The following is a 93,906-nucleotide window of genomic DNA, read 5'->3' as shown; positions in this document are numbered from 1 at the left end:
CGCCAGAGGCGCGCTGCCGGGCCCAAAACCCAAGAAGGGTCGGCGAAGCCGGGCCGCCGCGGGTGCGGGAGCCATTCGCCTTACCCTTCAATCAGGTCAGGTCTTTGTAGCTGATCTCGCGTGTATCTGCCCCCGGACCAGCCTTTTCACGACGCATGATCAGGCGGTTCAGCGCGTGGATATAGGCTTTGGCTGACGCAACCACCGTATCTGTATTTGCAGACTGACCGGTGGCGATCATACCATCCTCCTCCAGACGGACCGAAACCGTGGCTTGCGCGTCCGTACCTTCGGTTACCGCATGCACCTGATACAGTTGCAGCCGCGCAGTGTTGGGATAGATCGCCCGGATCGCCCGGAAGGTTGCGTCGACTGGGCCGTCACCGTTTTCCGTGGCGATCCTGTCTGCACCCTCTACCTCCAGCTCGACCGTCGCTTCGGCCTGACCTCCGGTACCGCAGGTCACTTTCATCGACACCAGTTGAAGATGATCGTCCGCTTCGTCGTCGACGCTCATCAACGCAATGAGGTCATCGTCAAAGACTTCTTTCTTGCGGTCGGCCAGATCCTTGAAGCGCACAAAAATGTCTTTGAGCTGGTTGTCACCAACCTCATACCCTAGCGTTTCGAGCTTATCGCGCAGCGCAGCGCGGCCCGAATGCTTGCCCAGCGGCAAAGAGGTGCCAGAGAGCCCAATGTCTTCAGGGCGCATGATCTCGAAGTTTTCGCGGTTCTTCAGCATGCCATCCTGATGGATGCCGCTTTCATGGGCAAATGCGTTCTTTCCAACGATGGCCTTGTTGAACTGCACCGGAAATCCGGCCACGGTCGCGACCCGGCGTGAAATATGCATGATCTTGGTGGTGTCGATGCCAGTATGCCACGGCATGATGTCGTTGCGTGTGCGCAACGCCATCACAACTTCTTCCAGCGCGGTGTTGCCTGCGCGTTCACCCAACCCGTTTATGGTGCATTCGATCTGACGCGCACCACCTGCGACCGCTGCCAGAGAGTTCGCTGTCGCCATGCCAAGGTCGTTGTGGCAGTGGGTGGCAAAGATTACCTCATCCGCGCCGGGAACCGTCTCGATCAGGCGCTTGATCAGATCTGCAGACTCGACCGGGGCAGTATAACCGACAGTATCGGGGATATTGATCGTGGTGGCGCCAGCCTTGATTGCAATCTCGATCACACGGCACAGATAATCCCATTCGGTCCGGGTCGCATCCATCGGCGACCACTGCACGTTTTCGCAAAGGTTGCGCGCGTGGCTGACCGTTTCGTGGATCTTGTCGGCCATCTCGTCTTGCGTCAGATTTGGTATCGCCCGGTGCAGCGGAGAGGTGCCTATGAAGGTGTGAATACGGTTCTTCTCGGCGTTTTTCACGGCCTCCCAACATCGGTCGATATCGGCGAAATTGGCGCGGGCCAGACCACAGATGCGGCTGTTCTTCGAGCGCTCGGCGATCTCGGACACCGCTTTGAAGTCGCCTTCCGATGCAATGGGGAATCCGGCTTCGATGATGTCGACGCCCATCTCATCCAGAAGCTCGGCAATTTCGAGCTTTTCGTTGTGGGTCATGGTCGCGCCGGGGCTCTGCTCGCCGTCGCGCAAGGTGGTGTCGAAGATCACGACGCGGTCTTGGTCGGTCACGTTTGTCATGGGGTTCTCTTTCTTCTTCTGTCCTAAAGCCTCTTGGCGCGCGGGCGTCCTCCTCTGAGCGGGCGCGCCGGATGGCACGCTCAGAGGCGGATTAGGATCAGTAGACCACGCAGCAACGCGCCGCTGGGTGCGGCGTCTGCAAAAGCGATATCTGCGCGGTTGATCATGGGGATCAGCTTATACAGGGCGCGCGGCGAATGAAAAGCGGGAAATTTACGCGGGAACAAAATTGACGGTGGAGTTGAAGCGATGAAGCTTTCGGCTAACTTCTCGTGCATGAAAACTGCATTAATCATCGGAGCTTCTGGCGGTATCGGGCGCGCTTTGAATGATCACCTGACAACGGATGGTGTCAAAGTCACCCGACTGGCCAGATCAACGGATGGGTTTGACCTGACCGACCCGGATGGCGCAGAGCGTATGCTGGCGTCCCTTTCTGATCCGTTTGATCTGATCATGGTGGCCTCAGGGGCGCTTGAGATTAACGGTATGGGTCCGGAAAAATCTATGCGCGCCTTGTCCGCGCAGGCGATGATGGACCAGTTCGCACTGAACGCAGTTGGCCCGGCCTTGGTGTTGAAGCACGTGCACCGCCTGCTGCCACGCGACCGCAGATCGGTGATCGCCGTGCTGTCGGCCCGAGTTGGTTCAATCGGGGACAACCGGCTGGGTGGGTGGGTCAGTTATCGTGCAGCCAAGGCGGCTGTGAATCAGATAGTACATACGGCTGCCATCGAATTGGCGCGCACTCACAAACAAGCCGTTTGTGTCGCTTTGCACCCCGGAACAGTCAAAACGGCCTTTACCGAAAAGTACCTTGCCCGCCACCCGGCTGTTGAACCCAATGAGGCCGCAGCCAATCTGCTGTCCGTCATCAATGGACTTACCCCCGCTGACTCGGGCAGTTTTTACGATTGGGCTGGCAAGCGCGTGCCGTGGTAAGGCTGATTTAGCCGTCGTTTGTATCCGGGTCCGTCGCGTCAGGGGCGGGCGCGTCGGGGGTAGAGTCGGGCTCAGGGGTTTCGGCGCTCGAAGCGGGTGTTTCGGGCGCAATCTCTGTCTCGGTCGCAATCTCTGTCTCGGTCGCCAGCGTGTCATTTTCCCAGACGCCGGTCTCAACCTCGCCGCCTGCGAAACGCATCGTGCCGTCACCATGGCGTTTGTTTTCCAGGAAATTGCCCTCATAGACATCCCCGGTCTCATAGGTGGCGGTTCCAAAGCCAGTGATCTTGCCGTCGGCCCAGTCGCCTGTGTAGCTGTATCCGCCCGGTCGGGTCAGTGTTCCCTTGCCGTGACGCTTGCCATTCAGAAAATCGCCTTCGTAAATGATCCCGTCCGGAAACGTAGCCTTGCCCTTCCCCTGTCGGACGCCGTCTACCCAATCGCCATCATAGCGATAGCCATTTGCAAAGGTCAGAATACCTTTGCCGTCGAAGCGGGCGTTTTTGAACTGGCCCGTATAAGCCGTTCCGTTGGGATAGGTTGCCGTGCCGGTGCCCTCAAAAATCCCGGCGATCCAGTTGCCGTCGTAAACTGATCCGTCGGGGTATGTCGTTTGCCCCTTGCCATGAGGCAGGTCATCTAGAAAGTCGCCGATATAGACCGAACCATCGGGATAGAGCATCTCACCCAGGCCCTCAATCTGGCCCTTTTGCCAGGCACCTGTGTACGCAAACCCGTCGCTGCCCTTGTAGGTGCCCTGACCATGGCGCTGGTCGTCAGCATAGTCGCCTTCATAGGTCGCACCGTTGGCGTATATGGACTTGCCTTTGCCCTGTCGGCGATTTTCGACCATTTCGCCTTCGTAGACATCTCCGTTGGGTTGAACCAAACGGCCTGTTCCGGCCATCTGGTCGTTGGCCCAGGACCCAGCATAAGTCATGCCGTCGACCCAGACTTGACTACCCTGACCATGCCGTTGCCCGCCATTCAAGCCGCCCTCATAGGTACTTCCATCGGCGTAGGTGATCTTGGCGCTGCCGGTTTTCTGGCCGTTTACCCAGTCGCCCTCATAAACCGAGCCATCCGGGCCGGTCAGCACGCCGTGACCGTGATATCTGGCGTCCTTGAAGCCGCCCTCGTATCGCGAGCCGTTGGAATATGTCGCGATACCGGTACCGTTTATCGTGCCTTTGGCCCACTCGCCCTCATAGGACTGGCCATCAGAATAGACGATTTTGCCGCGCCCTTCTGGTTGGCCCTTGGTGAATGTCCCTTCATAGACAGAGCCATTGGCGTAGCGCGCGGTGCCTTGTCCTTGAATCTCGCCCTCGACCCATTGACCGGAATATTCAAAACCGTTCGGCAGGCGGTAAGTGCCGGTGCCATGGCGCAGCCCGTTTTCGAACGTGCCCTCGTAGACACCTCCGACATCATCATCAGCGATGACAATCTGACCGTCCTGTTGGGCGATCGCAAAAGACGCCAGCATTGTAAGCGTTGCAGCGGTAAGGGATGTGCGGATCGCTTTCATTTTTTGTACCTGCCTGCGGTGTTTGTGTTGGCGCAAAACTAAGATACCGCCGAGGGCAGAGCAACGGCTTTTGGCGCATTTGCCTTTCACTCGCGGTGTGATCTGCTAAATCCCTGAAAGACATGAGGGCAAGAGGGCAAAAATGGCCGATCGTTTCCGCATCACTCTGGCGCAATTGAACCCAACGGTTGGGGATATCGACGGTAATGCCGCCAAGGCTGCTGCAGCCTGGCAGCAAGGGCGCGCGGCGCAGGCTGATCTTGTGGCGCTGCCCGAGATGTTCATAACCGGCTACAATACCCAGGATCTGGTGATGAAGCCCGCGTTTCATCGGGCCGCGATGAATGCGGTGCAGGCGTTGGCTGAAGACTGTGCCGACGGCCCGGCGTTGGCCATCGGCGGTCCTTGGGTTGAAGATGGGAAGCTTTATAACGCCTACCTGATCCTCAAAGGAGGGCGGATTGTCAGCAAAGTTCTTAAACATCATTTGCCCAATGAGACCGTCTTTGATGAAGTACGCCTTTATGATGCGGGTCCTATGGGCGGCCCTTATGCGGTTGGAAATGTCCGTATTGGTAGCCCGATTTGCGAGGATGGCTGGCACGAGGATGTCGCCGAGACACTGGAAGAAACCGGGGCCGAGTTTCTGCTGATCCCCAACGGCTCGCCCTATTTTCGAAACAAATACGATATCCGGTTGAACCACATGGTGGCTCGCACGGTCGAAACGGGTCTGCCGGTAATCTACCTGAACATGGTCGGCGGGCAGGATGATCAGGTTTTCGACGGTGCTACGTTTGGATTGAACCCGGGTGGAGAGCTTGCGTTCCGCATGCCCGTCTTCGATGAGGCCGTCAGCCATATCGATCTGTCGCGCCAAGATGACGGATGGCGTATTGTGGCTGGTGAAGTCGTGCCGCAACCCGACGAATGGGAGCAGGATTATCGCGCGATGGTGCAATCTCTGCGCGATTACATGGGTAAGACGGGGTTTGGCAAAGCTGTGCTGGGGTTGTCGGGTGGTGTCGACTCGGCGCTGGTGGCCGCAATAGCCGTGGATGCCATCGGGGCGGAAAATGTACGCTGCGTAATGCTGCCTTCGGAATATACAAGCCAAAGTTCTTTGGATGATGCCGAAGCCGTCGCCAAGGCGCTGGGCGTGCACTACGACTTTGTGCCGATCTCTGAGGGACGCGCAGCGGTAACCAACACTTTGGCTCCGCTTTTTGCGGGGCTGAATGAGGACCTGACCGAAGAAAATGTCCAGTCTCGCCTGCGCGGTCTTCTGCTAATGGCGATTTCGAACAAGTTTGGCGAGATGCTGCTGACCACCGGCAACAAGTCCGAGGTCGCAGTTGGCTACGCCACTATCTATGGTGACATGAACGGTGGCTATAACCCGATCAAAGATCTGTACAAAACTCGCGTGTTCGAGACCTGCCGCTGGCGCAACGCCAATCATCGCGATTGGATGATGGGTCCCGAGGGTGAGGTCATACGCCCTTCGGTGATCGACAAGCCGCCAAGTGCTGAATTGCGTGAAGATCAGAAAGACAGCGACAGCCTGCCGGACTACCCCGTTCTCGATGCGATTCTTGATATCTTGGTAGATCAGGATGGCTCAATCGCCGACTGCGTTGCAGCCGGATTTGACGAGGCCGAGGCCCGGCGGGTCGAACATCTGATTTACATTAGTGAATACAAGCGCTTCCAGTCCGCGCCTGGCACACGGTTGTCGCCGCGGGCCTTCTGGCTGGATCGCCGCTATCCGATTGTAAATCGCTGGCGGGATAGAACGTAAGCACCGCTCTGATTGAAGAATTTACCATTGTTTCGAAAGTGCATGGTAATGCGGATTTCTAGGGCAGTTTGTTTATCCATTTCAGCCAGTTGTGCGATGAAAAGACTATGTTTCGCTTGTACGCGCGTCCTTTTTTTGCCACATTTACGACAGGGGTTCGCCTCATATGGGGCGGATGTGACGCAATCCGGTAGGTTGGCCTGCCATTTTCAGAGCCGATGACCGGGATTGTGGAACTGGGAAAAGGCATCCGTGTTTGGGATGTCAGTAAAGGTATTGGTGGTCAAATGACGAATGGATACGATAAGCCGCTTCATTCTCCGTTGCAGTTGAAGCCTATGGAATCAGCGCCGCGCAAGTTGGATGAACAGGCGCTGGATGCTGCGATTGCAGACATTATGAGCCAGGAAGAGCCGACGCCCGGCGCGGTGGCAGGCCCGGTTCCGTTGCGATCGGAATTTCCGGTGTTGCAGCCACAGGAATCGCTTGCATCAAAGTCCGATCCCAAGCTCAGCACGGTACTGCGCCAGAAATGGGCGCAACTTTCCGGCGCGGCGTAATCTGAACGCATCTGCGCGGCGTAATTCGCCGCGCATTGGCCAATTGGCCACAGGTTCCGGCAATTGCCCGGGACCAATCGTTTTCTACGTTGCCAGTGAAATCGCCTTCAGGCTGGATGTCGCTCCGATGAACGAGCACCGAGCGGTTAATGCCAGGCCCCACACCGACACCCGTCGAATCTGATCTCACACTTCCCAAACACGTAGATGTTGTCGTCATAGGTGGTGGAATCATCGGGGCTTCGGCTGCCTTCGAGCTTGCTGAGCGAGGTGTTTCCGTTCTGTTGTGCGAGAAGGGCCGGATTGCGGGCGAGCAAAGCTCGCGCAATTGGGGCTGGGTGCGCCTTGGGACACGTGATCCGCGCGAGATCCCCCTGATGCAAGAGGCGCTTAGAATCTGGCAAGGGCTGGATGCGCGATTGGGACGCGCCACAGGCTATGTTCAATCAGGAATCGTGTTTGGCGCATCTGGCGCACGAGACGATGAAAACCTGACGCGATGGCTGGACCATGTTGAAGGGCTGCAAACAGGTGCTAGCATGGTATCCGGCGCTGAACTGGACTGGTTGCTGTCGGACAACAGTATGAAACTGCGCTCAGCGCTTTACATGCCGCAGGACGGGCGGGCCGAGCCGCAATGGGCGGCCCCCGCAATCGCCGAGGCGGCGCGCGACCGTGGGGCCGCGATCATGACGCAATGCGCGGTGCGAAGTGTCGATGTTGCTGCGGGCCGGATCGCAGGTGTTTTCACCGAACGCGGCCGCGTAAGGTGTAGTCAAGTCGTACTTGCAGGCGGAGCCTGGTCTCGGCTGTTTGCGGGGAACGCGGGAATCGCTCTGCCACAGCTCAAAGTGCTCAATACGGTCATGCGGACCTCTCCGGTTGCAGCAGGGCCAGAGGTGTCGCTTTGGAGTGATGATTTTGCCATTCGAAAGCGCTCGGACGGGGGATACACCATAGCTTCGGGTCACGAGAATACAGTGGATATCGTTCCTGACAGTTTCCGACTCGGGTTGCAGTTTCTGCCCGCATTCCGGCAAGAGTGGCGGTCCTTAAGGTTTCGCCTTTCGAGACGCTGGATAGTCGAGGCGAATGAGGATCGAAGCTGGCTGCCGACCGATGTGACACCGTTTGAACATTGCCGAGTACTCGACCCGGAACCTTCCCAGAAAGTGTTGCGAAGGGCGTGGGCCAACGCCCGCAAGGCGTTGCCTGCGCTTGATAGTGCGGAGATCGTGCAAAGCTGGGCCGGCCTGATCGATGTGACCCCGGATGCGATCCCGGTCATCTCGAAAGTGGACGCGGTGCAGGGCCTGCATATTGCGACCGGTTTCTCCGGCCACGGTTTTGGCATCGGTCCTGCCGCAGGTCGATTAGTGGCGGACCTTGTTACGGAAAGCACGCCTTGCGTTGATCCGACCGCCTTTCGCCTGTCCCGTTTCACGGATGGGTCAAAAGTGCGGCCGGATGCTGGTTTTTAGCCTCTAACCCATCATTTGATAGCTGACCGGCACGAACCGGAACCCGTCGCCACGGGATTCGACATACCCAGCGGCCGGGAAAGGCATGTGATAGCCGATCATAGGCACTTTGTCCGCAGCCAGCATGCCCAGCACATTCCTGCGCGATTCCGTTGCAGCGGCTTTGTCCATGTCGAATCGCACTTCCCATTCAGGATGTGCAAAGGACCAGACATAGTGATTTGCAAGATCCGCCGTCAGGACCAGACGCTGACCGTTGCTTTCTAGGTGATAGACCATATGGCCCGGAGTATGCCCAAACGCTGCCATACCGGTGACGCCAGATGCGACTTCACCGCCATCCCCGATAAAGGTCATCTTCTCTGCCATCGGGGTGACTTTGGCTGCAACCATATCACCCACTCGGTTGCCCGCGTCTTGCGCTGACCAAAAGTCGTATTCGGGTGCTGCTGTTACATAACGCGCATTGGCAAAAGTTGCGGCATCATTGGTTGTCATACCACCGATATGATCGGGGTGCATGTGGGTAATGACCACCACATCGATCTGATCTGGCGTTACGCCGGCGTCGGCCAGCGCGGCCTGAATTCCACCTTGGCCAAGCCCAGTATCAAACAGGATCATCTCGGACCCCGTATTAACCAGCGTTGGTGTGAAGAAGAACTGCGCAACATCTGGCGAGATGAAGTTGTCAGCCGATACACGGGCGAAATCTTCATCCGAGGCGCCGCCGCCGAAAATGTCTTGCGCACCATCACGAGGCAGGCTGCCATCCAACAAGGTGGTGACGGTGAAATCGCCCAGTTGAAACGATTTTGCTATTGTAGAGTTGGCTTTGGTCTCGGTACCTGCGGCCAGAACAGGCGAAGTAGCTGCCGCAAGCGGCAGAGCCGCAACCGTTCCAAGCGCCGCCCGGCGAGTCAATCTGATGGTCATGGTCGTTCTCCCTGTCAGAGCATGTTTGACTGAATTAGGTCAGTCTGGGCCTGTGGCCATACTATGGCACTGTTATATGGGCTGCGTGGTTGAACATTACGTGTTAATTTTTGTTCATGCCGCGATCTGCGAATAAAACTGTACCCACAGGGCAAAACGTTGCTGATTTTCTGGCGAGTATTCAGCCGACCCGCAAGGCGGATGAGGCGCACGTGCTGGACAGGCTGTTTCGTGAAACCACAGGTTATGCGCCAGTAATGTGGGGCCCGTCGATCATTGGCTATGGTCGATATCATTATCGCTATGCGTCAGGGCGCGAGGGCGACTTTCTCGCAACTGGGTTCTCTCCGCGCAAGGCGGCGCATTCCATCTACATCATGCCCGGGTATGCTGACTTCGGAGATATCTTATCGAGACTGGGCAAGCACAAGCTGGGTAAATCCTGCCTCTATGTGAATAAACTACCGGATATTGATCTCGACGTGCTTCGTGAACTCATCAAAGCCGGGCTCGAACGCTTAGATGGCATTTGGCCGGTTGAACCGACCTGAAAGCCCCTGCTGGACAAAATCGCGCCCATGTGAGATGAGCCGCGCCAACAGGAGACTTCCATGACCACGACCCGTTTTGCCCCGTCGCCCACCGGTTACATCCATGTGGGCAACCTGCGCACCGCCCTGATGAACTATCTGATCGCCCGCAAGGCTGGCGGTACGTTCATTCTGCGCATTGATGACACCGATCCCGAGCGGTCTAAGGAAGAATATGTCGACGCGATCAAGCAGGATCTGGAGTGGTTGGGCCTGCATTGGGACCGGGTTGAGCGACAGTCGGAGCGTCTGGACCGCTACGCCGAGGCCGCCGACAAGCTGCGCGAGATGGGCCGGTTCTACGAGGCGTTCGAGACGCCCACCGAGCTCGACCTCAAGCGCAAGAAGCAACTGAACATGGGCAAGCCGCCGGTCTATGACCGTGCAGCGCTGAACCTCAGCGATGCCGAGAAAGAAGCCCTGCGCGTTGAGCGTGGCAATGGCGTCTGGCGGTTCAAACTGAACCACGAGCGTATCGAATGGAACGATGGCATTTTGGGCGACATCTCGATCGATGCAGCTTCAGTATCCGACCCGGTGCTGATCCGGGGCGATGGTCAGGTTCTCTATACGATTGCCTCTGTGGTCGATGACACCGAGATGGGCGTAACCGATGTCGTGCGCGGCTCGGACCATGTCACCAACACCGCAACGCAGATTCAGATCATCGAGGCCTTGGGCGGGACCTGTCCGCGTTTTGCGCACCACTCGTTGCTGACTGGCCCGCAGGGAGAGGCGTTGTCGAAACGCTTGGGCACTCTGGCCTTGCGCGATCTGCGAGAGCAGGGTGTGCAGTCAATGGCCTTACTGAGCCTGATGGCGCGTCTGGGGTCGTCAGATCCGGTTGAGTTGCGCTCGGATATGTCAGAGTTGATCGACGGCTTTGATGTTACACGCTTCGGTGCGGCCCCAACCAAGTTCGACGTGCAGGACCTGTTCCCGCTGACCGCGAAGCACCTGCAATCGCTACCGCTGGCCGATGTGGCCGATGCCGTTGCTAAAGCAGGTGTACCTGCTGAACTGGCCGAGCCTTTCTGGACCATGGCGCGCGAAAACATCACGACGCTGAGCGATCTCGAGGGATGGTGGGAATTGTGTCGTGATGGGGCCGAACCCCTGATCGCTGACGAGGACCGTGAGTTCATCGCTCAGGCTGTCTCATTGCTGCCCGAAGGCCCATTCGATGGGGAAACTTGGGGCACATGGACCAAGGCCGTGAAAGAGGCCACAGGCCGCAAGGGCAAAGGCCTGTTCATGCCGCTGCGCAAAGCGCTAACGGGGATGGAGCGCGGGCCCGAAATGGCGACCTTGCTGCCGCTGTTGCAGGTGATCCGCGCTCGCGGCTGACTTCAGGGTCAGTGCTTAGAATACGAAGGAGGCAGGTAAATCACCTGCCTTTCTTTGTTCTCCGGGTCGCAAAACTTGCGCCGAAACGCGTTGCAGGCGGTCATCCACGAATTCGGTCTCGGCCTGCTTCAATTGTTGGTGACGGGGATAACGGGGCTCGGCGCGGTCGTTCAAAATCGGAGCATCCCAACCATCGGTTGTTGCAAAGAAGCGATCGGCGCCCTCTGGTCCAAAAGCCCGCAGATACCCTTGCACGACAACATCAATATAGCTGAGCAATAGGGGATGGTGATTGCTGGGCGCGGTGTGTCGATCATGCGGGACTGCGTAGACAGCGATTTCCACCTCTTGCGTCAGAGTGTGCGTGACCGACCGTGTGGCTGGAACGCGGTCATAGGCCCATTCTCTTTCATCCAACGCGGCCCAGTCGTTTTTAGGAACATGGGCGATCATACCATCGATCTCGGAATCAGCATCCGGCACAGCGGTCAAAAACGCCACCGGGCGCAGATCCGTGTGCCGCCATGCGCGTCGCCAACCTTTCAGTCGCGCTGGGCGCGGGTCGGGGAAATCATGCGTCGACAGGTTCACGAGGCTGCCATAGCCGAAGAAATAAGGGTCTGCCATGCGGGTCGCGTCCTTCTTTGACGATTGATGTATGTCAAACAGTCTTTTTACGAGACATGCAATAAAGCTTCACCTTGAGATTCGGGAGGCCCTAATGCGGATTACCAAACGGACGAATATCGCGGTGCGTGTTTTGATGTATTGCGCCGCACATCAGGAACGGCTGGTCACGAAGGCCGAGATCGCCGATGTCTGTAATATTTCAGAAAACCATCTGGCGCAGGTGATCAACCAACTGAGCCAGCTAGACTATCTCAGCACACAACGCGGCCGCAATGGCGGCATGACCCTGGCGCGCCCGGCGGATCAGATCCGGGTCGGGTCCGTGTTTCGCCATGTCGAAGGCGGGTTGCCGATTGCCGAGTGTTTTGCGGATGCTGACAACACCTGCCCACTGACCGATGCCTGCCGCCTCCGGTTGGCGCTGCAGGATGCGGCTGAGGTGTTTTATGCGTCGCTGGACGAAATCACGCTCGATGCGTTGGTGTGCGACAATGACCAATTGCTGAAAATATTGCAGCCTGTCGCTTGTATGCGCTGAACTCAGTCGCTGGCGCGCAGTATACGCGCAGGGCGTACTGAAAGCGGGCGCAGGGCAAAGACCATCCCCGCGCCTAAGGTAACGCCAACACCGGCGATGACGATCCCAAGCGCGGATGGCCAGATGACCGCGAACTCTGTGTCGAATAAATAAGTAGCCACGGCCCAACCGCCCAGAATTCCGGTCAGCAAAGCAACGCAACCTGCGGCTGCTCCCAAAAGGATTGCCCGCAGGGCAAAGCTGCGCAATATGCGCCCACGGTTGGCACCCAGAGTCTTGAGGATCGCTGCCTCGTACCTACGTGCCGGTTCGCCCGCTGCCGCCGCACCGATCAACACTAAAAACCCGGTCAACAGAGAAACCCCTGCGCCATATGACGTGGCTGCTGCAAGCCCTGCCAGCAGGCCTGATACCCGGTCGATGGCGTCTCTGACCCGGACTGCCGTGATGTTGGGGAATTGACTGGCCAAATCACGCAGAATGGCGGCCTCGGCCTGTTCTTCGGCATAGACGGTAGCGATGAAGCTATGCGGGGCACCAGCCAAGGCAGAGGGGTTCATCGACATGACAAAACCCATTCCTGCAGTGGAGAAATCAACTTCGCGCAGCGATGTGAGTTCAGCTGTGATATCGCGGCCCAGGATATTAACGGTCAACTCATCGCCCAGTTTCAGGCCCATCTCGTCAGCCTCTTCTGCGGCAAAGCTGACTTGCGCTGGGCCGCTGTAGTCCTCTGGCCACCAAACCCCGTCAGTCACGCGGGCATTCCGTGGGGGGCGGGCAGAGTAGGTTACGCCTCGGTCGCCGTCCAGAACCCAGTGATCGCCTGCAATCTCGCGCGCGGGTCGGCCATTGATTTTGGTAATGATCCCACGCAGCATCGGAGCGCTTTCTACCCGACTGACGGCAGGGTCGGTGTCGAGACGTTCGCTGAACCCGGGCATCTGATCCTTCTGGATATCGACGAAGAAATACGAGGGTGCGACCTCGGGCAAGTTGCCCGAAATCGCATTGCGTAGCGTGCCGTCGATCTGCCCCACCGCCGCAAGGACCGAAAGGCCGAGCCCAAGGGACAGGACCACCGATGCTGCGCCTTCGCGTGGGTCAGAGATTGCGGACAACGCCCACCGCAGGGCTGGACGCCCTCTGGCCCAAGGAGCGCCCGCGCGGGCCAATTTGCGAATGGCAATGGCAGAAAGGGTCAGCAAAGTGAGCGCCCCCGCCAGACCTGCGCTTGTCCAGAGGGTCAACCGGGTTGAACCGCTGAACCAAGCGGCGGCTCCGATCAGTACGGCCAGGCCAATTGCAGTCGCAATTACATAGATCAAGCGCGGGAAGCTGCTTGCCGAAGTCAGCGCATCCCGGAACAATGTTGCCGCACGCACCTCCTCGGTTCTGGCCAGAGGCCAAAGCGTAAACAGGAACGCGGTTAGCACACCATAAAGTGCGGCCTCGAACAGGGGCTGCGGATATAGCGAGAATACAGCAGGGATCGGCAGTTGGGTTTCGATAACCGGTGCCAGCAACATTGGAAGCGCCGCGCCCAGGGTCAAACCCATGACGATACCAACGCCTGAAAGAACGGCGATCTGGATCATGTATGTCTGAAAGATTGTGGCCCGATCAGCGCCCAAAGTCCGCAATGTCGCAATGGTTTCCGTTTTCTGGGACAGGTAAGCGCGCACGGCAGCCGATACGCCGATCCCCCCAACCGCCAATCCGGATAGACCAACCAGCACCAGAAACGCGCTGAGGCGCCCTACAAACTCGGATATCCCCGGCGCACCATTGCGGGCATCAGTCCAGCGCATGCCGGTTCCCTCGAAGGCCTGCCTGGCCTGCTGCGACAGCGCCTCCAACTCGGCGGTTTGCGGCAAGTTCATCCTGTATTTGGTGGAAAACAAAGTACCCGGAGCCAGCAGGCCCGATGATTGCAAATCCTCGGTTCGAACCAACGTGCGCGGTCCCAGCGAGAACCCATCTGCCGCACCATCCGGTTCGTGTTCCAGCGAGGCCATCAAAACGAACCTCTGCGTGCCGAGATCAAATTGGTCCCCAATCGCAAGGTTCAGGCGGTCAATCAGGGACGGAGCCATCACGGCGCCGGGCAGACCATTGGCGCCCGCCAAGGCCTCGGGCAAAGAAACTGCGGGTTCCAGAGCCACCGATCCCAACAGCGGATAGGCCCCGTCCACGGCCTTCACCTGAGTTAACGCCCGTTGCGCGCCTGCGCCATCACCCGTGACGGCCATGGACCTGAAATCGACGACCTCCGACACTGCTTGCGCGGTGTCCGCCATCCAGTCACGTTCCTCATCGTTTGCAAAGCGATAGGTGAACTCCAGCTGGGCATCGCCGCCTAAGAGCGACGCGCCCTCTTGTTGCAATCCGGTCTGAATGGCTTGGCGCACCATGCCAACCGCAGCAATTGCTGCAACACCCAAAGCCAGGCAGGCCAGAAACACCCGAAACCCGCGCAACCCACCGTGCAGTTCGCGCCGGGCCAGGCGACCGGCCAGACGCAGGCTCATTCGGCGGCCTCACGCTGGGATTCCTCGGCGATACGCCCATCGCGCAAGCGCACAACGCGGTCGCATTTCTGAGCCAGCGTATGGCTGTGCGTGACCAGTACCAGAGTTGCCCCGTGACGGTCCCGCAGTCCGAATAACAGATCAATGATTGCTGAACCGTTGGTTTCATCCAGATTTCCCGTTGGTTCATCTGCCAGTAATATATGCGGGCGCGGGGCCGAAGCGCGGGCCAGCGCCACACGCTGTTGCTCGCCGCCTGACAACTGCGCCGGGTAGTGATCGATACGATGTGAAAGGCCCACGGCCTCCAACTCGGCCGCGGCGCGCTGGAATGCATCTTTGTGTCCCGCGAGTTCTAACGGGGTCGCCACGTTCTCAAGCGCGGTCATCGTCGGAATCAAGTGGAAATTCTGAAACACTACGCCCATGGCATCTCTTCTGAACCGTGCCAGCGCATCCTCGCTCATTTTCGTCAAATCTTGGCCCAATGCGGTAACGCGTCCACCAGTTGCCTGTTCTAAGCCGCCCATCAGCATCAGTAGCGAAGACTTTCCGGAACCAGAGGGACCGATAAGCCCCAGAGTTTCACCCTTGCTCACAGTCAAAGTGATGTCGTGCAGGATATCCACTCTTCCGGCATTGCCATCCAGCGATAATGCGGCATCTTGGAGGGTGAGAACGGGTGTCGTCATCGATCAGGCCATCAAGAGGGGTACAGTCCATTGGGATATGGCGCGATACAGAAGCTGCGCAAGGGTTTGATGTCAGGCGTGTTCATCTGTTGCGGATTTGCCGCGACGGCTGAGCCGGTGGTGATTGCGGCGCTCGGAGATTCCCTGACACAAGGATATGGACTTCCGCAACAAGACGGGTTTGTGCCCCAACTGCAACGCTGGTTGCAGGAGGAAGGGGCGGATATTCAGCTTATCAACGCTGGTGTTTCCGGGGATACGACCGCAGGAGGAGCCTCCCGCGTTGATTGGACTCTGACGCCAGAGGTCGATGGCATGATTGTAGCCCTCGGCGGCAATGATCTGTTACGCGGTATCGATCCGGATGTGTCGCGCGCCAATCTTGAGGCAATCCTGAACACCGCTGAAGCTGCGAATGTCGAAGTTCTGCTGATCGGCATGCAAGCCCCCGGGAACTATGGGACGGATTACAAGCAAAGTTTCGATGCCATGTATCCGGAACTGGCGCAGCAGTATGGCGCGATCTATGCGGAAAGCTTCTTTGACGGGCTCACGACCGAGGGCGATCCTGCAGTCGCGCGCCAGTTCATGCAATCTGATGGCATCCATCCAAATGCCCAAGGCGTTGCGCTGATCGTTGACGCGCTAGGACCTTTTGTACTGGCTTTAGCGGAGCGCGCTGCCGATTAGGAGGGTCCTATGCCAGGCCGGTTTTTTCTCACACGACCAATTGGCGAGATTGCTAAGTTCCTGAACGTGAAAGATAACGTAGGGCCTCAACCCCCGCGCAGGAACATTCAACCGGGTCAGGAGGTGACGGTATTGACCGGTGAAGGCTTGAAGATGATGCGTTGGGGGATGATCCCGGTCGGCAGGGTCAATGCGCGCGGACGTCCGGTGATGGAGACCATTATCAACGCTCGCTCTGAAACGGTTTTTGACAAAAGCGCATTCGAAGGTGTTGGGCGCGCAGTTATACCAGTTGATGGCTGGTACGAGTGGACCGGAGAGAAACGGCGCAAAACTGCATGGCGTATCGCAGCGAAGGATGGCATTCCGCTATTATTTGCTGCAATTACGGATTGTTGGGAGGCCCCTGGTGGGCAGCGTGTGGATCAGGTCGCCGCAGTCACCTGCGAGCCAAATGCCGATGTAAAGCCGATCCACCACCGTATGGGTGTGTTGCTGGGGTCGCAGGATGTGGATTGCTGGTTACATGGATCCGAAGAAGAGGCGCAGAAGCTGATGCGCCCATGGCCAGAAGGTCGCCTGAGGATTGAACAAGCCGACGATGTGGATTGGTCGGCGGCTTAGACCACGGTCACCACGGTTCCAATCGGCACCCGGTTGTACAGATCGATTACATGCTCATTCAGCATCCGTATGCAGCCGTTCGAGGCCGCGCGACCGATGGTTTGCGGTTGTGTGGTGCCATGGATGCGGAAATAGGTGTCGACTCCGTTTTGGAACAGATACAAAGCGCGCGCGCCCAGTGGATTATCGCTCCCTCCCGGTTGGACATAGTCGTTGTCCTTAAACCGACCATAGGCCACCGGGTCGCGTTCGATCATCTCATCGGTCGGTCGCCAGGTGGGCCATTCCTTCTTGACGTCGATAGTTGCGGTTCCTGTGAACTCCAGTCCGGCCTTGCCGACGCCGCAGCCATAACGGATCGCTTTGCGGGGTTCGGTTATATAGTAAAGGTAGAAGGAACGGGGAACGACCAGCAGCTGACCGGGTAGGAATTGCTTTTTGACCCGCACGAATTGTGGCGTGGGATCATATTCGACCGCTTTCTTGGCGCTGACAACGCCCGGAAGCAGGCTGACGGCAGTACCGGCCAGAAATACGCGGCGTGTGAACATGGTGACATCCCTCAAATGACCAAAGAAATCATAACGCTAGTTTCGAAATGATAGCGGATTTGGTCAATCACCGGGGAGGAATAACCCGATTGTGATGTATTCCCTATGCCACACACGGGGCGCGGGCATAGCGGAGAGGGCGGGAAAAATCCCGCCCTTTGAATGGCTTAGGCCAGTTCGATATTGTCGGCGCTTTCGCGGCCGTCACGACCAGCGCGCAGCTCGTACGTGACCTTCTGGTTGTCGGCCAGACCGGTGAGGCCCGAACGCTCGACAGCCGAGATGTGTACGAAGATGTCTTTGCCGCCATCTTCAGGTGCGATAAAGCCGTAGCCTTTGGTGGTGTTGAACCATTTTACGGTGCCTGCGGGCATATCCGTTGTCTCCTGTTTAGTGCTGCCCACGTGGATGCGGCAGCCCGGCGTCGTTGTCTGTATCGATAGACTGAGCGCCGTAGAAGGAGACAGTAGGTCGAAATAGAAAAACGTAAGCCTCTTGGATATGGCATCGGTCAGGCGGTGTGGCAAGGGCGGATTGTACGGTTTGTACAGGGGTTTGAGGGGCAATCGTCCGACTTGTACAAGAATCCGCCGATGGTTTTGGTTATTGGTTGGCAGAGCTCTGATAAGGTCCGGTTATTTATCTGGCGCGTCGGAGTGGCATTCAGAATCCGTTAACCCTCGTCATGATCAAGTTACAGCATGAGCGATTATCGACGCGTCCGCATTCCCGGAGCCAAGTATTTTTTCACCGTGTCTTTGGCCGACCGGTCGTCGGATTTATTAGTGCGAGAGGTGGCGCATTTGCGGGCCGCCTTTGCAGTGACCCAGAGGGAGCGTCCGTTCTGGTGCGATGCGTTTGTTGTGTTGCCGGATCATTTGCACGCGGTTTGGACCTTGCCGCCGGGGGATGCGGATTATTCGACGCGGTGGCGGTTAATCAAAAGCCGATTTGTGCGTGCCGTCGGAGAATTCGGTCCGCGAAGCGAGTCCAAGGTTGTCAAACAGGAACGCGGGATTTGGCAACGCAGGTTTTGGGAGCATTGTATCCGCGACGAACGAGATTACCGCAATCATACGGCATATTGTTGGGGCAATCCGGTCAAACATGGGTTGGTGGAGCATCCAACGGATTGGCCGTATTCGTCGATCCATCGTGATATACGCACAGGTCAGGTTGATCCGGAATGGAGTGGTGGCGTCATCGAAGGGACGTTTGGGGAGCCGTAGGATGGGTGATTTCACCCATCAATTTATGTGGTGGGATATTGGAGAATTGAGGAGTGATGGGTGCGAGCACCCATCCTACGCTTGCTGAAGCCCGGCCTACGGGCCGACAGACGCGAAGCGCCTGTTTGGCAGCGCCGTTTTTGGGAGCACACCATTCGGGACGAACAGGATTACCGCAATCATATGGCGTATTGTTGGCGGAATCCGGTGAAGCACGGGTTGGTCGATCGCCCGACCGATTGGCCGTATTCGTCAATCCATCGCGATATTCGTGCGGGTCGGGTTGATCCGGAGTGGTGCGGTGTGGTCACCGAGGGACCGTTCGGAGAGCCGTAGGATGGGGTTTCACCCCATCATTTGAGAGGTTGGAGTTTGCAAGTGGTTTTGTGCGCGGGAACAGATCGTGCGGGTGTTCGGGTAGGGTCGTTGAGTGAGTGATGGGGTGAAACCCCACCCTACGCTTGCTTGCTACGTTTTCGCTTGTTGTGTTTTCTTCAATGCAGCTTTTTCCCCTGCAATTTTTTTAACGCGAGCAAAGCGCTCTTCGCGTTTGTGGCGTTCCACATACCATTCTTCGAACAGTGTTTCGAGCAACTCAATGAGAACTTGCGCTTCTTCAGGGTCAACATCGACGATTACACTGATGTCTCTTTCCATATGAGCGCCGATGTTCCCAATTTGTCTAATATGATCAATTGCTTCAATGCTGTCGATTGATACACCTTTTGGCGCGTTGTGGTTGTCCGCTAGGTCCTTTAGAGCCACAATTTCTTTAAACAATGTTGGCTGAGAAATGCCGCAGAAGTCACGAATCATACCTTGCAGGCATCGTCGCGCTAGAGTTGCCGCAGATTTGGGGCTTAAATCTCGTACCCTGCAAGCCTCCAAGTAATCTTCCCTCAATGCCAGCGGAATGTAGTCAGGAAGGGTCTTCGCAAAGCTCTCAGGAAGAAGTCTGAATTTACGGATTGTTTCGGGCTGATGAACATAGAAATTTCCGGTGTTATCGTTGTAACGCCCAGTAATCAACGACACATCTAGCTGATATCCTAGGCATTCACTGTTCGCACAGCAAATTACCGTTGCACGAAGTGCAATTACGTCATCGCGAGTCTCGCGAATTTGGATCGGAAACTCACTACTGTAAAATTTGCTGTGAGTAATTGTTTGGTCCCGGCCACAGTATGGGCAATTCCAGTTCATAGCCTCACCGCGCAAACTTCTTATGCTTCAACCGTTTGGGCTCCAGCGCATCCGGTCCCAGACGGCGCTTTTTGTCTTCTTCGTAATCCTCGAAGTTGCCCTCAAACCACTCCACATGCGCGTCGCCCTCAAAGGCCAGAATATGCGTGCAGATCCGGTCGAGGAAGAAGCGGTCGTGGGAGATGACGACGGCGCAGCCGGCGAAATCGACCAGCGCGTCTTCCAGCGCGCGCAGGGTTTCGACGTCCAGATCGTTGGTGGGTTCGTCGAGCAGCAGGACGTTGCCGCCCTCTTTCAGCAGGCGGGCCATGTGGACGCGGTTGCGCTCACCACCCGATAGCAGCGAGACCTTCTTCTGCTGGTCGCCGCCCTTGAAGTTGAAGGACGAGCAATAGGCACGGGAATTGACCTGCGCGTCACCCAGTTGGATGATCTCGGCACCGCCGGTGATCGCCTCCCACACGGTGTCGTTGTCTTTCAGGTCGTCGCGGGACTGGTCGACATAGGACAGCTCGACCGTGTCGCCCAGCGTGATGGTGCCGCTGTCGGGCTGTTCCTGACCGGTGAGCATCTTGAACAGGGTCGATTTACCTGCACCGTTGGGGCCGATGACGCCAACGATGCCGCCGGGGGGCAGGGCAAAGTCCAGCCCTTCGATCAGTTGCTTGTCGCCCATATGTTTCGACAGGCCCTCGACCTCGATCACCTTGCCGCCAAGGCGCTGGCCGTTGGGAATGACGATCTGGGCGCGGGTCAGCTTTTCGCGTTCGGACTGCTCGGCCAGTTCGTTATAGGCGTTGATCCGGGCCTTGGATTTGGCCTGACGGGCCTTTTGGCCCTGACGCATCCATTCCAGCTCGCGCTGCAGGGTCTTCTGCTTGGACTTGTCCTCACGGGCTTCCTGCTCCAGCCGTTTGGCTTTTTGTTCGAGCCATGCGGAGTAGTTGCCCTCGTAAGGAATGCCGCGGCCACGGTCGAGTTCCAGAATCCAGCCGGTGATGTCATCCAGAAAATAGCGGTCGTGGGTGACGATCAGGATAGTGCCCTTGTAGTCGATCAGGTGCTGTTGCAGCCAGGCGATGGTCTCGGCGTCCAGGTGGTTGGTCGGTTCATCGAGCAACAGCATGTCGGGCGCTTCCAGCAGAAGCTTGCACAGCGCCACGCGGCGTTTCTCACCGCCCGAGAGGTTGGCAATGTTGGCATCGTCCGGCGGGCAGCGCAGCGCCTCCATCGAGACATCGATCTGACTGTCGAGGTCCCACAGGTTTTCCGCGTCGATCGCGTCCTGCAGGGTAGTCATTTCCTCCATCAACTCGTCCGAGTAGTTCTCGGCGATCTCCATGGCAATCTCGTTGAACCGGTCGACCTTGGCCTTTTTCGCGGCCACGCCCAGCATGACGTTCTCGCGGACGGTCAGCGATTCATCCAGCTGAGGTTCCTGCGGCAGATAGCCGACCTTGGCGCCTTCGGCCGCCCATGCCTCACCGGTGAAATCGGTGTCGAGGCCCGCCATGATCTTCATCAGCGTCGATTTACCCGCGCCGTTGACGCCGACGACACCGATTTTCACGCCGGGCAGGAAGCTCAGGTGGATGTTTTCAAAGCACTTTTTGCCACCGGGATAGGTCTTGGAGACACCCTGCATGTGGTAGACATATTGATAGGCGGCCATGTCGCGTCCTCTGGGTCGGGGAAATCAAGTTGGAACGCTGGATATCCGAGGCGAGCGGGCGGGGCAAGCTGGTGGTATTGTGAATTTTCTGTGGTCGTTTGATCCGGTAGAACCAACACGACAAGGAGTGGTGGGTTTTTGGCAGAACTTGCGGAACTGATTGCCGGTTGGGCGCAACCGGGCCGGGTGACATGGATCGGTTTACGTCCCGGCCGCAGAGCGGAATTGGATGGGCGCAACGAGGTTTGGGTCTCAGCCGATGGGCTCGACGGCGACCGCAGCCGGGCGGGCAAGCGGGCGGTGACTTTGATCCAGCAGGAACATCTGGCGGCGATTGGCTCTTATCTGGGGCAAGGATCGGTTATGCCTGAGATCCTGCGGCGCAATCTGGTGGTTTCGGGGATCAATCTGGCGGCGCTAAAGGGGCGGGAGGTGCAGGTGGGGGAGGCCATTTTACGCTTTACCGTGATCTGCGCTCCATGCAGTCGGATGGAGGAGGCGTTGGGCAAAGGCGGCTATTCTGCTGTGCGGGGGCATGGGGGTTGGTGTGCCGAAGTAGTGCAGTCGGGGCAAGTCAGGCTTGGCGATGTGGTGCAGCCGATTGATTGACAACACCTCTCAGTTCTGAACATCAGCAGAGGATGGAACGCAGTACCATTCCATATGCGGGGGCCGGGCAGGTCGTGGGGTTGTTCGGAGGGTCATTTGATCCTCCGCATCAAGGTCATGTGCATGTGACGCGCGAAGCGATGAAGGCGTTCGGGCTGGATCGGGTGTGGTGGCTGGTGTCTCCGGGGAACCCTCTTAAGGAGCGGGCGCCTGCGCCTCTGGCGCGGCGGGTTGAGGCGGCGCGGGACGTGATGCAGCATCCGCGCGTTGAGGTCACGGATATCGAGGCGCTGACGGGCACGCGGGCGACGGCGGATACGCTGTCGGCGTTGCGGCGGCTTTATCCTCAGGTTCGGTTCGTTTGGCTGATGGGCGCGGACAATCTGGCGCAGTTTCACCGCTGGAAGGACTGGCGGCAGATCATGGACAGCGTGCCTGTGGGCGTTGTGGCGCGGCCGGGGGATCGGATCTCGGCGCGGATGTCTCCGGCGGCTCGGCTTTATGCCAAGTACCGTATCGACGGGCAGGCGCGGCATTTGCTGGGGCGGGCGGATGCTCCGGCGTGGTGTTTTGTGAACGTGCCGATGGTTGACGTCAGTTCGACCGAGTTGCGCAATCGCGGGAATTGGAGCGATGGGGTGTTGCCCGAATGACTCCACTTGGCGCATAATCTTAATCAAGTGATTGTCTGCATTTGAGCTCTGGGATTCTAATAGACCCATGGTCGATCGAATTTCGCGTCGTTTGTTTCTGGGTGGATTAGGGGCGTCTCTGGTTCCGGGCGCAGGTCTGGCCGAGGCGCCTTCGGTGTCTCTGCGCCCTGTGCTGCGTGGCCCGCAGCCCAGCGGGGCCGAGCGACTGGTTCAGGCAGCGGGGCTGAAGGGCGAGGTTGTTTTCGCCGTGGCCGACGTGGAAACCGGAACGCCGCTGGAGGTGTTCGGCGAGGGCCAAAGCCTACCACCAGCCAGCGTCGCCAAGGCGCTGACCGCGCTTTATGCGCTGGATGTGCTGGGTCCGGAGTATCGGTTCGAAACGCGCTTGATCGCGGATGGACCGGTGGAAAATGGTATTCTGAAAGGCGACCTGATCCTTGCGGGTGGCGGTGATCCGCTGCTGGATACAGACGCGCTGGCCACAATGGCAGCCAATCTGCGCAAGGCCGGGATCACCGAGGTAAAGGGCGCGTTCAAAGTCTTTGATGGTGCGCTGCCCTACGTCTTCAGCATTGATCCGGGGCAGCCGGATCATCTGGGCTATAGCCCGTCGATCAGCGGGATTTCCCTGAATTTCAACCGTGTGCATTTCGAGTGGAAACGCGAGGGCACCGGCTATGGAGTAACCATGGATGCGCGCAGCGCGAATTATACGCCTTCGGTAGATATGGCATCAATGCGGGTCGAGAACCGCAGCCTGCCGATCTACACCTATCAGCCAAGCGCGCGGCAGGATCGCTGGACCGTGGCCAAAGGCGCGCTAGGCAATGGCGGGGCACGCTGGCTGCCGGTACGCAAGCCTGCGCTTTATGCCGGAGATGTGTTCCGCACGCTGGCACGCGTGAACGGGATTGTACTGGGCCGGGTACAGCTGACGCGGCAAGCACCGCAAGGGACCGAACTGGTGGTGCATCAGAGCGATCCGTTGGAAAGCATCCTGAAGGGGATGCTGAGATATTCGACCAATATAACCGCCGAAATGGTGGGTTTGGCGGCCACCAAGGCGCGCGGGGTTGCGCCGCAGAGCCTTGAGGAGTCAGCTGCAGAAATGAACCTATGGGCGGCAGAGCGTTTTGGCGCAGATGGGATCGCGATGGTCGATCATTCCGGACTTAGCGGTTCCTCACGTATGGCCCCCTTCGGTCTGGTCAATACGCTGGTGGCGGCGGGGCAATCAGAGGAGCTGCGGCCTTTGCTTCGGTCCTTTACGCTGGCCGACAAAAATGGGCAGCCGGTCAAGGATCATCCGATCAAGGTCGACGCAAAGACGGGTACTTTGAACTTCGTCTCGGGTCTTGGCGGTTACATGACAACGGCAGATGGGGTGGATCTGGCCTTTGCGATCTTCACCGCCGATACCGCGCACCGTGCCACGATCCCGCGCGCGTCGCGCGAGCGCCCGGACGGCGCGCGGGCTTGGAACCGGCGGTCTCGCAAATTGCAACGCAATCTGATTGAGCGTTGGGGTGCGCTCTACGGTAGCTAGGTTGTATGCCGCGCCCGTGCCCCGCGTTCGATAGCGGCAGCGTGCAGGCGGTCGATGCTGAGCTCGTACCGGATTTCTTCCAGCAGACGCAGTTCGGTTTCGGCCAGAGTGCCGTCAGCGGCGGCGACATCACAGGCCAGCGCGTAGGCGGTTTCGTTCAGGCGTTCGGGCAGGTTGTCACGGATCAGTCCGAACAGGGCATCCAGCCCGTCAACCTGCTCAAACAAATCAAACACGATCTGCGAGACGCGGCGGGTTCGGTCGATGTCGTAGCCTGCAAACACCGGCAGCATGTTGACCGCGCCTTCAATCTTGACCAGCTCTGCAGTTCGGATGTTCTCGTCCGAGGCGGAAATCGCCACCATGATCGCCACAAGGCAATCCTGCGGGGACATCGGATGTGGTGTTTGCTCGGTCATGGTGTCGTCCTGAATGAAACGTTTGTTGCCGCACGATAGGAGCGGGTGCAAGGAGGTTCAACTGGTAGTTTTGGGGTGCAATGAATACGATCGATGAGGGTGGGTGATTTCGGCTGTGATGTAAACGCCCGTTGAGAGCTTATACCTGCCGTCGACCAGGCTTCTATTCTTTGCATGTGCTGCGCGTCGCGAACCAAGCATTTCGGATTTTCACCGCCAGCATTCTAAAGCAGAACTTCGCCAAGTTAATTGGCCATACGGAAACGACCAGGCACTAGCTAAGATGCGTTTCAGTTGGGCGTCTTTCTATGCCTTGCAACGCCGGTCATGCCCGAAATTTAGCAAGCTCACTCCAGAATAATTCTACAGCATCCGAAGTGTTCTGTGACTTACGCGCTGCGCAGATGTTCCACGTAAGGTTCTGTGCCATAGACACGGGTTTCACCGTCTTTGCATGGATCAGATCCGCAAATGTGTCCGCCATCCCTCCCACGATGTAGTCCGGTTCTGCCAACAATCCGGTCAGGAGGTTGTAGTCGTCGCATTCGATATGCGGCTGTGCATTCACCTTTTCGACGGCTTCAGCACCGCCACCAAGTGCTTTTGTCAAAGCGGCTTTCCAGTGTTTGTGGAGATGCGGAGATGCGAAGGGAAAATCGAATATGCCTGCCATCGTTTGCGGGCCACGCTGATGAATCTTATGGTCGCGATGTGCCACAAACTGGATTTGTTGTTTCTCCATCACCATAATCTCGACGTTGTCAGCTTCGGGTGTGTAGGTCAGGTCACCGAGGAACATGTCGAACTTTCCCGTCTGCAACAAATCAAGCGGTCGTGCGTAGGCGCTTACCAGAATTCGGAAGCGAAGATCAGGCATCACTTGCCGCACTGATCGCAGGGCGGGCAGGATCAGGGTTCTCGTGGTCAGAGGCCCGCAACCGATCAGCAAAGTGCCCGGCCCGGTTTCGCGCAAAGCGGCCACGCGCGTTGCATACTGGTTCAGGTCTTCGCGCAGCGCCTGGGCGATTGGCAAGAACTCCTGCCCTGCGCGTGTCAGAGTGCTGTTGTTTCGGCTTCGATGAAACAAAACAAGCCCCGTATAGTCCTCGGCCTGCCCGACATAGCGGGACAATGATGCGTTGGACACACCCATCGCACGGGCAGCATTTTGGAAACTGCCGATTTCAGCCAATGTAAGAAAAGCGGTCAAAGAGTTTTCGTTCATCATGCCGTCAAACACATTTCAGGTTTTGCTCTTTAGATTTCACAATATGAAATTCCGGTAAAGCTCTGTTGCGACGCGAAAGTTTCGACCGCTATCCCTGATCGGACTTTCGATATTCCCTTCACCGGTATCGTCTTCTACGTTCGCAGAGGTAAAAATGTTCATTTTTCGATCTATTGTGGTTTCCGCCACGCTGGCTACAGCTTCGGTCTGTGCCCTGCCAGTTTTGGCCGAAACCGACCAGCCCAATATCCTTGTCATCATGGCCGACGATGTCGGCTGGGCCAGTCTGGGCAGCTATCATCAGGGTGTGAAAAGTATCAAAACCCCCAACCTTGACCAGCTTGCTGCGGATGGTATGCGCCTTACGGACTACTATGCACAGCCAAGCTGCACCGCAGGGCGATCTGCCTTTATCACCGGACAATTGCCAGTTCGGACGGGGATGCACACAGTCGGGCTGCCCGGAGATCCGGAAAAAGGTCTGAATGAAAAAGACCCTACTCTGGCCAACATCCTTAAATCTCTAGGCTACACCACCGGGCAATTCGGCAAAAATCACTTGGGCGATATGAACAAGTTTCTGCCAACTGTGAAAGGTTTCGATGAATATTGGGGCTGGCTCTACCACCTGAATGCGATGGAATACACCTCTGACCCCGATTGGCCCAAAGATCAGAAATTCAACGACACATTTGGCCCACGGAACATCATCCACGCCTATGCCACTGATACAATTGATGAAACCGTAGATCCACGCTGGGGGCTGGTTGGAAAGCAGCGTATAATAGACGATGGCCCAGCTCCGCCCGAACGGCAAAAAACGCTCGACGATGAGGTGACGGCCCATACTCTGGACTTCATCAACCGCGCGGTCGATAGCGACACGCCCTTCTTTGTCTGGATGGCCCCGGCCCGAGCGCATGTCTGGACACATCTGAGCCCCGAATACGAGGCAATGCTGGGCGACGGGCGCGGTTTGCAGGATGTAGTAATGAAAGAGCTTGACGACAACGTGGGCAAGGTCATGGCCCGTCTGGACGAACTTGGCATCTCGGACAACACTATTGTAGTCTTCACCTCGGATAACGGCCCCGAAACCATGACTTGGCCTGATGGTGGAACAACACCGTTCCGAGGCGAAAAAGGTACGACATGGGAAGGCGGCTTCCGCGTTCCTGCTATCATTCGCTGGCCCGGAAGAGTTTCCGCCGGGACCGTAAGCAACGGTATTTTTGCCGGTCTTGATTGGATGCCTACCCTCGTCGCCGCCGCCGGAGGACCTGACGATCTGCCTGGATCACTACTGAAGGGCTATGAGGGCTATCAGGTGCATCTGGATGGTTACAACCAACTGCCTTTCCTGACTGGCGAGGGTGAGAGCAACCGGGACGAGATTATCTACTACGAAGGTCCGGACCTGCAAGCTGTACGCCATGGTGATTGGAAAGCACATTTCACGATACAAACCGAAGGATGGGCAGGTCCAAAAGAGGAACTGAACGCGCCCCTGCTGTTCAACCTGCGCCGCGATCCCTATGAAAAGGCAGCTGAGGAATCGGGGATGTATACCCGTTGGATGGGCAACAAAATGTGGGCCTTTGGCCCTGCTGCCAAAATCGTCCAAAACCACCTGTCTACCTTCAAGGACTATCCTCCGCGGGGGTCGGACATAACCAACCAGGGCCATGTCGAAGAGCAGATATCGACCGAAGGTGGGATGTCGCAGTAGAAATCAAACCTCGGGGGGCATCACCTGTTGCCTCCCGATCTGTGTCAAGGATTTCATCGAGGGCCGCGAAAATCACGCTTCACCGCCTCTTTGCTATCGCACTGCCCTGTTCATCCCGCCGTCGGACAGTATACTCTGACCGTTGATATACCGGGCTGCATCGCTGGCGAGAAACACGCAAGCCTGCCCAATTTCTTCGAACGTTGCGGGCCGCTGAGCGGGGATTTCCCGGCGAGCTTGTTCGGACAGGTTCACGTTCTCGCAGAACCCCGGCAGCAGGTTGTTCATGCGAATATTGTGCCGTGCATATCGGTCCCCGTAAAGCTTTGAGAAACTATGCAATGCTCCACGCAGCATGCTCATGGGATAGGGCGCACGTGGCTCGATTGTGTTCATGGATGAGATATTAACGAATGCACCACCGCCTTGTTCGATCAGAATGGGCGTGACGATACGGGCGATCTTGACGACATTTAGCACATACATGTCCAGACTTTCGTGCCATAACTCGTCGCTGAGTTCCAAAAGCGGTCCGTCAAAGTCAGGATCGAAACCGACGGTTTTGATGGCTTCAGGCACCGTTCCACCGTGACCCATATTACTGACGATTGCATCAATCCGTCCATATTTGCTCATGGTGTCGTCGACCATCGCTTGCAAATCATCGACATCTAATACAGAGCCGCGACGGCCAATGCCCTCAAGTTCCTCCGCCAATTCAACCGAGCGGTTGGAAGGAGACATAAGCGAAACCTTATAGCCGGCTTTCGCCATTTCAATGGCGCAACCCCGGCCAATTCCCTGTCCTGTACCTGTCATCAAAGCAACTTTGGTATCGGGCATGGTGTGTCCTTTCTTTGGGCGCACAGTGTGTGAGGTTTATTGATCTGTGGTCAGTGTAACTGCCGGGAACAAAGCAGACCTATCGAGTTTTTGGGACAATGCTGTTAGGTTTTCTCACATGCCGGAGAACCTTAGACATCTACGTGCCCTTCAGGCCTTTGATGAAACCGCAACCCACTCCAGCCTGTCCAAGGCAGCAGATGTTCTGAACGTCACCCACGGGGCGATCAGTCGGCAAATTAAGCTGCTGGAACTGCATCTTGGCGTAACGCTTTTTCATCGCCGCCCAAATGGGGTTGAACTGACCAGTGCCGGGGAGCTTCTGCATCAATCGACGCGCGGGGCATTTTCGGCGTTGCAACTGGGCGTGATGGAGGTGAAGCGGCTGCATCACCGCCAGTCGATTACGGTGTCGTTGTCAACATCGCTGGCGCTTAAATGGCTTGTCCCGTTGCTCAGTTCATTTCAGCAAGAACATCCGGGTATCGCGTTGCTGCTGGACACAAATGATCGATTTGCGGATTTTGATGCGTCTGAGGTCGATGTCGCCCTGCGGTTCGGGGAACCCGGTTGGGACGGGCTCTATCATGAGCAGATAAGACAAGAGGACCTGATTGTTGTAGCAGCGCCATCCCTTGTTGGTAAAGCCCGACTGCCGATGCCCGCCGAGAATGTGGCTGATCTTCCACTCTTGCATGATGCCTACAACGTCGGGTGGGAAAGCTGGGCTGCGCAGGTCGGGCTGGGCGCTGACCGGATCAATTCGCAGAGCATCAAGTACGTGGACAGCGCGGTTCTGTTGGAGGCTGCGATTGACGGGCAAGGTGTAGCGTTGGCAAGACATCTCTTGGCGGAGAGGGATTTGGAACTTGGTCGCTTGATCCGCCTCGATGAAAGCCGGGTTCCATTGGATCGGGGGCTCTACTTCGTCTGCCGCCCCGGCGATCAGGAACGGGTCACCGTGAGAATTTTCAGGAAATGGCTTATGTCGATTTAATCTTTTTGCCTTGCCTGCAAATCCGCGAGAGCGATCAACAGACTACGTTTTTCAGAATGCCGCAATGCCCCGTGCTGCGGACACTTGTAACCAAGACCAGATATGGATTGCACGCCGTTCATGCGCATAGAGGCATGAAAATCACCACCCTTTATTGACTCATACTGCACCTGCACAATAACAGGGGCCGGTCCGGGCGCATGGGGTGTCTGGCACGTTTCCCGATGGAGTATCCAAATGTCTGACCTGCGTGAAACCGCGATGACGTCCAAGGCGTGGCCGTTTGAAGAGGCGCGGCGGTTGCTCAAACGGTATAAGCAGGGCGCTCCGGAGAAGGGATATGTGCTGTTTGAGACGGGTTATGGCCCCTCGGGTCTGCCGCATATCGGGACCTTTGGTGAGGTGGCGCGGACCACGATGGTCAAGCGCGCGTTTGAGGCGCTGTCGGATATCCCGACCAAGCTGATCTGTTTCTCGGACGATCTGGATGGGATGCGGAAAGTGCCCAGCAATGTGCCGAACCCCGAGGCGCTGCAGGATTATCTGCAATGTCCGCTGACCTCGGTGCCGGACCCGTTTGGTGAATATGACAGCTTTGGTGAGCATAACAATGCGATGCTGCGCCGGTTCCTCGATACTTTCGGGTTCGAGTATGAGTTCTATTCGGCGCGCGAGTTTTACCGCTCGGGCCAGTTCGACGAGATCCTGAAGCGCGCCGTTGACAAGTATGACGACGTGATGGCCATCATGCTGAAAAGCCTGCGGGAAGAACGTCAGCAGACCTACTCGATCTTCCTGCCGATCCATCCCGAGACCGGGCGGGTTCTGTATGTGCCGATGAAGAAGGTTTGCGCCGAGACCTACACTGTCACTTTCGACGATGAGGATGGCAAGGAATGGACGCTGCCCGTGACCGGTGGAAACGTCAAGCTGCAGTGGAAGCCAGATTTCGGCGCGCGCTGGGCCGCGTTAGGCGTTGATTTCGAGATGTATGGCAAGGAACATGCCACCAACGAAAAGATCTATGACGCGATCTGCCGGGCCTTGGGTGGTCGTGCGCCTGAGCATTTCTCGTACGAGCTGTTCCTCGATGAGAACGGGCAGAAGATCTCGAAATCTTCGGGCAATGGTGTCTCGATTGATGAATGGCTGACCTATGCGCCGACCGAGTCGCTGGCCTATTTCATGTACCAGAAGCCCAAAACGGCAAAGCGGATGCATTTCGATGTGATCCCGAAGGCGTATGATGAGTATCATCAGCAGTTGCGGGCCTATCCGGGGCAGGACCTGAAGGCGCAGCTGAACAATCCGGTGTGGCATATCCACGGTGGGAATGTACCTGAATCCACGCTGATGGTGCCCTTTGCGATGCTTCTTAACCTAGCGTCGGTTTCGGGAGCCGAAGATAAAGAGGCGCTGTGGGGCTTCATTCGCCGGTATGCGCCTGAGGCGACCGCCGAGACCCATCCCGATCTGGATGAGGCGGCGGGCTTTGCGGTGCGTTACTTCAACGATTTCGTCAAACCGACGCGCAAACACCGCGCGCCGACGGATCAGGAACGCGAGGCGCTGGAAGCATTGAAGGCGGCGTTGGAAGCCTATGATGGGCCGATAGAAGATGAAGCGCTGCAATCGGTGGTGTATTCCATAGGGCGCGAGCGGTTTGATCCGATGCGCGGCTGGTTCACGGCACTTTACGAAGTGCTGTTGGGGGCGTCGCAAGGGCCTCGGTTTGGTGGGTTCATCGCGCTTTATGGCGTGCCAGAGACGATTGCTCTGATCGACAAGGCGCTGGCCGGGGAATTGGTCTGATTTGACCTGATCCAGTGTGGGGCTACCCTTGCATCAGGAGGTGGCCCCATGCGTCAACTATTGCTTGCTGTATCCCTGATTGCCGGACTGGCATCCGGAGCTTTTGCTCAGAGTGACGAGATTGAGGCCAATATCTCGGCGCAGATTCAGGCCTTCAAGGCGGATGACTTTGCCACCGCCTTCACCTTTGCCAGCCCCAATATCCAGCGGCTGTTCGGCGATCCGGAGAATTTCGGGATCATGGTGCGCCGTGGCTATCCTATGGTCTGGCGGCCTGCGGATGTGAGGTTTCTGGAGTTGCGCGAGATTAGCGGAGCCCTGTGGCAGAAGGTCATGATCACTGATGGTGACGGACGGGTGCATCTGCTGGACTACCAGATGATCCGGCAGGAAAACGGCTGGAAGATCAACGGTGTACAGTTGCTGGGCAATTCTGACCCGGCGGCCTGAGGCAACACCACCGTCACGGTGGTAAGAGCCGCGATTAATTCCTTTTCGATACTCAGACCCATGCGCTTGGGCTCAGGGCTCGGGCGGTATCGGGTTTTGGCGCGCGTGCTTGGCGCGATTGGGAAAGGGATTTTACATGAACAAGGCAATCACCGACGGCATCGTGTTCATGCCGCCCGCCTATGCGGCTGGTCTTGGGGTCTGGTCCAGTGGCGACGGCACGCCGGGCTCTCCGACCTATGAGGGGTCGGGCACGGGGGTGTTCGTTCCGGCGGATGCGGATTTCGCAGGCTGTCTGGAGATTTACAAAACGGCAGAGCCTCAGCGGCTGCGGTATATGGGGCAGACGCCTTTGTTGCCGGGCTGCTATCTGCAGATCAAGGCGCGGGTGAAGGCGATCAGTGGGCCATTGCCCGAGGTGCGGATCGCGGGCTGGGCCGGTGGAGCCGGAGATGCGCACGTGGACGGATTGGCCGAGCAGGGTCCGGCGGTGCAGCTGACCGGCTATGGCACTGTGCATGAGGTGACGGCCATCGTGGGCACAGGCCTGCGGCCCGGCGTGGACATGCCCTGGGGCAATGCGGTGCTTTATGGCCATTTTGGATTGGATATCGAAGGCACCAACGGTGCGGTGGTGCGGGTGGATGATATCGAGATCACTGATGTGACCTCGGTCTTCCTGCGCGATTTGATTGGTCTGGTCGACGTGCGCGATTTCGGCGCTGTGGGTGACGGGGTCACCGATGACTCGGCAGCGTTTGAGGCGGCGGATCAGGCAGCGAACGGGCGCAAGGTTTATATTCCGCAAGGTGAGTTCCGGCTGGAAGAGAACACTAACATGGCGTCCGAGGTCGCATTTGACGGCACCGTCACGATGCCGGTCGACAAGATGTTGCTGCTGACCAAGAATTTCGATCTGCCCACCTATATCACCGCCTTTGGTGATGAAATGCTGGCGTTTAAAAAAGCGTTTCAGGCGTTGCTGAACAGCTCGGACCATGAATCGCTGGATCTGGGCGGGCGCAAGATTGCGGTGACCGAACCCATCGATATGGCGGCGGCAGTGCCGAACCGGACAGGCTATGCCACCCGTCGCGTGGTGCGCAACGGGCAGTTTGACGTCAAAAGCAGCTCGACCTGGGATACCGAGACCTTCACCTCGATCGCGACCTACAGCCCGTCTGATCCTGATACGCTGACCAACGTGGCCAATGTGGCGAATATACCGGTGGGTTCGCTGGTCACCGGCAGCGGGGTCGGGCGTGAGGTTTATGTGCGGTCGAAAAACGAAAGCACCGGTGAAATCACGCTGAGTGCGCCGACTTATGATGCCGCAGGGACGCAGACCTTCACCTTCACATCGTTCAAGTACCTGCTAGATTTCAGCGGTTTCAGTGCGCTGCAGAAGTTCAACATGGAAGGGATCGAGTTCCAGTGTAACGGTCGGTGCAGCGCGATCCGGTTGTCTCCGGGCGGGAACACTTTTGTACTGAAAGACTGTTTCATCAGTCGCCCGAAGGACCGGGGTATCACATCAATCGGGCGCGGATGTCAGGGGATGCTGATCGATGGCTGTCAGTTCCTATCGACCGAGGAAAGTCTGGACGTGCCGGACCGAAGCTCAATCGCGCTGAACGCCAATGCCAACGACGTCAAGCTGCGCCACAACCGGGCCACGCGGTTCCATCATTTCGCGGTGCTAAGTGGGGACAACAATCTGGTGCTGGGCAACCACTTCTTCCAGGGCGACAACGTCGCGAACGGGGTGCGCAACGCTGGGTTGGTGATCATCGGCGGCTATAACAGTTCGTCCATCGCCGAGAACTATGTCGATAACTGTTTTATCGAATGGACCAACGAGCACGATGCCAACCCGGATTATTTCACCAGCTTCTCGTTCAGCGCGCTGAGCATCACGGATAACATCTTTTATGCCAGCGATGTTGCCCCCTGGTTCAGCTATCTGGTGATCCGCCCCCATGGCACGGGGCATTTCTTGAACGGGCTGACCGTCACCGGCAACAAGTTCCGCGTCAACAACGTGCGGATCGACCGAGTGGACCGGGTCGATACCAGTTTTGCCGATCTCGACCCGGAAAGGCACAAGAGGGTGTGTTTCGAGAACAATACGTTTCACGGCATCGATAGGCCTTGCGCCAATCCATTGCGGCTGCAGCACACGCAAAGCTCACCGTCATCAGCCTGGACCGTCAGTTCGCAGGGCCAATTGCCGTTCGGGGGCAGGGCGCGCGGGTGTGATGCGGTTGTTGCCCTGGGAAGCCTCAGGACATCGTTGAATGCGGTGCGCTATACCGCGCCATATGTCGAGTTGCGACAGGGATCGGGCCAGAGCGATATCCGCCTGCGCTGGTCCGAAGGCTTGCGTGGTGCGGTTTCGACCATTCTGCGGATTGATACCTGATTGATGCGGTGGGCCGCCTGAATGTAGGCGGCCCATCTTTAATAGCTGCGCCACAATCCAAATTTGATCCCGATGTTATCATCAGCCGAATTGCGCTCGGCACCCAGAATCCAGGTGAGTCTGCCCGTCTTTGGGCGATACATCAGCGAAGGTCGCACCCTCCAGTACCATGGTCGGTCCGAAACATAAGAAGTTTCGATCTGCAGGAGCGGGTCAAACCGTCGACCCGAGGACAGACCGGCCGTGAAATCCAATTTGCGGATCACTGCCTCATGGGTGCGGTTTTCGAGCGCTGCGTCGACATTGATCCATCCACCTCCCAATCCGGTTTGAATGCTTTTGCCGTATGAAAGTGTTGCTTTGTACATTGCCCAACTACTGTACTGGCGATGGTGCGCGCCAACGCCGAACTCGGCCGCCAGACGCCCTGCTGACCCCATGTCTGCAACCGGCACGCGTGCAAAGACCAGCGCGTGCCCATACAAATCCTGATGCTCCTCGGCATCCAGTCCGATCGTGAGTTTCGGCCGCAATCCCCACTCGGTATAAAGCGAGGTTTTGTACTTGTAGACGTCTTCCTCTTTGAAAGCGGTCACAGATAACGCGGTGAAGCTTGACCCCTTCTCGCGGAGCCACGCACCGGACCATGCCGGAGTGCACACCATAAAAAGCAGCGGAATGACGAGAACCAGACGAGCCATGGGGGCAGCATCGGCAGACATGGTTAACGGATGGTTAGTTTCTTGTTCATCTTCGAGAAAGATTTTTTGATCCAAAAACATTGTCTATGTGCAGGAAAAGGGTGGCGTTTTCAAAAGCTGTGCTAGGCTCGGGTCAGCTATAAAGGAGGAGCCTTATGCCGCAGATTTCCAAAACCAACAGCTATCAGACTGTCATCACCACCTTCGAGATGACCCCCGGAACCTGCCAGGACCTTCTTGAGGCGCTGACCGATGCTTATGCCGAGTTCATTTCGAAACAGCCGGGTTTCATTTCAGCTGGATTGCATGTGAATGATGCCCAGACGCGGATTGCCAACTATTCACAATGGGAGCGCCGCGAGGATTTCCTGGCGATGTTGCGCACACCGGAAATGCGAGAGCGGAATCGCAGGGTTAACGAGCTGTGCAAGAGCTTTGAACCCGTGATGTACGACGTCGCCGAGACATTCGGTGAGACCTGATCTGAGTCAATGCACGGCCACCACCGGTCGCGCAGAATAGCGGCACAACTACGGAGGCGCGAGCCATGTATCATAACATTCTTGTTCCCATTTCCTTTGATGCCGAACGGGACAGCTCGGCAGCGTTGAAGCTGGCAGAACTACTGTCGACGCCCGAGGCTGCGGTTACGCTGCTGCATGTGGTAGAGCACATTCCGGATTATGCGATCTCGTACATGCCTGCCGAGTATCTGTCCGAAGCCCGCAAGGCCATTCAGACCGAGCTTGATGCTCTGGCGGCGCGCGTCCCGAATGCGAAGGGGCTGGTGGTTGAAGGCCATTCCGGGCGAACGATTCTGGACTGGGCTGAAGTGAATAAGCCTGACCTGATCATCCTGGCTTCGCACCGCCCGGGGATGCAGGACCTGTTGTTGGGTTCAACCGCGACCCATGTGGTGCGCCACGCCAAATGTGCCGTGCATGTGGTGCGATAAAGTCGAGCTTTTTCCAAGCCGACCCCGATTGCGGCCATGGCTTTGCCACATACCGCGTGTAAGACCTATGGCATGACAACCGGGAAACAAACGAAAGACACCGATCCGAACCCTCGTCTTACACGGCGGCAACGGCGGGCAGACGCGTTGCGCAGGCAGGCTCTGTCTCCGGTGCGTATTCTACTGATGGTGCTGGCCTTGCCCTTAACCACAGGAATGATCGCAATCGGTGTCTACCTGCGCGTTTCAGACTACGAACGTCATGAAGCGGTGATCCATCTGGTGGCGCTGGCTGGGTGTGATGCGGTGGAGATGCTGGGTTTCGGGCCTTTTCGCGAAGGAAGGCCCGGATATCATAAGCGCAATGACCCCGATGGTGATGGTGTCGCCTGTGGCTCGTTTGCCTTGCAGAAACCACGCAATGTCGCGATGCCGGGAGATATCCAAGCCAATCCCCGGAATCTTCAGACCCCGAAACAGCGCACTGTCGGAACGGCAAAGTTTTTGAAGCCTTGAATCGGTGGGGGGCGAAATCTTGAAAAGATTTCGGGGCGCTTTCTTTTCAAGAAAGCGTTGCGTGGCTCAGGTGAGCCAACGCACGGGTGCGCGGTTGCAGAAGATTACGATCTGGCCCGAGTTTTCCGCCACTTGATAACCGCGACGATTGATTTCGGCCATAAAACGCTCCATCCCGGCAAATCGCTCTATATCGCGCGCCTTGCGACGGATTACGCCACCTTGCTGCACTGCCTTGGAGGCGAATAGATCACTGAGCCAAACCTCAGGCGAGAGGGGAGAATTGCAGTTATACATCACCTATGATTTGGCGCAGCTAGGTTAATGCCGGGTAAAGAAAGTTGCACCCGCAAAGCGGGTCTTGCCTTGTCCTGACCAGAGCGCCACAGTCGCCGCGATGACTCGTGATGAATTCAATGCCTTTTGCTCGGACCTCAAAGCCACCAGCCATGTCGTGCAGTGGGGCAACGCAGATGTCTGGAAAGTAGGCGGCAAAGTCTTTGCCATCTGTGGTTGGAACGACGGAAAGGATGCGTTTACCTTCAAGGCCACCGATCTTGCCTTTGAGGTCCTCGGAGATGAGCCAGGTATCCGCCCAGCGCCCTATCTGGCATCGCGAGGTATGAAATGGCTGCAGGTTTACGATGAACGTGGCATGAGCGACGCGTCGCTGCGAGATCATATTGTAATCTCATACGATCTGGTCGTTGCTAAGCTGACCAGAAAGGCGCGGGCAGAGCTGGGCCTTTAAGGCGGTCAGTCTTTCATGGCGTGCAGCAGCTCAAGCAGTTTTTTCCGGTCATCATCGTCGGCATAGTCTCCGCTGGCCAGCCGTTCGGCGATGCTGAGGCGCAGACGGTCATGTTGTGTGCGAACCTCTTCGCCCGCCGTTTCAGCGAGGGTCTTCATGATCACTGCCACCGCCTGCTGCCGTTTGGTGGTGGGATTGGCGATGTAGTCCACAAGGCTTTGCTGTCCGGAATCAAGGATGTTTTCGGCCAGATCACGCAGTTGATCCCCATTTGGAAGCAACGGCGTAGGGGCATTTTGCGGTGGCAGAATCTCAGGCGGGCTGCGCGGGGTTTCCGCTAGCGCATTGGTGCCGTCAACAAAGGCTTCGGTGATCATCCGCGTGATCCTGATCGCGCGCGGATCTTTAAACAAAGTCGAGGCAATAGCTACGCCGTAGTCGGTATAGACCCACGGATTGACCCGTCGGCCACCGCGGCCTTCGGGTTTTGAGATCACATTCTGTGATTGCAAATCCGCGACCTCTGCGTCGGAAAGCTGAAAGCGGTAGCCTTCGAACAGATCCTTATTGCGCGAGACGGCCTGATTGAAGGCGCTGACGGATTTCCCGTAAAACTGCGCCAGATCTTCTGCCAGAACCACGCGTACACCGCGCACCCGATGAATGGCGTTTTGGACCTCTTGAGGGCTGGGCAGGTTTTCCGGGTTCGTCATCATATCCGTTTGGAATCACAATTTGTGATTTCAAACGTGACGCAGGGCGCGCTGGGCTGCAAGTTTGAACTGCAGGTAGGTTCGATGTCTCTTGCCGAGAGGTCTGTCAGATTCGGCCAATACCCTGATGGAAATAACCTTTTTGAAAGAACAAGCTTGCCCTCTATCAAGTTGACAATCCTAATGGATTGACTGATACAAACGGAACAAGACCGGGCCGTTAGCTCAGCTGGATTAGAGCAGGGAACTTCTAATTCTCAGGTCGGGGGTTCGAGTCCTCCACGGCTCGCCATTTTTTCAGATGTTTTTCGAAACGGGGCAAGGGTACGGCCCTTATATCTGAATTCAAAGCGGTCGGTCAGACTGCACCAAGCGGGTGCATTCAGCTTTTCCCTCAGCGTTTTGGGCTGGACGTAAGGTCCAACCGCATAAACGCGCTGTTTGGATCGGCGTCATAGCCGTAGATCGGACCGCAATAGGAATATCCCAATGTTTCATATAGCTTGCGTGCTGCGTCATATTCCGAGAGATGATTTGCGCCAGTTTCCAGGACAAGTGCGGAAACGCCCTCGGCTCGGGCCAGATCGGCAAGATGGTTCATGATCACACGCGCCAATCCTCGGCCGCGCGCAGCAGCAACCACGTGCACCGATTTAACTTCGGCAGTGCCATCCGGCAGCGCCTTAAGCGCACCACAACCCAAGGGCTTACCCGCCTCATAAATAGCCCAAAAGCGAATGCCCGGCTCGCGCAGGGCATCAATGTCCAGCGTATGATTTGAGGTTTGCGGTGTCGCGTCCCAGCTATGGGCGAGATGCGCTTGAATGATCGGGCGCAGATCCTTGGCGCCGGGGTCTGCTTGGCGGATGTCGATCATTCACTGGGCCTTGTCAGTGGGTCCAGGGAGCGCGCCGGTCAGTGGCGAAATTCTCACCATAGCCGCGCGCCCGCAGGTTCGGCTTGCGCTTGTGCGGCTCGCTTACCTGCGCGTCGATACCGTTGTCTTTGGCATAGTCCAGCGCCTCTTCCTTGGTATCGAACTTCAGACGCACCTGCGTTTGGGTGTCATTGGACGAGGTCCAGCCCATCAGCGGATCGACCTCACGCGCAGAAGCCGGGGCGTATTCCAGAACCCATTTGCGGGTTTTGGCCATCCCCGAGGTCATCGCGTTTCGCGAAGGCTGGTAAATCCGTGCGCGCATGTCGCCTCTCCGTACTCACTTGGCTGAAGCTGTTTATGCGTCAGAGCGCGCGCCGGGACAAGATGACAATTGTCGCGGGTCGCATGGACTGCCTAATGACAGATATTGTCATTAGTTCGGGGTCGAAAGCGCGCAGACATAAAAGGACAGCAGGATGCTTCACCAAGAACGCCACCTCGACATCAACGCCTGACCCAATGAGATTTGGGCCATCCTCCGCCGCTTTATGCATATCGATGAGTTTGCCCCGCAGGTGACATCGGTTGATGCTTTGACTGCCGGATCGGATGGTGTTGGGTCACAGCGCCGGTGTCACTTCGCGAACGGCACATCATTGGTCGAAGAGGTGACGGATTGGCAGGTTGACCGCGGCTACACCGTACGGTTGTCGCAGATGGCGATGCCTCTGCGCGAAGCACAGGCGGCGATTGCCATCACACCGCTGTCCGACACGCGCAGCCGTGTTATCTGGAGTATGGATTTTCGTATGAAATATGGACCGTTGGGCTGGTTAATGGGACAAACCCTGTTGAAGATGATGATGGGTTGCGTACTGGCCGAGAACCTGTCGGCCTTGGCGGCGAAGGTTCAAACGCACCCCGACGCCCAATCCCGTACCGCTTAGCTGAAAATGAATCCAGATCAGCCCTTGCAGATGGACAAAATAAGAACAAATGTAGGGGCCTGACCCGGAGCCCGCCCATGCCTTATGCCCATTCCGACAAGACCCAACTGACCGCAGACGACGTGCGCGCGCGTCTAAAACTGGAGGGCGGCAAGCAGTTCGTCATGCACACCGAGTTCGCACCGGCTGGCGACCAGCCGACGGCGATTAAAGAGCTGGCAGGTGGTGTGAATGATGGTGAGCGAGATCAGGTCCTGCTGGGTGCGACCGGGACGGGCAAGACCTTCACCATGGCCAAGGTGATTGAAGAAACGCAGCGGCCTGCGATCATCCTGGCGCCAAATAAGACGCTGGCAGCGCAGCTGTACGGGGAATTCAAGGGCTTCTTCCCAGAGAACTCGGTCGAGTATTTCGTTTCCTATTACGACTATTACCAGCCAGAAGCCTATGTGCCGCGGTCGGACACGTACATCGAGAAAGAGTCGCAGATCAACGAACAGATCGACCGGATGCGTCACTCGGCCACGCGGGCGCTGCTGGAACGCGATGACGTGATCATCGTCGCCTCGGTCTCGTGCATCTACGGTATCGGTTCGGTCGAGACCTATGGAGCGATGACACAGGATCTGAAGGTTGGTCATGAGTATGACCAGAGGCAGGTGATGGCTGATCTGGTTGCCCAACAGTACCGCCGCAACGATCAGGCTTTCCAGCGCGGGTCCTTCCGGGTGCGTGGCGATTCCCTGGAAATCTGGCCGGCCCACCTTGAGGACCGTGCTTGGAAATTCTCGTTCTTCGGCGAGGAACTGGAAACCATCACCGAGTTCGACCCGCTGACCGGCGAACGCGCGGCAACGATGGAGCAGGTGCGGGTCTATGCGAATTCGCACTACGTCACGCCGAAGCCAACGATGAATCAAGCGATCATTGGGATCAAAAAGGAACTCCGCATCCGGTTGGATCAGCTGGTCGGCGAGGGCAAGCTGCTAGAAGCTCAAAGGCTGGAACAGCGTACGAACTTCGATCTGGAAATGCTCGAGGCCACCGGCGTCTGCAACGGGATCGAGAACTACTCGCGCTACCTCACGGGCCGTGCGCCGGGCGAACCGCCCCCGACCCTGTTCGAATTCATCCCCGACAACGCCATTGTCTTCGCCGATGAATCCCATGTCAGTGTCCCGCAGATCGGCGGCATGTACCGTGGCGATTATCGGCGCAAGTTCACGCTGGCCGAACACGGGTTCCGCCTGCCGTCCTGCATGGACAATCGACCTTTGAAGTTCGAGGAATGGGACGCCATGCGCCCGCAATCCGTCTTTGTCTCGGCCACCCCGGCGAAGTGGGAGATCGAACAGACCGGCGGTGTCTTCACCGAACAAGTGATCCGCCCCACGGGTCTACTGGACCCAGAGGTTGAAATCCGCCCGGTGTCGATGCAGGTGGACGACCTTCTGGACGAGGTGCGCAAGGTGGCCGCCAACGGATTCCGCACGCTGGTGACAACGCTGACCAAACGCATGGCCGAGGACCTGACCGAATACCTGCACGAACAGGGCATCAAAGTGCGCTACATGCACTCGGACATCGACACGCTGGAACGCATCGAAATCCTGCGCGACTTGCGGCTGGGGGCGTTCGATGTGCTGGTCGGCATCAACCTGCTCCGCGAAGGGCTCGACATCCCAGAATGCGGGCTGGTCGCCATTCTGGACGCGGATAAAGAGGGTTTCCTGCGCTCGGAAACCTCGCTGATCCAGACCATCGGCCGCGCCGCGCGCAACGCCGATGGGCGGGTGATCATGTATGCCGACAAGATCACCGGCTCGATGGAGCGCGCCTTGGGCGAGACCAACCGCCGCCGCGCCAAGCAGCTGGCCTATAATCAGGAACATGGCATCACCCCGGAAACGGTGAAAAAGAATGTCGAGGACGTTCTGGCCGGTCTCTACGAAGGCGATGTCGACATGAACCGCGTCACCGCCACCATCGACAAACCGATGCACGGCGCGAATCTCGAGGCGCATCTGGACGGTCTGCGCGAGAAGATGCGCAAAGCCGCCGAGAACCTGGAATTCGAAGAGGCCGCCAATATCCGGGATGAGATCAAACGTCTGGAAGCGGTCGATCTGGCCGTCGCCGACGACCCCATGGCGCGCCAATGGGCGGTCGAGAAAGCCTCGGAAGACGCGGTGAAATCGCGCGGGCGGTCAACGGCTGGCAGGCCGGGGCAGCGGGGTGGGAATGTGAAGAGACGGAAGCGGTGAAGAATTTGCTCCACTAATATTTAGGAAAAGGTATGAAGTTAGATATACTTAACGAGATCAACCTCAAGAACGAGAAATGTGTTAGCGAAAAACAGATCGCAGAACTGATAAAGAAGTCACCGGGGTGTCTCGGGCTAGGTGAATTGGATTTGGTCGGCGTAGAAGTACCGCAGGTTGGTGGCGGCTTTCTAGATCTTCTTCTTCAGGATGGTGAACCGACTCGTTACTGCGTGGAAGTTCAACTTGGCAAAACTGATCCTTCTCACATTATTCGAGCAATAGAGTATTGGGATTTGCAGCGTTCGCGTTACAAAGGGATCGATCACGTTTGCGTGTTGATTGCAGAAGAAATCACTGGACGCTTCTTCAACGTTATCACACTGCTAGGAAACTCAGTGCCGATAGTTGCAATTAAGCTTTCGGCCACAAAAAACGATCTCGGATTGAGTATCATGTTCTCTAAAATCTTGGATACCCGGCAAGAGTATTATGGAGGCGATAAGGAACTCGACGAGTACGTTGAGGTAGATCGCTCATATTGGGTTGAGCGCGCATCCTCAGCGTCGATTGGTGTTGTCGAACGGATTTTCACTTTAATGAAAGATCAGATATCTAACTCTGAGCTAAATTTTGCCAAACATTATATTGGACCTAAAATCGAAGGTCGTTCGAGAAATTTTTGTGTCTTTCATCCTAGAAAATCGACGATGGTTCTTGAGGTTAAATTACCTCTGGAAGCAGAGATTTTGGCGTCAATCGAAGAATCTAAGTGTGATTATCTTGGCTACAACCAAAGGTATGGGACCTATAAATTCAGTTTGAAGTCCGATGATGAAGGGCTGAATGATCAGTTTCTCGTAGGGCTGATCTGCAAAGCTCACGATCAAATGATGAACTGATTTTTGTAGCAAGCGTAGGATGGGTGCTCGCACCCATCTCACCCGTGACTATACAACAACCGATAAAACCCTCTCAGATCACGGTGCCAACGTCTTAGAAGTCAAACAGCTCATCCAGAAAGCCGCCGCGTTTCTTCTTTTTCCGGTATCCGTGATCAGATCGGTCATCATAACCCCGCTGCGGCGGTGGCGGCGGCGTATGGTCGGCAGAGCGATCGATGATTTTGTCCAGTTCTCCACGGTCCAGCCACACGCCACGACATTGCGGACAATAATCAATCTCGACCCCGCTCCGCTCGGTGATTACCAGCTGAGTTCCATCAATCGGACATTGCATCAGACGCTCTCCTTTTTCTGTCCTGAACAGATGGGAGCGCGCGCAGGGATTTTCACCCCACTGCGACCGCACGTCCCGCTATGGGCAAAGCTATAGGGCAGAGTTGGCCCGGTCCCGCGCTGCCCCCTTCAGCATTGGAATTCACAAATTGAGGTTCCAAATGGTTGCCATGACGAACCCTAAGAAATTTCTCAGCAGCTGATGGGCGCATAGACCCATTGTCTCTGTCTTCGAGCCCTCAATGCTGGGTTGGATACTCCCCAAAACGCGATGGAAATGTGCTTAGGGCTCACCTCAAAACGCAGGCGAAACCCAAACGTGAATTGGTCTAACGAGATGCGTGCAACGAGACCGCAGAACGACCCGAGTTTGGACAAAATTCCGCCCAAAATCGTCAATAGCCGCCGCAGTGCAACAGATCGAATACAGATTGGAAATCAATGAAAAAGGCAGCTCTTCTTCTTGCCCTATTGCCCGCAGCCGCAGTCGCTGAGGAGCGGGTGTTTGAATGTGAGGCACCGGATGCGGAACACCCGGAAATGGCCGCTCGGCTTGTGAAGTATGATGGCCAGCAGAAGGGCCACATCACGATTGGGGATATCGACAAGGATGTGGATGTGTTTCCCGGTCTCGACACCCTGACCTATCTGTATGTCGGTGAGGATTACACGCTGAATTATAACGTTCACCCTGAGAAGGGCACGTTTGATTACTCTGCCTCGGGCAGCAAGTCAGGATGGGGCAAGGGAACGTGCGTAGAGACCACAGGCCAATAATGGCGTTCGAATAGAATGGTTTAAGGCGCGGTCGGGACGGCAGTCTGGTCGCGCCTTTGCTTTTGTTCCGAGATCAAGTTCGCACAGCTGATCCAAGCATTTGCAACATAATTACGAGCCAAGTCGGAACTTAGTCGGTGTCATTCCGGTCTGGCCCCTGAAAAAGCGTGTGAAATGGGATTTGTCGGAGTAGCCGAGCATTAGACCGATCTCAGCTATTGTCATTTTGTCTTCTCCGAGGTGTTCCTTGGCGACATCGACACGCAGCCGTTTGATTTCGCGGGGCAGCGTTGTGCCTTGTTGCTGAAGCGCCTTAAGAAACCGTTCCGGCTGTATTCCCAACAATCCGGCCACAACCTCTGGTCCCAAATCGGTTTCATCCAGCTTATCGCGTAAAACAGATCGCAAAGCAGCTACTACGGTTACTTCTTCATCTTGTCGCGTTGAGGCGATGGGCTTGGCAGAGCCCTCAGAGACATGGTGCAAAAACAACCATTCTACAGGGAAGCTAATCTGCATTCCGGGATCGGTCCCAAGGCCGACCTCGATCCCTTTGTAATCGATAGGTAGTCCGTTGATGTATCTGCTTTCCCATCGCACACGCGAAGAATCCCAGGCATCTCCGACGACGGTCTGCAATAGGCGTACATAGATTGCGGCACCAAAACCGGTCACCTGAATCGGCGGCAAAGTAGGCTCTTGTTGCCTTTCGATTCGATAAGTCGCTTTGTCTGCTTCAACGACAAGGCTATGTCGCACAGAATTGGATTCCTGCGGTACAAGCCCCACGAAACGGGTAAAGAACTCGAACAGCGTCTTTGTCGATTGCAGTGCCTGAGCGAACGGAGGCCACTGTTGCAGGTCAAACGTCTCCCCTACTTTCAGTCCAAGGTATCGATCTCCTGACACTTCTGAGAAGGCATTTACCAAACCGTAGACCAACTCTGAGTGCACGAACACGGCTGGGTCAGACAACAGTTCGGCTTTCAGGCCAACCTGATCCAATGCTGGTTGCGGATTGATCTTACGTTCGGTGAGATATTGCAGGAACGGAGCAGCTAAGGAGAGGCGAATAAAGCCCTCGCTATGCTCTTGAGAGGTGGAGTTGAAAGGCAAGCTCGTCACCCTTGTCTGGATTAGTTTTAAGAAGTGGCCATTTTTTCAATCACATTCGAACATCCTAATTCGAAAGTGGCAACCGAGCCAAGATTTTCCGGACTACAGTTTGCAAAACACGAATATGAAGGGAGTACTTATGTCCGGCCTACGATTGTCCCTTTGCTCGACGGTAATTGTCGCTGCAGCTCTTTCTTTTTCAACGTCCGCGCATGCTCAGGATCAAGAAGAACCTCAAACGTTGTTTACCAACGTGCATGTCTTCGATGGCGTCAATGAACAGCGTATCGAGAATGCCAGCGTATTGGTCGAGGGTAATCTGATTAAGGCCGTATCAACCGAAGCGATCGATGCCCCCAATGCTACGGTCATTGACGGAGAGGGACGGACACTGACCCCCGGGTTTATTGAACTGCACGCGCACCTCATGCTGATGGGGCCGACGTTACCTGCGATGGAGGCCAACACAACGTGGGAGGACTTTGCCATACACGGTGCACGGATGGCCGAGATGTATTTGATGCAGGGCTTCACCACAGTCAGGGATGCGGGTGGCGCCAATGGCGGGTTACGTCGTGCAATTGACGCAGGCCAAATTGACGGCCCGCGTTACTTTCCATCTGGTGCATTTATCGGAACGCGGGGTGGTCACGCTGACTTTGCGAATTTCACTGCACCGCCCGGATCTGAAACAAACATGAGCAGGCTGAACTTGGCGCAGGAAATTAGCGGTGTTGATGACGTTTACAAGTTCGCACGCAACAATTTCCGCATGGGCGCGACGCAGTTGAAGTTCATGCAATCTGGTGGCGTCGTATCGGCCTTCGATCCGTGGCAGTTGCTGGCTGGATCGCCTGAGGAAATCAAAGCTGCGGTACAGGTGGCAAACGAGTATGGCAGCTATGTCATGGCGCATTCCTATCGGAAGGAAGCAATCCTGAGCGCGCTAGATGCGGGTGTGATGTCGATCGAACATGGCTTCTCGTTTGACTGTGAAATTGCCCAAGTCATGAACGAAAAAGGGGCATACATTACCACCAACCTGACGGCCTTCGATCCCGGATTGCTAGATATTCCGGCAGTGGCAAATGTCCCGTCGAGTCTTGCTAAGGCAAAGTCCGCCTCGGCCACATTTGCGGGCTACATCGACAATATGAAGGAATGCCCGGTGAAGCGAGGGTTCCAGACCGACTGTGTTGGTTCGGTCGAGGCATGCAATATCCAGATTGCCTACGAGAAGCACCTGAACAATGAGTTTTTTGGACCCTACACGTCGATGGTGACGTTGACATCGACGGGTGGTGAGGTGGTCGCTTTGTCAGGTGACTTTATGAACCCGTATACCGCCGGAAAACTGGGCGTTATCGAGGAAGGAGCTTATGCGGATATCCTGCTCATCGATGGTAACCCACTTGAAGACTTCTCGGTTGTTGGCACGGGAGATCAATGGTTCGGTGCCGACCCGAGGCCTGAAAGCCCAGATACGATCCGCCTGATCATGAAGGACGGCGTCATCTACAAAAACACGCTGGATTGACCTGTCTGAACAGCCGGAGAGTATTTATGCGACATTGCTTCCGCTCCATAGTATTCGCAGGGTTGGTTTGGTGTGCTCATCCTGTCATGGCGACGCCAGGAACCGCGTTAGACTGGTCTGACCTGCCTGACCCGTCCGCGCAGGTCTTTGAAGACCCCTATCGCGAACTTAGCGCTGAACAATTCGACGATGTCCTTTACGTCGTACGACTGCGCGGCAGATTGCAGCGGGAATCTGGTAGCGATGAAGAAAGGCAGAAATGGCAAGAGCTTCTGACCGAGACTGAGGATGCCTTGGTGGCAGATGGTATTGATGTCGACTGGCTACTCGATCAGCGAGAGGTCGTAACAGAACGTCGAAGAAAGGCTGGTACAAACGGAAATCCGCAATTCGACGGTCAAACAATCACACTCGCGGGCTTTGCCATTCCCGCTCCGAGTGATCCGGACGGGCGACCTGTCGCGTATCTGGTGCCGGAACGCGGGATGTGCAGTCACATGCCTCCACCTCCGCCCAACCAAATGATCCGTGTACGGCTGAACGGCGACTGGACGCCCAGCTATTTCCACGAACCCGTTCGGCTGACGGGCACTTTGACCATCAATCCTTCTGTTCAGAACATGATGGTTGTGGACGGCCTTATGCCTATGAATGCGACGTTCCAGTTGGAGACGGAACGTGTCGAAACTCTGGAGACTGAAGCAGACAGGCTTGAATGGAGGCAGCGCACCGCCGATCGCATCCGGGCGGCGGGAGCTCGCAAGACCAGCGGGGCAAAGACGTCTGAATGATAAGACTTCTGTTTGCCGCATTGAGTATTGCCTTTGCTGGCGCAGCGTCGGCCCAAGGACTATCCGGACCATCTTCAGTTGAAGCTGATCTAGAGCCCGGCGATGGGCTAACCGATCCGCAATACCGTACCGATTTTCCACGCAATATCGCACCAGGTTGGTTTCAGTGGAAAGACCGGCTGGCTGAGGGTGGGTTTCGGTTCAACATTGATTACTTGGCATTGGGCCAATCCACGAATGCTGATCTGGGAACCGGCGAAGCGGCAAGCGGAATTGCGCGTTTTTACGGCAGTTGGCAGGCAACTGAACGCGGCTCTCTGACATTCAAGATCGAAGACCGGCACAGTTACACCGATGTTGCCCCGCAATTCCTTGGGCTGGATGGCGGAGCACTTTCGATCACTGGGACAGCCTTCAACGATAATGGTTTGCTGCTGACCAATCTATTCTGGACGCAAAGGGCCGAGAACGGCGCGTGGACGCTGCAAGTCGGGCAGATTGATGTAACGGACTTTGTGGACATTTATGGGTTGGTCAGCCCATACAGCGGTTTCCAGAACCTGTCTTTCAATACCAATCCGACTATTAACACACCCAATCAAGGCCTTGGCATTGCCGGTGGAGTAAAGCTGAGCGAAAACTTCTACGCTGTTGCGAGCATCTCAGACGCAAACGCCGACCCGTCTGATCCAAACTTTGATGTGTTTAGCGATGGTAATCTCTTCAAGTCACTCGAGCTTGGTTACACCTCCGGCTTTGATCGCATCTACTTTGACAATATCCACCTGACCCTTTGGCACGCGGATGCAGCCGACGATGGCAGCCGTCCAGAAGACTACGGGGCCGCGTTTTCAGCGGCGTGGTTTGTTGGCAATAAATGGATGCCATTCTTCAGGGCAGGGGCCTCAAAAGGGACAGCGGCGCTTTATGATCGGTCCGTTTCTGCAGGTCTGGGATATTACGGTCGCAATACCGATCTGGCCGGGCTGGGACTGAACTGGGCCGAGGCAAGGGGCATAGACGGTGATCAGTTCACGCTCGAAGCATTCTATCGTTTTTCAATATCACCCGGGCTGCAGATCACGCCATCACTGCAGTTCATTTCTGACCCGCTGCTGAACCCCACGCAGGATAGCATTATGCTGTTCGGTCTAAGAACCCGGATCGTTTTCTGAGGTGGTTCGAGAGTGGCAACCAAAAAGCAAAGTAGATTGGGAGGTTCGGACATGAAGACCTTGTTAGCCCTAGGTGCCATAGCGATTGCTATTGGGGGCGCATTGAACGCCAGCGAGGAAAGCAAGACTTGGGAAGCGTCAGATGAGGCGAAGCAATTTGTGCAGGACGCAATTGTCCTTGGCATGTTGGCCAGCCCCCACGGCACCGGCTGGACCGAAGACGAGCAGCTTCACACATACTTTGAGCGTGCTCGCGAGAACGGTATCACAGGGCACGAAATGACGCTGGCTGCTGCAGATATGTCTTTCGAAACCTTTCTGGATCAGCATTACCACTTCCGTGCGGCCATGGCGCAGCAACCGGAAAACTACCTGATTGTGAATGAAACCCGCGATATCGAAGCTGCCCATTTACAAGGCAAAACGGCGGTCATCTGGAACAGCCAAACGGCCACGATCCTTGACGGCGACCTTAAGAAGATGGCGGTGCTCAAGGATATGGGGATCAAGAGTATGATCCTGGCCTACAATGACATCTTCCGCACAGGTTCAGGACAATTGGCGGCCTACAACGGGCGCGATATTGGTCTGACCCCTTGGGGGAAGTCGGTCATCGATGAAATGGTGAGGTTCGGTATCCTGCTGGACCTGAGCCATACTGGCTCAAAAACGGCCAATGACGCAATGGACTACATGGATGAGACCTATCCCGGTGTGCCTTATGTTTACACGCACTCTGTCCCTGCTGGTCTTTACGCGAATGAACCGAATGCGACGCTGCGCGGGTGTTATCGTGCCATTCCCGACGACGAGGCGCTGCGCGCGGCCAAATCGGGCGGCTACATTTCTCCGACCTTCACTGAATGGATGATGGACGGCGTCTGGCCTGAAGATATCTCACCCAAGCAGGCCGCTGACATGATCGACTATTACGTCCGACTTGTAGGAGTTGACCATGTCGGAATCGCAACGGATGACATGTTCTCACTTGAACTCGTCGTGCAGTGGGCGACTGACAATGCGAGTATGTACGATGATGGCGGCTACATGATCGACGCGTTCAACAAAGGGGCTACCGGCAACGGCGAACTCGCCAAAATCCTTGCGGCGATAACCGATGACCTTTGGGCGCGGGGCTATTCAAACGAGGACCTTGCAAAGATCTATGGCGGCAACAAGATGCGGGTTTATGCGCAAGTTTGGGAAGGCAAACCACCCGAGCAATTCATGAAAGAATACCCTGAGCGTTTGCGCCTGAGGCAAGAACTTCGTGATGGATTCTATTCACGGTAACCGTCTGGAGCTTGCCTCTACCCTCCCAAAAAATGTGCCGTAAATTCTCGTCCGGTCCCAAAGCGGACGTTTTTACGATCGGTTGCGAATGACCGAGTTTAGCTCTTAGCGGACGGTCGCATGAACGGATTAGCCTAATGTTGCGGCGACCTGAACTGCCGGGCTTTTACAGCAACGACGTAGGTATTTGGTATATTTCACCCCCCGGGAGTATACCAAATTGGCGAAGTGTAAGCGCGTTCCTGTGTTGAGGTCGGCACTTCAGCAGGCAATTCGTCTCCGAACCGAACGGCATCGTAAATTGTCCACCTCGGTGTGGGAATTTCCAGGACGCGGGCGTAGTAGAAAGCCCGCACAGAAGGATCGAATTCAGGGTCCGTCCAAACAGTGATCAGCTCCGGGGATCCTATCGAATTGGTAAACGTACCCGTTGCAACATCCACAGTATTCCCCACCGCCGGTAGGTTGCCGTCCGCATCAGGTTCGCGGTCTCCCGACCATGCCACGTCATAAACCCGCTCTTCAGTGTCGCCGTTGGCATTTAACCAGCCTTTCACAATCTGAATACGGTCGAGATTGCCGGAAAACGGGTCTTTCAGGGCAGCGACCAGGAATGTCGGGGCGTCCGCGCCTTCTGTAGCGGTTGCGAGGTCCCCACCCATCGGAACGCCTTTTTCATATCCGACGTCGGCGGGCAAACGAGATTTTGCATCAGCTTCAGTAAAGTCCCAGCCACCAAAGAAGCGAACCGCGATGCGACTACCAGTCGTCCCATATACTTCTTTCCTCTCCATGGCATCGAATATCGCTTCGCGCGTGTTATCTTCTGCCCAGACTGCAGCGTAACCTGAGGCTGCCATTTCCCACCCAAGAATCCTTGTCGTATCGAACTCGCCAACGACATGCTGCCAACGGCCAGGTTCCGGTTCGACACCGGAGTGTTTGCCAAAGAAATTGTCTTCTTCCGCCGTTGCCAAAGCCGTATGGCTGTCGGTCGAGCCCACTACTCCGAACTTGTATGGATTGGTGCCGAGTTGAGCCTCTAGTTTAAGACCATTCTTCAAAGCCTCACGCGCGTATTCGTACTGAAGCATCCAGTCTTCTTTGGGTGTCGGACCCAGATTTGACTTATCCCAGGTTTCATAGTCCGCGAACTCATCATTCGGGCTGAGAAACGGGTGGGTTTCTCCATCGCCCTTGATCTGGGTGATCTCATACATCGGCTCCCACTTGGCGCGCCGCTCTGCGTAATCTTCTGTCAATGGTTCACCCGTTTCAGGGTTGGTCTCGACAGGAAACATCAGGCCATTGGAGACGTTACCGTTGTGGGCAAGGGCCAGCACACGGCCGCCGGTCTCTAGTTCATAAGTTTCCATCCAGTCCCACAAACGTTCGGGATTAAAAGTTTCTGCGGTTGTGAATGGCAGCATCTGCCGTGCGCGAATGGCATCATCTCGGTAGATCACGTTGCGGTGGAGGTTGTTGCCTCCTTCTGTGGACGTCCATTCGTACCCGATGAACGCAGTGAATGTGCCGGGGGCGTTGTGATGATCTGCAGTTTGCGTGAACTCGTCCCATACGGATTGTACGAACCTGCGATCTGAAACAGCCTCGGGAAGAGCGTCTCCGGTGATGCCCGCAAAGGTTTCAATAACTTCCATTGTTGCACCAAGCGCAACGTCCCCACCAGCGTTGAGGCGCTCGTTCCAGTCTCGAAGCGTTGGGTCTCGCATCAGAGTGGAGTTCCCTGCTACGATTTCATTCATGGCGCCCATGGCATCAGAGTGATCGGATACGACAAGCCAGTCGAGGGGACGCGATAACTGCACCCGAAGGCCGTGCGACGTAGTGACTTCCTCACCGCGTGCAAATCTATAAGCATCGTCTGGGCTGAGGATGACGCCAAACCCCCGCGCGTCGAGCGAATTTGATGTGTGCAGGTGAGTGTCACCCCACAGAGGTCGTGTAGGAAAGTTTCGATCTGCATAAGGTGAGAAATCAGCAGGCGCGGGTTCACGCATATCATCAACTGATATGGTCATCTCTCCAACTTGCCCACCTTGAGCGGCCTCTTGAGCATGTGAAGAGCTTGTTATGAATGCTGCGGAAACTATTGCTGTTGATGTCGTCAGAAAAAACTTCATTTGAACCTCCCAGCCGAGCTGAATGCCAGCCCATGGCAACATCTGAGCCGGCTGTTCGTCAAGGAAAACAACAGTTTTTCTTAGTTTTGCACAAGGACCCCGGGGGAAGATCGACCAAAATCGGACCGCAGCTTCGCCCAATTCTTTAACGCTCAGCCGTTGTGAGAAAATACCGCAACGAGTGGGTGTTCTTGACGACTTGTGGCCTGGATCGTCAGACTTGAACCTGTGATCTTGATTGGAGGCGTTGTTATGAAATGGTTGTCGCGAACATTCCTACTGGCCTTATCCCTTCAATTTGCCACGGGAGCTTCAGCTCAAGATAAACCAAACATCGTATTCATATTTCTAGATAATTTTGGTTGGGGTGAACCCGGGTTCAATGGAGGTGGCATAATCCGAGGTACAGCGACCCCCGAGATGGATGCCCTCGCTGCGGAGGGACTGCGACTCACGAACTTCAACGTGGAAAGCCAGTGCACGCCGTCCCGCGCAGCGACCATGACGGGACGATATGGCATCCGGAGCGGCAACCACACGGTCCCACTAGGCGGCGGTGTCTACGGCCTAACTCAGTGGGAACTCACGATGGCCGAGATGCTAAAGGATGTGGGATACAACACGGCCATGTACGGCAAGTGGCACCTTGGCTGGACCGAAGGACGATATCCAACGAATCAAGGATTTGACGAATTTTTCGGAGTTGAGACCACTGACGTTACAGTCTGGCGCACGCTTCCGGGATTTGCTGAAGCCAACTTGGAAGAGCCTGTTGTGATGCAGGGTGTTGCAGGTGAGCCAGCAACCATCGCGCGGGACTACGATCTCGACTATCGCGGCGAGATAGACGGCGACCTGACGAAAAAGGCTATCGAGTTTATCAAAGCGAAGAGTGCCGAAGAAGCGCCGTTTTTTATCTATCTTGCCTATACTCAGACTCACTATCCAAATATCGCGTCCGAGGAATTTGATGGCGCCACCGGTAATGGTGTTTGGGCCGATATTCTGCTTCAAACGGATACCTATGTCGGGCGCATCGTTGATGCGATCGAGGCGGCAGGTGTTTCCGACGACACTGTGGTGATATTTACTGCTGACAATGGCCCCGAAGCTCTTCCGGTTGGAAACGCAAATGTCTCGCCCGTGCCAGCGGTACATGGCACCGCCGGGCCCTGGCGTGGCACTCTGTTCACCAGCCTCGAAGGAAGCATGCGGGTGCCTTTTGCGATCAAGTGGCCGGGTAAGATTCCCGCGGGTTCAGCAAGCAACGATGTTGTCCATTCGATGGACCTCTATCCGACACTTGCGGCATTTGCAGGCGGCAAGGTGCCTGATGACAGGGCCTTTGATGGTATCGACCAGTCGAAGTTCTTTCTTGGTGTCCAGCCAAATTCAAACCGAGAAGGCGTGATCGTTTACATGGGCGAGCAAATATTCGGCGTAAAATGGAAGGATTGGAAAGTTCTTTTCAAAGAGAATACGACGGCTTTTGGTGCAACGGAGTCTTTCGACACACCAAGGGTCTACAACCTGTTGAACGATCCACACGAGCGCGAAAGTGTACTTTTCCCTTACACGTGGGCGGTCGAAAAGGCGCTTCCGCAGCTGCAAGAGCACATCGCTACCTTCGAGGAATACCCTCCGATTCCACCGGGAACGCCCGATCCCTACGAACCACCCAAAAACTGAACGGCGTCTTTGTCTGCACACTCGCCTTTAGTCGTCATTAGGTCTAACGACCTTTTTTGCAGTTCGCGACTTGCTGCAAGAGCGAAACCCTAAACGGCGATCAAGGTCCGCTCAGGGCTCTCACCACCAGTCCAAGCGCACCACAGTGAATGGCCGCAGCGAGTCCATACTTTCGACTGCCGCAATCCAACCGAATGGCCGCAAACAGTGCTTCAAGGTGGTGAGCGATACCAGCTCTCAATTCAGAATGTCGGCGATTGCCCCTATCAGGTTCAGCACTTCATGTGTTTCACGGTTTACTTCGTAAACATAATCTCCGGCACGCACGTAATATCCGTTGCGCCGTAGTCCCCAACGGCTGGGATCATCAATGCGGACATACCCATCATAGATGTAATCGCCACGTCGATATTTCTTTGCCTGTCCAGGCGGTACGCACGGGATTGCCTTTTTTGCCAAGCCCGGCGGACAATGTCCGGATTTGGATTTCACATGGATCGGCGAGGTAGCGCCGGTTCCGCTAACGTGCCCCGTGCTAAGGCTCCACAAGCTGACACTGGCGTTCGCAAATGACGCGCCTTGCACGGTCAGTGCCACCGCCAGAATCCCAACAATCTTTTTCATTCCCAGCGCCTTTTTCAGCTTCTTAGCTTAGATATGATCTTGAATGGGCCTTGGCGAGTTCATAAGCGAAGAGTCGCTTTCCGATGCAGCAGTTTGATCACGAGCTGAAATCATCGGCTGCGATTGTCATCGCAAATTCAACTAAAGCATCAAAACGGGATGTTCTTCCTCCATCTGGTCGCCCGCCTATTCGTTTGTCTTTATTTCGCGAACAACATTAACTGAACGTGAACAATGTATTCTCAGAGTGTTCAAACAGTCTCAGGCATAGTGACGGTGTTAGATCGTACGGGACGTTGTTCCGTTTGATCGCTGACAAGGGGAAACGCATGATCAAGTCTGCCTTTGTGACTGAAGAGTCCAGCACAACAGCTGTGATGCAAACCTCCGGCAAAGTCGCCGGAGAACGTTTGTCAACCACCACCAAATCGAGCAGTGGTCGCTTCCCTCCTATCGAAAATGCATTAACACAGATCGTCAAAAACAAGCGGCTTTCCGAGGCACATAACAACGTCTGAAGGCAGTTCAGCAGACCCCCAAACAATTCCCGGTATTCGTCCTAGATATTGGAATTGAAAACTAAATCCCGCTCCAGTTTTGGGGCGGGGTTTCTTTATTAAGCCTTAGGGAAAAAGGGCGTAGCCTTTGATATGCAAAAGTATCCGGCCAGCCGCTACCCATCCTGTGAAGCCTTTGGCTGACCCGGGTTTCAGTACTTCCGTGAGTGGTCAGTACTGAGGGTTGATTGACGCAGAGAGCTGTTGTCTTTCGTTACAGACCCAACAGCGCCTTTACCTCATGTTCAACGGCGTCGGTCACGGGCTTGTTTGCGGCCGCTTCCAGGGCTTCTCGCTCGGTCAATTCCTGTTCCTCGACCTGGTCAGCCAGTTCTTGCACCTGTTCAGTCGCTTCTTCGTATTCGACGGCAGCCTGACGTTCATCGTTCAGCTCCTGCGCTGCTTCGATCGAAGAGTCCAAATCAGCGCGGGCTTCATCCAATTGCTCCTCAATCTCTGGGTCCGTTCCGCCTGCGTCTTCCAGCGCTTGTTCGAGATCCTCGACGCGTTCCTGGTTTTCCTGGACTTCACCCAACGCGGCTTCCAGGTCTTCTTCAATCTCAGGAACAGTCCGCTCCGGCGGCTCCAAGCCAGCGAGCTCTTCCAATTGTTCCTCAAGCTCTTCGCGCAAGGGTTCTCCGGCCAACACAGTATCTCGATAATTGGCAATTCGGCCTACGCGGGAATTGGGCGCTGCATTTTCTAATGCAGTTGCGCTGGCGTTGGCGGCATTGAGCGCCCCTAACTCAGACGGGTGGGCACCAAGAAGTGCCGCCATCTTGTTCCCCTTTTCCCTGACCGCTGGGCGAATGGACTCTTCGACAATTACTGTTTTCGAAGGCTTCTTGTACGTCCTGGGCTTTTGTTTGCTACCGCTGGTGGTCGAGCGTTTTCCAGATGTGGCAACCGTTCTCGACTTGCCTTTGCCGCTAAAGATATCCTTCAAGGAAAAACGACCGCCCTTGCCCAAAGCAGAGCGCGAAGATTTTGTCTTGGATTTCCCGGTGTTTCGGCCACCAAAACTTTTGTCGGCACCTTTCTTTCCGCCTTTGTTACCGGCGAAACTGTGGTCACCACGATCTCCGCTGGCGGAGTTCCCTTTGCCACCGCTATTGCCTTTTCCGCCGCCGTTGCCTCCACCGTTTCCTTTATCGCCGCCTTTGCCGTTGCCTCCACCGTTACCCTTTCCACCGCTATTGCCTTTGCCCTCCTTTGCAAATGCAATATCCGGCACCGCAACGGTGGCTACGATGGCTGTAGATCCCAACAACGCGATTGCCAGGGTCGATGCTTTTAGCAGTCTCAAACTGGTGATTTTCATATCGACCTCCTCGGTGGAAATCAGCGGGTATCAGTTTTCTGAAACAACTCGCTATGTTCAATAGTCTCGATTCAAGCACGAATCCCCAATGCTCCTTGCCATTTAACTTGAGGGTGCTTGAACGCAGGGCTAACTGCTTGTTCATCATCGGTTCATGTCGAAAGACGTAGTCTCTAGCCGCGAAATACGAGGACTTTCATGCGCGCGAAGGTGATCTTGGTGGTTGCAAGCCTGCTTGTTGCTTTGCCTTTTGGGGAAGCGGCTGCCCAGACACGCGAGCTCAAGCAAGGTGAACTGCGCAAAGCGACCCTGACCGGGGACACCATTCGTTTGAAACGGGTTATCAAAGGTGTCGAAAAAGCCTATGGCGGGACTCCAGTCGATGCGCGCGCGTTTCAGGCTGATCAAATTTACTATCGTATTCTAGTCAAAAAGCCCGATGGAAAAATTGTCAGTGTCATTGTGAATGCACAGACCGGTACAGTCGTTTCCAATCGATCCAGCGTTGGGCGTCAAATATCAAAAGCAGCCCGTTCGAACCCCGCCAACGCCAACACCAGCCGCGACACCAACAGCAATCGTGGAGCTTCTGCGAGCCGTGGAAACAACGGCAAAAGCAGTGGCAATAGCAATGCTGGTGGAAACGGCGGTGGCAATGGCAACGGCGGCGGCAACGGCGGCGGCAATGGCAACGGCGGCGGCAATGGAGGTGGAAATGGTGGTGGAAACGGAGGAGGTAATAGCGGTGGTAACGGCAGCGGCAATGGTGGCGGAAACAGCGGTGGGAACGGCGGCGGGAACTCTGGCGGGAACGGCAAGGGCAACGGTAAAAAATAGGGCTTAAACCAAAGCAGTTGTGACTGTAGTTTTTGAATATGAGAGTACTTCTGGCCGAAGATGAACCGCAGCTATGCGAGCAGATTAAGAAACTTCTTAGCGCAGAAGGCCGCGTGGTAGATGTGGCCAAGAATGGTACTGACGCCCTGCACCTAGGTGCGACCGAACCTTACGACATGATCATCCTCGACATCGGGTTGCCGGAACGCGACGGTATTTCTGTCCTGCGCGAATGGCGCAGCGTGGGCGTCAAGACACCCGTGTTGATCCTCACCGCCCGCGATGGGTGGAGCGAGCGGGTGGATGGTCTTGATGCAGGTGCTGATGACTATATGACCAAGCCATTTCACATGCCCGAGCTTGCCGCTCGTGTACGGGCCATCTTGCGCCGACAAAGCGGTCAGTTGAACCCGGTTATCGAAATGGGGGACGTTATGCTCGATACGCGAAACGGTCGCGTCAGCGTGGGCGGCATTCCTGTCGATCTGACGGCGCAAGAGATCGCAGTTCTGACATACCTTGCCCACAACATCGGACGCATGGTGTCACGTACCGAGTTGTCAGAGCATATCTATGAATATGACGGTGACAGGGATTCGAACACCATTGCCGTCTTCATAACCCGGCTGCGAAAGAAACTGGGCTCTGACCTTATTACAACGGTCAGAGGACGCGGCTATATGATCGATACGGCCTGATGTTATCGCTGCGCCAACGCGCTTTGCTTGGCGGCCTTGCGACAGGCGCGCTTTCTGTCGGCGTCGGAACGTTGATTGTGTTTTCGTACATCAACACACGTGTTCTGGAACAATTCGACCAGACGCTACGTGACCGGCACACCCAACTCGTTGTCGGTTTGAGCGCAACGACGCATAACCCTGAGGCATTGCGCGAACTGATATTCGATCCAGCCTATGGAACGCCGTATTCAGGCAGATACTGGCAGGTTACCGATGGAAACGGGGCTACATTCACATCAGCCTCGCTCTTTGACGAGACAATTTCCGAACCTGTACGTGTGAGCGAAGAGGCAATCGTTTGGAACACCACAGGTCCGGACAGCGAAGCCGTTCGTAGCGCATATCAGAGAATCACATTCGAAGACGGAACCGAGTGGGGCGTAACGGTCGCCGAAAGCAGGCGAGAGCTGATAAGCGAACGCAGAGCCGCGCAAAACAACTTGCTACCGGTTTTTGGATTGGTTGGTTTGATTGGAGTTGCCGGTTCGTTGTTTTTGATGTCAGCAATTATTGGCCCACTCAAAAAACTGCGCGCAGATGTGGTGCATCGCTGGGACAAAGGAGATGACTTGATTCCGGAAGACTACCCAGAAGAGGTTTCGCCGCTTGTTGAGGACCTAAATAAATTGCTTCACAGGAATCGTGAAATTGTGTCTGGTTCTCGGCGACAAGCTGCGGATCTGGCACATGCGCTCAAAACACCGACGGCAATTCTCAGAAATGAACTGGCGATTTTGTCGGACGCGGGTGCAGATATCGAACCTGCAGATGACGCGTTAAATCGAATTGATGCTCAGCTAAAGCGCTCACTTGCGCGTATGCGTGCGTCGAACACCGCAGAACTTACGCATTCACGAACTGACCTTACCAATTCCGTCAACAGGTTATCCAGACTGTTTTCGGTCATGGCGGAACGCGAAGGAAAATCTCTGACGACAGATTGCGAGGATGGGATTCAGGTTCGAATGGATACTCAGGACATCGAAGAGGTGATTGGAAACCTTCTCGACAACGCGCTCAAGTGGTGTCGGACAACAATTCACATCGCCGCAAAGCGTGTAGACGGCGGCATTGAGATTTGCATTGAGGATGACGGACAAGGAATTCCGGAGGATGCACTTGACGGAGTAGTTCGATCTGGAGGTCGGTTGGATACCTCTGTCAGCGGCACAGGATTGGGTTTGGCAATCTGTGTTGATCTGATGAACGCTTATGGTGGCAAACTGAAACTGGAGAAATCAGCGGACCTTGGCGGCTTGGCCTGCCGAGTACTTATATCAAGCTAAAGGTGGCCGCATCTGGTTAGAAATAGTCGTTGATCGCAAGTAATCAAAAGGCGGCTTTGTCCGTAGAGCAGACATTGAGTTGAATTCAAACAACGACTGCTTCGTGCCCAATCTCCCAAATGCTGCGCCTCACCCCAAACGCACCGATGCGCCCAGAGCTGACATTGAGCCATAAACGAACGACCCAAACTTGCTTTCCAGTTACCTTTAGATACCCGGCTACGTAGCTCCTAAGAATGGAAATTCGGTGCAAACGCGAAATCGGAGCAGTATCGAACCGAAAAATTTGTGGACATTCGAGTTCTTGTTTGAGTGCGGTTTGCCAGAGATCATTGTGCTCAAGTCTGACACTGGTAGGGGACTTGTCGGACGGCGGATCCAACGTAAGAGCTTTCACGTATTCTATCAAAAAGGAGATTACGTGCAGGTTGTATGGTTCAAACGCGATCTCCGGGTCGATGATCATGAGGCGCTGGCGCAGGCGTCTCGTATCGGTCCGGTTTTGCTGCTTTATGTGGTTGAGCCCGAGCTTTGGCAGCAACCCGATGCCGCGGCGCGACATTGGGACTTTGTTGCCGAAACACTTGCTGAATTGCGTGGAGATTTAGCGGACTTGGGCCAACTGCTCATCGTACGTATGGGTCGGGTGACACAGGTGCTGTCTGATTTGGCGACCTGCCGACTAATCGAAGCCCTTTGGTCACATGATGAAAAGGGAAATGATTGGACCTATCGGCGGGATCGTGAAGTTAGCGCGTGGTGCAGGCAGAGAGGTATTCCTTGGACCCAGGTTCAGAACCATGGTGTGTTTCGCCCGCTTAAATCCCGCGATGGCTGGGCGGCCCGTTGGACAGAGTTTATGGAGCGGCCCGTGTCTTCGTCAACGCAACTTACCCCTTTAGACATAGAGCTCGGCCCCACGCCGATCCGGTGTGACCTTAACCTGGCGGATGATCCATGCGCCCACCGCCAATTTGCTGGCCGCCGTGCGGGACTTGATTCCTTGGATAGTTATCTGATCAGCCGCGGCAAACGATATCGGCGCGAAGTGTCGAACCCTATTGAGGGCCCAGTCGCGTACTCGCGCATTTCGCCTTATCTTGCATGGGGTGCGTTTTCGATGCGTGAAGTGAAGCAAGCGACGGATCGACAGCGTCGTTCATTGCCTGCGAATGCCAGAAATTGGCGCAAATCTCTCCGATCATATTCCAGCCGGCTCCATTGGCATTGCCACTTTATTCAAAAGCTTGAGGACGAACCGCGGATGGAGTCGGAGAATTTAAATCCGCTCTACGATGGTCTTCGTCCTCGGGAGCCCCACGCGGATTTACTTTCCGCATGGTCAAGGGGTGAAACGGGGTATCCGTATTTTGATGCTTGCATGCAGTCAATTTCAGCGACTGGGTGGCTGAATTTTCGGATGCGGGCAATGGTGATGGCCACGGCTAGCTATCACCTCTGGCTTGATTGGTGGGCTCCGGGGTTGCATTTGACGCGGATGTTTTCGGATTACGAGCCGGGTATTCATTGTAGCCAAGTGCAGATGCAATCGGGAACCACGGGCATCAATACGGTGCGCATCTACAATCCAGTGAAACAGGGGTGTGATCAGGACCCGCATGAGCAGTTCATTCGAAAATGGGTGCCCGAATTGGCACCGATCTCTGACCCGTACATCCATGAACCTTGGACGGCACCGAACGCAGGGCAGATCATAGGCTTTGCCTATCCTGCACGCGTCTTTGATCATATGGCGGCCGTCAAAGCCGCGCGCGAAAGGGTCTGGAGGGTCCGCAGAGGCGATGAATTCCGCGATGGATCCAAAAAGATCATGTCAAAACACACCAGCAGAAAATCCGGTAAAAGAACACTTAAACGCACAGGATCGACAGAGGATCTAGCACAGCTCAGTCTACCACGCGGAGACGCCGAATGAAGATGCGAAAAAAAGCGAATCTACCACAGAAAATCTGCTCAGTCTGTCAGCGTCCGTTTGTTTGGCGCAAGAAATGGGAAAAGGTCTGGGATGAGGTTAAGTACTGCTCAAAAAAATGCAGATCCGCCGCATGACTGAACTGTTCCCGGAACTTATTACTTTACCCGAGACCGTCGATTTCAGCCCGACGCGCGCGGGTGGCCTTAAACGGCTAGAGAAATTCGTGACGCGTGCTGGACAGGACTATGCTCGCACGCGGAACTACGATTTTGGGACCGAGCGGCGCAACAATGTATCAGTCTTGTCACCATGGCTCCGCCATCGCTTGTTGACCGAAGAGGAGGTGCTTACACGGGTATTGGCGTCGCACAGTCCCGACACTGCTGAGAAGTTTGTACAAGAAGTTTTTTGGCGGGCTTACTTCAAAGGTTGGCTGGAACAAAGACCAAGCGTCTGGTCACACTATCAACGCGACCTGATGGGCGCGCTTAACTCACTTGATAACGACACGTCATTGGCAAGCCGCCATACTGATGCAGTGTCAGGCAATACCGGCATAGACTGCTTTGATCATTGGGCAAAAGAACTCGTGGGCACCGGTTATCTGCATAACCATGCGCGGATTTGGTTTGCCTCAATCTGGATATTCACCTTGCGTCTGCCTTGGCAGTTGGGCGCTGACTTGTTTTTGCGACATCTGATTGATGGTGATCCGGCGTCGAACACATTGAGCTGGCGATGGGTCGCGGGCTTGCACACGAAAGGCAAGACCTACCTCGCCCGACCTGACAACATCGCCAAATATACCGAAGGCCGATTTCGCCCCACTGGGTTGGCCAAGTTCGCAGAACCGCTGACCGAACCGGTAGAACACCCACGTGTTTCTTTTCCAATTCTTCAAATGCAGCCGAAAGAGCCATTTCTATTGCTAGTAAGCGAGGATGACATGACCGGTGCATCCATCATGCCCGTACCGCCCGTTGCAGTGGTAGGACTTTTGGCAACCCACGGTCGCTCCCCTAATCCGGTTGGATTTATCCCGGTGAATTTTGCAAAAGAAGCAATGAACAGCGTTTTGTCAGACCATGAAGTGCGTGCGCAATCTGCCGATGATTGGAGTCTGCCAATAATTGAAGCTGCGCAAAGTGCAGGAGTAAGAAGAATTGCGACTGCTTATGCGCCAATAGGTCCGGTACGGTCCAGGTTAGATCGTGCTGAGCCTATTTTGCGAGAAGCAGGCCTGACGCTGGAACGGTTAATTCGCCCTTACGACGCTGTCTCATGGCCCCACGCGAAGGCGGGATTTTTCGGACTAAAGAAAAAGATACCGAACGTTCTGAGCCAGTTGAATTTTATCGCTGTAACGAAGTGAGATCTCAGTTTGTCAACCGCTGCCCTGCTGCTCCCTAACCAACTGTTTGCTCAACATCCCAGTCTGACTCCCCAGCCGGACAAAGTGGTGCTCTTTGAAGACCCTCTATTCTTTGGCGACCCGATCTATCCCGCCAACATGCACAAGCAAAAGCTTTGGCTGCACCGGTCATCGATGGCCCGATATCGCGACGATCTGATTAGGCAGGGTTTCGACGCGACGATCTGGCCCTATGAACGGGAGGCGGGTTCGTGTTTGCGGTTATTTCAGAACCTGCAAGAACTCGGCGTTGATCAAGTGAACATGGTCGATCCTGTCGATTTTATCGCCGAAAAACGCCTAAGTGCGGCGGCGGGTATTACAAACATCATAATCAACTTAAAGCCGTCCCCAGGCTTCTTGAACACACAAGACTATAACCTGGCTTGGTCGACCGGCAGAAAGCGCTGGTTCATGGCGGAGTTCTACAAAAGCCAACGCCGCCGTTTGAACGTGCTGATGAATGGCGATCAACCGGTGGGCGGGCAGTGGAGCTATGACGAAGACAATCGAAAGAAAGTCCCCAAAGCGCTGCTCAAGAGCCTGCCTTGGATTGATTGGCCGACCCATGATGCAATTGATCAAACGGCAAAAGACAGCGTTCTTGCCGAGTTTCCGGACGCTCTGGGGACACTGGATCGTCTTTATTACCCAACATTCCACAAAGAAGCTGCCGACTGGCTAAATCAGTTTTTGGAACGGCGCTTTGATCGGTTTGGCGATTATGAGGATGCCATTGTCGAAGGCGAAAGCTGGCTTTGGCACGCTGTCCTGACGCCCGCATTGAACATTGGACTTTTGACGCCGAAACAAGTCTTGAATACAACGCTCGCCCATGCCTATCGCAGAAATGTTCCGCTGAATTCGGTGGAAGGGTTCATCCGCCAGATCATCGGATGGCGTGAATTTATGCGGGCGACCTATGATGACCTAGGCGTAAAGATGCGGACCACAAATCACTGGAACCATCGCCGCACTATGCCAGTCGCATTCTACGACGCCAGCACAGGGATCGATCCGCTGGACGACACGATCCGCAGGGTGCTTAAAACCGGGTATTGCCACCACATCGAGCGGCTTATGGTTCTGGGTGGCTTCATGTTCCTTTGCGAGATCGATCCTGACGATGTTTACCGCTGGTTCATGGAGATGTTCGTGGACAGCTATGATTGGGTCATGGTTCCCAACGCCTATGCCATGAGCCAGCATGCTGACGGCGGGCTGATCACAACGAAGCCCTATTTTTCCGGCTCAAACTACATCCGCAAAATGAGCCATTGGGGCAAAGGGCCGTGGGCCGACATATGGGATGGTCTGTATTGGCGCTTCATCCTGAAACACGCGGGCACGCTTGCCAGCAATCCAAGATGGGCAATGATGTGCCGCACGGCTGAGCGCATGTCCTCGGATGTCAAAGACAAGCACGTCACGACCGCCGAAGCCTTTCTGCAGCGGATAACCTGAACATGATCTACCTGGGGCACCATGGACGAGATCGTGATCACATCCAAAGATCAGCTTTGGCACTGGTTGGCAAAGAACAATGCCCAAAACGAAAGCGCCCGATTGATCACCTGGAAAGCAGCACATCCCGATAAATATATCAGCTGCGAAGAGGTATCGGGTGCGCTGGTTGTACATGGGCGGATCGATGGCCGAAGGCTCAAAGTCGACGAAAAAAGGAGGGCACAACTCATCAGCCCGCGCTGGCAGCAAGCTTGGTCCAAAAGCTACAAAGATCGTGCCGCGCGTCTCAGTCATTAAGGCATCATGCACCTATCAGGTGAACCACTGTCATCGGCTGTTCGGATATGCTTGGGCCTTACTTATGGCGGGAACGGCGTTTACCGCAGTTTTCATGCACGAGACACGGTTATGGGGGAGCTACTCTCCCATCCACCTGTTGATTCCGGTTACACTTGTTAGCCTTTTTCTGGCGAGCAAGGCGGCACGTCAGGGAGACATCAACCGTCACAAGGTGCTTATGATATCCCTATTTGTTTTGGCGCTTGTGGTAACGGGCTTGTTCACGCTGTTACCTGGCCGCGTCATGAACACTACACTTTTTGGTGCTGTTCATATCTGAATCGCCGCATCGCCTAGCGCCTGATCTAGACTCGTTATGACTTGATCCACATCCTCCATAGACAGGCAAAGCGGGGGCACCATGCGTAGGCATTGCTGGAACGGACCGGATTTCGATAAGATAATTCCTTGTGCGCGGCAAGCTTCGAAGACCTCGGACGTCATCGTCTTGTCAGGTGTTTTGCTGTCGCGGTCGATCACGAATTCCAGTGCCAGCATCAGACCGTGGCCTCGAACATCTCCGATGGCCTTATGCTTGGCTTTCAGATCGTTCAGGCGCTCCAACAGCTTTGCACCAACGGTCTTTGCGTTCTCTTGCAAACCCTCATCGCGCATTACCGCAAGGACGGCACGCGCGGCGGCAGCAGAGGTCGGGTTCGCTCCATAGGTGTGGAACATGAACTTCTCGGCCATTGGCTCTGCGATATGTTTCTTGGCCACAACGGCGCCGATAGGAAAGCCATTGCCCAAACCTTTAGCCATAACAATTATATCGGGAACCACGCCGTCCGCCTCAAACCCCCAGAAGTGATCGCCAGTGCGGCCGAAACCGGATTGAACCTCATCCGCGATATAGAGCCCACCTGCTGTGCGTACTCGTTCTGCCGCCCCCGACATGTATCCCGGCGGCATCTGGTGGATACCGCCATAACCTTGCACACTCTCAACCAAAATCCCGGCCACCTGGCCGGATGTAGCGGCATTGATCGTGTGTGTGATCTCATCAAGATAAGGCGCAGTGCCGGGGCCAAAAATGCCGCGATACTGGTTCGGATCAGCGACAAAGGCCACGTTGCCGGGCATGCCCGGGTGCCGCCACCCAGAAATACCCGTGACTGATTGCGCTGCAGCGGTCGGTCCATGATAGGCGGTCCTCAAAGCGAGCAAATCAAGATTGCCGGTGAAGGTCCGCGCCATTGTCATGGCCAGGTCGATGGCCTCAGACCCCGAATTGGTAAGATGCACCACCCAGTCATGACCTTTTGGCATTGTGGCGGCGAGTTCCTCTGCCAAATGCGCAGGCGTCGGGTGATAGAACATGGTCGTACAATGGGTGAGTTCTTGCGCCTGTTCCATCGCTGCGGCGACGACCCGGGGATGCGAATGGCCGACAGAGATGCAGACGTTCATTCCCAGAAGGTCCGTGTATTTCCGCCCGTCCGTATCCCACAAATACTGACCTTGCCCCTTCTGAAATACGATTGGTTCCTGGAACGGTGTGAAACGGGTCAGTGAGGCTGCATAGAACCGATCACGCCGCGCTGCGGTGCTGTCAAAGTTCCAATCGGTATGCAGGGGATGTTCGATCATTTGGCGGCTCCAGCTTTCAAACGGGTATTGTCAGGGTCATATGGAGGACGCGGCAGAATGGTTGCCCGCCTGTGCTGCCCTAGGATGGAAACGGTCAAGTTTTCGCGTGCGGTTGGGTCGCGCAGGTACGCCAGTGCGAGCACCTTGCCGGTGCGATGGCCATAAGCACCGGAGGTGATGATCCCAACCGGGTGCTCCCGATGCCAAAGCGTGTGGGCATAGAACGGATCGACTTCGCCTGCCTCAATCTCCAGCAGAACCATGTCCCATTCTTGACGCAGGGTGTTGCGCAAGTCTTTGCGGACAAAGGGTGTAAGTCCGGCTTCTAGCGGGCTGCGTTCCGTTGTCAGGTCGCTTCCCCAAGCGCGATAGCCCTTTTCCAGCCGCATCGAGTTGGCGGCATAGGCGCCATAAAAGCCAAGGCCATGGGGTTGGGCGGTCTCTTCCAGTTTGGTGAAAAGCGCAACGGCCTGATCGCGCGTAACATGCAGCTCCCACCCGCATTCCCCAAGGTAGGACACGCGCAGGGCTCGCACGGGGATACCAGCGATCTCGGTTGCCTGCGCGGTGAGCCACGGCATGCCGGTGAGTTCGGGCAACACATCGGGTGATTTCGGGCCCATGACACCGATCACGGCCAGATCTTCGCAGCGGTTGGTAACGGTGACCTCGAAGGCCGCCGCTGCCTTGATCAACTGATCCAAGTCGATTTCCTCGGCCGCAGCCGCGCAGGTCAGGTAGGCATGATCCTCGGCCAACCTTGTGACGGTGAGCTCCGACAATACCCCACCTGCTGGTGTTAGCACATGGGTCAGGCCGATGCGCCCCGGTTCTGGCGCGCGGTTGGATCCGAGCGCCTCAAGGAACGCCGCCACATCCGGCCCGGTGACATCGAATTTCGAGAACACCGAAAGATCGGCCATCGCAACGCGGTTGGTGGCGGCATCGACCTCGGCGGCCACTGCATCGAACCAATTGGCGCGGCGGAAGGTTTCAATCGCCTCTGCGCCGGGTGTATCGGTGAACCAGTTTGGCCGTTCCCAGCCATGGGCCGCTCCCATGACCGCGCCCCGTTCGACCATCAGCTCATGCAATTGAGACAGACGCAGGCCACGACCTGCGGGTCGTTCCTCGTGGGGATAGTGGACACCAAATTGTAAGCCGAAACACTCAATGGCTTTGGCCACGCGATAGTCGCGATCTGCCCAGGACCCGAAGCGGCGACTATCCACTGCCAGCGCATCCATAGGCGGCGCGCCATGGGTCATCCAATGCGCGAGGAACCAGCCTGCGCCGCCGCCCTCCATCACACCCATGGACGAGCCGGTCAGCAACCACGCGTTTTGCAACCCATGCGCCGGACCAATCAGCGGGTTGGCGTCGGGGGTAAAGGTGATGGGGCCGTTGATGACCGATTTGATGCCCCCAGTTTCCAGCGCTGGAATGCGTGCCATGGCCGCCTCGATGATATCTTCGACCCGGTCTAGGTCAGGCGGCATCAAGTCCGCACCAAATTCGGGGGGGACGCCATCCACGGACCAGACCTGTGCCTCTTTTTCGTAAGGTCCAAGGATCAGCCCATCGCGTTCTTGCCGGACATACCAGCTTTCTTCGGGGTCGCGGATGATCGGCAGTTCAGGCAGCCCCTGAGTAATCCGGTCTTCCACGACCTGTACAGTATCGGTTACCAGATATTGGTGTAGCACCGGGACAGAGGGGATGTTCAGCCCCATCATTTGGCCGATTTCCCATCCCCAAGTGCCAGCCGCGTTGACTACATGTACCGCCTCAACCGTGCCTTTGGGCGTGTCGAGCAAACAATGGTCGCCATCGCGCCGGATCGCGGTTACTGGGCAGTTGCGCCAGATCTGCGCGCCGCCCTGGCGCGCCACCTCGGCCATGGCGTTGGTGGCAAGCGTGGGATCGACGTGGCCGTCATCGGGTTCATAGATTCCGCCCAACAGACCGTCGAGTCTTGCCAGCGGATGCAACTCGGCGATGCGTTCGGGTGTCAGGACTTCCAGCGGATAGCCCGTGAAATCCGACAGGCCTGCGACATGGCGAAACTCATCCATCCGGTCCGGGTTGCGCGTGATCCGCATTGCGCCAGTGGTGTGAAACCCGCAGTCACGGCCCGTCTCCTGTGGCAGAATATCCCGATAGAGTCGCACGGACGTGGCACGCAGTTCCTGAATCGTCGGATTGTGCGCGAAATGGGTACACAGGCCCGCTGCATGCCAGGTTGAGCCATGGGTGAGGTCGTTCTTCTCCACCAGCAGCACATCCGTCCAACCCACTTTGACCAGATGATACATCAGCGAGACGCCCATCGCGCCGCCGCCGATGATGACAACCTGTGCCTTGGTCACGGTGCTCATTGTCCACGCATCCTTTCATTTTTCGGGTCAAAGGGCGGGCGCTGCAACGGGGTGGCAGCATAGTCTTTGCCAGCGACCTTTACCGTGAAACTACGTGCGCAAGTTTGAGCTTTCGCCTCACTTGGGTCGGTGGACACAAGAGCAAAGCAAAGGTTCAGCCCGGTGCGAGGTCCACGCGCGCCGGAGGTTGTGAACCCGACATGTCGACCCTCTTCAAAGATGGGTTCATCGTGCAGCATCAACGCCGAACCTTCGATTTGCATCAGGACAAGACGTTTGCGGGTGCCCTGTTCCTTTTGTTCCTGCAAAGCTGCCTTGCCGGTGAAGTCCTTATTCCAGTCGATGGTAAAGCCAAGCCCCGCTTCCAAAGGTGTGACGGTCGGATCAATGTCATGGCCCCAGTGTTTGAAGCCCTTTTCGATCCGGCAGCCATCAAGCGCATAGTGCCCAAGCGGCGCAGCGCCTGCAGCGATGAGCGCGTCGAAAACGCGCACTGCGACAGCATTGGGAAGGGTTAATTCCCAGCCGTATTCACCGACAAAGCTTACGCGGGTGGCGCGCGCACTTTGGCCTTCGACCTTAAATTCGCACACCTGACCCATTGGCGCATTTGCCCATGCGACCCCGGCATCCAGTTTCTGCAGCACCGGGCCACTGCCTGCGCCCATGACACCAAGTGTGCAAAACTCCTCGGTCACATCCGTCAGCGTCACGCCATCGGCCAGATTGCGTCGCAGGAACGCAAAGTCACGAGCACGGGTCGCGGCACCCGATGTGATATGGAAACGGCTGTCGGCGAGACGAGAGACGGTGATATCCATCTCGATCCCGCCACGGTCGTTCAGGATTTGGGTGTAAACTGCTTTGCCGATAGCGACGTCCATCTGCGCGGTACAAAGCTGGTTCAGCGCGTCAAGAACACGCGGCCCCGTGACGTCTATCTTGGTAAAGGGGCTGAGGTCGATCAGGGCCGTGCCCTTGGCCATAGACGCAGCTTCGTTTTGGGTAATCGGCCACCATCCTTGAGCGCCAATAGAATACGCCTGCGCCTCGCCATACCAAAGCCCTCGCTCCCACCCGGCGGTTTGTCCAAACTGCGCCCCAAGGGCAGCCCATCGATCATGCAGTGCGGACCTAAGCATCCCGCGCCCGGCCTTGGGCTGTTTGTAAGGCCAATGCAGGTTGAAGAGGTCCGCGACGGCCTCTTCCATCCGTGCTTCCAAATGCGCGGGCGTTGCCGTAAGTGGGTCGACCCGGGCGACATCCACCTCCCACATGTTCATTGGCGGTTGGCCATCGACCATCCAATCGGCCAAGGCGCGTCCGATCCCGGCCGAGGACATAACGCCCACCGAGTTCATGCCTGCGCCAACAAACAGACGATCAACGTCAGTTTCCCCGACTAGTGGGCGTGTGTCGGCGGTAAAGCTCTCGGGGCCGTTCATGAAATGCTGCACGCCTAAGTGCTCCAACGCGGGACAAAGCTCCAAAGCCGCCTCCATAAAGGGGGCAAACTGATCCCAGTCTTCTGCCATCTCAAGGAAAGGTCGGTTGCCTTCTGGCCCGTATGGGTTCCAGCATTTGGCATTGGGTTCAAATCCGCCAATCACCAATTTTCCGGCATCGCCCTTGATATAGATGCCTCGATCCAGATCGCGGATCACTGGGAAAGGGTCGGGCAGATCGGGGAAGGGTTCGGTCACAACGTACATATGCTCAACCGCCTGGAGCGGTAGCGCGACCCCGGCAGTCGCAGCCAGCTCTCGCGACCAGGCTCCTGTCGCGATGACCACCTGGTCCGCTTCCATAGTGGTGCCGTCAGCAAGTGCCACGCCCTTTGCTTTCCTGTTTTCGGTGATCAGTCTTTCGACCTCGACGCCTTCACGGATCGTTACACCGAGGGTCTTGGCGGCACGAGCATAGGCCATACATAGGTCGACCGGGTTCACATTGGCGTCTTCCGGCACATGCAATGCGCCGACATGTTTTGAAAGATCGAGCGCGGGCAGCGGAACATCGCGCGCAGCGATCACCGCTGGCGTTAACCCTTGCGTCGCGCCGAGGTCAGCAATCCGGTGAAATTCGTCCATGCGCGCCGGTTCGCGCGCCAGCCAATAACCCCCGGTGCGTCGATATCCGGTGGACATGCCTGTCTCTTGCTCCAGCGCCGGAAAGACCTCAAGCGCGGCAGAGGCAAGTACCGTCATATTGGGCGTCGCGCGCAAAGGGCCAACAATCCCCGCCGCATGCCAGGAGGTGCCCGACGTCAACTGGTTGCGCTCTAGCAACGTGACATCATCTGCGCCGCGTTTCCCAAGATGATAGGCTACGCTAAGGCCAATTGCGCCGCCGCCAATGATCAAAATGCGGCTCATGCAAACCCCTGTTGACGCAAGCTTTTCAGCACCACTAGGCTAACCACATGACTATACATGCTTTGTGGTGCCACCCACGCTCGGTTTCGACGGCGTTTGAACGGATCATGCGCGAGCGTGGTGATCTGTCGGTCCTGCACGAACCGTTCATGTACCACCACTACCTTACGACCAAGGATCGGCTTTTTCCGGGTTTCACTCCGGAACCGGGACATCCGGTGACCTACGATGAAATCCGCGCCATGATCCGCAAGACCGCGCAGGGTGGTCTGGTTTTCTTCAAGGACATGGCGTACTACGTCGCCGACAGACTGCCCCGCGATGCAGGGTTTGCGGGCGAAATGACCCACGCCTTTTTGGTGCGCAATCCCATCGAAGCCGCGCTTTCCTACGCAAAGCGCGATCCTGAGTTTACGCAGTTGGAGTTGGGGCATGAGGCGCAATGCAGGCTTTACAGCGCGTTGACCGAGCTGGGCCATAGCCCGTTGGTGATTACTGCAGATCAGTTGCGCAATGATCCGCAGACCACGTTGCGCCGCTACTGGGCACATGTGGGGCTTACGTTTCTGGACCATGCGTTCACGTGGAACGATGCTGTGCCGGATGGATGGGGTTCGGTTCAAAGCTGGCATACCGAAGTGCTGCAAAGCGGGGCGATCAAGGCGCCTGAAGCGGTCGACTTCCAAGCAGAGCTTTACCAGCTCGGAGAACCCTATACCGACATAGCTGCGTATCACGTACCGTTCTACGAGCGGATGTGTGAGATTGCAGAAAGCCAGGCCCATCAGAAGTATTCCTGATCTGGTTTTTCGGCTTTGCGGGCGGCGATGTAGTCCTTGAGAGCTGCATCAATGTCTCGGTCGAGGCCAGGGTCCTCATACCCTGCTAGTCGTTCCTTCCAAATGACGTTGGCCCGCACGGCCGCATCCTGTTCACCTGCCGCGTGCCATTGCTCGAACGAGTTATCGTCGGGTGTCCACGGGCGAAAGAGCGCAGTCATGAAGTTGGCTTGCGTATGTTCAGACCCAAGGAAATGTTGCCCCGGCCCTGTTGTGGCAATAGCCTCCATCGCCTGGGCATTTTCGCTCATATCGATCCCGTCAAAAAAGCGTCCGATCTTGCCGCACAGATCATGATCAATCACGGTTTTTTCGAACGAGGTCACCAACCCCCCTTCGAGCCAGCCGGTCGCATGGTTGATCAAGTTGGCACCGGCAAACATCGACATCATCAGACCCCACGCGGCCTCTTGCTGGCTTTGTGCATCGGACAGTTTGGACGAACTTAGTGTGCCAACAGTGTGCAGGGGCACCCCGAGCCTGCGCGCAAGTTGCCCCGCGGCGAGAACCATCAACCCGGCCTCAGGTGTGCCAAAAGTTGGCGCGCCGGATTTCATCGACATGGTCGAGGCGAAGCTGCCCATCAGACAAGGCGCGCCGGGGTTCACCAGTTGGGTTAACGTCATTGTCGCCATGGATTCGGCCAGCACTTGCGCAAGCGTGCCGGCCACGGTTGCGGGTGACATCGCCCCAGTCAGCACCCAGGGCGTGCAGGCGACGGGCTGGCCCGCGCGGGCATAGGTTTTCAGCGCGCCAGACATATGGCTGTCCATCACCAAAGGCGCATTGGTGTTAGACACGCAGTATAACGCGGGCTTCTCTGAGATGTCGCCAAAAACAATGCGCGCCATGTCAATTGCATGACCTGCCCGTTCAGCGCCGATAAAGGCCCCCATAAACGCGCGGTCAGAGTGGCGGATATGAGCGTAGAGCATATCCAGATGGCGCTTGTTGGCGGGCAGATCAACAGGTTCACAAACCACACCGCCCGAATGATGCAGCCATGGCAGCGTGTGGTGTAGCTTTACCAGATTGTTGAAGTCTTCATGGCTCGCATAACGCCGGCCGCGATCCAGATCATGCACAAAAGGCGGACCCCAGGACGGGCACAAAACCGTCGCATCGCCGCCAAGCTGGACAGTGTTTTTGGGGTTGCGGGCATGCTGTATGAACTGGCTTGGCGCGGTTGCCATGATGGTCCGGCGGCAAAAGCCGGGCGCGAACCGTACCCGTGTGCCGTCTACATCGCACCCTGCATCCGCAAAAATCAGGAGGATCTCAGGATCGTCTTGAAATTCCATACCCGTCTCAGAAAGGATGGTGTCGGCATTTGCCTCAATCTGCTCAAGCCCGGCATCGCTGAGGACACCGAAGGTTGAAAGCTTGCGCAAAATGAATGGCGCACGCGCGTCGTTCGGTGAGCGTTGCTTTGCCGTTTTTTTGCGGCGAGAGGTGCGTATGCGAGACATGTGATAACGATGCCGCAGCGATTGACCAAACCCAAGAAAATCTAAATAGTATTAGAAATTCTTATACTAAGGATGAGCCGTGCTTGATCGCTATAAAATGTCACCCAGTCTTATGCGCTCGCTTGAGGTGTTCCTTGCGGTAGCAGAAACAGGTCAAATGCGGGCTGGAGCGAGCCTGCTGAGTCTGTCACAACCCGCCGCATCTCAGCACATTTCCGCGTTGGAAAAGGCGTTCGGCACGACGCTACTGGACCGCAGCACGCGACCCGCAAAACTGACATACGCTGGTGCACGACTGCACGGCAAAGCGCAAAAGATACTTGATGCTTTGTCGGATATGGAAACCGAGTTGCGCCATGTCGGTGGCCAGTCCCTGACGCTGCTAAGGGTGGGCATTCAAGCCTCCGTTGCAACAACCCTTACACCGCCATTGATCGATCTTGCGCAAAAGATGTTCAACGTCGAAGATATCACATTGCACGCCGGGCAAAGCGGTAACCATGAGCATCTCTTGCGCACCAAGCAGGCGGACCTGGCAATTACATCAAACCCTTTTTTGGACATGGACGGGCTAGAACGGCATCACATTTTGACCGAAAAATACCTCTTGGTTCTTCCTGAAGCATACAACGGGCCAACTGAAAGCCTGGAAGCAATCCAGACAAGGCTGCCTCTTGTACGTTTCGGGGATACGACCAATGCAGGACGCCAGATTGCCCAGCACCTGCGACGACTGCGCTTCGAGCCTGACAAAGTCATACAGGCAGATCGCTCCAGCATGGTGACTTCCTGCGTTTCGACAGGACAGGGTTTTAGCCTTTTGACCCCGACGCTGTTGATCGATGGTCTCGTTGAAAACATGGCTTTGCGATTGCAAGAATTGCCTGTTTCGGGTTTGTCGCGCACGTTGACGGTCGTTGCGAGGAAAGAGGAGTTGCAAGGCTTGCCAGCGGCCGTAGCGGAGTTGTGCAAACAAAGGCTAGCAGAGCGAATAACTCTCCACATGGGTAATATCGGAGTTAACAGTGTGGAGCTCGAGCGGTCTAGTAGCTCAGTCTATAGTTGAATGGCGGTTGGCTAAATCGCCTGACTTCAAGACAAAATAACAGAAGCAGACATTCCGTCCGCAAAGTTGGAGATCGGGTTTGTCCGAATTGCGGTCGTTTTCGGCGACTTGCTTGTACGTCCACTTTGCGGACATTGCTTCCGTTCGCTGTTTTGGACCCAGCAGGAGCGAAGGCCCAAACCGGACCAGGGTGCGCGTGAACGGCGTAAGCCGACCTACACAGGGCTCATTAGGGGCCGCCTGATGTTTCTGCGTATTCGTTAAGCACGTCCCAGACAATTTCTTGCATCCATGCCGCCTGCACCTTGTCCGGCCCGCCCTGCGTCAGCATCGTTGGCGGCAAGCCACGTGGATCGCCGTCGTAGATCACCGCGAAATGTGCCAGTGCGATGAGATAGTTACCCATCTTGTTGGGGTGAATGCTATCTGAAAAAAGGTCGTGAATATCATTGAGCCCCGGGGCTGTGCCTGATGCAATTTCGTCATAAGCGCGAGCCATAATCAGAGGGCCAGGGATCATGTCCATTTCAGGCATCCCATCGGGCCGGTTTGCGTTGACGTGATCAAGAATGCTTTGCCACCGCACCATCTCCAACGGCAGTCGTTCGCGAAATGTCAAATGAGCTTCAGGGTCGTTGTGGCGATTTTCAAAACCCGGACCGCTTTCGATATCGACCCAGCTTGCATAGAGCACGGACCGAGCGCCATCACCATTCGCGCCATGCTCCCACGCATGGCTCGCCCAATGCAAAGCCCAGTGTTTGCTGTCATGATGGTCCATTGTGTTTGTCAGTGCGACACGTTCGGTGATTGCTAGAACGTCGTAACGGGCCATCACCTCAGGCTGACGGATATCCGGGTTACTCGCATTTTCCCATCGCCACTCCATCGGACTGCCCGGAATTGTAGCCTTGTCCAGTTTGCCGCCACGCATACTGGTTACACGCACCATGATCTCAAGCGGACCGATGACGCCATCGGTGAGGCTATGACCTGATTGTACGACGCGTAGCGCCGGTAGCCGCTCAGAGGCCGCAGCGCCAATCCCGAACGCCATACTTGCAAAGCTTGCCAGCACTAGTGCCTTGACCCGGTTGCTTCGATGTAAATTCATGTCAATCCTGAAAGGTTATTCCTAAGAGTGTACAAAATATATGGCTGTGTGCACAAACGCGTTAGGCTCTGAGCGCATCACAAGTGAGAGTCTTGAGGGTTTTCGGATCAAAATCATGCGGCCTGTCTGCTTGAGTGCGCGGGCTCAAATTGGCCATTTCTGACAACTTTCGAAATGTGTAAAGTTGGCCTAGTTTTTGCTGTCCCTGCTTAGGTGCATCTAGCTAACCAAGGTTGGCTTGAAGAGTATAGCAGCTGCCAAAACACTGCGACTAGCCGACGTAGGCTCATTTCGCTGCGAAAGACCGCTTTTCTGCCTTTAACAGCCAATGCTGCGTCTTAGCCTGATGTCTGCTTTGAGCCCTAAGCGACCATTGCTGAACCTCAGGTCAACTTCCGCTTGTCGGCAAGGAGGCAGAGACCACTGTATGACCTCTGCCTCATCACTTCATCTATTGAAGAACTCAGCCACAGCGTCCGTCGTCGCCTTTACCGCCTCGGGCTTGTAGTAGAAGTCCACATGGGAGAACTCATCAAACGCCAATTCCTCATGCTCATTGGTTAGCTTCTCGACAAACTGTGTTGAGCAAGGGGCCGTGAAAGCTGAGCTGCTATAGATGGTCAGGGACGGCTGCACGATTTTGTCGGCGTAGGCTTCACCGACAGAAATCAGAGACTGCATGCCCTGATCGCCTATATGCATGTTGGTATAGGTCGGAACAGCGACCGGGCCTTTGACACCATCGCGCCCGTAATAGTCATAGGATTCACCCGCCATCGGATTGACGCCCGATCCAACAAACTCTTCTCGGCTTTGTTCATCATTCAATCCGAATGGTGCGACATAATCCGGCTCGCCCGTTTCATACATCTTCTGCATCGATGCGTTCGAGGCTGCGATTTGCTGGTTGACCATATCGCGATCGGTCCATTGGAAGCCATCGGCTGCCATCATACCGGAGACCATGGCGATCTTCTTGATCCGATGATCGGTCACGGCAGCGGATGCGATGATCGAGCCGCCTTGGCAAACGCCCAAGCCGTAAATCTCGTCAACGAACAGCAGAGTGCCGAGGTAAGACACGGCGTCCCATGTGTTTTCGATCAGTCGGAACATATAACGCGACTGCTTGTGTTCCCCTGGCAGCGCAGGTGAAGAACCCATACCTAGGTAATCGAAACCGAGGTAGATGAAGCCACGTGCTGCCATTTCCGGTCCGTAGGTAGCCGGGATCTGATCTTTGACCTGCGGGAAGGGGCTGGCCCCAACGATGGCCTTGTAGGTCTTGGTCTCATCAAAGCCTTCGGGCAGGTAGAGATCGCCCGCCAGATTCACGCCAAAGGATTTGAAGGTGACTTCATTTTTGCCTGCGGTCAGATGTTGAGTCGTCATGGTCTTGGTCCTTTCGGGGTCAGGCAGCTTTGCGCCTTGCTAAAGTAAATTGTTGTGTTTACTTATGGTGGAGAGATGGCGTTTGTAAACACATCATTTTACTTTTTGAGGCAGAAATCGTGAAACGCACGGAAAAGAAACGAAAAGATATCATTGATGCGGCCATCGATGAGTTCAAAGAGCAGGGGTTTCTGGGGGCAAAGACCACTTCAATCGCCAAAAAAGCCAACGTATCGAGTCGCACGCTCTACAATCATTTCGAGAGCAAGGAGGCCCTTTTCGAGGCGATCTCACAGATCATGCTGGAGCAGAACCGGAGCATGGAGCCAGTGCCCTATGATCCTGATCGCGACTTCGTCGAGCAATTGAAGGAAGCCTTGTGGCGCTACATTGGGGTGATCACAGATGAGACCGCCATCGGATTAAACCGGATGGTCATCTCAGAATTGATCCGTGACCTTGACCGGTCCCGACAATTCTTCAGTGAAACCGCGACACATGACTACCCGATAACGAGGCTGATCAGCGAAGCCATGGACGCAGGTGTAATCCGAAAAGCTGATCCGGTTTTTGCGACCAACCAGCTTCTGGCACTCGTCAAAAACTTCTTCTTCTGGCCAGAGTTCTTCCTTGGTGAGAACCCAACGCCGAAAGACGTACTGGACGATTGTGTCGCGATGTTCCTAAAGCACTACAAAGCGGACGTATAAACGGCCATCACGAAGAGCAGGAAAGTCCGCAGGACTGACGTTCGGCATAAGCTAAGGGAATGTCGGCTTTGCCTTCTTCCTTGAATACTCGATATCGGTGCGGGTTGAGCAAATTCGCAACCAGCCTTGTGCAAAGAAGACAGATTCTAGCCCGCACGCGCGAGCCTTACGCCCCGCCCTTTGCTAGGGTGTCCCGCTTCCAAAGAGGTTGCAGGTTGCTGTAACCGCAAAGTTCGATGAGGTGCTCCAAAGACCGAGCAGCCGAAAGAGGGGTAATGTGGTCGACCTCGCATTGACCATACCGATCCCATGTCATGCCATCCAAAAACTGGAAGTCTATGTGCCGTGTTAATGTGTCCTTGGAGCAGCCAACCGAATTGGTCGGTTTCGCTCAACCCTTTGGAACTTGTCCCGACCGCTATAGCGCCGACCTAAACATTCGGTACGACGGAACGGTTGCCCGACACCTCCGATCCCGCTCTACTGTTTTTTCGGCATTAAACTGCACGCATTGGCGATTGCTGACGTACCGTTCGAGCTAGCGCATCTGGAGACTGCGACCACCCTACATTGTATCAAGGCGATCTAAGCAAGTTCTACGGCGGCCAGCTTTGCCATGATGTCATCGGTCTGTAGGTGGGTATAACGCATCAACATCCGCAAATCCCGATGCCCGCTGATCATTTGGACCTGCGCCAGCGACGATCCACTTTCCACAAAGCGTGACACCGCCTCGTGCCGAAGATCATGAAATGTCAGGTCAACCACACCTGCCCGTTGCCTGAGACGTTCAAAGACTAATCGCACAGAGTTACCAGACAGGGGCAAACACCGGTCGTCTTTGCTTGGCAGGTCCATCAATACGGCTACGGCATTTGGGCTGAGGCTGTTTTAAGATTTTTGCCATGGCCCATATCTCCTGTGTTGGAGACATCTTTTCCGTTTAAGTGCGGCGGACACAGTTTCCCGAGCAGCACAGCAGCAAGTGTTTTTCGCGTAAGACCTTGATCCATTGTGGGGAAAGGATGGTGGGTGATGAGAGACTCGAACTCCCGACATCTTCGGTGTAAACGAAGCGCTCTACCAACTGAGCTAATCACCCGTGAGGGCTCATGTAGCTAAGCCCGTGCGTGGGTGCAAGAGGGTATGGCACAATTTCTTTTGCAAAATTGCGCAAGGTTTCAGATCAGCGTTTAGGCAACTGGGCGCGGTTGCCAATCGAGCAAACTCATGTGTCATATCGTGGTTGAATAGCGAAATGCGGATATCGCTGTTCAGGCGAGGCGGATCAGACACGTTGTTTAGCGATTGAGCGCTCTACCTCGGGAGTTTCCGGTTTTAGAGAAGCGCGACAGCATATTGATCTTGGGTTGGGCGATTCTCGTTTTCCATCGAATTCTGAGTTCAATATGGGCCGTAGCTTTGGTTGTAAGGCCAAAGGGCCTTGCCTGCCATGTGTTGCCTCCGATATGCCCAGAGGGATTGCAACCCTCTGATCTGGAGGCAAAGAATGACGGGCGCCTGTCGCAGTCTGATCGCAGCTTTGGCCTTCTGCGCGATACTCGCTGCCCCGGTTCGGGCCGAGGGCGTGCTGGTATTTGCCGCCGCCAGCCTCAAGACCGCACTGGACGGGATTGCCAGAAGTTATGAGGCTGAGACCGGGCAAGAGGTGACGGTGTCGTACGCGGCCTCCTCTGTGCTGGCACGGCAGATACAAGCGGGGGCGCCCGCCGACCTGTTCATTTCGGCCAACGAGGATTGGATGGACGTGTTGCAGGATAAGGGCCTGATCGATACCGCTTCACGTATTGAGTTGCTGGGTAACGGGCTGGTTTTGATTGGTGCGCCGGGGGCTGACACGGCCGAGATTGAGGCGGGGTTTGACCTGAGCACCCGTCTAGGCAAAGGGTATCTGGCCATGGCTTTGGTCGATGCGGTGCCCGCGGGCATCTATGGCAAGGCCGCGTTACAGGGTCTGGGACTCTGGGGCGATGTTCAGGACCAGATCGCCCAGACGGACAATGTACGCGCCGCGCTGGCGCTGGTTGCGACGGGGGCGGCGCCTTTGGGGATCGTCTATCGCTCGGACGCTGTGGCTGATGAGCGGGTCGGGGTCATCGGTGTCATCCCTGCGGATGTCCATCCGGAAATTGTGTATCCGGCAGCCCTGACTTCTACTGCAGAACCTTCGGCGCAAGCGCTTTTGACCTATTTGCAAGGCAATTCCGCACGGGCCGAATTTGTGAGGCAGGGGTTCTCCCTGCCCGAAGGTTAGTACGATGGGATGGTTGGGCCCGGCAGAGATGGAGGCATTGCGCCTGTCGCTGCGCGTATCGTTCTGGGCAACGCTGATAACGTTGCCATTTGGGATTTTCATTGCCTATGCGCTTGCGCGCTGGCGGTTTCCGGGGCGCCAGTTGCTGAATGGTCTGGTTCACCTGCCACTGATCCTGCCGCCGGTGGTAACCGGCTATCTGCTGCTGCTGACCTTTGGGATTCAGGGGCCGTTGGGCGCGCCTTTGGCCGAGCTTGGGATCGTTTTTGCTTTCCGATGGACTGGCGCTGCGCTGGCTGCCGGGATCATGGCTTTTCCGCTGATGGTGCGCGCGATCCGGCTGTCGATCGAGGCAGTAGACCCAAAACTGGAACAGGCAGGCGCCACTTTGGGGGCGTCGCGTCTGCTGGTCTTTGGAACGGTGACGCTGCCAATGATCCTGCCTGGGGTCATTGCGGGCGCGATCCTGGCGTTTGCCAAGGCGATGGGAGAGTTCGGGGCCACGATCACCTTTGTTTCGAACATACCCGGTCAGACGCAGACGTTGCCCTCGGCAGTCTATGCGTTCTTGCAGGTTCCAGGGGGTGAGGCGGCGGCGACACGGTTGGTGATCATCTCGATCATCGTCGCCATGGGCGCGCTTTTGCTGTCGGAATATGTGGGCCGTCGTGTGGCCAAACGCGTGGCCGGATCATGAGCCTGTCCGTCCGCCTGCAACACCAGTTGCCCGGGATGAAGCTGGACCTCGATTTCGACGCACCTTCCGGTGTAACGGTTCTGTTTGGGCGTTCTGGTTCGGGAAAGACGACGGTGGTGAATGCAGTCGCGGGGCTACTGAGACCCGAGGCCGGGCGGGTCGCGGTTGGCGATTGGGTGTTGTTCGACACGGATCGCGGTGCGTGGCTGCCGCCACATAGACGGCGCTTGGGCTATATCTTTCAGGAAGGCCGTCTGTTCCCGCATCTGACCGTACGCCAGAACCTGAATTATGGTCGCTGGTTTGCACCGCGCGGGGCACGACGCGAAAACCCGGATCGGGTGATCGAGATGTTGGGTGTTGGCCATCTGCTGGACCGCCGCCCAGCCATGCTATCGGGGGGTGAGAAACAGCGCGTCGCCATTGGCCGCGCCCTGCTGGCCAGCCCGCGCCTGATCCTTGCGGATGAGCCTCTGGCCGCGCTCGACGACGCGCGCAAGGCCGAAATCCTGCCCTATTTCGAACGGTTGCGGGACGAGGTATCAGTACCGATACTCTATGTGACCCATTCGGCGGCCGAGGTTGCCCGGCTTGCAACGTCCGTGGTTGCGCTGCAGGACGGGCGTGTCGTGCGGCATGGTCCCGCGTCCGATGTTCTGTCGGACCCATCCGTGGCCCCTGCAGGCGTGCGCGCGGTGGGGGCCGTTCTGCGGGTCCGTGTTACGGCGCATCACGACGATGGCCTGTCCGAACTTGATGCCGGTGGCGCTCGTCTTTACCTGCCTCGGATTGCCCATCAAATCGGCGAAGAGCTGCGTATTCGTATTCCGGCGCAAGAGGTGATCCTGTCCAATAGACCACCCGAGGGTCTTTCAGCCTTGAATGTGTTGTCGGGGCAGGTCGAGGCAATCCGGGCAGGTGAGGGGCCCGGTGCAATCGTGTCGGTCAAAACAACTGCGGGTGTTGTGCTGGCGCGCGTGACCCGACGCTCGGTCGCGGCGCTGGGTTTGCAGCAGGGCAGTACATGCTATGCGGTGATCAAGACCGTCGCGCTGGCTCCGCAGGATGTCGGGGGGCGGGTTGTCTAGGACCTAGGCAAGCGCACGCGCCTCATGTTCGCGCAGGATCAGCCGCGCAGCAAGGCCGAAGCCGATATGTTCGTCCGAGGCGCGCTCGGGGAATATCTCGGCGAGTTCCTGCAGCGCGTCAGAAGACAGCGTGTGGAGGGTTTCTTCACCCAGAAACAGGCTTTCGGCCTGAGCCCCTTCGGCAAACAAAATCTCGTGCCTGTCCAGCAGGATATGCAGGTATTCGACCGGCTCATCACCGGTATCAATATCTATTCCCGGCCACGAGCACAGATGTTTGGCGGCGACCAACACTTCGGGCGCGCCAAACAGAATCTCGACCTTGGGGCCGTGGATCAGGAGGCGATGCTGTTGAGACACCAGCAAATCGCGGGATGGAACACCGGGTCCCAGACTGCCTGCGGTCAAACGCACCGGGCGCATCGCAGGATTTGCGCGCAACCGCTCGGGCGACATGGTGCTGCTTTCGATCCAGCGGATCGGCTGTATTCCGTGATCGGCAGTCAACACGTCGTCATCCACGCTCAGGGTCTCAATGGCGCGCTGGCCTTCCGCCGTTTCAATCAGAGTACCTGCGGTAAAGCAAACGCCTTCGATCGTGATATCAATGATCTGGGTCTGGGTTCCACTGAAGGTGAAGAAACCATTGGCGAAATTGGCGGTGACCGTCACCTCGAACGAGTCTAACTGGATCACTCCGTCATCAAGGCTATCGAAGAAGGCCGGGTCGACGGTATAGGTCCATGTGCCGTTCGCATCTATTGAGGCGGTGCCGAAATCCGGTTGATCGGAGATTGCCCAGGTGGCCCCGGTGAAGGTCCCGAAATCCGATGTTGCGGTGACATCGAGGTCACCCGAGGCGACATTCGGAGGAAAGCCGGTCACGTCGCCCGTGATATCGCCCGATATGGTTACAACCGAAGTCATCCGTTTTCCTGCTCGAGCGTTCTGGCAAATTCGGCATCGCGGTAAAGGCGCATATGCACCTGTTGCTGGTCATCGCGTGTCCATTCGACGATACGTTTTGTGGATAGGTCGCTGCTGAGACGATTGGTGCGCACGCGTGGGTGCGGGATGTCCCGTTTCAGCATGTCGACGATCTGACGAGTTTGGCCGAAGGGTGCCACCATATCGATGATCCAGAAGGATGAGCCACTGGCGAAATCGACATCTCTCAGCGGCTCTTCCTTCACTGCATAGCGATATTCGGCTTCCGGGCTGAGACCGGCAAATGTCACGAATCCGCGCGGAAAGCCGTTTTGGCGGAAGATGTGATACTGGCCCAATCTCAGCGGCGTTTCGAACGCATAGAGAACCTGTGCCAAACTGCGGTTACGATGCGTTTTGGTCAGGGCAGCCAGATAAAATAACGCACCGAAGTCGGCGTATTTTTCACCGGAAAGATCGAACCAGTCTTTGGGAAATGACTTTTCCACGGGCCACTCTGGAAACTGCTGATGCAGAGATCATAGCGCACCACATATTCAAAGAAAGAATTTTCACTCAAGCTGATGTGTTACGGGTTGAGTTAGACCTGAGGCCCGGTTTGACTATATTGATTCGTATAGGCTGGTTGGTCCTGCGTCGTCTCAGCCGTGATCGCGTTTTTCATAGGGTGTTTTATATGCGTTTTCTTACATGCCTCTCTTTGACAGCCATCATACTGGCCCCCACCATTGCGCAGTCTCAGGGCGTTGGTTTTGGCTATAAACTAAGACCGCAGTTCAGAACCCAGATCACGCCGCTAAAGGATGGAACCTACGAAGTGAAGCCTGTCGGTGGATCCTCGGCCGCGGTCACCTATTGGTGTGGAATTGGGGATTATGCAGTTCGCACATTGGGAGTTTCAAACTCGCAGCGGATTTATGTTTCCAAAGCTTACGAGAAAGGTGTTCGCACAGTGCAGTTTTCGCTAACTCCACCGCCCGGCGCGGATACCAATCCGGGGTATTCTTTGACCGTCAACAGGGTGGGTGAGAACCTGTCCGCCGCTTCGGCGCAAAACTACTGCTTTGATAATTCCATCGATATGGGGTTTTAGCGGTCAGACCCATTTGGCCAAGGGCGGCAGACTCATCAGAACAGCATCGGGGTCGTGCCCGGTTTCCAGACCAAACTTGGTGCCCCGGTCATAGACCAGATTGTATTCGGCATAGAGCCCACGATGCACCAGCTGGGTGTTTTTGTCCGCGTCGTCAAAGCTTTGCACCCGGCGTTTTTCGACCAGAGGCAGAAAGGCGGGCAGGAAGGCGCGACCGATGTCCTGCGTCAGCGCAAAATCCGCCTGCCAGTCGCCGGTGCAATAGTCATCCATGAAGATCCCGCCGACACCCCGAGCGCGCTTTCGGTGGGGGATATAAAAATACTCGTCAGCCCAATCTTTGAGGCGCGGGTAGTGGCCGAGTCCGTGCGGGTCGAGATGCGCTTTTTGGGTGGCGTGGAAATGGGCAGTGTCGTCGTCATATTCGATGCAGGGATTCAGGTCGGAGCCGCCGCCGAACCACCAGGCATGTGGAGTCCAGAACATCCGGGTGTTCATATGGACCGCAGGCACATGCGGGTTCTGCATATGGGCCACAAGGCTGATGCCCGAAGCCCAGAACCGGGGGTCGTCCTTCATCCCCGGAATACCCTTGCGCGCGGCCATCGCGTTTTGCGCGCGCTCACCCAGCGTACCAAAGACGGTTGAGACATTAACGCCCACCTTCTCGAACACGCGGCCCCCGCGCATCACCGACATCAGCCCGCCGCCCGCGTCGGAGCCATCGTCAGACTGCCGTTTAGTTTCTTTGACTTCGAACCTTCCCGGCTGAGAATCCGAGAAGGGGCCTGAGGTGTGGCTGTCTTCCAACGCTTCGAAGGCGGTTACGATGTCATCTCGCAACTGGCGGAACCAGGCAGCGGCGGTGGCTTTTTCGTTATCGAACATTGGGATCAGTGGGCCGGGGCTGCGACAGGGTCCAGCAGGGTGCGGCCTCCGTCAATGGTTAGAATTTGGCCTGTCATGAAGCCCGCAGCGTCCGACGCGAGAAATTGCGCGGTTTCGACCAGTTCGTTCGGAGCGGCAATCCGGGAAAGCGGAGTATGTTTTTCGATGTCGTCCCGGAAATCTCGGTTTTCTTTCAGCGTTGACTGCAATGAAGCGCTCATGACTGATCCCAGCGCGATGGAGTTTACGCGAATGCGGCTGGGCGCAAGTGCAACCGCCAACGAACGGGTCATCTGATCCAGCGCAGCGGTCGAAACGGAATAGGCCATCAGATCGGGATGGGTGCGGCGTGCGGCAATCGAGGACAGGTTGATGATTGACCCGGCAGGGTTCTCATCGTCTCCATCAGCCTGTTTGATAAATCGCTTAGCCACTAGTTGGCTAAGTCGCAGCGCGGGCATCAGGTTCTGGTTCAGCAATGTGCGCACGGAATCGTCATCGGTGTCCAGCGGGTCCGACGGGATCACCTGCCGCGCACCATTGATCAGGATATCAACCTGATCAAACGCATCCAGCGTGGCCGAAAGCAGATTGGCGATGGTCAACTTTTCACGCAGGTCACCGGCGAAATAACGGATGTTGCTGTCATCCGCCTGTTCGCCCAGCTCATCGGACAGGCGCTTTTCATCCATATCGGCGAACATGACATTGGCGCCTGCATCGGCAAAGTGCCGTCCGATGGCCAGTCCGATGCCGTTGGCACCCCCGGTGACGATTGCGGTCTTGCCCGCGATGGAAAAGGACATGCGAATCCTCCTGAGTTCTGGCGAAGGTTAGCGGGCCTCAGCCCCGAGGGCGAGAGGCATGGAAAACCTTGAAGCGGTTGTCTCCTGCCACTTCGTCAACACGGGCGAAAGCCTCGGCCAGCGTGGCCTCGTAAGGCAGGTGGCGATTTGCAACCATCCAGAGTTGACCGTTGCGGGTGAGGTTGCATGCAGCACTGGTGATAAAGCCCTGGCCCAATGTCGGGTCGGCGCTGCGCGAGGTGTGAAAGGGCGGATTCATGATCACCATGTCCAGCGGCTCGGGCGCGCTCCATTTGGTGGCGTCGGCCCAGTGGAACTGCGCACGGGTGTCGGTGACATTGGCGCGGGCACAAGTAAGGGCGGTGTGGTCGGCCTCCACCAGATGCAGGCTGCGCAAGGTGTCGTCGATCAGCATGGCGGACAGAAAGCCCCAACCTGCACCCAGATCAGCGATACGCGTGCCGCGCTTGGTTGGCAGAGACTTCAGCAGCAGGGCCGAGGCAGGATCGATACCATCGGCGGAAAACACACCGGGCGCGGTATGGAAGCCGTCAACCATTTGGTTTTCAGGCGCAGCCCAGTCGGCAAAGGCGTCCGCATCAGACTGAAACCAGAAAATCTTGCCATGTGCCTTCGAGATTGGACCCTCGATCGCGACCCGCTTGCGGATGTCTTTCAGCAAACTGTCGACGCCATCGGTTTTGGCCCCGTCCACCACGATGACCCCGCTGGCGCGGCTGCAGGCCTGATGGATCAGCGCCCGGGCCAGCGCCTTGGCGCGCGGTAGAAACACGACCGCATCCTGGCAAGGCGCGTCACTATTGGGCGTTGCGACAAAGCCCTGCGTGGCAAAGTGATCGTGGAATGGTTTGAACGGTTGCACCATCTGCGCCTCGCGCGGAAGGTCCGACAAATCGTGGTCCAGGGTGGGCGCCAAGACAGTCAGCGGTTGCGACAGGCTGAGCCCGCTGTTCAGGGCTAGATCAAGGCGAGAGGACATGGCCGTGCGTTATTCTTCGCGTTCCATGGTGCATTGCAGCGGGTGCTGATGCCTGCGCGCGAAATCCATGACTTGCCCGACCTTGGTCTCGGCAATCTCATGGCTGAACACGCCAACCACGGCGACACCTTTCTTGTGGACGGTCAGCATGATTTCAAACGCTTGCGCATGGGTCATGCCGAAGAACCGTTCCAGCACATGCACCACGAACTCCATCGGCGTGTAATCGTCATTCAGCAACAACACCTTATACAGCGGCGGCCGCTTGGTCTTGGGGCGCGTTTGCACCAGGACCGACGTGTCGTCGTCTTCGTCGTCCTTTTCAGACATGATCCACTGGTGTTTGCGCATTGCTGTAAGAGAATCTCGATTAACACTACGAATTGTTTCCCGGCTTATATAACGTCACGGTGGCCAGAGAAAAGAGCAACCGGACGGAAATGCGATGCGGGACAAGCTGACAACAATCGGGTTCGATGCAGACGATACCCTTTGGCATAACGAGCGTTTCTTCCAGCTGACTCAGGCATATTTTGCCGAATTGCTCGCCGATCACGCCGATCACGATCACCTGATGGAACGTCTACTTGCCGCCGAAAAGCGCAACATCCAGCACTATGGGTATGGCATCAAGGGCTTTACACTGTCGATGATCGAGACAGCGATTGAGGTGACGGAAGATCGCGTACCGGCGCGCGTCATCCGCCAACTTGTTGAAGCGGGGCAGGAGATGCTGGCACATCCCATCGAACTGCTCCCCCATGCGCGCGAGGCCATCGAGGCGGTGGCCGAGACGCATAAGGTTCTGCTGATCACCAAGGGCGACCTGATCGATCAGGAGCGTAAGCTGGCGCAATCCGGATTGGGTGAGCTGTTCGATGGCGTCGAGATCGTGAGCGAAAAAACGGCGGCGACCTATGCGGAGATTTTTGACCAGTACGGTGATGGACCCGACGCTTCGATGATGATCGGAAACTCGATGCGTTCTGACGTGGTGGCCCCAATCGAAGCCGGGTGCTGGGGCGTGCATGTCCCGCACGGGTTGGTATGGGAGGTCGAGCAGGCCGAGGTCCCAACTTCCAACCCACGGTTCCGCGAGTTGAAGGATTTGGGTGATCTTTCAGCTTTGATTGATCAGATTTCCTGACCTGTTGCCGTTTGACATCAGTCACAAAAAATTCGATGACACGGCTTGCCTGAAATTCGGCACAATCGCCGGTATGGTGTTCGGGCGCGCATGAAACACCATATGTAGCGTGAATCTGATTGTGTATATGATCCACTCAAACGCAGCTTTCAGTTTCTTTAAACCCGTCCCTGTGTTAGCCTGAAGAATATCAAAATAAAAATTGCTGACCGGGAAAACCCGGCGGCGCGAGGCAGACAGAGGCAAAGATCGTGCAGATTCGGCGGACAGTTCCGGCCCGAATGGGCTTATTACTTATAGCATTTCTGTGGCTGCTTTCATTTGCACCACTTCAGGGCATGGCGGCCCCTTACGCGGCCATGGTGATCGACGCACGCACCGGAGAAGTGCTGCATTCCCGCAATGCCGACACGCGGTTGCATCCGGCATCTCTGACCAAGATGATGACGCTGTATATTGCGTTTGAGGCCGTGCGGAATGGTGAGATCACGTTGGACACTCAGGTGCGCATCACCAAGGCGGCAGCGGCTGAGCCGCCCTCGAAGCTGGGTTTGCGCACTGGGCAGCGAATCGCGTTTCGCTATCTGATCCGGGCGGCGGCGGTGAAATCCGCCAATGACGCGGCAACCGCGATCGGCATCGCCCTCAGCGGGTCCGAGGCGGCGTTTGCTCGTCGCATGACCCGCACCGCCAAAGCGATGGGGATGAGCCGGACCACCTTCAAGAATGCCCATGGTCTGACCGAGTCGGGGCATTTGTCGACCGCGCGGGATATGACCACGCTGGGCCGTCACCTGCTGTATGATTACCCGCAGTACTACAACTTGTTCTCGCGCCAATCGACGAATGCCGGGATCAAGACTGTACCGAACACCAACCGCCGCCTTTTGGCAGCCTATCGGGGCGCCGATGGGATCAAGACCGGCTATACCCGCGCTGCAGGGTTTAATCTGGTTGCTTCGGCCAAGCGCAAGGATGAACGTATTATCGCGACCGTCTTCGGTGGCAAATCAGGTGCATCGCGCAACGCCCGGGTGGCCGAGCTTTTGGATATGGGTTTCCGCCGTGCCCCCTCGCGTGCGCCAATCCGTAAGCCCGCCCGCCCGGCCTATGCAGGGAATGCAGGTCTGGGTAGCGCACAAGTGGTCGCCCAAGCGGGCCCGCCGAAAAAGAGCCTGCGCCCGGTGTTGCGCCCGGTGGCGAGCGAAACGGTTCAGGTCGCGGGGTCGGTCGCCGCAACGGCTGAAAAAGACAACACCCGGATTCAGGACGGTATCGCTGCTGCGATTGCAGCAGCAGATATAGCACCGTCGGATGGCGCCAAGCCTTCCGAAAACGTGGTGCTGGCCTCGGTCGAACCGGCCAAACAGCCCGAGCCTGAACCCGAAGTTGTGACCCGCTTGTCCACATCCGGCGGTCACCTTTGGGGCGTCAATGTTGGCCGCTACACCACACGGTATGAGGCCGAGAAGGTTCTGTTGAAAACTGCGCTGTCGGAAATGACCACTTTGGAAGGCACTTTGCGTAAGGTGAACCAAAGCTCGCGTGGGTTTGACGCGACATTTCAGGGCATGACCCGCGAGCAGGCTGATCTGGCCTGTCGTCGGTTACAGGCGCGCAATGTCACGTGTTTCATGATCGGGCCGTCATAAGACCCGGCATTCTCTCCTGGATGGGCCTGGGCTGCGATGACCTCGCAGCCCATTTTTTATGGCAAATCAATCGAAGACGTGGCCGTGCTTGTACTGTTCATCTTGCCCGGCCGCCGCAGTTAAGGCTGCAACGTTATCCTTGGTGAAGAAACCGTCGTAGTGATGACAACGTTCGATGTATTCGGTGATCAGCAGCGTGTGTTTCGAGTGCTTTGAGAAGATCTGTTTCAGGTTCGGATCATCTTTGCATTCCCCGACCACATGGGCCAGGAACGGAACGCCCTTGTCTTTAAGAGTGTTGACCACGAAATCGACATTTTTCTCACCCGCGCCATGGTCGCCGTCCTGAATTTCAACCGCCATGTGGTGCAAGCGTCGTCCGAAATTACGCACGAAATCCTCGGTTGGCATCGGCAATTGCTCGAAAGAGTTCACGAACGACGGCGTGTTGTTAGCAGTAAAGACCTTGGCAGGGGATTTCTTGTCGTCATCCACATTGGCATTGCGATTCACATTGGTCGACGAGTTCATGTCGAAGATGTTGTACGCCCCCCAGAAGTAATAAGGCACCATGGTCAGAAATTCGAGGATCGCGTCCTCACGTTCCCCGGCCAGAATGCGTGTCGCCAGATGATCGATCCCCAGCATCAGGGGTGCGATTTTGCTATCCGTTCCAAACGCAGCGGCCTGATCCAGCTTGGCTTGTTCCACATCGCTCAGCAAAACACGGTCGCCTAACCCCAGACTGTCTGTGTCGTTGAAATCCAGCGTGGAATAGCCGACGCGATTGCACGTGAAATCCGATGGCGTCGTAAAGCGGTATCCTTCCAGCGTGTAGAACGGATTTTCGGTGTCCCCAGAATATTCGAACCGAATATTCTGATCCTCCAGCGTTCCGGTCAGCGCCTTCAGGTCGGTGGCACCGTAAATCTCACCTACATATCGCGTCTGCGGCTTACCGCGCGCCAGCGGGTACATACGATTGATACGCGGGATGAAATCCTCGAATGCCGGGCTGAGCGGAGCCATCAGGATCAGCGCCGGATAATCGGCATGCGAATGCATCACCGAGAACTTGTGTGTCTGTCCCAAATAGCTGGCGGTGTGGCGATAGGGGGTCATCACATAAAGCTCGACCAGCGTGTCAAACAGCGCATCTGTCTCGACCTGAATGACAATGGCCCGCATCGCACCGACTTGATCCGCAATGCCCGAGCTGATGCGGCGCTCGTAAATCCTGGGAAGATATTCGGTGAAGAAGTCCGAGTTCTTCTTGTCGCCCCTTGGCTGGTAGGACATCAGATCAAAAGACATAGGCTCACCTCCTTGCGGCGCGTTGCTTGGATTTGTGGTAGTCAGATCATGCACTTGCCGCGATGCTAGGCGCAAAGCTTTGCTTGGGCAACTGCCTGTTCAGAGAAGCATCAGATGGAATGCTTGGTTTACACGTGCGAATGTGAACTTCGGGTCGGGCACGCCTAATCGGCAGTAATCCCGTACTTGAAGGCTAAGTCGCCAAGAACTGTGCCTTTCTGTGGTCCGTTTGCGTGAAAGAAACGTCTCACATTGGCCTGATAGAAATGCGTCACACAGGTTTTGGGAGTCGATACGTCGCCTATCGATATCCCTTCAGAGAAAAGCATGTAGCCTTTGGTGTTCCCAATCGGATTGAAAACCTCGTGGCTGAAGGCTTTATCGATATTATCGGATTTCTGGAAAACATGATTAAGAAGATCGGGCCCGAATGTAGTCTGTCTGCTGGTCACAATTTCGCGGCGTTCGCGGCCAGAGAATTGTCTTGCCTTTTTGGCGCGGCGCGGTGGAACCCAATCGGGAATAGCCTCGGGGTCCAGAGCAATCTCAAGCAGTTCTGACAATTCCTGAGACTCCGAGGGGACTCGCAGAACATTGTTGTTCAATAGCTTCGATTCCGCGTCCGCCCTGGCAAGAATGATATCCGTATCCGGCAGGGGCTGAAGCGCCACGCAATCGCAATCTGCCCAGATATAATTAGTGTCCCGCATTAGAATGAGCCTGAATATGTCGGATGCCACTCGAGGAGTCGTGCCAAGCTTGGTCAGAATCTGCGAATCCAAAACCTCCCGATAGTCTCGGAGCGGAAGGTCGCTCTCGGTTTCGCGCAGCGACTCCTCGCAGAACAGTTCTACGGGATGCCCGATATCCTGAAATGTTTTGATCGCGACTTTGTTGAACCATGGCAGTTCATTGCCAAGCCACAGAAATCCAACTGTTTTCACCGCCACCTCGATCGAAGATTTAATGCATCCGGGACATTCAGGGAATGTTGGTCAACATTAGTAGCCATGTTCGCGGGGGCAAGTAAGAACGCACGTTCTGAATGAAATAGCATGCTTGTGCATCTAAACACGGCCATTGAAGCTGGGATATATCCGAGCAGGCGAATGACCGATCAAGGATAAGCGCAGTTTCAGGTAATTAACATGACGCTCTAACGGATGAATTTTGTGACCTCGACTCCGCCCGCGATCAGGTTCTCGCGCACCGAGTGCGCGATCTGAACTGCCGTCGGGCCATCACCATGCAGGCAGATCGTATCGATTGAGGTCTCAAGGCGTTTGCCGGATTTGGTGATGATGGCGCCTTCCTTCACCATTTCCAGAATACGTGGTCCGGCCAGCGCCGGATCATGGATCACGGCTCCCGGCAGTGACCGATCCACCAAAGTGCCATCGTCATTATAGGCACGATCGGCAAAAATCTCGCCCACCCATTTGCAGCCCAGCTCGCGCACCGCTTCTTCTTGTTTGGTGACCGCCAGCACCATGATGATGATGTCCGGGTCCACGTCCAATGCACCCTGATAACAGGCCCGCGCCATATCGATATCGACCGAACACATGTTGGCCAGCGCCCCGTGCAATTTCAGGTGCCGTACTTCAGTGCCCACCGCCTTGGCCATGCCGATTGCCGATCCCAGTTGATAGCGTACCAGATTGCGCAAACTGTCATGGGGCACTTTCATGTTTCGACGCCCAAATCCCTGCAGATCAGGAAAACCGGGATGCGCACCGATGCCCACACCGTTCTGGGCTGCCAGAGCCATGGTCTTGGCCATCACATCAGGGTCACCCGCATGAAAGCCACAGGCAATATTGGCCGAGGTGATGATCTTCAGAAGGCTTTCATCATCACCCATCTTCCACGGGCCAAAGCTTTCGCCCATATCGGCATTCAGATCGACGCTCGGCATCGCAATAACTCCTTATTCGGTGGCAGAGATCATTCCGCTGATCAGTTGGTAGGACAGGAGGTCCGGGATGTCATGTGGATCGCGGACCAAGGGTTCAACACGGGCGGGCAGGCGGGCAAGGTCGGCCTTAAATGCGGCTTGCAGCGCGATGGCTTGTTCCAGTGTTACGAATTCGAAGCGCACCTCGCCTCCCGCCGGGGTCTGTGCAGCGCGGGGCAGATCACAGGGCAGAACGGTTGCGATGCGCGGGTAACCTCCGGTGGTCTGGCACTCGGGCAGTAGGATGAAGGGCGCACCGGTGCCGGTCATCTGTATATCGCCGGGGGTTATGACTTCGGACAGTATGTTCAACTGACCCTTGGCGGCGAAGCCGTCACCTTCACTATCCAGCTGCATGCCCATCCGGTTGGCTCGGGCGCCGCGGCGGAATGTCGTTTGCGTAAACCGTGCCAGCGTCTCGTCATCGAACAGTGCAGTTTGAAAGCTGGCCACAACCCGCAACGTCCCACCCGAAAACCGATCCTCCGAACGCAGCTTCAGGCCGGTCTTGCCGGTTTCCGTCGAAGGCAGGTGATCACCCGCTTGAACGGCGCGCCCGATCCTTGCGGTCAGATGGGCCGCGCGTGAGCCGAGCGTCATGTCGGTCCCGATCCCGCCACCCAGATTCAGATACCCGTAACTGCCCTGCAGCACCGACCCGACTACCAGCCGCTGCCCAGCCTCCATCTGATGCGAGGCATTCCACAAGACGGGGCTGCCATCGATACTGGCCTGCATCGGTGCGCCGGTCAGCGCGATGGCGGTTGGTGCGGTTGCCTCAAACTCACCACCCATCCCCGCCATTTCGAGGGCGGCGCTCGTTGGGGTGTTACCAAGCAACGCGGCCCCTTCATAAAGCGCCGCTATATCTGCGGCACCCGAACGCGACAGGCCTTGATCCAGATACCCGGTGCGCCCTTGATCCTGAACCGTGCAAGCTGGGCCGATGCGATGGACGATCAGCGTCATGTCGTGATCTCCTCGCAACTCGCACCACCAGAGCCATCAGTGCAGGTTGTACGGATGTCCTCAAGCTCTTCGCGCGAGACTGAGATGAACTGCATCTCATCACCGGGGTTGAGGGCAAAACTTCGCCCCATGTCCGGACGAAAGCAACGAAACGCGGTTTGTCCAACATGACGCCATCCGGTTGGGGTTGGCCCCGAGAACAGGACAAATTGCGAAATTGCCAAAACCAACGCCCCTTCAGGTACCATCGGCGTCAGCTCTTTCAGGCGTGGAATGTTGAATTCGGGTCCGAGTGGCCCGAGATAAGGTTGGCCCGGCGCAAATCCGATGGTTAAAACCCGTACACGCGATTGGCTGAGACGATCAATGGCGTCCGCTGGTGACAACCCTGCTGCCAATGCCGCATCTTCTAGCTGTGGCGCAAGATCGGAACCGTAGACCGTCGGCACTTTCCAGAATCGTCGCCCCGCAGGCAAAGGTGCAGCGTACCAATCGCGACTGACCAGCATAGCCCGCAGCAACTCTTCGATGTCATGATGCGACAGGTTTAATGGATCAAACCTTATGAATGCAGATGCCAGCGAGGCCGAAGTCTCAAGCACGCCGTCAATCTGCTGCGCCTCGACTGCGCCCCGAAACGCCAGGGCTGCGCGGTTCGACGGCTCGGACATGGTTTGCGCAAAGGTCACCAAGAGACCGTCAAATCCAACGGTTCGCAGCAAGGGAAACTTAATGTCATTCGTCATATCAAGGTCACAGGCGTATCGGGTTTGCTTTGAAAAGACCTGAGCCTATCCATAGACAATGCGCAAGGCCCTGTAAGACCAACTTGCATTGCGCCTGGCGGCGCCGATATCGGGTGCGATTCCGGGATTGGAAATGAATCGCTGATTGCCGTCGAGTCGGTATAGTCTTGTGGGTGACTGCAATGCTCTCACTATATGTTGGGTTTGAACCAACAAGCACTGAAACCTAGGCGGTATATCTGATGTGCTTGAAGGATGATTTTCGCCGATTTCCATGAGGTGAGTTCCATTCAACCATTTGAAATTATTGTATAAAAAATGAATTTGAAGTTTTTTGCGATATTCTTGAATTTTCCACTTGCGCGTTGAATGCGTAAGGCATAGAACGCCCTTCACCGGCGCTGCTGAGGTGCTGGGACGCGGTGGAAGCTGCGGAGACGCTCGGGAGAGACTGGGGGCATCTGAGGTTTTT

The 93,906-nt window shown here is 56.2% G+C and carries 93 protein-coding genes and 2 tRNA genes; 52 read left to right on the top strand and 43 right to left on the bottom strand.

Going from position 1 to position 93,906, the window contains the following annotated elements:
• Window positions 1-91: 91 nt before the first annotated feature.
• Both ACR0EN_RS19885 and ACR0EN_RS19880 read right to left on the bottom strand, forming a co-directional pair.
• Complete coding sequence (locus ACR0EN_RS19885; protein ID WP_170597303.1) at window positions 92-1,663, bottom strand: 2-isopropylmalate synthase; 1,572 nt, start codon at window positions 1,661-1,663, stop codon at window positions 92-94.
• A gap of 80 nt (window positions 1,664-1,743) precedes the next feature.
• Window positions 1,744-1,941, bottom strand: a complete 198-nt coding sequence (locus ACR0EN_RS19880) for a hypothetical protein (protein WP_170818622.1) — start codon at window positions 1,939-1,941, stop codon at window positions 1,744-1,746.
• Here ACR0EN_RS19880 and ACR0EN_RS19875 point away from each other — a divergent pair.
• Entirely contained in the window at window positions 1,940-2,605 is a 666-nt protein-coding gene (locus tag ACR0EN_RS19875) for an SDR family NAD(P)-dependent oxidoreductase (protein WP_480588411.1), read from the top strand. The genes ACR0EN_RS19880 and ACR0EN_RS19875 overlap by 2 nt on opposite strands.
• A 7-nt stretch (window positions 2,606-2,612) precedes the next feature.
• Here ACR0EN_RS19875 and ACR0EN_RS19870 read toward each other — a convergent pair whose 3' ends face one another.
• Window positions 2,613-4,136 carry an MORN repeat-containing protein gene (locus tag ACR0EN_RS19870; RefSeq protein ID WP_480588409.1) on the bottom strand — a complete coding sequence of 508 codons (1,524 nt, stop codon included), beginning with the start codon at window positions 4,134-4,136 and terminating at the stop codon, window positions 2,613-2,615.
• 142 nt (window positions 4,137-4,278) lie between these two features.
• Between ACR0EN_RS19870 and ACR0EN_RS19865 the strand changes: the two genes are divergently transcribed.
• The 3 genes from ACR0EN_RS19865 (at window position 4,279) to ACR0EN_RS19855 (ending at window position 7,978) form a co-directional block, all read left to right on the top strand.
• On the top strand, window positions 4,279-5,937 hold the full coding sequence (locus ACR0EN_RS19865) for an NAD+ synthase (protein WP_170818624.1): 1,659 nt from the start codon (window positions 4,279-4,281) through the stop codon (window positions 5,935-5,937).
• Window positions 5,938-6,155: 218 nt separating this feature from the next.
• Complete coding sequence (locus ACR0EN_RS19860) at window positions 6,156-6,497, top strand: hypothetical protein (protein ID WP_170395910.1); 342 nt, start codon at window positions 6,156-6,158, stop codon at window positions 6,495-6,497.
• A gap of 149 nt (window positions 6,498-6,646) precedes the next feature.
• Window positions 6,647-7,978, top strand: a complete 1,332-nt coding sequence (locus ACR0EN_RS19855) for an NAD(P)/FAD-dependent oxidoreductase (protein ID WP_480563054.1) — start codon at window positions 6,647-6,649, stop codon at window positions 7,976-7,978.
• A 3-nt stretch (window positions 7,979-7,981) separates the two neighbouring features.
• On the opposite strand, the gene ACR0EN_RS19850 is transcribed toward ACR0EN_RS19855, so the two are convergent.
• Window positions 7,982-8,914 (bottom strand): MBL fold metallo-hydrolase, encoded by a 933-nt coding sequence (locus tag ACR0EN_RS19850; RefSeq protein WP_170395914.1) that lies wholly within the window; start codon window positions 8,912-8,914, stop codon window positions 7,982-7,984.
• A 116-nt stretch (window positions 8,915-9,030) separates the two neighbouring features.
• Between ACR0EN_RS19850 and ACR0EN_RS19845 the strand changes: the two genes are divergently transcribed.
• Together ACR0EN_RS19845 and gltX are read left to right on the top strand one after the other, a co-directional pair.
• Entirely contained in the window at window positions 9,031-9,465 is a 435-nt protein-coding gene (locus ACR0EN_RS19845; RefSeq protein ID WP_170514021.1) for a DUF1801 domain-containing protein, read from the top strand.
• 60 nt (window positions 9,466-9,525) lie between these two features.
• Entirely contained in the window at window positions 9,526-10,851 is a 1,326-nt protein-coding gene (gltX, locus tag ACR0EN_RS19840; RefSeq protein ID WP_480588407.1) for a glutamate--tRNA ligase, read from the top strand.
• A 15-nt stretch (window positions 10,852-10,866) separates the two neighbouring features.
• On the opposite strand, the gene ACR0EN_RS19835 is transcribed toward gltX, so the two are convergent.
• Window positions 10,867-11,478, bottom strand: coding sequence for a gamma-glutamylcyclotransferase family protein (locus ACR0EN_RS19835; RefSeq protein ID WP_170514025.1), 612 nt, complete (start codon window positions 11,476-11,478; stop codon window positions 10,867-10,869).
• A gap of 94 nt (window positions 11,479-11,572) precedes the next feature.
• Between ACR0EN_RS19835 and ACR0EN_RS19830 the strand changes: the two genes are divergently transcribed.
• Window positions 11,573-12,019, top strand: coding sequence for an RrF2 family transcriptional regulator (locus ACR0EN_RS19830; protein ID WP_170395922.1), 447 nt, complete (start codon window positions 11,573-11,575; stop codon window positions 12,017-12,019).
• Window positions 12,020-12,021: 2 nt separating this feature from the next.
• Here ACR0EN_RS19830 and ACR0EN_RS19825 read toward each other — a convergent pair whose 3' ends face one another.
• Complete coding sequence (locus ACR0EN_RS19825; RefSeq protein WP_480588405.1) at window positions 12,022-14,550, bottom strand: ABC transporter permease; 2,529 nt, start codon at window positions 14,548-14,550, stop codon at window positions 12,022-12,024.
• Window positions 14,547-15,242 (bottom strand): ATP-binding cassette domain-containing protein, encoded by a 696-nt coding sequence (locus tag ACR0EN_RS19820; RefSeq protein ID WP_170395925.1) that lies wholly within the window; start codon window positions 15,240-15,242, stop codon window positions 14,547-14,549. The genes ACR0EN_RS19825 and ACR0EN_RS19820 overlap by 4 nt, the downstream gene beginning before the upstream one ends.
• Before the next feature lie 69 nt (window positions 15,243-15,311).
• Between ACR0EN_RS19820 and ACR0EN_RS19815 the strand changes: the two genes are divergently transcribed.
• Both ACR0EN_RS19815 and ACR0EN_RS19810 read left to right on the top strand, forming a co-directional pair.
• Window positions 15,312-15,932 carry an arylesterase gene (locus tag ACR0EN_RS19815; protein ID WP_170423816.1) on the top strand — a complete coding sequence of 207 codons (621 nt, stop codon included), beginning with the start codon at window positions 15,312-15,314 and terminating at the stop codon, window positions 15,930-15,932.
• Between the two features lie 9 nt (window positions 15,933-15,941).
• On the top strand, window positions 15,942-16,556 hold the full coding sequence (locus ACR0EN_RS19810; RefSeq protein WP_170423818.1) for an SOS response-associated peptidase: 615 nt from the start codon (window positions 15,942-15,944) through the stop codon (window positions 16,554-16,556).
• Here the strand turns inward: ACR0EN_RS19810 and ACR0EN_RS19805 are convergent.
• On the bottom strand, window positions 16,553-17,107 hold the full coding sequence (locus ACR0EN_RS19805) for a L,D-transpeptidase (protein ID WP_170395928.1): 555 nt from the start codon (window positions 17,105-17,107) through the stop codon (window positions 16,553-16,555). The genes ACR0EN_RS19810 and ACR0EN_RS19805 overlap by 4 nt on opposite strands.
• Before the next feature lie 167 nt (window positions 17,108-17,274).
• A complete protein-coding gene (locus ACR0EN_RS19800) occupies window positions 17,275-17,481 on the bottom strand; it encodes a cold-shock protein (protein ID WP_010442474.1) in 207 nt (68 codons plus the stop codon).
• Window positions 17,482-17,808: 327 nt separating this feature from the next.
• Between ACR0EN_RS19800 and ACR0EN_RS19795 the strand changes: the two genes are divergently transcribed.
• Together ACR0EN_RS19795 and ACR0EN_RS19790 are read left to right on the top strand one after the other, a co-directional pair.
• Window positions 17,809-18,336, top strand: a complete 528-nt coding sequence (locus ACR0EN_RS19795; RefSeq protein ID WP_170818630.1) for an REP-associated tyrosine transposase — start codon at window positions 17,809-17,811, stop codon at window positions 18,334-18,336.
• A gap of 60 nt (window positions 18,337-18,396) precedes the next feature.
• The gene (locus tag ACR0EN_RS19790) at window positions 18,397-18,672 is read left to right on the top strand and encodes a transposase (protein WP_480588403.1); all 276 of its coding nucleotides are present in this window, start codon (window positions 18,397-18,399) and stop codon (window positions 18,670-18,672) included.
• A gap of 132 nt (window positions 18,673-18,804) precedes the next feature.
• On the opposite strand, the gene ACR0EN_RS19785 is transcribed toward ACR0EN_RS19790, so the two are convergent.
• The gene (locus tag ACR0EN_RS19785) at window positions 18,805-19,371 is read right to left on the bottom strand and encodes a DUF4145 domain-containing protein (RefSeq protein ID WP_480588401.1); all 567 of its coding nucleotides are present in this window, start codon (window positions 19,369-19,371) and stop codon (window positions 18,805-18,807) included.
• 172 nt (window positions 19,372-19,543) lie between these two features.
• A complete protein-coding gene (gene ettA, locus ACR0EN_RS19780; protein WP_010442471.1) occupies window positions 19,544-21,211 on the bottom strand; it encodes an energy-dependent translational throttle protein EttA in 1,668 nt (555 codons plus the stop codon).
• 138 nt (window positions 21,212-21,349) lie between these two features.
• Between ettA and ACR0EN_RS19775 the strand changes: the two genes are divergently transcribed.
• The 3 genes from ACR0EN_RS19775 to dacB all read left to right on the top strand — a co-directional run bounded on the left by ACR0EN_RS19775 (window position 21,350) and on the right by dacB (window position 24,019).
• On the top strand, window positions 21,350-21,820 hold the full coding sequence (locus ACR0EN_RS19775; RefSeq protein WP_170818632.1) for an MOSC domain-containing protein: 471 nt from the start codon (window positions 21,350-21,352) through the stop codon (window positions 21,818-21,820).
• A 32-nt stretch (window positions 21,821-21,852) separates the two neighbouring features.
• Window positions 21,853-22,473 carry a nicotinate-nucleotide adenylyltransferase gene (locus ACR0EN_RS19770; RefSeq protein WP_170818633.1) on the top strand — a complete coding sequence of 207 codons (621 nt, stop codon included), beginning with the start codon at window positions 21,853-21,855 and terminating at the stop codon, window positions 22,471-22,473.
• A 67-nt stretch (window positions 22,474-22,540) separates the two neighbouring features.
• Complete coding sequence (gene dacB / locus ACR0EN_RS19765) at window positions 22,541-24,019, top strand: D-alanyl-D-alanine carboxypeptidase/D-alanyl-D-alanine endopeptidase (protein ID WP_480588399.1); 1,479 nt, start codon at window positions 22,541-22,543, stop codon at window positions 24,017-24,019.
• Here dacB and ACR0EN_RS19760 read toward each other — a convergent pair.
• Together ACR0EN_RS19760 and ACR0EN_RS19755 are read right to left on the bottom strand one after the other, a co-directional pair.
• A complete protein-coding gene (locus ACR0EN_RS19760; protein ID WP_170395941.1) occupies window positions 24,016-24,438 on the bottom strand; it encodes a tellurite resistance TerB family protein in 423 nt (140 codons plus the stop codon). The two genes, dacB and ACR0EN_RS19760, sit on opposite strands and share 4 nt — an antisense overlap.
• Before the next feature lie 325 nt (window positions 24,439-24,763).
• The gene (locus ACR0EN_RS19755) at window positions 24,764-25,663 is read right to left on the bottom strand and encodes a LysR family transcriptional regulator (protein WP_480588397.1); all 900 of its coding nucleotides are present in this window, start codon (window positions 25,661-25,663) and stop codon (window positions 24,764-24,766) included.
• 157 nt (window positions 25,664-25,820) lie between these two features.
• On the opposite strand from ACR0EN_RS19755, the gene ACR0EN_RS19750 reads away from it, so the two are divergent.
• On the top strand, window positions 25,821-27,395 hold the full coding sequence (locus ACR0EN_RS19750) for an arylsulfatase (protein ID WP_170395945.1): 1,575 nt from the start codon (window positions 25,821-25,823) through the stop codon (window positions 27,393-27,395).
• Between the two features lie 93 nt (window positions 27,396-27,488).
• Here ACR0EN_RS19750 and ACR0EN_RS19745 read toward each other — a convergent pair whose 3' ends face one another.
• On the bottom strand, window positions 27,489-28,238 hold the full coding sequence (locus ACR0EN_RS19745; protein ID WP_170395947.1) for an SDR family oxidoreductase: 750 nt from the start codon (window positions 28,236-28,238) through the stop codon (window positions 27,489-27,491).
• A 118-nt stretch (window positions 28,239-28,356) separates the two neighbouring features.
• On the opposite strand from ACR0EN_RS19745, the gene ACR0EN_RS19740 reads away from it, so the two are divergent.
• The 4 genes from ACR0EN_RS19740 to ACR0EN_RS19725 all read left to right on the top strand — a co-directional run bounded on the left by ACR0EN_RS19740 (window position 28,357) and on the right by ACR0EN_RS19725 (window position 33,919).
• Window positions 28,357-29,235, top strand: coding sequence for a LysR substrate-binding domain-containing protein (locus ACR0EN_RS19740; RefSeq protein ID WP_170395949.1), 879 nt, complete (start codon window positions 28,357-28,359; stop codon window positions 29,233-29,235).
• Between the two features lie 237 nt (window positions 29,236-29,472).
• Window positions 29,473-31,047: a lysine--tRNA ligase gene (locus tag ACR0EN_RS19735; protein ID WP_480588395.1), complete on the top strand. Its 1,575-nt coding sequence runs from the start codon at window positions 29,473-29,475 to the stop codon at window positions 31,045-31,047.
• Between the two features lie 48 nt (window positions 31,048-31,095).
• A complete protein-coding gene (locus ACR0EN_RS19730) occupies window positions 31,096-31,497 on the top strand; it encodes a DUF4864 domain-containing protein (RefSeq protein ID WP_170818637.1) in 402 nt (133 codons plus the stop codon).
• A 136-nt stretch (window positions 31,498-31,633) separates the two neighbouring features.
• Complete coding sequence (locus ACR0EN_RS19725) at window positions 31,634-33,919, top strand: glycosyl hydrolase family 28-related protein (RefSeq protein WP_480588392.1); 2,286 nt, start codon at window positions 31,634-31,636, stop codon at window positions 33,917-33,919.
• Between the two features lie 38 nt (window positions 33,920-33,957).
• Here ACR0EN_RS19725 and ACR0EN_RS19720 read toward each other — a convergent pair whose 3' ends face one another.
• The gene (locus ACR0EN_RS19720; RefSeq protein WP_170396100.1) at window positions 33,958-34,620 is read right to left on the bottom strand and encodes a hypothetical protein; all 663 of its coding nucleotides are present in this window, start codon (window positions 34,618-34,620) and stop codon (window positions 33,958-33,960) included.
• A 155-nt stretch (window positions 34,621-34,775) separates the two neighbouring features.
• Here ACR0EN_RS19720 and ACR0EN_RS19715 point away from each other — a divergent pair, with 155 nt between their 5' ends.
• The 4 genes from ACR0EN_RS19715 to ACR0EN_RS19700 all read left to right on the top strand — a co-directional run bounded on the left by ACR0EN_RS19715 (window position 34,776) and on the right by ACR0EN_RS19700 (window position 36,842).
• Complete coding sequence (locus ACR0EN_RS19715; RefSeq protein WP_170395957.1) at window positions 34,776-35,102, top strand: antibiotic biosynthesis monooxygenase family protein; 327 nt, start codon at window positions 34,776-34,778, stop codon at window positions 35,100-35,102.
• Between the two features lie 65 nt (window positions 35,103-35,167).
• Window positions 35,168-35,575, top strand: coding sequence for a universal stress protein (locus tag ACR0EN_RS19710; RefSeq protein WP_170395959.1), 408 nt, complete (start codon window positions 35,168-35,170; stop codon window positions 35,573-35,575).
• A gap of 72 nt (window positions 35,576-35,647) precedes the next feature.
• A complete protein-coding gene (locus ACR0EN_RS19705; protein WP_255612008.1) occupies window positions 35,648-36,091 on the top strand; it encodes an excalibur calcium-binding domain-containing protein in 444 nt (147 codons plus the stop codon).
• Between the two features lie 397 nt (window positions 36,092-36,488).
• The gene (locus tag ACR0EN_RS19700) at window positions 36,489-36,842 is read left to right on the top strand and encodes an MmcQ/YjbR family DNA-binding protein (RefSeq protein ID WP_170423840.1); all 354 of its coding nucleotides are present in this window, start codon (window positions 36,489-36,491) and stop codon (window positions 36,840-36,842) included.
• Window positions 36,843-36,847: 5 nt separating this feature from the next.
• Here the strand turns inward: ACR0EN_RS19700 and ACR0EN_RS19695 are convergent, their stop codons facing one another.
• A complete protein-coding gene (locus ACR0EN_RS19695) occupies window positions 36,848-37,558 on the bottom strand; it encodes an ORF6N domain-containing protein (protein WP_480588391.1) in 711 nt (236 codons plus the stop codon).
• Window positions 37,559-37,769: 211 nt separating this feature from the next.
• On the opposite strand from ACR0EN_RS19695, the gene ACR0EN_RS19690 reads away from it, so the two are divergent.
• A tRNA-Arg gene (locus tag ACR0EN_RS19690) sits at window positions 37,770-37,847 on the top strand.
• 102 nt (window positions 37,848-37,949) lie between these two features.
• Here the strand turns inward: ACR0EN_RS19690 and ACR0EN_RS19685 are convergent.
• Window positions 37,950-38,432: a GNAT family N-acetyltransferase gene (locus ACR0EN_RS19685; RefSeq protein WP_170408263.1), complete on the bottom strand. Its 483-nt coding sequence runs from the start codon at window positions 38,430-38,432 to the stop codon at window positions 37,950-37,952.
• A 13-nt stretch (window positions 38,433-38,445) separates the two neighbouring features.
• A complete protein-coding gene (locus ACR0EN_RS19680) occupies window positions 38,446-38,757 on the bottom strand; it encodes an ETC complex I subunit (RefSeq protein ID WP_010442452.1) in 312 nt (103 codons plus the stop codon).
• A 202-nt stretch (window positions 38,758-38,959) separates the two neighbouring features.
• Between ACR0EN_RS19680 and ACR0EN_RS19675 the strand changes: the two genes are divergently transcribed.
• The 3 genes from ACR0EN_RS19675 (at window position 38,960) to ACR0EN_RS19665 (ending at window position 42,545) form a co-directional block, all read left to right on the top strand.
• A complete protein-coding gene (locus ACR0EN_RS19675) occupies window positions 38,960-39,382 on the top strand; it encodes an SRPBCC family protein (protein WP_480588415.1) in 423 nt (140 codons plus the stop codon).
• Window positions 39,383-39,459: 77 nt separating this feature from the next.
• The gene (gene uvrB / locus ACR0EN_RS19670) at window positions 39,460-41,646 is read left to right on the top strand and encodes an excinuclease ABC subunit UvrB (protein WP_170423846.1); all 2,187 of its coding nucleotides are present in this window, start codon (window positions 39,460-39,462) and stop codon (window positions 41,644-41,646) included.
• A gap of 32 nt (window positions 41,647-41,678) precedes the next feature.
• Window positions 41,679-42,545, top strand: a complete 867-nt coding sequence (locus ACR0EN_RS19665) for a hypothetical protein (RefSeq protein ID WP_170612987.1) — start codon at window positions 41,679-41,681, stop codon at window positions 42,543-42,545.
• A 94-nt stretch (window positions 42,546-42,639) separates the two neighbouring features.
• On the opposite strand, the gene ACR0EN_RS19660 is transcribed toward ACR0EN_RS19665, so the two are convergent.
• Window positions 42,640-42,882 (bottom strand): TFIIB-type zinc ribbon-containing protein, encoded by a 243-nt coding sequence (locus ACR0EN_RS19660; protein ID WP_170408258.1) that lies wholly within the window; start codon window positions 42,880-42,882, stop codon window positions 42,640-42,642.
• A gap of 440 nt (window positions 42,883-43,322) precedes the next feature.
• On the opposite strand from ACR0EN_RS19660, the gene ACR0EN_RS19655 reads away from it, so the two are divergent.
• Window positions 43,323-43,658 (top strand): hypothetical protein, encoded by a 336-nt coding sequence (locus ACR0EN_RS19655; protein ID WP_170514092.1) that lies wholly within the window; start codon window positions 43,323-43,325, stop codon window positions 43,656-43,658.
• A 111-nt stretch (window positions 43,659-43,769) separates the two neighbouring features.
• Here the strand turns inward: ACR0EN_RS19655 and ACR0EN_RS19650 are convergent, their stop codons facing one another.
• Window positions 43,770-44,774, bottom strand: a complete 1,005-nt coding sequence (locus ACR0EN_RS19650; protein WP_480588388.1) for a helix-turn-helix domain-containing protein — start codon at window positions 44,772-44,774, stop codon at window positions 43,770-43,772.
• 139 nt (window positions 44,775-44,913) lie between these two features.
• Between ACR0EN_RS19650 and ACR0EN_RS19645 the strand changes: the two genes are divergently transcribed.
• The 4 genes from ACR0EN_RS19645 to ACR0EN_RS19630 all read left to right on the top strand — a co-directional run bounded on the left by ACR0EN_RS19645 (window position 44,914) and on the right by ACR0EN_RS19630 (window position 49,570).
• On the top strand, window positions 44,914-46,311 hold the full coding sequence (locus ACR0EN_RS19645; protein WP_170514095.1) for an amidohydrolase family protein: 1,398 nt from the start codon (window positions 44,914-44,916) through the stop codon (window positions 46,309-46,311).
• 86 nt (window positions 46,312-46,397) lie between these two features.
• A complete protein-coding gene (locus ACR0EN_RS19640; protein WP_480588386.1) occupies window positions 46,398-47,102 on the top strand; it encodes a DUF3299 domain-containing protein in 705 nt (234 codons plus the stop codon).
• The gene (locus ACR0EN_RS19635; RefSeq protein ID WP_170612993.1) at window positions 47,099-48,277 is read left to right on the top strand and encodes a carbohydrate porin; all 1,179 of its coding nucleotides are present in this window, start codon (window positions 47,099-47,101) and stop codon (window positions 48,275-48,277) included. Before ACR0EN_RS19640 ends, ACR0EN_RS19635 begins: the two co-directional genes overlap by 4 nt.
• Before the next feature lie 51 nt (window positions 48,278-48,328).
• Window positions 48,329-49,570 (top strand): dipeptidase, encoded by a 1,242-nt coding sequence (locus ACR0EN_RS19630; RefSeq protein ID WP_170626120.1) that lies wholly within the window; start codon window positions 48,329-48,331, stop codon window positions 49,568-49,570.
• Between the two features lie 197 nt (window positions 49,571-49,767).
• Here the strand turns inward: ACR0EN_RS19630 and ACR0EN_RS19625 are convergent, their stop codons facing one another.
• Complete coding sequence (locus ACR0EN_RS19625; protein WP_480588383.1) at window positions 49,768-51,612, bottom strand: DUF3604 domain-containing protein; 1,845 nt, start codon at window positions 51,610-51,612, stop codon at window positions 49,768-49,770.
• A gap of 354 nt (window positions 51,613-51,966) precedes the next feature.
• Between ACR0EN_RS19625 and ACR0EN_RS19620 the strand changes: the two genes are divergently transcribed.
• Complete coding sequence (locus ACR0EN_RS19620) at window positions 51,967-53,403, top strand: arylsulfatase (protein WP_170818673.1); 1,437 nt, start codon at window positions 51,967-51,969, stop codon at window positions 53,401-53,403.
• A 237-nt stretch (window positions 53,404-53,640) separates the two neighbouring features.
• Here the strand turns inward: ACR0EN_RS19620 and ACR0EN_RS19615 are convergent, their stop codons facing one another.
• Complete coding sequence (locus ACR0EN_RS19615; protein ID WP_255612012.1) at window positions 53,641-54,027, bottom strand: excinuclease ABC subunit A; 387 nt, start codon at window positions 54,025-54,027, stop codon at window positions 53,641-53,643.
• 329 nt (window positions 54,028-54,356) lie between these two features.
• On the opposite strand from ACR0EN_RS19615, the gene ACR0EN_RS19610 reads away from it, so the two are divergent.
• Window positions 54,357-54,545 carry a hypothetical protein gene (locus ACR0EN_RS19610; protein WP_170818647.1) on the top strand — a complete coding sequence of 63 codons (189 nt, stop codon included), beginning with the start codon at window positions 54,357-54,359 and terminating at the stop codon, window positions 54,543-54,545.
• A 253-nt stretch (window positions 54,546-54,798) separates the two neighbouring features.
• Here ACR0EN_RS19610 and ACR0EN_RS19605 read toward each other — a convergent pair whose 3' ends face one another.
• Window positions 54,799-55,362 carry a coiled-coil domain-containing protein gene (locus ACR0EN_RS19605; RefSeq protein ID WP_170566463.1) on the bottom strand — a complete coding sequence of 188 codons (564 nt, stop codon included), beginning with the start codon at window positions 55,360-55,362 and terminating at the stop codon, window positions 54,799-54,801.
• A gap of 31 nt (window positions 55,363-55,393) precedes the next feature.
• Between ACR0EN_RS19605 and ACR0EN_RS19600 the strand changes: the two genes are divergently transcribed.
• The 4 genes from ACR0EN_RS19600 to ACR0EN_RS19585 all read left to right on the top strand — a co-directional run bounded on the left by ACR0EN_RS19600 (window position 55,394) and on the right by ACR0EN_RS19585 (window position 58,768).
• On the top strand, window positions 55,394-55,969 hold the full coding sequence (locus ACR0EN_RS19600; RefSeq protein WP_170566465.1) for a hypothetical protein: 576 nt from the start codon (window positions 55,394-55,396) through the stop codon (window positions 55,967-55,969).
• Window positions 55,970-56,103: 134 nt separating this feature from the next.
• The gene (locus tag ACR0EN_RS19595; RefSeq protein ID WP_480588380.1) at window positions 56,104-56,742 is read left to right on the top strand and encodes a PepSY domain-containing protein; all 639 of its coding nucleotides are present in this window, start codon (window positions 56,104-56,106) and stop codon (window positions 56,740-56,742) included.
• Window positions 56,743-56,780: 38 nt separating this feature from the next.
• Window positions 56,781-57,440: a response regulator transcription factor gene (locus tag ACR0EN_RS19590; protein ID WP_480588378.1), complete on the top strand. Its 660-nt coding sequence runs from the start codon at window positions 56,781-56,783 to the stop codon at window positions 57,438-57,440.
• Window positions 57,440-58,768 carry a sensor histidine kinase gene (locus ACR0EN_RS19585; protein WP_480588376.1) on the top strand — a complete coding sequence of 443 codons (1,329 nt, stop codon included), beginning with the start codon at window positions 57,440-57,442 and terminating at the stop codon, window positions 58,766-58,768. The genes ACR0EN_RS19590 and ACR0EN_RS19585 overlap by 1 nt, the downstream gene beginning before the upstream one ends.
• Before the next feature lie 85 nt (window positions 58,769-58,853).
• Here the strand turns inward: ACR0EN_RS19585 and ACR0EN_RS19580 are convergent, their stop codons facing one another.
• A complete protein-coding gene (locus ACR0EN_RS19580) occupies window positions 58,854-59,330 on the bottom strand; it encodes a hypothetical protein (protein WP_480588417.1) in 477 nt (158 codons plus the stop codon).
• Between ACR0EN_RS19580 and ACR0EN_RS19575 the strand changes: the two genes are divergently transcribed.
• The 5 genes from ACR0EN_RS19575 (at window position 59,241) to ACR0EN_RS19555 (ending at window position 64,201) form a co-directional block, all read left to right on the top strand.
• Entirely contained in the window at window positions 59,241-60,704 is a 1,464-nt protein-coding gene (locus tag ACR0EN_RS19575; protein ID WP_480588413.1) for a cryptochrome/deoxyribodipyrimidine photo-lyase family protein, read from the top strand. The two genes, ACR0EN_RS19580 and ACR0EN_RS19575, sit on opposite strands and share 90 nt — an antisense overlap.
• On the top strand, window positions 60,701-60,838 hold the full coding sequence (locus ACR0EN_RS19570) for a DUF2256 domain-containing protein (RefSeq protein WP_170396003.1): 138 nt from the start codon (window positions 60,701-60,703) through the stop codon (window positions 60,836-60,838). The genes ACR0EN_RS19575 and ACR0EN_RS19570 overlap by 4 nt, the downstream gene beginning before the upstream one ends.
• Window positions 60,835-62,076 (top strand): FAD-binding domain-containing protein, encoded by a 1,242-nt coding sequence (locus ACR0EN_RS19565; protein ID WP_480588374.1) that lies wholly within the window; start codon window positions 60,835-60,837, stop codon window positions 62,074-62,076. The genes ACR0EN_RS19570 and ACR0EN_RS19565 overlap by 4 nt, the downstream gene beginning before the upstream one ends.
• 9 nt (window positions 62,077-62,085) lie before the next feature.
• Entirely contained in the window at window positions 62,086-63,579 is a 1,494-nt protein-coding gene (locus ACR0EN_RS19560; RefSeq protein ID WP_480563030.1) for a cryptochrome/photolyase family protein, read from the top strand.
• Window positions 63,580-63,766: 187 nt separating this feature from the next.
• A complete protein-coding gene (locus ACR0EN_RS19555; RefSeq protein WP_170818652.1) occupies window positions 63,767-64,201 on the top strand; it encodes a DUF2306 domain-containing protein in 435 nt (144 codons plus the stop codon).
• Here ACR0EN_RS19555 and ACR0EN_RS19550 read toward each other — a convergent pair.
• From ACR0EN_RS19550 to ACR0EN_RS19540, 3 genes are read right to left on the bottom strand one after another with little or no spacing between them, the layout of a single operon-like run.
• Entirely contained in the window at window positions 64,192-65,511 is a 1,320-nt protein-coding gene (locus ACR0EN_RS19550; protein ID WP_480588371.1) for an aspartate aminotransferase family protein, read from the bottom strand. The two genes, ACR0EN_RS19555 and ACR0EN_RS19550, sit on opposite strands and share 10 nt — an antisense overlap.
• The gene (locus ACR0EN_RS19545; protein WP_480588369.1) at window positions 65,508-67,889 is read right to left on the bottom strand and encodes a GcvT family protein; all 2,382 of its coding nucleotides are present in this window, start codon (window positions 67,887-67,889) and stop codon (window positions 65,508-65,510) included. Before ACR0EN_RS19545 ends, ACR0EN_RS19550 begins: the two co-directional genes overlap by 4 nt.
• Window positions 67,886-70,264: a GcvT family protein gene (locus ACR0EN_RS19540; RefSeq protein ID WP_480588367.1), complete on the bottom strand. Its 2,379-nt coding sequence runs from the start codon at window positions 70,262-70,264 to the stop codon at window positions 67,886-67,888. The genes ACR0EN_RS19545 and ACR0EN_RS19540 overlap by 4 nt, the downstream gene beginning before the upstream one ends.
• A 47-nt stretch (window positions 70,265-70,311) precedes the next feature.
• Here ACR0EN_RS19540 and ACR0EN_RS19535 point away from each other — a divergent pair, with 47 nt between their 5' ends.
• Complete coding sequence (locus tag ACR0EN_RS19535) at window positions 70,312-71,064, top strand: sulfotransferase-like domain-containing protein (protein WP_480588365.1); 753 nt, start codon at window positions 70,312-70,314, stop codon at window positions 71,062-71,064.
• Here ACR0EN_RS19535 and ACR0EN_RS19530 read toward each other — a convergent pair.
• Window positions 71,049-72,572 carry a trimethylamine methyltransferase family protein gene (locus ACR0EN_RS19530; protein WP_170566487.1) on the bottom strand — a complete coding sequence of 508 codons (1,524 nt, stop codon included), beginning with the start codon at window positions 72,570-72,572 and terminating at the stop codon, window positions 71,049-71,051. The two genes, ACR0EN_RS19535 and ACR0EN_RS19530, sit on opposite strands and share 16 nt — an antisense overlap.
• Before the next feature lie 97 nt (window positions 72,573-72,669).
• Here ACR0EN_RS19530 and ACR0EN_RS19525 point away from each other — a divergent pair, with 97 nt between their 5' ends.
• Entirely contained in the window at window positions 72,670-73,638 is a 969-nt protein-coding gene (locus tag ACR0EN_RS19525) for a LysR family transcriptional regulator (RefSeq protein WP_480544667.1), read from the top strand.
• Between the two features lie 229 nt (window positions 73,639-73,867).
• Here the strand turns inward: ACR0EN_RS19525 and ACR0EN_RS19520 are convergent, their stop codons facing one another.
• Both ACR0EN_RS19520 and ACR0EN_RS19515 read right to left on the bottom strand, forming a co-directional pair.
• On the bottom strand, window positions 73,868-74,752 hold the full coding sequence (locus ACR0EN_RS19520; protein WP_170818657.1) for a hypothetical protein: 885 nt from the start codon (window positions 74,750-74,752) through the stop codon (window positions 73,868-73,870).
• Window positions 74,753-75,199: 447 nt separating this feature from the next.
• Window positions 75,200-76,144, bottom strand: coding sequence for an alpha/beta hydrolase (locus ACR0EN_RS19515; RefSeq protein ID WP_480588363.1), 945 nt, complete (start codon window positions 76,142-76,144; stop codon window positions 75,200-75,202).
• A 119-nt stretch (window positions 76,145-76,263) separates the two neighbouring features.
• Between ACR0EN_RS19515 and ACR0EN_RS19510 the strand changes: the two genes are divergently transcribed.
• Window positions 76,264-76,854 carry a TetR/AcrR family transcriptional regulator gene (locus tag ACR0EN_RS19510; protein WP_170818659.1) on the top strand — a complete coding sequence of 197 codons (591 nt, stop codon included), beginning with the start codon at window positions 76,264-76,266 and terminating at the stop codon, window positions 76,852-76,854.
• A gap of 585 nt (window positions 76,855-77,439) precedes the next feature.
• On the opposite strand, the gene ACR0EN_RS19505 is transcribed toward ACR0EN_RS19510, so the two are convergent.
• Both ACR0EN_RS19505 and ACR0EN_RS19500 read right to left on the bottom strand, forming a co-directional pair.
• The gene (locus tag ACR0EN_RS19505) at window positions 77,440-77,712 is read right to left on the bottom strand and encodes a tyrosine-type recombinase/integrase (protein WP_170818660.1); all 273 of its coding nucleotides are present in this window, start codon (window positions 77,710-77,712) and stop codon (window positions 77,440-77,442) included.
• Window positions 77,713-77,880: 168 nt separating this feature from the next.
• Window positions 77,881-77,956 (bottom strand) — tRNA-Val (locus ACR0EN_RS19500).
• A gap of 408 nt (window positions 77,957-78,364) precedes the next feature.
• On the opposite strand from ACR0EN_RS19500, the gene modA reads away from it, so the two are divergent.
• Genes modA through modC form a run of 3 tightly spaced genes read left to right on the top strand, consistent with a single transcriptional unit; the run spans window position 78,365 to window position 80,914 of the window.
• Window positions 78,365-79,129, top strand: a complete 765-nt coding sequence (gene modA, locus ACR0EN_RS19495; RefSeq protein WP_480588360.1) for a molybdate ABC transporter substrate-binding protein — start codon at window positions 78,365-78,367, stop codon at window positions 79,127-79,129.
• 4 nt (window positions 79,130-79,133) lie between these two features.
• Window positions 79,134-79,826: a molybdate ABC transporter permease subunit gene (gene modB / locus ACR0EN_RS19490; RefSeq protein WP_170423885.1), complete on the top strand. Its 693-nt coding sequence runs from the start codon at window positions 79,134-79,136 to the stop codon at window positions 79,824-79,826.
• A complete protein-coding gene (gene modC / locus ACR0EN_RS19485; protein ID WP_170396032.1) occupies window positions 79,823-80,914 on the top strand; it encodes a molybdenum ABC transporter ATP-binding protein in 1,092 nt (363 codons plus the stop codon). Before modB ends, modC begins: the two co-directional genes overlap by 4 nt.
• A gap of 3 nt (window positions 80,915-80,917) precedes the next feature.
• Here the strand turns inward: modC and ACR0EN_RS19480 are convergent, their stop codons facing one another.
• The gene (locus ACR0EN_RS19480; RefSeq protein ID WP_480588358.1) at window positions 80,918-81,841 is read right to left on the bottom strand and encodes a Hint domain-containing protein; all 924 of its coding nucleotides are present in this window, start codon (window positions 81,839-81,841) and stop codon (window positions 80,918-80,920) included.
• Entirely contained in the window at window positions 81,838-82,350 is a 513-nt protein-coding gene (locus ACR0EN_RS19475) for a toxin-activating lysine-acyltransferase (RefSeq protein WP_170408881.1), read from the bottom strand. The genes ACR0EN_RS19480 and ACR0EN_RS19475 overlap by 4 nt, the downstream gene beginning before the upstream one ends.
• A gap of 188 nt (window positions 82,351-82,538) precedes the next feature.
• Here ACR0EN_RS19475 and ACR0EN_RS19470 point away from each other — a divergent pair, with 188 nt between their 5' ends.
• The gene (locus ACR0EN_RS19470) at window positions 82,539-82,955 is read left to right on the top strand and encodes a hypothetical protein (RefSeq protein ID WP_170396038.1); all 417 of its coding nucleotides are present in this window, start codon (window positions 82,539-82,541) and stop codon (window positions 82,953-82,955) included.
• A 3-nt stretch (window positions 82,956-82,958) separates the two neighbouring features.
• On the opposite strand, the gene hemF is transcribed toward ACR0EN_RS19470, so the two are convergent.
• The 4 genes from hemF to clpS are packed head-to-tail and all read right to left on the bottom strand — an operon-like array spanning window position 82,959 to window position 86,000.
• Entirely contained in the window at window positions 82,959-83,843 is an 885-nt protein-coding gene (gene hemF / locus ACR0EN_RS19465) for an oxygen-dependent coproporphyrinogen oxidase (RefSeq protein WP_480588355.1), read from the bottom strand.
• Window positions 83,844-83,848: 5 nt separating this feature from the next.
• On the bottom strand, window positions 83,849-84,649 hold the full coding sequence (locus ACR0EN_RS19460) for an SDR family NAD(P)-dependent oxidoreductase (protein ID WP_170408883.1): 801 nt from the start codon (window positions 84,647-84,649) through the stop codon (window positions 83,849-83,851).
• Window positions 84,650-84,686: 37 nt separating this feature from the next.
• On the bottom strand, window positions 84,687-85,649 hold the full coding sequence (locus tag ACR0EN_RS19455) for a class I SAM-dependent methyltransferase (protein ID WP_480588353.1): 963 nt from the start codon (window positions 85,647-85,649) through the stop codon (window positions 84,687-84,689).
• A gap of 9 nt (window positions 85,650-85,658) precedes the next feature.
• On the bottom strand, window positions 85,659-86,000 hold the full coding sequence (gene clpS / locus ACR0EN_RS19450) for an ATP-dependent Clp protease adapter ClpS (RefSeq protein WP_170396046.1): 342 nt from the start codon (window positions 85,998-86,000) through the stop codon (window positions 85,659-85,661).
• A gap of 94 nt (window positions 86,001-86,094) precedes the next feature.
• On the opposite strand from clpS, the gene ACR0EN_RS19445 reads away from it, so the two are divergent.
• A complete protein-coding gene (locus ACR0EN_RS19445) occupies window positions 86,095-86,796 on the top strand; it encodes an HAD family hydrolase (RefSeq protein WP_223117606.1) in 702 nt (233 codons plus the stop codon).
• Between the two features lie 281 nt (window positions 86,797-87,077).
• Window positions 87,078-88,448 (top strand): D-alanyl-D-alanine carboxypeptidase family protein, encoded by a 1,371-nt coding sequence (locus tag ACR0EN_RS19440; protein ID WP_170396050.1) that lies wholly within the window; start codon window positions 87,078-87,080, stop codon window positions 88,446-88,448.
• A 66-nt stretch (window positions 88,449-88,514) separates the two neighbouring features.
• On the opposite strand, the gene ACR0EN_RS19435 is transcribed toward ACR0EN_RS19440, so the two are convergent.
• From ACR0EN_RS19435 to ACR0EN_RS19415, 5 genes are all read right to left on the bottom strand, one after another.
• Complete coding sequence (locus ACR0EN_RS19435; RefSeq protein WP_170515537.1) at window positions 88,515-89,762, bottom strand: hypothetical protein; 1,248 nt, start codon at window positions 89,760-89,762, stop codon at window positions 88,515-88,517.
• 164 nt (window positions 89,763-89,926) lie between these two features.
• A complete protein-coding gene (locus tag ACR0EN_RS19430; protein WP_480588351.1) occupies window positions 89,927-90,706 on the bottom strand; it encodes a hypothetical protein in 780 nt (259 codons plus the stop codon).
• A 212-nt stretch (window positions 90,707-90,918) separates the two neighbouring features.
• Window positions 90,919-91,680 (bottom strand): 5-oxoprolinase subunit PxpA, encoded by a 762-nt coding sequence (locus ACR0EN_RS19425; RefSeq protein WP_170514124.1) that lies wholly within the window; start codon window positions 91,678-91,680, stop codon window positions 90,919-90,921.
• 12 nt (window positions 91,681-91,692) lie between these two features.
• Window positions 91,693-92,688, bottom strand: a complete 996-nt coding sequence (locus ACR0EN_RS19420; protein WP_170566522.1) for a 5-oxoprolinase subunit C family protein — start codon at window positions 92,686-92,688, stop codon at window positions 91,693-91,695.
• Window positions 92,685-93,434, bottom strand: a complete 750-nt coding sequence (locus ACR0EN_RS19415; protein ID WP_170818666.1) for a 5-oxoprolinase subunit B family protein — start codon at window positions 93,432-93,434, stop codon at window positions 92,685-92,687. The genes ACR0EN_RS19420 and ACR0EN_RS19415 overlap by 4 nt, the downstream gene beginning before the upstream one ends.
• Window positions 93,435-93,906 lie beyond the last annotated feature (472 nt).

It is taken from the genome of Ruegeria sp. AB7 (assembly GCF_056542625.1).
Note: the sequence above shows the minus strand (reverse complement) of the source record. Positions and strands in the feature narration are given on the sequence as shown.

What these genes read in the sequence shown, in the direction of transcription:
- ACR0EN_RS19885 (WP_170597303.1), bottom strand. Translation starts at nt 1,663, where the DNA reads ATGACAAACGTGACCGACCAAGACCGCGTCGTGATCTTCGACACCACC.
- ACR0EN_RS19875 (WP_480588411.1), top strand. Translation starts at nt 1,940, where the DNA reads ATGAAAACTGCATTAATCATCGGAGCTTCTGGCGGTATCGGGCGCGCT.
- ACR0EN_RS19880 (WP_170818622.1), bottom strand. Translation starts at nt 1,941, where the DNA reads ATGCACGAGAAGTTAGCCGAAAGCTTCATCGCTTCAACTCCACCGTCA.
- ACR0EN_RS19870 (WP_480588409.1), bottom strand. Translation starts at nt 4,136, where the DNA reads ATGAAAGCGATCCGCACATCCCTTACCGCTGCAACGCTTACAATGCTG.
- ACR0EN_RS19865 (WP_170818624.1), top strand. Translation starts at nt 4,279, where the DNA reads ATGGCCGATCGTTTCCGCATCACTCTGGCGCAATTGAACCCAACGGTT.
- ACR0EN_RS19860 (WP_170395910.1), top strand. Translation starts at nt 6,156, where the DNA reads ATGACCGGGATTGTGGAACTGGGAAAAGGCATCCGTGTTTGGGATGTC.
- ACR0EN_RS19855 (WP_480563054.1), top strand. Translation starts at nt 6,647, where the DNA reads ATGCCAGGCCCCACACCGACACCCGTCGAATCTGATCTCACACTTCCC.
- ACR0EN_RS19850 (WP_170395914.1), bottom strand. Translation starts at nt 8,914, where the DNA reads ATGACCATCAGATTGACTCGCCGGGCGGCGCTTGGAACGGTTGCGGCT.
- ACR0EN_RS19845 (WP_170514021.1), top strand. Translation starts at nt 9,031, where the DNA reads ATGCCGCGATCTGCGAATAAAACTGTACCCACAGGGCAAAACGTTGCT.
- gltX (WP_480588407.1), top strand. Translation starts at nt 9,526, where the DNA reads ATGACCACGACCCGTTTTGCCCCGTCGCCCACCGGTTACATCCATGTG.
- ACR0EN_RS19835 (WP_170514025.1), bottom strand. Translation starts at nt 11,478, where the DNA reads ATGGCAGACCCTTATTTCTTCGGCTATGGCAGCCTCGTGAACCTGTCG.
- ACR0EN_RS19830 (WP_170395922.1), top strand. Translation starts at nt 11,573, where the DNA reads ATGCGGATTACCAAACGGACGAATATCGCGGTGCGTGTTTTGATGTAT.
- ACR0EN_RS19825 (WP_480588405.1), bottom strand. Translation starts at nt 14,550, where the DNA reads ATGAGCCTGCGTCTGGCCGGTCGCCTGGCCCGGCGCGAACTGCACGGT.
- ACR0EN_RS19820 (WP_170395925.1), bottom strand. Translation starts at nt 15,242, where the DNA reads ATGACGACACCCGTTCTCACCCTCCAAGATGCCGCATTATCGCTGGAT.
- ACR0EN_RS19815 (WP_170423816.1), top strand. Translation starts at nt 15,312, where the DNA reads ATGTCAGGCGTGTTCATCTGTTGCGGATTTGCCGCGACGGCTGAGCCG.
- ACR0EN_RS19810 (WP_170423818.1), top strand. Translation starts at nt 15,942, where the DNA reads ATGCCAGGCCGGTTTTTTCTCACACGACCAATTGGCGAGATTGCTAAG.
- ACR0EN_RS19805 (WP_170395928.1), bottom strand. Translation starts at nt 17,107, where the DNA reads ATGTTCACACGCCGCGTATTTCTGGCCGGTACTGCCGTCAGCCTGCTT.
- ACR0EN_RS19800 (WP_010442474.1), bottom strand. Translation starts at nt 17,481, where the DNA reads ATGCCCGCAGGCACCGTAAAATGGTTCAACACCACCAAAGGCTACGGC.
- ACR0EN_RS19795 (WP_170818630.1), top strand. Translation starts at nt 17,809, where the DNA reads ATGAGCGATTATCGACGCGTCCGCATTCCCGGAGCCAAGTATTTTTTC.
- ettA (WP_010442471.1), bottom strand. Translation starts at nt 21,211, where the DNA reads ATGGCCGCCTATCAATATGTCTACCACATGCAGGGTGTCTCCAAGACC.
- ACR0EN_RS19770 (WP_170818633.1), top strand. Translation starts at nt 21,853, where the DNA reads ATGGAACGCAGTACCATTCCATATGCGGGGGCCGGGCAGGTCGTGGGG.
- dacB (WP_480588399.1), top strand. Translation starts at nt 22,541, where the DNA reads ATGGTCGATCGAATTTCGCGTCGTTTGTTTCTGGGTGGATTAGGGGCG.
- ACR0EN_RS19760 (WP_170395941.1), bottom strand. Translation starts at nt 24,438, where the DNA reads ATGACCGAGCAAACACCACATCCGATGTCCCCGCAGGATTGCCTTGTG.
- ACR0EN_RS19755 (WP_480588397.1), bottom strand. Translation starts at nt 25,663, where the DNA reads ATGAACGAAAACTCTTTGACCGCTTTTCTTACATTGGCTGAAATCGGC.
- ACR0EN_RS19750 (WP_170395945.1), top strand. Translation starts at nt 25,821, where the DNA reads ATGTTCATTTTTCGATCTATTGTGGTTTCCGCCACGCTGGCTACAGCT.
- ACR0EN_RS19745 (WP_170395947.1), bottom strand. Translation starts at nt 28,238, where the DNA reads ATGCCCGATACCAAAGTTGCTTTGATGACAGGTACAGGACAGGGAATT.
- ACR0EN_RS19740 (WP_170395949.1), top strand. Translation starts at nt 28,357, where the DNA reads ATGCCGGAGAACCTTAGACATCTACGTGCCCTTCAGGCCTTTGATGAA.
- ACR0EN_RS19735 (WP_480588395.1), top strand. Translation starts at nt 29,473, where the DNA reads ATGTCTGACCTGCGTGAAACCGCGATGACGTCCAAGGCGTGGCCGTTT.
- ACR0EN_RS19730 (WP_170818637.1), top strand. Translation starts at nt 31,096, where the DNA reads ATGCGTCAACTATTGCTTGCTGTATCCCTGATTGCCGGACTGGCATCC.
- ACR0EN_RS19725 (WP_480588392.1), top strand. Translation starts at nt 31,634, where the DNA reads ATGAACAAGGCAATCACCGACGGCATCGTGTTCATGCCGCCCGCCTAT.
- ACR0EN_RS19720 (WP_170396100.1), bottom strand. Translation starts at nt 34,620, where the DNA reads ATGGCTCGTCTGGTTCTCGTCATTCCGCTGCTTTTTATGGTGTGCACT.
- ACR0EN_RS19715 (WP_170395957.1), top strand. Translation starts at nt 34,776, where the DNA reads ATGCCGCAGATTTCCAAAACCAACAGCTATCAGACTGTCATCACCACC.
- ACR0EN_RS19710 (WP_170395959.1), top strand. Translation starts at nt 35,168, where the DNA reads ATGTATCATAACATTCTTGTTCCCATTTCCTTTGATGCCGAACGGGAC.
- ACR0EN_RS19705 (WP_255612008.1), top strand. Translation starts at nt 35,648, where the DNA reads ATGACAACCGGGAAACAAACGAAAGACACCGATCCGAACCCTCGTCTT.
- ACR0EN_RS19700 (WP_170423840.1), top strand. Translation starts at nt 36,489, where the DNA reads ATGACTCGTGATGAATTCAATGCCTTTTGCTCGGACCTCAAAGCCACC.
- ACR0EN_RS19695 (WP_480588391.1), bottom strand. Translation starts at nt 37,558, where the DNA reads ATGATGACGAACCCGGAAAACCTGCCCAGCCCTCAAGAGGTCCAAAAC.
- ACR0EN_RS19685 (WP_170408263.1), bottom strand. Translation starts at nt 38,432, where the DNA reads ATGATCGACATCCGCCAAGCAGACCCCGGCGCCAAGGATCTGCGCCCG.
- ACR0EN_RS19680 (WP_010442452.1), bottom strand. Translation starts at nt 38,757, where the DNA reads ATGCGCGCACGGATTTACCAGCCTTCGCGAAACGCGATGACCTCGGGG.
- uvrB (WP_170423846.1), top strand. Translation starts at nt 39,460, where the DNA reads ATGCCTTATGCCCATTCCGACAAGACCCAACTGACCGCAGACGACGTG.
- ACR0EN_RS19665 (WP_170612987.1), top strand. Translation starts at nt 41,679, where the DNA reads ATGAAGTTAGATATACTTAACGAGATCAACCTCAAGAACGAGAAATGT.
- ACR0EN_RS19660 (WP_170408258.1), bottom strand. Translation starts at nt 42,882, where the DNA reads ATGCAATGTCCGATTGATGGAACTCAGCTGGTAATCACCGAGCGGAGC.
- ACR0EN_RS19655 (WP_170514092.1), top strand. Translation starts at nt 43,323, where the DNA reads ATGAAAAAGGCAGCTCTTCTTCTTGCCCTATTGCCCGCAGCCGCAGTC.
- ACR0EN_RS19645 (WP_170514095.1), top strand. Translation starts at nt 44,914, where the DNA reads ATGTCCGGCCTACGATTGTCCCTTTGCTCGACGGTAATTGTCGCTGCA.
- ACR0EN_RS19640 (WP_480588386.1), top strand. Translation starts at nt 46,398, where the DNA reads ATGGCGACGCCAGGAACCGCGTTAGACTGGTCTGACCTGCCTGACCCG.
- ACR0EN_RS19635 (WP_170612993.1), top strand. Translation starts at nt 47,099, where the DNA reads ATGATAAGACTTCTGTTTGCCGCATTGAGTATTGCCTTTGCTGGCGCA.
- ACR0EN_RS19630 (WP_170626120.1), top strand. Translation starts at nt 48,329, where the DNA reads ATGAAGACCTTGTTAGCCCTAGGTGCCATAGCGATTGCTATTGGGGGC.
- ACR0EN_RS19625 (WP_480588383.1), bottom strand. Translation starts at nt 51,612, where the DNA reads ATGACCATATCAGTTGATGATATGCGTGAACCCGCGCCTGCTGATTTC.
- ACR0EN_RS19620 (WP_170818673.1), top strand. Translation starts at nt 51,967, where the DNA reads ATGAAATGGTTGTCGCGAACATTCCTACTGGCCTTATCCCTTCAATTT.
- ACR0EN_RS19615 (WP_255612012.1), bottom strand. Translation starts at nt 54,027, where the DNA reads ATGAAAAAGATTGTTGGGATTCTGGCGGTGGCACTGACCGTGCAAGGC.
- ACR0EN_RS19610 (WP_170818647.1), top strand. Translation starts at nt 54,357, where the DNA reads ATGATCAAGTCTGCCTTTGTGACTGAAGAGTCCAGCACAACAGCTGTG.
- ACR0EN_RS19605 (WP_170566463.1), bottom strand. Translation starts at nt 55,362, where the DNA reads ATGGCGGCACTTCTTGGTGCCCACCCGTCTGAGTTAGGGGCGCTCAAT.
- ACR0EN_RS19600 (WP_170566465.1), top strand. Translation starts at nt 55,394, where the DNA reads ATGGACTCTTCGACAATTACTGTTTTCGAAGGCTTCTTGTACGTCCTG.
- ACR0EN_RS19595 (WP_480588380.1), top strand. Translation starts at nt 56,104, where the DNA reads ATGCGCGCGAAGGTGATCTTGGTGGTTGCAAGCCTGCTTGTTGCTTTG.
- ACR0EN_RS19590 (WP_480588378.1), top strand. Translation starts at nt 56,781, where the DNA reads ATGAGAGTACTTCTGGCCGAAGATGAACCGCAGCTATGCGAGCAGATT.
- ACR0EN_RS19585 (WP_480588376.1), top strand. Translation starts at nt 57,440, where the DNA reads ATGTTATCGCTGCGCCAACGCGCTTTGCTTGGCGGCCTTGCGACAGGC.
- ACR0EN_RS19580 (WP_480588417.1), bottom strand. Translation starts at nt 59,330, where the DNA reads ATGTCGCGCCGCGGCATCGGGTTGCTGCCAAAGCTCGGGCTCAACCAC.
- ACR0EN_RS19570 (WP_170396003.1), top strand. Translation starts at nt 60,701, where the DNA reads ATGAAGATGCGAAAAAAAGCGAATCTACCACAGAAAATCTGCTCAGTC.
- ACR0EN_RS19565 (WP_480588374.1), top strand. Translation starts at nt 60,835, where the DNA reads ATGACTGAACTGTTCCCGGAACTTATTACTTTACCCGAGACCGTCGAT.
- ACR0EN_RS19555 (WP_170818652.1), top strand. Translation starts at nt 63,767, where the DNA reads ATGGCCGAAGGCTCAAAGTCGACGAAAAAAGGAGGGCACAACTCATCA.
- ACR0EN_RS19550 (WP_480588371.1), bottom strand. Translation starts at nt 65,511, where the DNA reads ATGATCGAACATCCCCTGCATACCGATTGGAACTTTGACAGCACCGCA.
- ACR0EN_RS19545 (WP_480588369.1), bottom strand. Translation starts at nt 67,889, where the DNA reads ATGAGCACCGTGACCAAGGCACAGGTTGTCATCATCGGCGGCGGCGCG.
- ACR0EN_RS19540 (WP_480588367.1), bottom strand. Translation starts at nt 70,264, where the DNA reads ATGAGCCGCATTTTGATCATTGGCGGCGGCGCAATTGGCCTTAGCGTA.
- ACR0EN_RS19535 (WP_480588365.1), top strand. Translation starts at nt 70,312, where the DNA reads ATGACTATACATGCTTTGTGGTGCCACCCACGCTCGGTTTCGACGGCG.
- ACR0EN_RS19530 (WP_170566487.1), bottom strand. Translation starts at nt 72,572, where the DNA reads ATGTCTCGCATACGCACCTCTCGCCGCAAAAAAACGGCAAAGCAACGC.
- ACR0EN_RS19525 (WP_480544667.1), top strand. Translation starts at nt 72,670, where the DNA reads ATGTCACCCAGTCTTATGCGCTCGCTTGAGGTGTTCCTTGCGGTAGCA.
- ACR0EN_RS19520 (WP_170818657.1), bottom strand. Translation starts at nt 74,752, where the DNA reads ATGAATTTACATCGAAGCAACCGGGTCAAGGCACTAGTGCTGGCAAGC.
- ACR0EN_RS19515 (WP_480588363.1), bottom strand. Translation starts at nt 76,144, where the DNA reads ATGACGACTCAACATCTGACCGCAGGCAAAAATGAAGTCACCTTCAAA.
- ACR0EN_RS19505 (WP_170818660.1), bottom strand. Translation starts at nt 77,712, where the DNA reads ATGGACCTGCCAAGCAAAGACGACCGGTGTTTGCCCCTGTCTGGTAAC.
- modA (WP_480588360.1), top strand. Translation starts at nt 78,365, where the DNA reads ATGACGGGCGCCTGTCGCAGTCTGATCGCAGCTTTGGCCTTCTGCGCG.
- modB (WP_170423885.1), top strand. Translation starts at nt 79,134, where the DNA reads ATGGGATGGTTGGGCCCGGCAGAGATGGAGGCATTGCGCCTGTCGCTG.
- modC (WP_170396032.1), top strand. Translation starts at nt 79,823, where the DNA reads ATGAGCCTGTCCGTCCGCCTGCAACACCAGTTGCCCGGGATGAAGCTG.
- ACR0EN_RS19480 (WP_480588358.1), bottom strand. Translation starts at nt 81,841, where the DNA reads ATGACTTCGGTTGTAACCATATCGGGCGATATCACGGGCGACGTGACC.
- ACR0EN_RS19470 (WP_170396038.1), top strand. Translation starts at nt 82,539, where the DNA reads ATGCGTTTTCTTACATGCCTCTCTTTGACAGCCATCATACTGGCCCCC.
- hemF (WP_480588355.1), bottom strand. Translation starts at nt 83,843, where the DNA reads ATGTTCGATAACGAAAAAGCCACCGCCGCTGCCTGGTTCCGCCAGTTG.
- ACR0EN_RS19460 (WP_170408883.1), bottom strand. Translation starts at nt 84,649, where the DNA reads ATGTCCTTTTCCATCGCGGGCAAGACCGCAATCGTCACCGGGGGTGCC.
- ACR0EN_RS19455 (WP_480588353.1), bottom strand. Translation starts at nt 85,649, where the DNA reads ATGTCCTCTCGCCTTGATCTAGCCCTGAACAGCGGGCTCAGCCTGTCG.
- clpS (WP_170396046.1), bottom strand. Translation starts at nt 86,000, where the DNA reads ATGCGCAAACACCAGTGGATCATGTCTGAAAAGGACGACGAAGACGAC.
- ACR0EN_RS19445 (WP_223117606.1), top strand. Translation starts at nt 86,095, where the DNA reads ATGCGGGACAAGCTGACAACAATCGGGTTCGATGCAGACGATACCCTT.
- ACR0EN_RS19440 (WP_170396050.1), top strand. Translation starts at nt 87,078, where the DNA reads ATGGGCTTATTACTTATAGCATTTCTGTGGCTGCTTTCATTTGCACCA.
- ACR0EN_RS19435 (WP_170515537.1), bottom strand. Translation starts at nt 89,762, where the DNA reads ATGTCTTTTGATCTGATGTCCTACCAGCCAAGGGGCGACAAGAAGAAC.
- ACR0EN_RS19425 (WP_170514124.1), bottom strand. Translation starts at nt 91,680, where the DNA reads ATGCCGAGCGTCGATCTGAATGCCGATATGGGCGAAAGCTTTGGCCCG.
- ACR0EN_RS19420 (WP_170566522.1), bottom strand. Translation starts at nt 92,688, where the DNA reads ATGACGCTGATCGTCCATCGCATCGGCCCAGCTTGCACGGTTCAGGAT.
- ACR0EN_RS19415 (WP_170818666.1), bottom strand. Translation starts at nt 93,434, where the DNA reads ATGACGAATGACATTAAGTTTCCCTTGCTGCGAACCGTTGGATTTGAC.